We start from the raw sequence: 113,669 nt of genomic DNA, 5'->3' as shown, positions 1-113,669 counted from the left end.
GTCAAGGGTTTCGCGTTGCTGGTCGACGGCGCGCCGGTGGCGTTCCTGCTGCTCAAGCGTCCGCCCATGTTGCCCGCCTGGGCCGATGAGCACAGCGCAACCCTGCATGCCCTGCAGGTCGATCGCCGGGCCCAGGGCAAGGGTCACGGCAGGGCCTGCCTGCAAGCACTGCCCGCAGTGGCGCGTGCGGCCTGGCCGGAAATCAGGGGGTTGGAGCTCGCGGTCGATGCCGATAACGAATCGGCTATTGGCCTGTACACCCAAATGGGCTGGATCGACTGTGGCGAAGCCTACAAGGGCCGCATCGGTTATGAGCGGCGGATGGGCTTGATGTTCCAGGGCCCTAGTGGCCTGTGTGGCTAATTTGAGTACTCGAATTAACCGTACAGGCCACTAGCTTTTGAGCGGTATCCAGATCTCCAGAGTTCCTTCGTTGGTCTTGGGGTTGAAGTCTTCGCTGTAGCGCTCGAACTCCGGAGCGTCCGCCGCTTCGTGACCCGATTGGGGCAACCAGACATTCCAGATGTAGTGAAAGGTGTCCTGCAGGCTCTTCAATGGCCCATGGTGTTCGAACACCGCATAGTGAGCGGGCTGGATTTCGATCCAGCGGTACTGTTCCGGCAGATCGTCGAGTCGACTGATCTCCACCCCGGCGATGTATTCGAATCCGCCGTTCCCGTCCGGGTTGCAACACACACCGTAGGTAACTTCGCTTTTCTGCCCTGGCACGTTACCGAGCCAGGGCAAAAACTTTTCCCAGAGCAGGGGGATACCCTGGGCGGTTTCCTGGGTAAAACGGCCGCCAAAACCGGCGATAAGATGAAAGTTTCCGTGTTCGAAGCGTGGCTCGGCTGTGTAATCGCGTTGGGGCTTTTCCATGCGTCAACACTCCGCAAAACATGAGGTCGGGTTTGGCAGTATAGAAGCCAAACCATGAATGCCAGGGCCGTTTCGCTTATCAGGCCGCGGGAACCAGCGTCGCTACAGAGGCCCCTACAAACTCGTTGTAGCCAGAAACGATCACGTAAACAGCGAAATAACAGAAGATCGCAGCGGATGCCCAATAGGAATAACGCAGCAATTTATCCCCCAATAATTTTCCGCCCTGGGTCGCCGCCAGGCACAGGCCGGCACTCCACAGCAGCCCGGCGCAGAGGAAACCACCGAGGAAAAGTATCGAGCTGAGCACAGTGCCACCTCCTGAGCGGGCGATGAGCGTACCGCCCACGGCCGCGAACCAGAGAATGGCACTGGGCGACGACATGGCCAGGAAGATCCCGCGCAGAAATTCCTGGCCAGAGGAGTTGCCCCGCGCCTCACCCGCCTGTTCCAGCACTGCGCCGTGATAAATCGCCGAATGGACCATTTTCGCCGCGAAATACAGCAACAGCACCGAACCGCCGATCCATAGCACCCAGCGCACCGCTTCGTATTGCAGCAACACCGTCATGCCGGCCAGGGCCAGCACCGCATAGACCAAGTCGCCCACGCAGGTGCCCAGGCCCAGGGCAAAGCCCTGGAAATAACCACGTTGCATGGCAAGCGTGATCATCGCGATATTGGCGACGCCAATGTCCAGGCACAGGGAGAGACTCAGCAAAAAACCGCTGGAAAATTCCATCATCATTCCGTTCGGGTTGGGTATGGCGAATTGAGCAGTCCGCACGCATTCCACGGACGGGTCGACAGTGTCGTCGAAAATAGTTGTGGGCCGCCACTGGACAAGCGGCCATGGCGGCCATTATCTTGCGCCGCAGGCCACCGCAGTGGCCAACGTCGCTCGGACGGTTCCGGGCGCTCACGTATCTCGAGGCAACAATGGCCGAACAAGGTTCGCCGCGCCGCTTTGCGCGCATCGATCGACTCCCCCCTTACGTATTCAATATCACTGCCGAGCTGAAGATGGCTGCGCGTCGGCGCGGCGAAGACATCATCGACTTGAGCATGGGTAACCCCGACGGCGCCACGCCCCCACACATCGTGGAAAAACTGGTCACCGTCGCCCAGCGTGAAGACACCCATGGATACTCCACCTCCAAAGGCATCCCGCGCCTGCGCCGCGCCATTTCGCGCTGGTACAAGGACCGCTACGAGGTGGACATCGACCCTGAAAGCGAAGCCATCGTCACCATCGGCTCCAAGGAAGGCCTGGCCCACCTGATGCTGGCGACCCTGGACCAGGGCGACACGGTACTGGTGCCCAACCCCAGCTACCCGATCCATATTTACGGCGCAGTGATCGCCGGCGCCCAGGTGCGCTCGGTGCCGCTGATACCGGGCGTGGATTTCTTCGACGAACTGGAGCGGGCCATTCGAGGTTCGATTCCCAAGCCGAAGATGATGATCCTGGGCTTCCCGTCCAACCCCACCGCCCAGTGCGTGGAACTGGATTTCTTCGAACGGGTCATCGCCCTGGCCAAGCAGTACGATGTGCTGGTGATCCACGACCTGGCCTACGCCGACATCGTCTACGACGGCTGGAAAGCGCCATCGATCATGCAGGTGCCCGGCGCAAAAGACATTGCGGTGGAGTTCTTCACCCTGTCCAAGAGTTACAACATGGCCGGCTGGCGCATTGGCTTCATGGTCGGCAACCCGGAACTGGTCAGCGCCCTGGCACGGATCAAGAGCTACCACGACTACGGCACCTTCACGCCCTTGCAGGTGGCCGCCATCGCCGCGCTGGAAGGCGACCAACAATGCGTGCGCGACATCGCCGAGCAGTACCGCCAGCGCCGCAATGTGTTGGTCAAGGGCCTGCATGAACTGGGTTGGATGGTGGAGAACCCCAAGGCGTCGATGTACGTCTGGGCCAAGATTCCCGAAGCCTATGCCCACCTGGGCTCGCTGGAGTTTGCCAAGAAGCTGCTGGCCGAAGCCAAGGTCTGCGTCTCACCGGGCGTGGGCTTCGGCGAATATGGGGATGATCATGTGCGCTTTGCGCTGATCGAGAACCAGGACCGGATCCGCCAGGCTGTGCGTGGGATCCGGGCGATGTTCCGGGCGGATGGGTTGGTCGGCAAGACCAACGCCTGATACAAGCCCAATGTGGGAGCGAGCCTGCTCGCGATAGCGGTGGGTCAGTTGCATGGATGCTTCTGACATACCGCCATCGCGAGCAGGCTCGCTCCCACAGTTGTTTGTGCTGGGTCTTTAGACCACCAGCGACAGCAACAGGATGAAGCCCAACCCCACCACCGACAGGATGGTTTCCATCGCCGTCCAGGTCTTGAAGGTTTCGGCCACGGTCATGTTGAAGTACTGCTTGACCAGCCAGAAGCCCGCATCATTGACGTGAGACAGAATCAACGAACCGGCGCCGGTGGCTAGCACCAGTAGCTCACGGTTCACACCTGGAATCATCCCTACCACCGGAACCACGATGCCTGCGCCAGTGATGGTGGCGACGGTGGCCGAGCCGGTGGCGATACGAATCACCGCTGCGACCAGCCAGGCCAGCAGGATCGGCGAAATCTGCGCACTCACGGCCATATGGCCGATCACGTCACCCACGCCGCTGGTCACCAGCATCTGCTTGAAGCCACCACCGGCACCGATGATCAGGATGATCGCGGCAGTCGGCGCCAGGCTCGCGTCGAGCAACTTCAGGATCTGGTTGGAACCGATGCCCTGGCGATGGCCGAAGGTGTACAGCGACAGCAGCAAGGCCAGCAGCAGTGCCGAGATCGGGTGACCGATCAGGTCCATGAAGGTGCGGAAGATGTTGCCGTCCGGCAGCACCACGTCGGCAAAGGTCTTGAGCAGCATCAGGAACACTGGCAGCAGCACGGTGACCAGGGTGATGCCGAAGCTCGGCAGTTCCTTGGCCTCGGGCTCACGGGCCAATTGATCGACCAGCTCCTGATTGGCGTGGCCAGGGATGTGCTTGGCGATGAACGTACCGAAAATCGGACCGGCAATGATGGCGGTCGGCAAGGCTACGATCAGGCCATAGAGAATGGTCTTGCCGATGTCGGCACCGAACACGCCGATGGCCAGCAGCGGGCCCGGGTGTGGCGGCACCAGGCCGTGCACCGCGGACAGGCCGGCGAGCAGCGGGATACCGATCTTGATGATCGACACGCCGGTGCGGCGCGCCACGATGAACACCAGCGGGATCAGCAGCACGAAACCGATTTCGAAGAACAGCGGGATCCCCACCAGGAACGCGGCGAACATCATGGCCCACTGCACTTTGTCCTTACCGAAGGCGCGGATCAAGGTCTGGGCGATCTGATCCGCCCCGCCCGACTCGGCCATCATCTTACCGAGCATGGTGCCCAGGGCCAGGATGATCCCGACAAAGCCCAGCACGCCGCCGAAACCATCCTGGAAGGCCTTGATGATGGTGCCGATCGGCATGCCCGACGTCAGGCCGAGAAACGCGGCCGCGATGGTCAGGGCAATGAACGGGTGGAATTTGAACTGGGTGATGAGGAGGATGAGTCCGATCACCGTGACCACTGCATCGAGCAGTAGGAACGTCTCGTGGGACATGCCAAACATGAGGGGTGTCTCCTGATTTGTTGTTGTTATTGAAGCAGTTATTTGTAAGCCGTCGGGACAGCGCTATCTTTCTGACGCAAAAATGATCGAGTTCAACTGGCCAGCTTCAAACCGTGTTCCAACCACCAGGTGTAAGCCTGGCGAGCCAGCTCATCGACGCCGTGGCTGGACGCATCCAGGGCCAGGACCAGAGGTTCGCCGACGGGGGATTCAAGGGTGGCGAACTGACTGTCGATCAACGTCGACGGCATGAAATGGCCGGGGCGATGGGACACACGGTCGGCCGCCACTTCGGGCGTCAGTTCCAGGAACACGAAACCCAGGCCAGGCAAGGCGCTGCGCAGACGCTCGCGATAACTGTGCTTGAGGGCCGAGCAGGTCAACACCGGACGCTCGCCCTTGGCGTCGATGCGGCGCAACTCATCGCACAGGCTGTCTAGCCAGCCGGCACGGTCGTCGTCGTTCAGGGGAATACCGGCGCTCATCTTCTGGATGTTGGCCGCGGGGTGGAATGTGTCGCCTTCGATGGCGGTGGCGCCGCTCAGTTGGCACAGGGCCTGGCTGACGCAAGTCTTGCCGCAACCGGCAACGCCCATGATGACCAGGGCGGTGATGGGATTGTTCATGTAACACCTCAGCGCGCAGACAGCGCTACCTTTGCCAGTTATGACACCGCAGCAAAAGCAGAAGTTGCCGACGCCTTCTTGTCATTTTTGTGGTTGCAGCATTTTTCGTTCACGACACCAACGGATGGGATTCAGGCAAACCCCACTCGCGCATTTGCAGCCGCGTCGAGACAGCGCTACCTTAGTGCCTTGATTTTTGTTTGGCAAGCCACCTGATGACCGTCCCCAAGAACGATAAGAATACCCGCACCACCGGTCGCCCTACGCTCAACGAAGTCGCACGCCTGGCCGGTGTCAGCCCCATCACCGCCTCCCGTGCCTTGCGCGGCGTCAGCACCGTGGCCACCGACCTGGTGGAAAAGGTCCGACAGGCGGCTCAGGCACTCAATTATGTCGTCAATCCCGCCGCCCGCGCCCTGGCTTCGGCCCAGAGCCATTCGGTGGTGGTGTTGGTGCCGTCGCTGTCCAACCTGCTGTTCATCGACACCCTGGAAGCCATTCACCGTGTCTTGAGGCCCAAGGGCTTCGAAGTGGTGATCGGCAACTATCACTACTCCCGGGATGAAGAAGAAGACCTGCTGCGCAACTACATGGCCTATCAGCCCCGTGGCTTGCTGCTGACAGGTTTCGACCGCACTGAAAGCGCCCGCCGCATGATCGAGGCCAGCAACATTCCGTGTGTCTACATGATGGAACTGGACCCCGGGGCGGGGCTCAACTGCGTCGGCTTTTCCCAGCTCAAGGCCGGCGAGACGGCGGCCGAACACCTGATCTCCCGCGGTCGCAAACGCCTGGCCTACATCGGCGCACAACTGGACCAGCGCACCTTGTTGCGCGGCGAAGGTTTTCGCCGGGCCCTGCAGAAGGCCGGGCTGTACGACCCGGACTTGGAGCTGCTGACACCGCGCCCGTCATCGGTGGGCCTGGGCGGCGAGTTGTTTCTGCAACTGCTGGCCAGCCACCCGGATGTCGATGGGATCTTCTTCGGCAACGACGACCTTGCCCATGGCGCCCTGTTCGAAGCCTTGCGCTGTGGCATCAGGATTCCCGAACAGATCTCGGTCCTCGGCTTCAACGACCTGCCCGCCTCGGCCCACATGGTGCCGCGCCTGAGCAGCATCAGCACGCCACGGGAAGCCATCGGCCGCCGTGCCGCCGAACAGATGCTGACGTTGATGGCAGGCAACCGCATCGCCCAACCCGTGGTGGACATGGGGTTCGAGCTCAAGATTCGCGAAAGTACCTGACCCCTCCCCCTCGCCGCGCCGAGGCGGTCGATCCCTGCCGGTCAACGGCAAGGGCTGGCCGCTTCGCCTCGCCCACCGCCCTGCATCCCTCGAAACACGGGGCACCCGGCGTCGGCATGGGAATTGCTCCTGCCCATCGCTCAGCCATTACCTACAGGTGCCCATCATGTTGGTCAGTGCCAAACAACAGGCAATGATTCTGCCGCTCAAGCGTCCGGGCGAGGACCCGACCGCCGACGCCGCCAGCGGCCTGCAAAGCGCCGCGCTACAGGCGTTGCGCGATAACGTCCAGGCCCAGGCGAGCCAGGGCAATGCCCAGGTGCGGGAGTCCGTCACCCAACAGGCTACGCAACAGGTCAACGCGGCCACGGCCATCAGCGACAACGTCGATGAGGCGTTCGCCAAGACCCGCGTGCAGTTGCAGACCACCGCTGCCCAGGATGCCCCGGCGAGCCAGACCGACAGTTCGGCACTGAAGGATTTCAAGGACTACATGAGCAAGACGCCTGAAGAGCGCCTACGTGACGCCATTCTCGCCGAGATGGGTATCAGCGAAGAGGAATACGAGGCGATGCCACCCGAGAAGCAACTGGCGGTCGGCCAGGAAATTGCCCAGCGCATGCAGGACAAGTCCGCGATGGCGCAGGTGGAAAAGGCCCAGGAACAGCGCGACACGGGCGATAAGGATCCGGCCGCGGCGATGCTCCTCACGTCCCTCTGAGCCCGCCGGCGGCCAGCAGATGAGCCGCCGGAGTGCAAACCTGTGGGAGCAAAGCTTGCTCCCACAGGTTTATCGAAACGTGTTCCCTTATAATCTGCCCTCCTCCCCCTCCACGACGTTGCCATGTCCGAAATCCGCTATGCGCTGCTCGATGAACCGCTGTGGCCGCTGATGAACAAGTTCTACCGCGCCCATCAATCCTCGATGAAAGCCGTGCGTGACGCGCAGCTGTGGGTGGCGAGGCAGGATGACATCGTCGCCGCCCTCTGCTTGCGATCAGTGGCGGGCGGGCACTGGTTGACGGGGTTGTTTGTCGACCCGGCACACCGCGGGCAAGGTGTCGCGGCACGCTTGATCAGCGAAGCGGTGAAAGCCGTGGACGCACCGGTGTGGCTGTTCTGCCACCCGGAATTGCGCGGGTTCTATGAACGGCACGGCTTCATGTTCGAGCCCGCCCTGCCCTATGCGATGGCCGAGCGCCTGAGCCGGTATGCCCGCAGCAAGCCGATGATTGCGATGGGGTTGGAGCCGGGAAGCCGGTCCTGATGCCCTGTGGGAGCGAGCCTGCTCGCGAAGGCGGCAGGACATTCCACAACGATGCAAGCTGACCCACCGCTATCGCGAGCAGGCTCGCTCCCACAAGTGATTGAGGTGAAGGTTCAGTCGTCGGCCGTCGGGTCCAGATCCGGGAACATCACTTCGGTAAACCCGAACTTGCTGAAGTCAGTGATCCGCGACGGGTACAAGCGCCCGATCAGGTGGTCGCATTCATGCTGCACCACCCGTGCATGAAAGCCCGAGGCTGTCCGCACGATCGGCTCGCCCTTGGGATCGAAGCCTTCGTAACGGATGTGCTGAAAGCGATCGACCGCCCCCCGCAGGCCGGGCACCGACAGGCAACCTTCGAAACCTTCTTCCAGCAACGGGCTCAGCGGCGTGATCAGCGGGTTGATCAGGATGGTCTGGGGCACTGCCTCCGCATCGGGGTAACGCTCGCTGTGGTCGAAGCCGAAAATCACCAGTTGCAGGTCCACCCCGATCTGCGGCGCCGCCAGGCCGACGCCGCCGACGCTTTCCATGGTCTGGAACATGTCGTCGATCAATTGCCACAGCTCTGGGGTGTCGAACATCTGCGGCGGGACCGGTGGAGCGATTCGCAGCAGGCGCGCATCGCCCATCTTGAGGATTTCTCGAATCATGGTCGGGCTTCTTCTGCGTTCGGATCGGCGTCCGGTTTGATGGAGTGGTCGCGCGCCAGTCCCGAGACATGGTGCTTCCAGTGCTCGCCGGGCACCTTCTCACCAGGCTCCTTGCCTTCGGCGGACATGTGTTCGATCACCGCGTTCATCTCCGCGCCCAGCAACAGCACCGCCGCCGAGATATAGAAGTACAGCAGCAACACGATGATCGCGCCGATACTGCCATACATGGCGTTGTAGTTGGCAAAGGTCTTGACGTAAAAAGCGAAGCCCAGGGAGGCGATGATCCAGACCACCACGGCCAGCACCGAGCCCGGCGTGATGAAGCGAAACTCTTGCTTCACGTCCGGCATCACGTAGTAGATCAATGCCACCGCCACCATCAACAGGATCACGATCACCGGCCAACGCACGATCGTCCAGAGCGTGACGATGAATTCCTCCAACCCGACCTGGGCCGCAATCCACTCCATCACCTGCGGACCGAGGACCATCAGAGCCGCCGCGATGAGCAGCATGCCGGCGATGCCGACCGTATAGAAAATCGACAGCGGAAAGCGCTTCCAGGCCGGACGTCCCTCGACCACATCGTAGGCGGCGTTCATGGCGCTCATCATCAGCCGCACCCCGGCCGAGGCGGTCCACAACGCAACCACGATACCCACCGACAACAGCCCGCCCTTGGATTGCTGGAGTTGGTCGATCACCGGGTTGACCTGCTCCAGCGCCTGGGGCGGCAGCACCAGCTCCGACTGCAGGCGCAGCCACGAGAAGAAATCCGGCAGATGCAGGAAGCCGATCAGCGCGATCAGAAAGAGGATGAAAGGAAACAGGGAAAACAGCATCTGGTAGGCCAGTGCCGAGGCGTAGGTCGACATCTCGTCGTCGAGAAACTCGGTCACCGTACGCATCATCACGCGATGCAAAGGCAAGCCTTTCATGTCCGGAAATATCATGAGCGTCTCCTTTCGCCGCAAAAAAGGGGTCGCGTGGCGACTCAAGGGGCGTTTTTTACCTCAAAGTAGCCTGTTTGGCGACTTTGGGACAATCTCATCCCGACGCAGAATTGACCAATGCCCCACAGCGCAAGTTTCATTCTTCGCACCGGCAGGGCTTTATGTTTGCCCGGCAACCGTCGAGAATGCCGCATGTATTCAGGCCCGGCCCGAAGCTTTAATCCCGTAGGAACGTTATGAAACTCGATAAGAAGCAGGCCATCGCCCGCAGAAACCAGGAACTGGGCGGCGCCGTCCTGGGCGTCAACAACTGCCATTTCAGCGAATTGAACCGCAACCGCAACATCTTCTGGTTCAACATCCCGGTGACCCGCCTGGCTGTCGGCCAGTACGAATGGATTCATCTGCTCCTGCACACTCCGGCCACCGACGAATTGCTGCACCTGAAAGTGCCGACCGTGTTCCTGCGGGAAAAAATGGAAGGCCTGGAAGTGCGCAACCAAGGCAAGCGCAAGGCGGCCTTGAGCCTGGAGCTGAGCGCCGACAGGGATTCGTACCTGCAAGACCTGCGACCGGGAGGCACCAACCTGGATTTTGCGCAGTTCAGGCTGTAACCCCGACCGCCGACGTATGTAGCTTGGGGATTATGTGGGAGCAAGGCTTGCCCGCGATGAAGGCACCACGACGCCAAGCAGACCGAATCAACTTCATCGCGGGCAAGCCTTGCTCCCACAGTTCACTCCCACACGGCGTCGCTTCAAGTAGCCACCCAACAAAAAGCCCCGCTTCGGCGGGGCTTTTTGTTTACACGCAATTCACTTCTTCACACCCAACTTCCTGAGCTCTTCATCCCGCAACTCACGTCGCAGGATCTTGCCCACATTGGTGGTCGGCAACGCATCGCGGAACTCGACCGCCTTGGGCACCTTGTAGCCGGTGACGTTGGCGCGCATGTGCTCCATCACTTGCTCCTTGGTCAGCGTGGCTCCGGGTCGCACGACGATGAAGATCTTGATCGCCTCGCCGGACTTCTCGTCCGGTACACCGATGGCGGCGCATTGCAGCACGCCCGGCAGGGTCGCCAGCACGTCTTCCAGCTCGTTGGGGTACACGTTGAAGCCGGAGATCAGGATCATGTCCTTCTTGCGGTCGACAATGCGCATGTAGCCGTCCGGCTGGATCAGCGCGATGTCACCGGTCTTGAGCCAGCCTTCGCTGTCGAGGATTTCGTCGGTGGCCTCCTGGCGCTGCCAGTAGCCCTTCATCACCTGCGGACCTTTGACGCACAGCTCGCCGACTTCGCCCAGAGGCAGTTCGACGCCTGCGTCATTGATGACCTTGCACAGCGTCGATGGCACCGGAATGCCGATGGTGCCGACCTGGATGTTCTGGATCGGGTTGACCGTGGCCACCGGACTGGTTTCAGTCATGCCATAGCCTTCGCAGATCGGGCAACCGGTGACCGCTTTCCAGCGCTCGGCAGCGGCCAGTTGCAGGGCCATGCCGCCAGACAAGGTGACTTTCAACGCGGAGAAATCCAGCTTGCGGAAACCTTCGTTGTTGCACAGTGCCACGAACAGGGTATTGAGGCCGACGAAACCGCTGAACTTCCACTTCGACAGTTCCTTGACCATCGCCGGAAGGTCGCGCGGGTTGCTGATCAGGATGTTGTGGTTGCCGATCAGCATCATTGCCATGCAATGGAAGGTGAATGCATAGATGTGGTACAGCGGCAGCGGCGTGATCAGCACTTCGCAACCTTCATTGAGGTTGGAACCCATCAGCGCCTTGCACTGCAGCATGTTCGCCACCAGGTTGCGGTGGCTCAGCATCGCCCCCTTGGCCACGCCGGTGGTGCCACCGGTGTACTGCAACACGGCCACGTCATCGCTGCCCGGGTTGGCTTCGGTCACTGGCCGGCCATGGCCCTTGCTCAGCACGTCGTTGAACTTGACGGCCTTGGGCAGGTGATACGCCGGGACCATCTTCTTGACGTACTTGATCACGCTGTTGATCAGCAGCCGCTTGAGCGGCGGCAACAGGTCGGCCACCTCGGTGACGATGACGTGCTTGACGCCTGTCTTCGGCACCACGGTCTCGGCCAGGTGCGCCATGTTCGCCAGGCACACCAGTGCCTTGGCGCCGGAATCGTTGAACTGGTGCTCCATCTCCCGCGCGGTGTACAGCGGGTTGGTATTGACCACGATGAGGCCGGCGCGAATGGCCCCGAACACTGCCACCGGGTATTGCAGAACGTTAGGCAATTGCACGGCGATTCGATCGCCCGGCTGCAAATCGGTATGCTGTTGCAGATACGCGGCAAAGGCACCGGACAATTCGTACAGTTCACCGTAGGTGATTGTCTTGCCGAGGTTGCTGAATGCCGGCTTGTCGGCGAAGCGTTGGCAGGACTGCTTCAACACCGCCTGAATATTCGGATACTCGTCTGGATTGATGTCGGCAGCAATCCCAGCTGGGTACTTATCCTTCCAAAAGTCTTCGATCATGGAAGCCCACTCCTCAGCAACGCGAATTCTCACCGCATTTGATGCGATTATTATTGGTGTGTTTGTTGGTGAATCTGGCTTGGATGAAGGCCGAGAAGTCACAAAAGCGCGCCGAGAGTAGCAGCTTTGCCAAGGGTCGACTAGAGCCAAAAGTGGCCGACACGGTCACTAATCCGACTCAAGAATATGCAATGGTCATTTTTAGAGTAAAAATTCTACGAACTGTAGGAACGTTCTGAATCCGGCCTTCTTTTTTGTTTAAACCCCAGAAGCCCATGTGGGAGCGAGCCTGCTCGCGATAGCGGTGTGTCAGCCAATATTCCCATGACTGATCCACCGCTATCGCGAGCAGGCTCGCTCCCACAAGGGTATGTGCTTGGTCTACATCACGCGATATCGCGCAGCTCCCGGCGCAGGATCTTGCCCACCGGCGTCATCGGCAGCGACTCTCGCAACACGATGTGCTTTGGGATCTTGTAGCCGGTGAAGTTCTCCTTGCAGTAGGCCTTGAGTTCTTCGAGGCTGACGCCCGCCTCCCGCGCCACCACGAACAGTTTCACCGCCTCCCCGGAGCGGTCGTCCGGCACACCGATCACCGCGCAATTGGCGACCTTCGGGTGGGCCATCACCACGTCTTCGATTTCGTTGGGGTACACGTTGAAACCCGAGACGATGATCATGTCCTTCTTGCGATCGACGATCCGCACGAAACCGTCCGGGTCGATCACCGCGATGTCACCGGACTTGAACCAGCCTTCGCTGTCCAGCACTTCGGCGGTGGCTTCAGGCTTGTTCCAGTAGCCTTTCATGATCTGTGGGCCCTTGATGCACAGCTCGCCACGCTCGCTCAGAGGCTGCTCGACGCCATCATCGTTGATCACTTTCATCAGCGTGCCCGGCACTGGCATCCCCACCGTGCCCAGCCGGGATTTACCGCCATAAGGATTGGCGCTCGCCACCGGCGAGGTTTCGGTCAGCCCATACCCTTCGGTAATGCCGCAACCGGTGATCTGCTGCCAGCGCTCGGCGGTGGCCTTGATCAACGCGGTGCCGCCGGAATTGGTGACCTTGAGGTGGGAAAAGTCCAGGGTCTTGAAATCCGGATGGTCCATCAACGCCACGAACAGCGTGTTGAGCCCCAGCAATAACGAGAAACGCCAGTTCTTCAGCTCCTTGATGAAGCCAGCGATATCCCGCGGATTGGTGATCAGCACGTTGTGGTTGCCGGTCACCATCATGCACATGCAGTTCGCCGTGAAGGCGTAGATATGGTAGAGCGGCAGCGGCGCGATCATGACCTCCTGGCCTTCGCGCAGCAGCGGCTGGCCGTCATCGCCGAGCTGTCCCAGGCAGGCCCGGGCCTGCTGCATGTTGGCCACCAGGTTGCCGTGGGTCAGCATCGCGCCCTTTGCCAACCCGGTGGTGCCGCCGGTGTATTGCAGCACCGCGATGTCGTCGAGGCTGACCTTCAATGGCTTGATGGCCTGGCCACGCCCCAGGCGCAAGGCGCTCTTGAAGGAAATGGCCTGGGGCAGCGAATACGCCGGGACCATCTTCTTGACCTTGTTCACCACGGTGTTGACCAGCCAGCCCTTGGCGGTGGGCATCAGGTCACCCATTTTCGCTTCGATCAGGTACTGCAGGTCCGTGTCGGGCATCACTTCCTGGACCTTGCTTCCGAACAGGTTCATGTACACCAGCGCCCGGGCACCGGAATCCTTGAACTGGTGGCGCATTTCCCGCGGGGTGTACAGCGGGTTGGTGTTGACCACGATCAACCCGGCGCGCAAGGCACCGAAGACGGCAATCGGATATTGCAGGACATTGGGCATCTGCACCGCGATACGGTCACCGGGAACCAGATCGGTATGGCTTTGCAGGTAACCGGCAAAGGCTGCGCTATGGCGCTCGAGCTCGGCATACGTGAGGGTCACGCCCATGTTGCTGAACGCCGGGCGGTCGGCGAATTTCTTGCAGGAACGCTCGAACACCTCGATGACCGACTTATAGGCCCCGAGGTCGACATCCAGGGGCACGCCGGCCGGGCGTTTGTCATTCCAGAAATCAGGCTGCATTGTTTTTATCCTCTTTACCTGAACCTATCCCGGGCCGCTTCGTTACGACTCGTAGAAGCGGAGCTCTTGGGACACTAGCAGCTCTGGCCAATCAGGCAAATACAGCAATTTGTGTCATAGATTGTGTGAATCTTGCCGCCTACGTGTGGCCTGATCAGGCGAGACGCAACGGATGCGCTATACAATGGAGCAACATTGCGCATGCTCCCCTGTAAAGGATCGTCATGACTCATCAAACGTTCTGGCTGACCGCAACCGATCACAGCCGCCTATTCGTCAATCAGTGGTTGCCGCAAACCACACCTCGGGCGGTGATCTTGCTGGCCCACGGCATGGCCGAACACAGCGGCCGCTATGAGCGCCTGGCCCAGGCCCTGTGCGACGAAGGCTACGGTGTTTACGCTGCGGATCTGCGCGGCCATGGCAAGACCGGCGAGGGGGCGCTCCTCGGCCATTATGCCGACGAGGATGGCTGGGCGAAGGTGGTCGGCGACCTGGCCAGCCTCAACCATCACATCGGCCAGCAACATCCCGACACGCCAATCGTGCTGCTGGGCCACAGCATGGGCAGCTACATCGCCCAGGCGTACCTGCTGCATCACAGCGCAAGCCTGCATGGGGCGATTCTCAGCGGTTCCAATTTCCAACCGGTGGCGCTGTATCGCACCGCCCGCCTGATTGCCCGCTTCGAACGCTGGCGCCAGGGTGCCACCGGGCGTAGCGCCTTGATCGAATGGCTGTCGTTCGGCAGTTTCAATCAGAAATTCAAACCAACCCGCACGCCCTTCGACTGGCTCAGCCGCGACCCGGCCGAAGTGGACAAGTACGTCCACGACCCACTGTGCGGCTTTCGCTGCAGCAATCAGCTGTGGGTCGACCTGCTCGGTGGCTTGCAGCAAATCAGCAAAGCGTCCAATCTCGCCCAGATCGATCCGGACCTGCCGTTGCTGGTCATTGGCGGCGAATGTGATCCGGTAAGCGACGGCAAGCGTCTCAAGGATCTGGCCGACGCCCTGCGCGCCGCCGGCAGCCAGCACCTGCAATTGACGATTTACCCACAGGCCCGGCACGAATTGTTCAACGAAACCAACCGCGATGAAGTGACGGCCGATGTGCTGGCCTGGATTGCCCAGGCCCTGAACCACAAGCGCCCGCCACGAAGCGAGTAGCTTGCCAGCGCTTTTTCCCTTACCCGCCACAGGATCAGAAACAGATGACCCAGGTTACCAACACCCCTTACGAAGCCCTCGAAGTCGGCCAGACCGCCAGCTATAGCAAATCCGTCGAAGAGCGTGATATCCAGCTGTTCGCCGCCATGTCGGGCGATCACAACCCCGTGCACCTGGACGCCGAATTCGCCGCGGCGAGCATGTTCAAGGAGCGCATCGCCCATGGCATGTTCAGCGGTGCGCTGATCAGCGCCGCGGTGGCGTGCGAGCTGCCTGGGCCCGGCACCATCTATATCGGCCAGCAGATGAGCTTCCAGAAACCGGTAAAGATCGGCGATACCCTGACCGTACGCCTGGAGATCCTGGAAAAGCTGCCGAAGTTTCGCGTACGCATCGCCACCCGCGTGTTCAACCAGCGCGATGAGCTGGTGGTGGATGGCGAAGCCGAGATCCTCGCGCCGCGCAAACAGCAGACCGTGACCTTGCCGACGCTGCCGGCGATCAGCATCGGCTGATTATCGCAAGGGAATTCATCCCTTCTGTGGGAGCAAGGCTTGCCCGCGATCAGGGCACCTCGATTTCAAGGTAGACCGCATTCACTTCATCGCGGGCAAGCCTTGCTCCCACAGGTCCTGCGACAAGTTATTGATCGTGCTCCTGCACCTGCACACTCGCCGTCATCCCCGCACTCAGGTTCACCCCTTCCGGCACCTTGTCCAGCTTGATCCGCACCGGTATCCGCTGGGCCAGGCGCACCCAGTTGAAGGTCGGTTCAACTTCCGCCAGCAACTGCGCGTCCGGGTTGGTATTGCGATCGGTAATGCCACGGCTGACGCTTTCGACGTGACCTTCCAGGGCATGACCGGCGCTCATCAGCCAGACCTTGACCGGATCGCCCACGCGGATCCTCGGCAGTTTGGTTTCTTCGAAATAGGCCTGCACATAAAACGTCGAATCGTCGATCAATGCCATGACCGGCTGCCCGGCGTTAACGTAATTGCCTTCGGCCAGCCGCAGGTTGGTGATGTGACCGCTACGAGGCGCCAAGACCTGGCTGCGAGCCAGGTTGAGCTCGGCGACCTTGGCCTCGGCCTGGGCTTCGCGCAGCTCGCCCCGGGCGATGCCGGCGTTGATCTGGGCATTTTCCCGCAGCTCGGCACTGATGGCCTGGGGCCCCAGGGCGGCACGGCGACTGGCTTCACGCTCGCGCAGGCTCAGTTGCTGCTGGCGGGTCTGAACCACTGCCCTGGCCTTCTCCACGGCGGCTTCGAAGCGTTCGCGGTCGATGCTCAGTAACAGATCGCCGGCCTTGACCTGCTGGTTATCCACCGCCTTGAGTTCACGCACCCAGCCCGACACGTCGGGGGCGATCACCACCACGTCGGCGCGAATCCGCGCATCCCGGGTCCAGGGCGTGAGCATGTAGTACTGCCACAGGTGAAACCCGGCGAAAATCGCCAATGCCACCACGCCCAGCGTAATGGCGACACGTACGGAGGTACGCATGTTCAACTCCTTATAACGGCCCGAGGACCAGGGTAATCACTGTCAGGACACAGACATACAGGGCGCAGTCGAACAAGGCTTCGTGCCAGATCCAACGCCCGGCCGGCACCAGGCTGAGCAACAGGCGCAATGCACCGGTCACCAGCAAGGCCAGCACCACATAAATCAGGAACGGGCTGAGCAACACCCCGCCAATCGACCATTCACGCAAGCCCATGGCTGTGCTCCCGTCGTTCCGGTTCGTGCTGGCCACACCAGGCGCGCCAGCTGCTCTGCAATTGCACCACCGCGCCCTGCGCCAACTTCAGCGCATCGCCGGGGGGCTCTGTCGATAACACCTTCAGGAACTCGGCGCTGGCCGGGGCCAACGCATCGGCCTGCTCACCGGACGGGCCGCGTTCGAGCACCTGCTCCAGCGCTTCGAAATAGCGCCGTTGCGCCCGGCTGTCGGACACCTGGGCGACGGCCAGGCTCAGACGCAGGTGCAACAGCTCATCGCCGATATCCAGGCCGAGCAATCCATCATCCCAACGGCTGCGCGACGGGACCGGCAGCTCGGGGTAATGCCGCGCCAGCTGCAACAGCCGATCGGCCATGCGTCCGCCGAACCAGCTCTCGGCGCCACTCAAGTTGCGCCGGGTCAGGCGCACCAGGTCATCCAGGGTCGCCGCCAGCAGGCGACGGCCGTGCCAGGCCGGATCGCGCAAAATCAGCAGATTGAATGCCAATACCGCCGCCCCCACGCCGATCATCATCGCCTGAGCGCTATTGAAGAATGTCGCCACGTCGTACTTCATGAAGTTGAGCGGTGATATCAGCACCACAAAATGCAAGCAGAACGACGTGGCCGTGGCAAAGATCGGCGGCTTGGCCATGCCCAGCGCACCGAAGAACAACGGCACGCCCATGGCCATGCAAAGCATGGCGAAGCTGCTCCACTGCGGCAGCAGGATCTCGCCGACCACGAACGCCGTCGGCACGGCCAAGAGGATGCCCCGTAGGAAACTCATGCCGATCTGCGCACCGTTTTCGCGGCTGGCAAACAGGCTGCACACGACACACGTCAACACCAACGCGCCGCTGGCGGCGGGCCAGGCCGTTGCCAGCCAGAAGCAGGAAACCGCCAGAAATGCCAAGGCGCTACGGGCACCGAATACCATGGCCAGGGACACGTCGCGATGGGGCGTCAAGGTGCGCGGCGGATCCGATGCCTCCCTGCCCTCTCGCACCGCCGCCAGCGCCGCGCAAGCGGCCAGCGCGGTGTCGAGCAACAAGGCGAAACGTGCCAGGCAGTAACTTTGCGCCGAGCTGATCGAGGGATCGTGAGAGGCGTCCAGCACCCGTGGTCGCAAGGCTTGCAGCGTCGCCGTGTCGGCATCGAGGGCTTGCTGAACCTCGTTCATCCAGGGTTGGAGGGCCTCGGCTTCTGCGGGTTCGAGTTGCTTCCATTGCCGACGCACCGAACGGGCAATGCGCAGCAGCATCAGCAATTTCTGGCTCAAGCCGCTGATGGCCCGGGCGCGCTGACGACCCAGGCTGCCTTCGAACCAGGCATGTTCGCGCTGGGCATCCACCGCAACGATCCTGCCGAGAATTTCCAGCAAGCCCTTGCGTGCCTGGGCGTCGCCGGCCAGGGTGGCACGGGCCGCCTGCATGCCGCTCTGCCAAGCGGCATGGGCCTGGCCCGCCAGCTGTCGCTCGACCCGTAACGGCCAGAGCAAGGCACTGGCGGCCGTGGCACAGACAATCCCCAGACTGATTTCGGTGCAGCGCGCCACCGCCTGATCGAACACCCCCAGCGGGTGGGAAATGGCCGGCAAGGCGATGATCGCCACCGTGTACCCGGCCAACACGAACGAATAGGACCAGGCACTTCGCAGCAATGTCGAACAGGCCGTGCACAGCCCCAGCCACAAGGCCAGCGCCAACAGGAACAACCAGGGGGTCTGTGCGAACAACCCCATGAAGACCACCGACATGACGGTCCCCACCAGGGTACCGAGCAGCCGCGCCAATCCCTTTTGCACCACCATCCCCGACAGCGGCTGCGCCACGATGAACGCGGTCATCAACGCCCACGACGGCTGCTCCAACCCCCACCGCAATGCCAGCCACAACGCCAGCCCACCACCGAGTACGGTCTTGATGGCGAACTGCACAGCGAGGCGGTCGGGGGCGAACAAGGCCTGGAAGGTAATGGGCACTCAGGAAACTCTTTCAGGGGTTGCAGTAACGATAGTTGCAAAGATGGGTGATGGGGCAAGCGCAATTATTAGCTAGCTACCTATTTGAGTCCAGAGTTGATTACCTGTGGATTTGACAAGACACTTTTTCCGAATCTGTGGCGATCAATCCCTTGCCACAAATGTGCTTGCCGATAAGTCGCACAAAAAAAACGCCAGACAAGGCTGGCGTTTTTTCGATCAAGCGCGTGTATCAGCTGGCGCGTGCCTGGTTACGCAGCGCCTTGACCTGATCATGGTTGCGTTGCACGCCATGGTACTGGCGTTCAACCAGATCGCGGATGCCGACCAGATTGTGCTTGGTGATCTTCTCCATGGCTTCCCTATAGGCCTTCAGCGCATGGTCTTCGCCGCGCTCGGCTTCGTTGAGCACCGCTTCCTCATCCTTGCCGGTGAACATCGACTTCACATCCACCCAGCGGCGGTGCAGGTCACCGGAGACACTGGTGGAGGTTTCCGGATCACCACCCAACGAGCGAACGGCCGCCTGCAGTTCGGATGCAGCCGTGGCACAATCGACGGAACGTTGCACGAACAGAGCCTTGAGCTGTGGATGCTTGATGTCTTCAGCGCAGGTCTTGAACCCTTCCTGACCATCCTTGCTGGTCTGGATCAGGTCGTTCAGGACGGCGATGGCTTCTTTGTTCATATCAGTCATTTTTCAATTCCTTTGCTGGTGAATACAAAACCTGCAGGGAATATTGCATCGGGCATGCCAGCTCCGACCTACAAAAATAAACCTTAAAAATCAATAAGTTAATTAAACAGACAAAATCTGTATCCGCGTTATTTGCATGATCTGTCATTTGGCCTGCATGCAGAATGCCTGTATTTTCAAACCTGTTTGATTCAAGACATTTGCCATGAACCCGGAAACCCTCGAACTGCTGGTCACGCGCCAGATGCCTTTTGGTAAATACAAAGGCCGAATCCTGGCCGACCTGCCCGGTCAATACCTGAACTGGTTCGCCCGCGAAGGTTTTCCCCACGGTGAGTTGGGCGGTTTGCTGGCGTTGATGCAGGAAATCGACCACAACGGTCTGTCCGACCTGCTCGATCCCCTGCGCGTCAAGCACGGCAAACCCAAGCCCCGCCCCTGATTGAGTCCTCACATGCCCGAGAATACCCTGCGTGCCCACGATGAAGCTTTCTGGCAGACCTTTGTCGACCGCTACGACGTCGCCCCCGATGAACCGCTGAACCTGGAGAACGGCTACTTCGGACGCATGTCGCGGACGGTGGTCGAGGAGTACCAGCGCAACATCGATTTCATCAACCGCAGCAACTCGGTGTACGTGCGCCAGCATTTCGACCATGACCAGGGCGAGGCCATTCGCCGCCAAGTCGCGGAGTTGATCAAGGCGCCTGCGCAAACCGTGGCGCTGACCCGCAGTGCCGTGGACGCCCTGCAATCGTTGATTCGCAACTACAACGGCCTGAAACCTGGCGACCAGGTGCTGATCTGTGACCTGGAATATCAGTCGGTCAAGAACGCGATGCGCTGGCTGGCCCGCCAGCGTGGCGTGGAGCTGATCGAACTGGTCCACCAGCATCCGGCCAGTTTCGAGAGCCTGGTGGGGACTTACCGGGAAGCGTTCATTCGCTACCCGCGCTTGAAACTGATGACGCTGACTTACGTCAACCACCTCACCGGGCTGGTGATGCCGGTAAAGGCCATTGCCGAAGCGGCTCGGGAGTTCGATGTCGACATCATCCTCGACGGCGCCCACGCCCTGGGCCAGATCGATTTTGACCTGGCCAAAATGGGTATCCCGTTCGCCGGATTCAATCTGCAGAAATGGATCGGCGGGCCCCTGGCCCTGGGCTTCCTGTACATCGCCCCGAAACGCCTGGCCGACATCGATCCGGACATGGACGACAGTCATTACCCGGCCAACGACATCCGCTCACGCACGCCCCACAGTACCCCGAATATTCCGGCCCAACTGACCCTGCCCCTGGTGTTCGAAGAACACCGCGCCCTGGGCGGCGCCCTGGCCAAAGGTGCGCGTCTCTGCTACTTGCGCGACCTGTGGGTCAGCGCGGTGCGCGATCTGCCGGGTATCGAAGTCATGACCCCGGATGATCGGCGACTCTACTGCGGCATCACCTCGATGCGCTTTACCGCCCAGGCGGATCAGCAGGCGATGGCCGATCGATTGCTCCACGACTATGGGATCTTCACCGTGGTACGCCAGACCAGCGTCGGGCCTTGTATCCGTATCACGCCGGGACTGATCACTCTGGCGAGTGATATCGAGCGGCTTACCCGGGCCTTGATCGAGCTGAGCCGCACATAGCCTGCACAGCCCCCTGTGGCAAGGGGGATTATCTGTGGCGAGGGGATTTAGCGAAACGTCGCACCGCCCCGCTGGGCTGTGCAACAGCCCCCAAAAAATGGGGCCGCTGCGCGACCCAGCGGGGATAAATCCCCTCGCCACAGATGAATCTCCTCGCCACAGAATAGGTGCTCTCAACACCAATCAGTGTTCGGCCAAAAAACAGGCAAAAAAAAACGGCGCGCCGACCAAGCGCACCGTAAAGCCGTAGAACACCCAACGAAGTTCGGTAAAACAATCAGTCCAGCAGCGCCAGTGCCTCGGCGGTGCATTCCTGGATGCGGGCCCAGTCGCCGTTCTTGATCCACTCCGGATCGAGCATCCAGCTACCGCCCACGCACATCACGTTTTTCAACGCCATGTAGCTCTTGATATTGGCCGGGCCGACGCCGCCGGTCGGGCAGAATTTCACTTCGCCGAACGGGCCGCCCAGGGCCTTGATGGCGGCGACACCGCCACTGACTTCCGCCGGGAACAATTTGAAGCGGCGATAGCCCAGGCCGTAGCCTTCCATGATGCCGGACGCGTTGCTGATGCCCGGTAGCAACGGGATCGGGCTGTCGACACTGGCTTCGAGCAGGTCACGAGTGATGCCCGGGGTCACGATGAATTGCGAACCGGCCGCCTCGGCAGCCGCCAGCATCTGGCGGTCGAGTACCGTACCGGCACCGGTCACCAGCTCTGGACGTTGCTCGCGCAACACCTGAATGGCCTTGAGGCCGAACTGGGAACGCAAGGTCACTTCCAGCGCCGTCAGGCCACCGGCCGCCAGGGCATCAGCCAGCGGCAGGATGTCCTGTTCGCGAGCGATGGTGATGACCGGCAGGATCCGCGCCTTGGCGCACAGGTCATCGATCAGGGTAACTTTGTCCGCCATGGAAACGGTCGGGGGTAGAGTTGTCATAGCGGCTGATCCTTGGTTCATGGGCACCAGTAAATCTCTAACGTAGGTTGCAAAAACGCACGGATCGGCATTTCGGCGACGTTGTCACCGGCCACCGCAGCGTTCAGGGTGGTCAATTTCGATTGACCGGAAATCGACAGCACTTTGTGCTTCGCCGAGGCCAGCAAGGCGCGGCTCATGGTCAGGCGCTGGTGCGGCACGGTCGGCGCCAGCATTGGCCAGCAACGACGAGCGCCCTGGGTGTCCAAGGCTGCGGCCAGGTTCGGGCTGTCGGGGAACAACGAAGCGGTGTGTCCGTCATCACCCATGCCCAATACCAGCACATCGATGGGCGGCAGCTCGGCCAGCAGGCGATCCGCCTGCTCGGCGGCGGCCTCCAGATTGGCACTGGCGCTGTAGAGGCTCAGGAACTGGGCCTTGGCCGCCGCGCCTTGCAACAGGTAACGCTTGAGCAGGCCGGCATTGCTGTCGGCATGTTCAACCGGTACCCAGCGCTCGTCCGCCAGGCTCACCACCACCTTCGACCAATCCAGTGCCTGCTTGGCCAGGCTCTGGAAAAACGCCACCGGGCTGCGACCGCCGGACACCACCAGGACCGCCGTACCGCGCGCGTCGATCGCCGCGCGCAGTTGCTCGGCCACTTTCAATGCCAGGCCTTCAGCCAACAGCACCGGGCTCTTGAATGCCTGGGCGCTGACGCCCTGGGGCAGTTTCACTTCAGATATCGCCATACCACGACCTCCCATCCCGCGTGATCAGTGCGATGGAGCTCATCGGCCCCCAGGACCCGGCCGCGTACGGCTTGGGCGCATCACCGGACTTCTTCCATCCGGCAATCAACTGGTCACACCACGTCCACGCGGCTTCGATTTCATCTTTACGGACAAACAGGTTCTGATTGCCGTTCATGACTTCCAGCAACAACCGCTCATAGGCATCGGGAATCCGCGCGCTACGCCAGGTGTCGGAAAAGTTGAGTTGCAAAGGACCGCTGCGCAATTGCATGCCCTTGTCCAGGCCTTGCTCCTTGGTCATCACCCGCAGGGAAATCCCCTCGTCCGGTTGCAGGCGGATGATCAGTTTGTTGCTGATCTGCAAGCGCTGCTCGGGAGCGAAGATGTAGTGGGACGGTTCCTTGAAGTGAATGACGATCTGCGACAGCTTCTGCGGCATGCGCTTGCCGGTGCGCAGGTAGAACGGAACCCCGGCCCAGCGCCAGTTGCGAATGTCGGCGCGCAGGGCGACGAAGGTTTCGGTGTCGCTCTGGGTGTTGGAATTGGGCTCTTCCAGGTAGCCCGGCACCGCCTTGCCCTCGCTGTGGCCGGCGATGTACTGGCCGCGCACCACTTGGGTGGTCAGGCCTTCGGGGCTGATCGGCGCCAATGCCTTGAGCACCTTGACCTTCTCGTCACGGATACTGTCGGCGGACAGTTCGGCCGGCGGGTCCATGGCAATCAGGCAGAGCAGCTGCAACAGGTGATTCTGGATCATGTCCCGCAGCTGTCCGGCCTTGTCGAAATAACCCCAGCGACCTTCGATGCCGACCTTTTCGGCCACGGTGATTTCCACATGGGAAATGTAATGCTGGTTCCACTGGGTTTCGAACAGGCTGTTGGCGAACCGCAGCGCGATCAGGTTCTGAACCGTCTCTTTGCCCAGGTAGTGGTCGATACGATAGGTGCGGTTCTCCGGGAAGAACTGGGCCACGGCGTCGTTGACCTTGCGCGAGGATTCCAGGTCCGAGCCGATGGGTTTCTCCAACACGACGCGCGTGTTTTCGCTCAAGCCGACCTTCGCCAGGTTCTCGCAGATCGATCCGTATACCGCCGCTGGTGTGGCGAAATAGGCAATGACCTGCTGGGCCGCACCAATCTGTTCGGCCAGGGCGACATAATCGTCGGCCTTGAGGAAATCCACATGCAGGTAAGTCAGCCGCGCCATGAAGCGCTCGAACACGGTTTCGTTCAGGTCCTTGTCACCCACGTAGCGGCGCAGTTCCGTGGCGATGAACGCCAGGTGCTGCTGCTCGCTGCCGGGTTCACGGGCCAGCGCAATGATTCGCGTGTCCTCGTGCAACAGGCCGGCACCATCGAGTTGATACAGGGCGGGAAACAGCTTGCGCAAGGCCAGATCGCCCAGCGCGCCGAACAAGGCAAAGGTGCACGGTTCAACCGTTATCGAAGGCATGATGTTTGTTCTTTTATCAAGTTAGGCTACAAATACCTTTTTTCAAGGCATCACTCAAGGAAAAATGTAGTAATAACCACAACATTTTCCGAAAATACCGATTCCGAGTGGTGGTCCGTCGGAGCCATCAGTAGGATAGGCCACCGCAAAGGGTCGTATCAAAGACCCGTCTTTCTAGGAATCCTCTATGGACCGCGTGCGAAATTTACTGGAGCAGATCCAGAGTCGCCTTGAAGACCTGAACAAGGCAGAACGCAAGGTGGCCGAGGTGATCCTGCTCAACCCACAGCAGGCCACCCGTTTCAGCATCGCCGCCCTCGCCCAGGCTGCGTCGGTCAGCGAGCCTACGGTCAACCGTTTCTGCCGTTCGTTCGGCGTCAGCGGCTACCCGGAGCTCAAGCTGCAACTGGCCCAGAGCCTGGCCAGCGGCGCCGCTTATGTCAGCCGTGCGGTAGAGGCCGACGACAACCCCGAAGCCTACACCCAGAAAATCTTTGGCAGTGCCATTGCTTCATTGGACAGTGCCTGCCAGGCACTTGATCCAAATTTGATCAGCCGTGCCGTGGACCTGCTGATCCAGGCTCGACAGATCCACTTCTTCGGCCTCGGTGCCTCGGCCCCGGTGGCGCTGGACGCCCAGCACAAGTTTTTCCGCTTCAACCTGGCAGTGACCGCCCATGCCGACGTGCTGATGCAGCGCATGATCGCGTCGGTGGCCCACACCGGTGAGCTGTTCGTGATCATTTCCTACACCGGCCGCACCCGCGAATTGGTGGAGGTGGCCCGCATCGCCCGGGAAAACGGCGCTTCGGTACTGGGCCTCACCGCTGAAAACTCTCCCCTGGCCAAGGCCAGTACCCTGAGCCTGAATATTCCGCTCCCCGAAGACACCGACATCTACATGCCGATGACCTCGCGGATCATCCAGCTCACCGTGCTGGATGTGCTCGCCACTGGGATGACCCTGCGTCGGGGCGTGGATTTCCAGCCGCACCTGCGCAAGATCAAGGAAAGCCTGAATGCCAGCCGGTATCCGGTAGGGGATGAGTTCAACTGATTCGGCTCAGGAGCTTTGGCGTCCGTTAGTCAGTCTTCGCGAGCAAGCCCGCTCCCACATTTGAAATGCATTTCACCGTGTGGAAGCGGGCTTGCTCGCGAAGAGGCCAACAGCAACGCCGAGTACCTGGACTATGCCCCCACCCGCGCCTGCAGACTCAGGTGCGCCCGCTCCCCTGGCGCCAGGCACAGGCTGTCGGTGCCGCCGCTGGCCGCTTCGACGCAGACAAACTCACTGACTTCATCCCAGCTCACCCCCAGCAACGGCCGGGTACCGGGATGCCACACCACTGTGTCGGCGCTATCGCCGGTATCGATGCACAGCGCTCGCTGCCAGGCGTGGTCCTTGAGCTGCAATTCGCCTTCGTGCTGGAACACTCGCTGGCAGCCGCCTTCGACCCGCAACTCGCCTTCCTGCTGGCACACCGCACGGTTCAGATGGTCGTAACCTTGCGCGCCTTCAAGCCCAGACAGCGCTACCTCACCGACGTCACCAATACGCCAATAGGCATGCAAAGCCTGGCTCAACTGGCACGGCAGGCTGTCTTGATGCTCGGTGCTCAAGCGTAGCTCCATGCGTTCGCCAAGGTCCGCGTGCAAGTCCACCTGCCAGTCGCACAACTGCAATTGCCAATGCAAATGCACGCCATCGTCGTCGCTGCGGCTGTCCAGCAACTTCCAGTCGATCAGCCGCGCCCAACCATGGGACGGCCAGGCATTTTCGCTCGGATGACGGCCATACCACGGCCAGCACACCGGCACCCCACCCCGTATCGCCCCGACCTGGGGCCATTTCGCCGCACACCACAACCAGGGTTTCTGCCCACGGGGCTGGAAGTGCAGCAACTGCGCGCCCTGGCGACTGAACACCGCCTGGCACAGCGGATGATCGATCACCAGCACATCGCGCTGCCGATAGCGCTCCCACGCAAACACCGGGCGCTCGCGCAAGGATCTGAAAAAGCGTTGTAGCGGATGCTCATGCATGGGCCGCGGTCCTGGAAATCATTCAATACTCAACGGGTACAGCGCGTTTCTATGGCGAGGGAGCCTGCTGTGGGAGCAAAGCTTGCTCGCGACACAGGCACCTCGGTTCTTGGGCAAACCGCATTCAGCTTCATCGCGGGCAAGCCTTGCTCCCACAAATGACCTCTCAACGCGGGAACACCCCAAAAAAAAGCGGACAGCCTTGGCCGTCCGCAAATATGCGCACATAGAGAGGAGCTTATCGCAACAACGTTAGAACACCGACTGAATTTTCAGGCCGGCCACCAGCGCGTTGTCCACTTCATCCACACCACCTGGGTGGGTGATGTATTGCAGGTTGGGACGTACGGTCAGCCAGTTGGTGACGTGAACACCGTAGTTGAGCTCGTAGTTGTACTCGGTGCTACGCAGCGGCGCGAACAGTGGGTCGTTGTAATCGGTCACACCATTGGCAGCGTTGGTCAGTTCGGCGTTTTTCTTCACGTCCTCGTTGACATGGATACGGGAGAAACCGATGCCGATGTCATCTTTAGGACGGGCATCGAACGGCCCCTTGTACACGAACATCAACGACTGGTAGTTGTCGACGACGTTGGTGTCCTTGTCATGGAAAGTCGCGTTGGCTGCGATGTTCAGGCCGCGGGACGCGTCACCGTTGTGGGTGGTGAGTTGTTGCTGCGCCACGAACCAGTAGCCGTGCTTGCTGTTGTGACTGCGGTAGGCATTGCGGGTGGTTGCGGCGTCATCGCCATTGTCGTCTTCACGGACGTCGTTGGCATCGGCCGTGCTCTTGTAGTAACCGACACGGTATTCACCCGGCAGGCTGTTGACCTTCGGCGACCAGACCAGCTCGACCGGGATCACGGTGCCCTTGGTACCACTGCCGCTGAGCTTGAAGCCGTTGCCGTGTTCCAGCTGCGAAGGGTTCTGGTTGTAGGCACCGATCTGCGCGTAGAACTCAGGCGTGATGTTGTACTTCACGCGCAGCGCAGCCTGCATGACTGGCCAGTTGTACCAGATACCGGTGGCCCAGTTACCCACTTGGGAGCCGCAGAACGCCAGGTTCTGGAATTCGCAAGGGAAGGTGTTGAAGTCTTCGCCTTCGCCGAAGTAACCAGCCTTGACGTCCAGCTTGCCGTCGAGGAACTGGTGTTTGATCCACAATTGGGTCAGACGGACCATGTGGCCACGGCCGTAGACTTCCTGGGAGGAGCTCAAGGTGCCGGCACGCGGGTCGCCGACACGGTCGTTGGAAATGTTTTCGCCGTTACGGTTGGTCAGCTGGATCTTGGCCTGGGTGTTATCCCAGCCCCACAGCTTTTGCAGGTCCAGTGCCACGCCCAGACCGAACTGGTCGGAGTAACGCGCGGTCTTGTCGTTGTTGTAGCCACCATGCAGGTTGCCACCCACTTCACCGACATAGTCGGCCTTGATGTCGATACCCTGCTCGATCAGCTTGGTCCGTTCACCACCCCAGTCACCCGTCATCCACTGCGAGTCGGCGCTGAACGCGTCGGCAGCATGTGCGCTACCGGCCAGCATCATCGCCGCAACGGCTGATAACTGGCAGATAAGCTGGGCATTGTTTTTCTTCTTCATCCCTACATTCCTCGTCTTATTGTTATTGACTGTTTTTATTTTTTCTAACGCCGTTTACAACGATTGCGGTGGGCAGTCCCCCACCCACCGCATACTTCTTTTTGTGGGAGCGAGCCTGGGTGGGAGATGAGCTTGCTCGCGATGAAAACGCCTCGGTCTTTGGATGACCGCGTTATCGTTCTTCGCGAGCAAGCTTTGCTCCCACAGGCTCACTCTCACATTTGCTCTTCACCGGCCTTTGAACTGCGCCACGTTCGGCGCGCGCCCTTCGGCTTGCGTCTGACCAGCCACACCCAGGCGCTCACCCGTCTGCGCATCAAATAGTAATACTTTTTGCGGATCAAACTGAAGCGTCATCGTCTCACCGGCCTGCGGAGCCGCGTCCGGAGCCAGGCGGCAGCAAACCTTGGTGTCATTTAGACTGACAAATACCAGGGTGTCCGGGCCGGTGGGCTCGGTGACCTGGACTTCGGCACGGATGGTCGGTAAACCGTTCGGCTCGCTGCCGGCCAGTACGATCTGTTCCGGACGCATGCCAAGAATCACTTCGCGATCTTCCAGACCGGCGTCCTGCATGCCCAACGGCAACTCGCAACGGGCCTGGCCACTGTCGAGCAGCGCCACCAGGCGACCTTCCTTGCGCTGCAGGCGCAGGGGAATGAAGTTCATCGGCGGCGAACCGATGAAGCTCGCCACGAACAGGTTGGCCGGGTTGGTGTAGATGTCTTTCGGCGTGCCGAACTGCTGGATGATCCCGTCCTTCATCACCGCCACTTTGTCGCCCAGGGTCATGGCCTCGATCTGATCGTGGGTCACATAGACCGTGGTGGTCTTCAGGCGCTGGTGCATCAGTTTCATTTCGGTGCGCATCTCGACCCGCAGCTTGGCGTCGAGGTTGGACAGTGGTTCGTCAAACAGGTAGATCTTCGGCCGCCGCGCCAAGGCACGGCCCATGGCCACGCGTTGCTGCTGGCCACCGGAGAGCTGGCCGGGCTTGCGATTGAGCAGGTGTTCGATCTGCAACAGCTTGGCGACACGGGCCACTTCCTCGTCGATGGCCGATTGCGGCATCTTGCGGATCTTCAGGCCGAATTCGATATTCTCGCGCACGCTCATGGTCGGGTAGAGCGCATAGGACTGGAACACCATGGCGATGTCGCGATCCTTGGGGCTCATTCCGCTGACGTCCTGGTCGCCGATCATGATCGCGCCGCCAGTGATGTTTTCCAGGCCGGCGATGCAATTCATGAGGGTCGACTTGCCGCAGCCCGAAGGCCCGACCAGGATCAGGAACTCACCGTCCTTGATCGACAGTTCGATGTTCTTCAGGGTGTCGGGCAAGCCGGCGCCGTAGGTCTTGTTTACATTGCGAAGTTCAAGCGTTGCCATGATTACCCCTTGACTGCGCCGGCCGTCAGCCCGCGCACGAAATACTTGCCTGCGACCACATAGACCAGCAGGGTCGGCAGCCCGGCGATCATCGCCGCCGCCATATCAACGTTATATTCCTTGGCCCCGGTGCTGGTGTTGACCAGGTTGTTCAGCGCCACCGTGATGGGCTGCGAATCGCCGCTGGAGAACACCACGCCGAACAGGAAGTCGTTCCAGATCTGCGTGAACTGCCAGATCAGGCAGACCATGATGATTGGCGTCGACATCGGCAGGATGATCATGCGGAAGATGGTGAAGAAACCCGCACCGTCCAGGCGCGCCGCCTTCACCAACGCGTCAGGGATGCTGACGTAGTAGTTGCGAAAGAACAGCGTGGTAAACGCCAGGCCGTACACCACGTGCACGAACACCAGGCCAGTGGTGGTGCTGGCCAGGCCCATCTTGCCGAGGGTGAACGAGGCCGGCAGCAGTACGGTCTGGAACGGCAGGAAGCAGCCGAACAGCAACAGCCCGAAGAACAGCTGCGAACCGCGGAAGCGCCACATCGACAGGACGTAGCCGTTCAGTGCACCGATAGCGGTGGAAATCAGCACTGCCGGAACGGTGATCTTGATCGAGTTCCAGAAGTAACCGTTGACCGTTGCCCAGGCCTTGACCCAGCCGATGCCGCTGACCACGGTCGGCCAGCTCAACAGGTTACCGGTGCTGATATCTTCCGGGGTCTTGAAGCTGGTCAACAGCATGACCACCAGCGGAACCAGGTAAAGCAGTACGGCGAGGATCAGCACCGTGTAGATCGCGATGCGACTCAGGCTGATGCCAGGTTTGGTGGCGAGACTAGTCATGACGCTTGGTCCTCAGCTCGGAATACAGGTAAGGCACGATGATCGCGAGGATCGCACCGAGCATCAGGATCGCACTGGCCGAGCCCATGCCCATCTGGCCGCGGCTGAAGGTGAAGGAATACATGAACATGGCGGGCAGGTCGGACGAATAGCCAGGGCCACCGGCCGTCATGGCCGCCACCAGGTCGAAACTCTTGATCGCGATGTGCGCCAGGATCATCACGGCGCTGAAGAACACCGGACGCAGACTCGGCAGGACCACTTTCCAGTAGATTCTGGGCATGCTCGCGCCATCGATCTGCGCAGCGCGGATGATCGATTGATCGACACCCCGCAGGCCGGCCAGGAACATCGCCATGATGAAGCCCGAGGCTTGCCACACGGCGGCGATCACCAGGCAATACACCACGCGATCCGGATCGATCAGCCAGTCCAGGCGAAAGCCTTCCCAACCCCAGTCACGCAGCAGTTTGTCCAGGCCCATGCCCGGGTTGAGCAGCCATTTCCAGGCGGTACCGGTCACGATCATGGAGAGCGCCATCGGGTACAGGTAAATGGTGCGGATGAAGCCTTCACGACGGATACGCTGGTCGAGAAATACCGCCAGCAGCACGCCGATCACCAGGGTGATGCCAATGAACATGCCACCGAACACCGCGAGGTTCTTGCTCGCGACCCACCAGCGGTCGTTGTCGAACAACCGAGCGTATTGCGCCAGGCCGGCCCATTTGTAGGAGGGCAGAAACGTCGAGTTGGTGAACGAGAGAACAAACGTCCACAGGATGTAGCCATAAAAGCCCACCAGGACGATGAACATGCTGGGCGCCAGCACCAGTTTGGGAAGCCAGCGCTGCAGTGCATCGAACGGCGAGGCTTTGCTGAACACAGCAACAGAGCTCATGGGGAAATCCACTACTTGAAAACTACAGTGACATCCCTTGTGGGAGCCGCCTGTGTGGGAGCCGAGCTTGCTCGCGATGAAAACGCCTCGGTCTTTCGACGGACCGCGTTATCGTTCATCGCGAGCAAGCTTTGCTCCTACAGGCTCGCTCCCAGGGATCCAGGTATTAACCGTTACTTGGCGGACTTGACCGCAGCGCCGAGTTTCTTGGCAGTGTCGGCAGGGTTGGCACTCGGGTCGTTGATGTAGTTGGTCACCACGTCAAAGAACGCGCCTTGTACCGCCAATGTGGTCGCCATGTTGTGCGCCATGCTCGGCTGCAAGCCGCCGGTCGTGGCATCGGCCAGGAAGTCCTTGGCAGCGGTCTGGGCACAGGAGTCGAAACCGTACTTGCCCATGTCCTTCAACATGTCATTACGAACCGGGATCGAACCTTTGTTGATGCTGAAGACCTTCTGGAAGTTCTCACCCAGCACGACCTTGGCAATGTCCTGCTGACCAGCAGAAGTGCCCTTGTCTTTCTGCTTGAACACCGCCAGGGAGTCGATGTTGTAGGTGAAGGCTTTGTCGGTACCCGGGAAGGCTACGCATTCGTAATCCTTGCCGGCGACTTTCTTGGCCGCTGTCCACTCGCTCTTGGCCCAGTCACCCATGATCTGCATGCCGGCCTTGCCGTTGATGACCTTGGCCGCCTCGAGGTTCCAGTCCTGGCCCTTGCCGTCCTCATCCATATAGGTTGCGACTTTTTTCAGCTCGGTCAGCGCCTTGACCATCTCAGGTCCGGTCAGCGCAGCGTTGTCCAGGTCGACCAGCGCTTTCTTGTAACCATCAGCCCCCATGACCGACAGCACCACGGCTTCGAACACGGTGCTGTCCTGCCAAGGCTGGCCACCGTGGGCGAGCGGAATGAAGCCCGCGGCCTTCAGCTTGTCGCCAGCGGCATAGAACTCTTCGAGGGTGGTCGGGTTTTTCGTGATGCCGGCTTTCTTGAAGACTTCCGGGTTGATCCACAGCCAGTTGACGCGGTGGATGTTCACCGGCACGGCCACGTAATCACCGTCGTACTTCACGGTATCGGAGACTTTCTTGTCGAGAAGGGAGTCCCACTTCTCTTCTTTGGAAACGTCCTTGAGGACGTCGCTGTCGAGCAGTCCGGTGGAGGCCCATTCCTGGATGTCCGGGCCCTTGATCTGGGCAACGCCTGGCGGGTTGCCGGCAACCGCGCGGCTTTTCAGCACGGTCATGGCCGTGGCACCACCACCGCCGGCAACGGCACCGTCTTTCCAGGTAAAACCGTCCTTCTCGACTTGGGCCTTCAGGACATCAACAGCCGCCTTCTCACCGCCCGAAGTCCACCAATGCACCACTTCAACCGTCCCTTTCGAGTCGGCGGCAAAAGCACTGAGGGGAAACAACGAGGCAATGGAAACAGCAACTGCGAGGCGATTAATCGCGTTCATCTGAGTACCTTTTTTGTTGTTATGCATGCAAGTCTGTGGCTTGCGCTGCATGGATTCTAATCAGGGGTATTCCCTTCGCAGGTAACGAAGGGATGCGTAAGTGTCACAACTTGGTTACATGGCCGCCGGAGCGGGAAATTGCGCCAGGGCCGAGGCCATGCTCGGCGCCAGGGGCAGGCGTGGAATCAGCACCGCCTGCCAGGCGTGATACAGGTCCGGCTTGCCGGGCCAGATATCGGCACTGGGGCGATTCTGCGGATCGAGTTCGTGGTGCCAACTGCCGTTGCACCGGTCGATGAAGTGCTTCTCGCAAAACTCCCAGAAGCACCGGTACCAGGTTTCGTACTGCGCCTCGTCGGTGCGCTTGAGCAAGGCACTGGCAGCGGCGGCCGCTTCGGCATGGACCCAGTGCAGGCGATGGCGGACCACCGCGCGATTGTCCCAATCCAGCGTATAGACAATGCCAGGCGCGCCATCGACGTCCCAGCCGTGACGGCAGTTCTGCTCGAACAGTTTCTGCGCATCCTGGACCAGCCAGCCCGGGGTCAGCATGCCGATCCGCACGCGCGCCGCTTCGAGGTGCAAGAGCAGGCGGGCCCACTCGAAACCGTGGCCCGGCGTGGTGCCATACGGACGAAAGCCATCGGCGGGATTGTCGTGGTTGTATTCGCGCAACGGCTGCCAGTGGCGGTCGAAATGCTCCACCACCAGATAATCGTTGGCCGCCGCGTGGCCGTGGATCACACGTTCGACGATGCGCAACGCGCGAGCGAGCCAGCGCGGATCGTCGGTGACATCGGCCAGGGCCAGGAAGGCCTCGGTGGCGTGCATGTTGCTGTTGGCGCCGCGATAGGCTTCCTCGACGCTCCAGTCACGGTTGAAGGACTCGCGCAGGGCGCCTTCTTCCTCGCTCCAGAAATGCCCGTCGATGACCCGCACCGCCTCGTCCAGCAGCGCCTGGGCGCCGGGGCGCTGGGCCACCACGGCGGAACTGGCGGCCAGGGCCACGAAGGCATGCAGGTAGGCGGCCTTGCCGGTGTCGTCTTCATGGGGTTGCGTCGTGGCAAACCAGCCACCGTATTCGGCGTCGCGCAAGGGGCCGCTGAGGGCCTGGATGCCGTGGTCCACCAGTTCGGCGAAACCCGGCAGGCCCTGGGCGTGAGCCATGGCGAAGCTGTGGGTCATGCGGGCGGTGTTCATGGTTTCAGCCCGGGCCCCGGTCGGCAGGCAACCGCGCTCGTCCAGGTTGCCGAAACCGTCCGGCACCCTCGACGCCTTGGCGAACGCCAGCAACCGCAGGCCTTCGGCGGCGAGCCATTGCTGGTGGGCAGGGGCGTTCAGCCAACTGCTGAAGGCCGGTTGGAAGGAGTCCATCAGGCGTACCTTTTTTGTTGTTTTGACGCAGGGAGTCTAAACAAGGGATGACGGCGGGCAGGTAACGAAAGGGACGAGTTATGTCACCAGCCTGTTACAAAACAGGTGAGACGACTGGCGCCATCGCGAGCAGGCTCGCTCCCACAGGGTTCGATGGTGGACACAGAAATTGTGAACGCCGCAGTGCTCTTGTGGGAGCGAGCCTGCTCGCGATGAACGATAACGCGGTCTCGCTAATCAACACTGCGAGGCAGTTGCAACGTCACCCGCAACCCGCCCTCGCGCAGATTCTGCAAGCTCACTTCCCCCCCATGACTGTGGGCGATGTTGCGGGCGATACCCAGCCCCAGGCCATATCCCTGCTGCTGTCCGGCCAGACGGAAGTGTGGCTCGAAAACCTGCTCGAGACGCTGCTCCGGCACCCCCGGCCCTTCATCATCGACATGCAGGACAAACGCGGTTTCATCGTCGTCGATGTGCAGGTGGGCGTTCTGCCCGTACTTCAAGGCATTGTCGATCAGGTTGCCGATGCAGCGCTTGAGGGCCAGCGGCTTGCCGGGATACGGCGCCAGCGCCCGGCCATCCTGGGTGACACGGCCATTGCCGTTGGGGGCAAGGTAAGGCTCCACCAGGCAATCGAGCACATGGTTGAGGTCCACCGGCTCGATGTTTTCGTGGATGTCGGTGTCCTTGACGCATTGCAGCGCCCCTTTGACCAGTAACTCCAACTCGTCCAGATCGCGGCCGAACTTGGCTTGCAGGTTCTCATCCTCCAGCAGCTCGACCCGCAGCCGCAGGCGGGTGATCGGCGTGCGCAGGTCATGGGAAATCGCGCTGAACAACTGGCTACGCTCGGTCAGGTAGCGGCTGATGCGCTCACGCATGGCATTGAATGCCCGGCCCACCTCCACCACTTCGCTGCCGCCTCCCTCGGCCACCGGCTCCACTTCGGCGCCCAGGGACATGTCCCGGGCCGCCCGGGCCAGGCGCTTGAGCGGCCGGCTCTGCCAGTGCACGAGTAAACCGATGAACAGCAGTAACAGGCTGCTGGTGAGCACGATGAAGCCGACCTGTTGCTTCGGCAGGTCCTGTTCTTCGAGGCTGGTGTAGGGTTCAGGCAATAGCGAGGCGATGTACAACCATTCACCTGGCGCCATCTGGATCTGCGTGACCAGCACCGGCGGGTTCACAGGTTCAAGTGTCAAGGCATAGTGCGCCCAAGAGCGTGGCAACTCGTCGAGCTTCAGCCCGCCGTTGAAAATCCGCAGGTCATCGGGGCTGACGAAGGTGACGGAAATATCCGTGTTATTGCCCAGGGACTTGCGCAGCACTTCGTCCACTGCCTTGAGCACTGCCAGCTTGCGCGGCGTGACCGGCAGCACATCCATGCCCAGGGGCTTGTCGTTGAGCGTGACGACAAACCGCGTCCCCCCCATGCTGCGCAGTTGGTCCAGCACCAGCGGCCGGTACGCCACCGGCAGCGAACGCAGGTAGCTGACGCTGGCCGTCATCGAATGGGCGAGGCTGCGGGCGCTGGTGACCAAACCTTCGAGCTGCGTGGCGCGCAGTTGCGACACCCAAATGACGCTGGACAATGTCTGGGCGAACAACACCACCAGCAAGGTCAACAACAGCATCCTTCCGAGCAGCGAGCGCGGCACCGGCACCCGTCGGGCGATTTTCCTGGCCCAGTCAATGCCCATTGCTGGCAACCACATTGGCCGCCAATTGATAACCACTGCCGCGCACCGTACGGATCAGCCGTGGTGGCTTGTCGGTGTCACGCAGGCGCTGGCGCAGGCGACTGACCGCCATGTCGACAATCCGGTCCAGGGGCATCAGTTCCCGACCCCGGGTGGCGTTGCCGATGGTGTCGCGGTCGAGGATTTCCTGGGGATGATCGAGAAACAGTTTGAGCAGGGCGAAATCGGCGCCGGAGAGGATCACTTCCTCACCGTCGGTGTGGAACAGCCGATGACTGACCATGTCCAGCCGCCACTCGTCGAAGGCCAGCACCTCGCCGCCGGAGCGTTCCTGGCCGAACTGTGCCCGGCGCAACAGGGCCTTGATGCGCGCCTGCAATTCACGGGGGCTGAACGGCTTGCCGAGGTAGTCATCGGCTCCCAGCTCCAGGCCGATGACCCGGTCGGCCTCGTCGGAACTGGCGGTGAGCATAATGATCGGCACATGGGCCTGGCGCGGGTGTTGGCGAACCCAGCGGCACAGGCTGAAGCCGTCTTCGTCGGGTAGCATCACGTCGAGGATCACCAGATCGCTCGGCGCCTCGTTCAATGCCTGGCGAAACCCGGCTCCGTCGGGCGTGGTCCGCACCTGGAACCCCGCACGACTGAGGTAAGTGTCCAGCAGCTCGCGAATCTCCTGGTCGTCGTCGACCAACAAAATCGATTTGTTTACTGAACTCACGGGGCCGCGTCCTTGTTGTTTGGATTAGTGCGGATTATGCCTGATGGAGAAAGCCTATAAACACCACAGGTCCTTTGTGGGAGCGAGCCTGCTCGCGATAGCGGAGTGTCAGGCGCCGAACAGGTGGCTGACACTCCGCTATCGCGAGCAGGCTCGCTCCCACAGGGGGGACTGCATTTCAGCTGGCCGATTGCTCCAACGCCACGCCCGCGCCCATCAGGCCAGAGTATGGTGCGGTGACCAGCCAGACCGGAATGCCCTTGAAGTAATCGCTCATGCAACCTTTGTCAGCGAAGCAGCGGGCGAAGCCACTTTCGAGGAAGAAATCGGCAAACCGGGGAATCACCCCGCCGACGATGTATACACCACCTCGACCGCCCACCGTCAGTACGTTGTTGCCGGCCACACGCCCCAACCAGCGGCAGAATTGCTCCAGCACTTCCAGGGCGATAGGGTCACCGGCCAGGCCTGCGGCGGTAATGGATTCGGGGGTATCGAGCACGGGTTCATGCCCGTCCACCGCGCAGATCGCCCGGTACACCCGGGGCAAGCCGCTGCCGCTCAAGGCGGTTTCGGCACTGACGTGACCGATCTCGTTGTAGATATGCTGCCAGAGCTGGGTTTCCCGCGGGCTGCTCATCGGCAGGTCGACATGGCCACCCTCCCCCGGCAACGCCGCAAAGCGGCCTTCACCCAGATCCAGCAATGTACCGACGCCCAGCCCCGTGCCCGGCCCGATCACCACCGCCGGACGCATCGGCTCCGGGGTGCCTTCGCACACGACCCGGTACTCATCGGGACGCAAACGGGTCATGCCCAGGGCCATGGCCGAGAAGTCGTTGACCAGCAACAGCTTCTCTACCTGCAGGGTCTTGCAGAACGCCAGGTTGCTCAGGCGCCAGTGGTTGTTGGTGAAGCGAAACAGATCACCCGATACCGGGCCAGCCACCGACAGGCACACCGAACCGATGGCACCGGGCTCCAGGCCCATGCCACTCAGGTACACCTTGATGGCATCTTCAGGGCAGGCGTAATCCGCCGTCGCCAGCACCTGGACGTTCTCCAGGTTGTGGTTCTTCCACAACGCGAAGCGCGCATTGGTCCCACCGATGTCACCGACCAGGGCCAGTTTCAATTAATCGTCTCCAGTGCAGCCGTGAAGGCGCTGGCGCCCTGCTCTGCCGAGCTGAAGGCCATGCGCATGAAACCGAACAGTTCGCGACCGGTACCGATGTTGTTGCCCAACAGGCCCTTGGCCGGTTCGCGTGCGGCGAATTCCTCGGCGTCCACCTTCAATTCCAAGGTGCCTTTGACGCCGTCGACGCGGATGATATCGCCCTCCTGCACTCGGGCCAACGCGCCGCCGACATAAGCTTCGGGGCTGACGTGGATCGCCGCCGGGATTTTCCCCGAGGCGCCGGACATGCGCCCGTCGGTCACCAACGCCACTTTGAAACCGCGATCCTGTAGCGAACCTAGGAACGGGGTCATCTTGTGCAGCTCCGGCATGCCGTTGGAGCGCGGGCCCTGGAAGCGCATCACCGCGACAAAATCCTTCTCCAGCAGCCCGGCCTTGAACGCATCCGCCAGGTCTTGCTGGTCCTGGAAGACCATGGCGGGTGCTTCGACGATCTGGTTCTCCAGGGCAACAGCGGAGACTTTCATCACGCCACGGCCCAGGTTGCCTTCCATCACCCGCAAGCCGCCTTCCGGCGAAAATGCACGGGCCACCGGGCGCAGGATGTTTTCGTCGAGACTTTCGATCGGGCCGTCGCGCCATACCAGCTCGCCATTCTCCAGGAACGGTTCCTGGGTATAGCGGCTCAGGCCGTGACCGAGCACGGTGTTGACGTTTTCGTGGAGCAGGCCGGCTTCCAGCAGTTCGCGGATCAGGAACGACATGCCGCCCGCCGCCTGGAAGTGGTTGATGTCGGCCTTGCCGTTCGGGTAGACGTGACTCAGGGTCGGCACCACCTCGGAGAGGTCGGCCATGTCCTGCCAGGTCAGCTGGATGCCCGCCGCCATGGCGATGGCCGGCATGTGCAAGGTGTGGTTGGTCGAGCCGCCGGTGGCGTGCAGCGCGACGATGGAGTTGACCAGCGAGCGTTCGTCGACGATTTCGCCGATGGGCATGAAGTTGCCGCTCTGCTTGGTCATGCGCGTCACCTGGAACGCCGCTTCGCGAGTCAGGGCATCGCGCAGCGGGGTGTTCGGGTTGACGAACGAGGCGCCCGGCAAGTGCAGGCCCATCACTTCCATCAACAGCTGGTTGGTGTTCGCGGTGCCGTAGAAGGTGCATGTGCCAGGGCTGTGGTAGGACTTCATCTCCGATTCCAACAGCTCTTCGCGAGTGGCCTTGCCCTCGGCGTAACGCTGGCGCACATCAGCCTTTTCCTTGTTGGAGATGCCGGAAACCATCGGCCCGCCGGGCACGAAAATCGTCGGCAGGTGACCGAAGCGCAGCGCGCCCATCATCAGGCCCGGGACGATCTTGTCGCAGATGCCGAGCATCAACGCGCCGTCGAACATGTTGTGGGACAACGCCACCGCCGTGGACATCGCGATCACTTCGCGACTCGGCAGGCTCAGTTCCATCCCCGCCTCGCCCTGGGTGACGCCGTCGCACATGGCCGGCGTGCCGCCCGCGAACTGGCCGACCGAGCCGATCTCGCGTAAGGCTTTCTTGATCTGTTCCGGGAAGGTTTCGTAGGGCTGGTGGGCCGAGAGCATGTCGTTATAGGACGACACGATGGCGATGTTGGCGGCGTTCATCATCCGCAGGTGATGCTTGTCTTCGCTGCCGCAACCGGCCACGCCATGGGCGAAGTTGGCGCATTGCAACTTGCCGCGCATCGGACCGTCGCTGGCAGCACCGCGGATCAATGCAAGGTAAGCCTGACGCGTGGCGCGGCTGCGGGCGATAAGCCGTTCGGTGACCTCAAGAACGCGGGGATGCATGTGTAGAACTCCAGGCTAACGGGTGTGGCGACCTGATTGTCTATGCTGGTCAGAACCGGCTGCGCGCCCCCGTGACAGAGAAGGCGACAAACGGTTTTTGACCAATCGGACCAGTTGATTCAGGTCACTCGTTGTAGATAAAACAAAATATTGCCATCAAAAAGGCTTGTTTTCTATTTTTATGCGAATAATCTTGTAATTCCAACAACAAAACGACGGCGGCGCAGTTAATGACTCTTCGAATCGCAATCAATGGTTTTGGCCGCATCGGCCGCAACGTCCTCCGTGCACTGTATACCCAAGGCTATCGTCGCGACTTGCAGATCGTCGCCATCAACGACCTGGGTGACAGCGCGATCAATGCTCATCTGCTCAAGTACGACACCGTCCATGGCACGTTCGATGCCGAGGTGCAGCACGATAACGAAAGCCTGACGGTCAATGGCGACCGCATCGCGGTCAGCGCCATCCGCAACCCGGCCGAACTGCCCTGGGCCGCCGAGAAGATCGACGTGGTGTTCGAGTGCACCGGGCTGTTCACCGACCGCGCCAAGGCCGCCGCCCATATCAGCGCCGGCGCCCGCAAGGTGATCATCTCGGCCCCGGCCAAGGGTGCCGACGCCACCGTGGTGTATGGCGTGAACCACGACATCCTGCGCCAGTCCCACCAGATCATCTCCAACGCTTCGTGCACCACCAACTGCCTGGCCCCGGTGGCCCAGGTACTGCATCGCGAGCTGGGCATCGAAAGTGGCTTGATGACTACCATCCATGCCTACACCAACGACCAGAACCTGACCGACGTCTACCACACCGACCCGTACCGCGCCCGTTCGGCCACCCAGAACATGATCCCGAGCAAGACCGGTGCCGCCGAAGCGGTGGGCCTGGTACTGCCGGAACTGGCGGGCAAGCTGACCGGCATGGCCGTGCGTGTGCCGGTGATCAACGTGTCCCTGGTGGACCTCACCGTACAGCTCAAGCGCGAAGCGTCGGCCGAAGAAGTCAACGAACTGCTGCGCCAGGCCAGCCAACATTCGAAGATCCTCGGCTACAACACCCTGCCGCTGGTCTCCAGTGACTTCAACCACAACCCGCTGTCGTCGATCTTCGACGCCAACCACACCAAGGTCAGCGGCAAGCTGCTCAAGGTACTGGCCTGGTATGACAACGAGTGGGGCTTCTCCAACCGCATGCTCGATAACTGCCTGGCGTTGTGCAACGCCGAGTAACCGGGCATAGCCGTTGAACGCTTTTGTGGGAGCGAGGCTGCTCGCGAAAGCGGCGTGTCAGTCAGCACTTTCGTCGACTGGCACACCGTTATCGCGAGCGGGCTCGCTCCCACAGTGGTTTTGGGGTAGTGATGAAATCCGGGCTTGACCTACAGAGCAGATGATAAGCATTATCATTTACTCTTACCGGATCGGGCCTTACCGTGAGTCAATCGCGCTTTCACCACGTCTTCCTCGCCCAGCGCACCCCTCTGCTGCGCACCCTCGAGCGCATGGTCAACAACCCCAGCACCGCCGAAGACCTGCTCCAGGAAACCTATTTGCGCGTCTCCCGCGCATTGGGTGAACGCACAGTCGAGCACCTCGAACCCTTTGTCTTCCAGACCGCCCGCAACCTGGCGCGGGATCACTTGCGTGCCCGGCGCATGCAGTCCCGGACCGTTGTGGACGACGTCCCCCTGGACGTCGTCCACAACGTGGTCGCGCCCCAGAGCAGCGCCGAGGACGCCGCCCATGCCGAACAGATGCTCGAGCGCCTCAACATCAGCCTGCAAGCGCTGAGCCCGCGTCAACAACAGATTTTCATTCTCAGCCGCTTGCATGGGCATGGTTATCAGGACATCGCCGCAGAGCTGGGCGTGTCCCTGAGTACCGTGCAAAAGGAACTGAAACTGATCATGGCGATCTGTATCGGCGTGGCAGAACGCTTGGACATCGGCTGATGTCCGCCAGTACACCTCTACAGGGCGGCGCCGATTGCGTTGGCCGATCCTGCTAGTCTAGGTTTCCGGATTTGAAACAGCCGTGCAAAGACACTGCGAGGAACCACCGTGACGGATAATCACCACGCTCCCGAGTCTGCATCAGCCCAGGACACCGCCCATGCCATGGAGCAGGCGCTGGACTGGCTGATCCTGCTGGACAACCCCAGCCAGGAGCAGGCCCGGCAATTCCAGGTCTGGCTGGCGGCCGACCCTCGCCACGGCGAAGCGTTTCTCAGGGCCCAGACCCTCTGGAATGGCCCGCACGTGAAGGAGAGTGCCCGGCGGCTCCAGGCCGCTCCCAGAGTGGGCGCATTGTCACGCTTGCGCGCCCACTGGAAACCCCTGGCCACCGCTGCCGTGCTGTTCCTGGGCCTGTTCAATTTCAGCGACCTGCCCCTGCGTTTCCAGGCCGATCACCTGACGGTGGTCGGTGAGCGCCAGCGCCTGCAGTTGGAAGACGGCTCCAAGGTCCTGCTCAACACCGATTCGGCGTTTTCCAGCACGTTCAACGAACAGCGCCATGTGGCCCGTCTGTACAAGGGCGAGGCGTTTTTCGAGGTGCCCGACACTCGCAGCCTGCCACTGGAGATCGACGCCGGGCCGGTCACCGCCAGTGTCAGCAACACCACGTTCGCGGTGCGCTACCTCGACGGCGTGGCCCAGGTCCAGGTCCAGCGCGGCGATGTGGACCTGCGGGCCAACCGCAACGACACCCATGTCCGGCTCTCGGCCGGGGAAAGCATCCGCATCGGCCCCAACGGCTTCGACCGCCCGGCCCCGCTCGACGCCAGCACCGACCTGGCCTGGGTCCAGGGTCGGCTGGTGTTCGAGAACCGGCCGCTGAGCCAGGTCCTGGCCGAACTGCGGCGCTACTATCCGGGCTGGATCATCAACCGCAACGAGCAGTTGGCCCAAGTCGCGGTGACGGGTAATTACCGCCTCGACCAGCCGCTGGACGTGGTTCGCTCCCTGGCTCACATCACGTCTTCGCAGCTTCAGGAATTCCCGGCACTGGTGATCCTGAACTAAATGAGAATTATTTTTACTCGATAGCCTTCGCTGATTCGTCTCGTTATAGCCAATGCAATTGATTCGCATCTATCGATGCCAATCTGCACCTATAACAGATGCGACACGGAGCGCTATCGATGTCCTCTCGCCTTACCTGCAGGTTCCTCGCCCCTTCCCGAACGCTGTCGTTGCTGACCGCCGCCATCCTCATGGCCGGCATCGCGCCCGCCGCCCTGGCCGCCGCGACACAACCACCTGCGCGCAATATCGGCGACTACACCTTCGCCATTGCCCAACAGCCACTGGTCTCGGCCCTGAACGCGTTCACGGCCGTCACGGGCTGGCAAGTGGGTCTGCCGGCCGAGCTGGCCGAAGGTGTCGCGTCGCCCGGCGTCAACGGCTCGTTGCCACCGGAGAAAGCCCTGGAACGCCTGCTGACGGGAACCAACCTGAGCTACCGCAAGCTGGGCAACAACAGCATCGTCCTGGAGAAACGCAGCGCCGGCAACGTGGTGAACCTGCAACAGATGACCATCAGCGCCACCCGCCAGGAGCAGGACATCAGCGGCGTACCGAGCACCGTCAGCGTCCATGATCGCCAGGCACTGGACCGCAACAACATCAACACCCTCAAGGATCTGGTGCGCTACGAGCCCGGCGTGTCGGTGGGTGGCGCGGGCCAGCGCGGCGGCATCAGCGGCTACAACATCCGCGGTATCGACGGCAACCGGATCCTGACCCAGGTCGACGGCGTGGCAATTCCCGACGGTTTCTTCAACGGTCCCTACGCCAAGACCCAGCGCAACTACGTCGACCCGGAAATCATCAAACGCGTGGAAATCCTCCGCGGTCCGGCGTCGGTGCTCTATGGCAGCAACGCCATTGGCGGCGCTGTCAGCTATTTCACCCTGGATCCGGATGACATCATCAAGCCCGGCCAGGACGTCGGTGCCCGGTTGAAGACCGGCTACAGCTCCGCCGACGAAAGCTGGCTCAAATCCGCCACCGTCGCCGGCCGCAGTGGGGCATTCGACGGCCTGCTGCACTACAGCCAGCGCGACGGCCATGAAACCGAATCCTACGGCAGCCACAACGGCACCGGACTGGACCGCACCGCAGCCAACCCTGAGGACGTGCGCGCCAGCAATGTATTGGCCAAACTCGGTTGGCACTACAACGATGACGCCCGCCTGGGCCTGGTCTACGAGAAGTACAAGGATGATCGCGACACCGATCTGAAAAGTGCCTACGGAGGCCCCTTCTCCAACGGCCAGCCGGCCATTCCCACCAGCATCCTGCCGGGCGGCATGTATCAGTGGCGCACCGGCAACGACACCGTCACCCGTGAGCGTTTCGGCCTGGAGCACAGCTTCGCCCTCGACAGCCTGCTGGCCGACAACATCAAGTTGAGCCTGAATCACCAGATCGCCAAGACCGACGAGAGCACCGCCGAATTCTACTTCCCGATCACCCGTCGGGTCCTGCGCACCCGCGAAACCCTCTACGAAGACAAGCAATGGGTCTTCGACGCACAACTGGACAAGGCCTTCAGCCTCGCCGACACCGATCACGCACTGACCTACGGCACCACGATCAAGCAACAGAAAGTCACCGGCTCGCGCAGTGGCAATGGGGTGTGCCTGGCGGTCGGCGTGGGGTGTTCCGCCGTCGGTGCCATCAGCACCCGAGACGTACTGGCAAAAGCCAGCGACTTCCCGGACCCGACCATCAACACCTACAGCCTGTTCGCCCAGGACCAGATCAGTTGGGACAAGTGGACCTTCACCCCGGGCCTGCGCTACGACTACACCCAGCTCAAGCCGCACCTCACCCAGGCGTTTCTCGACACCGTCGACCCGACCGGCGGTGGCCAGGTCAGCGACAGCAACAAGACCTGGCATCGCGTCTCACCCAAGTTCGGCCTGACCTACGCCTTTACCGACCAGTACACCGGGTACGGCCAGTACGCCGAAGGTTTCCGCACCCCGACCGCCAAGGCCCTGTACGGCCGTTTCGATAACCCCATCGTCGGCTACAGCGTGGAACCCAACCCCAACCTGGAACCGGAAAAAAGCAAAAGCTACGAGACCGGCTTGCGTGGCCGTTTCGACTCCGGTTCGTTCGACGTGGCGGTGTTCTACAACAAGTACCGCGACTTCATCAACGAAGACGCCATCACCCCCGGCGCCGATCAATTGACCTTCCAGAGCAACAACATCAAGCACGCCACCATCAAGGGCGCCGAGCTCAAGGGTCGTCTGGAGCTGGACGTATTGGGTGCGCCCCGGGGCCTCTACACCCAGGGTTCGGTGGCCTACGCCTACGGGCGCAACGACGACACTGGCCAGCCGATCAACAGCGTCAACCCGCTGACCGGCGTGTTCGGCCTGGGTTACGAACAAGACGACTACGGCAGCTTGCTCACCTGGACCCTGGTCAGGAAGAAAAACCGCGTCGACGACAGCAACTTCAACTCGCCGGATGGCGTCAGCAGCCAGTTCAAGACACCCGGGTTCGGGATCCTCGACCTGACCGGTTTCTACAAGGTGACCCAGGACATTACCGTCAGCGGTGGCCTCTACAACCTCACCGACAAAAAGTATTGGCTGTGGGATGACGTGCGTGGCTACGACAGCGTCGGCGAAGCGGCCGTGCTGAGCCCCGCCAACCTCGATCGCCTGACAGCGCCGGGACGCAACTTCGCGGTCAACCTGATCTGGGATATCTGATCCGCTGACCACAGCAAACAGTTCATAGGTGGGAGCAAAGCTTGCTCGCGATACGGGCGCCTCGATTTCTGAAGGACCGCATCGTCTGCATCGCGGGCAAGCCTTGCTCCCACAGTGGTGCCCCTCGCCACAACAGCGACCTACTTTCACTCAAGGAATTTTCATGAGCCCCCAACGCTTCACCTCACGCTCCCAACGCCTCAACCAGATCACCCACGAGCCCCACGGCAAGCTCGACGCCCTGGTCAAGGCCCACGCCCCGTTCGACAGCCCGGCCAGCTTTGCCCGTTTCGTTGTCGCCCAGTACCTGTTCCAGTCGGAACTGGTGGCGCTGTACAACGACGCGCAGCTGTCCGCCCTGATCCCCGACCTGCCGGCCCGCTGCCGGGCCGAAGCGGCCAAGGCCGACCTGGCGGACCTGGATACCGATGTCCCGGCCCCGGTGGCCGGTGCGCTGGACAACCCAACCATGGCCGAGGCCCTGGGCTGGTTGTTCGTCTCGGAAGGCTCGAAACTGGGCGCGGCATTCCTGATCAAGCGGGCAATAGGCCTGGGGCTGAGCGAAGCCTTCGGTGCCCGCCACCTGGCCGAACCGGCGGGCGGCCGCGCCGAAGGCTGGAAGACCTTCACCCGTATCCTCGACACAGTGGTCCTCACCGAACAGCAGGAAGCCGAAGCGGACAAAGGCGCGCTGGATGCCTTCAACCGATTTACGGTGTTGCTGGAACAGGCCTACGCCGCTGAGCTAGCCTGAACACTGACATCTGGATCACCCCTTCCCTTGTGGGAGCGAGCACTGTGTGGGAGCAAAGCTTGCTCGCGATGAAGACGCCTCAATCCATTGACCGTGTTTCGTTCATCGCGAGCAAGCTTTGCTCCCACAGGCTCGCTCCCACGGAGATATGTGCATGTTTGAAAGGTGACGATGAATCCACCCTCCAAAACCGCCCGATTGCTCTTCGGCCTGCTCGCCTACACCAGCCTGACCATCGGTCTGGTCGCCATCGTCGTGCCCGGCCTGCCGACGACCGAGTTCATCCTGCTGGCCGCCTGGGCCGCGACTCGCAGTTCGCCGCGCCTGAGTGCCTGGCTGGAGAGCCATCGGCTGTTCGGGCCGATGCTGTACAACTGGCGCAACGGCAAGGTAATCCCGCGTCGGGCCAAGATCGGCGCAACCCTCGGCATGCTGTTCTGTGCCGTACTGATGCTGGCGACGCTCAATCATGGCTGGCCGGTTTACCTGACCATGATGGGCATGGGCGCAGGCAACCTGTGGATCTGGTCCCGTCCCGAGGCAAGGGAACCGGCAACAGCGCGAACGCCTGAATAAACCGTTTTGATCTATGCTCGGCCTCTCACACCCGGAGGGTCTTCGATGACAGATCTACTCGCGTCCATGCAAGCCGCCCTCGGCTTGCCCACGACTCCGATCCCCTTCAGCCATGACGGCGCCCTGCCTTCGGCGTTCGCCGTCACGGAACTGGCCAGTGCCAGCATTGCCGTGGCCGGCCAGGCGACCGCAGAACTCATTGGCCAACAGACCGGCCGCCTGCCGCCCCTCGAAGTCGACCGGCGCCTGGCTTCGTTCTGGTTCTCCACATCCCTGCGCCCCATTGGCTGGAGCGTGCCGCCGATGTGGGACCCGGTGGCCGGCGACTACGCCACGGCCGACGGCTGGATTCGCCTGCACACCAATGCGCCGCATCATCGCCGGGCGGCGGAAAAGGTCCTCGGTAACTGTGTTGATCGTGCCGACATGGCGAGCAAAGTGATCCACTGGAACAAGACCGAACTGGAACAGGCCGTCGTCGACGCCGGTGGCTGCGCCGCCGAGATGCGCTCCTGGCAGGCGTGGCAGGCCCATCCCCAAGGTATCGCAGTGAATGCCGAGCCGCTGGTGCACTTCACTGGAACCGCCGGGGAACACTGCAAACCCTGGCTCGGTTCCGTGGCACAGCCACTGGCCGGCCTCAAGGTACTGGACCTGACCCGCGTACTGGCCGGTCCCGTCGCCAGCCGCTTCCTCGCGGGCCTGGGGGCCGACGTCTTGCGGATCGATCCACCGACCTGGGACGAACCCGGCGTGGTCCCGGAAGTCACCCTGGGCAAACGCTGTGCCCGCCTCGACCTGCACCAGCCCGACGACCGCACCACGTTCGAAGCACTGCTCAAGGACGCCGACATCCTCCTGCACGGCTACCGGGCCGACGCCCTCGAACGCCTGGGTTACGGCGCCGCGCAACGCCACAAGATCGCCCCTGGCCTGATCGATGTCAGCCTCAACGCCTACGGTTGGAGCGGCCCGTGGCAGCAACGGCGCGGCTTCGACAGCCTGGTGCAAATGAGCAGTGGTATCGCCGAGGCCGGCATGGCCTGGAAACAGACCGACAAACCGACACCGCTGCCCGTCCAGGCGCTGGACCACGGCACCGGCTACTTGATGGCGGCCAGCGCCGTGGTGTTGCTGGCCCGGCGCCTGGCAAACGGGCAAGGTGGCTCGGCACGCCTGTCCCTGGCGCGTACCGCCCGACTGCTGATCGAGGGTGGCGCGGGGATTCAGGCCGCGCTACGCCCCGAGGACGAGCGGGACCTGGGGGTGCTGATCGAGCAGACACCGTGGGGACCGGCTCGCCGGTTGCAGGTGCCGCTGAAAATCACCGGCACGCCCTGGCAATGGACACGCGCGGCAACGACACTCGGCGCCCATCGAGCGCAATGGTGAACGACTCCGCCTTCTGACCTGGATCAGCTATTGAAATGGTAAATCGACATACGCTGTGACTCCCCTCGGTTGCTTCGGAGTCATGGAATGTCTGATACCCCCGGAAAACTTCGCTTGGGTGCGTTGGTCGCGCTGGTAGTGGGTTCGATGATCGGCGGGGGAATCTTTTCCTTGCCCCAGAACATGGCCGCCAGTGCCGATGTCGGTGCCGTGCTGATTGGCTGGGCGATTACTGCGGTGGGCATGCTGACCCTCGCCTTTGTGTTCCAGACCCTGGCCAATCGCAAACCCGATCTGGATGGTGGTGTGTATGTCTACGCCAAAGCCGGATTCGGTGACTACATGGGGTTCTCCTCGGCCTGGGGTTATTGGATCAGCGCATGGTTAGGCAACGTCGGCTACTTCGTCTTGCTGTTCAGCACCCTGGGTTATTTTTTTCCGGTCTTCGGTGAGGGCAATACGGTTGCAGCGGTGATCGGCGCGTCGCTGCTGCTGTGGGCCGTGCATTTCCTGGTGCTGCGCGGCATCAAGGAAGCTGCGTTCATCAACCTCGTCACCACCGTTGCCAAGGTCGTGCCGCTGGCGTTGTTCGTGCTGATCGCCGTGTTCGCCTTCCGGCTCGACATTTTCACCGCCGATATCTGGGGCGTGAAGAACCCGCAGTTGGGCAGCGTGATGAACCAGGTGCGCAACATGATGCTGGTCACCGTCTGGGTGTTCATCGGTATCGAGGGCGCGAGCATTTTTTCCGCCCGCGCCGAGCGGCGTTCGGATGTGGGCAAGGCCACGGTGATCGGCTTTATCACCGTGCTGCTGTTCCTGGTGTTGGTGAACGTGCTGTCCCTGGGGATCATGACCCAGCCGGAACTGGCGAAGCTGCAGAACCCGTCCATGGCCGCAGTGCTGGAGCACGTCGTGGGCCACTGGGGCGCGGTGCTGATCAGCGTCGGCCTCATCATTTCGCTGCTCGGAGCCCTGTTGTCCTGGGTGCTGCTGTGCGCCGAGATCCTGTTCGCCGCCGCCAGGGACCACACCATGCCGGCGTTCCTGCGTCGCGAAAATGCCAACCACGTGCCGGCCAACGCCCTGTGGCTGACCAACGCCATGGTCCAACTGTTTCTGATCGTTACCCTGTTCTCGGCCAGTACCTACCTGTCGCTGATCTACCTCGCCACGTCGATGATCCTGGTGCCCTACCTGTGGTCGGCGGCCTACGCGCTGCTGCTGGCGGTGCGCGGCGAAACCTACCAGAACGCCCCGGCCGAACGCCGCAAGGACTTGGCCATCAGCGCCATCGCCCTGCTCTACGCGGTGTGGTTGCTGTATGCCGGCGGGATCAAATACCTGCTGCTTTCTGCGCTGCTCTACGCCCCCGGCGCGGTGCTGTTCGCCCAGGCCCGGCGCGAAGTGGCCCGACCGGTGTTCACCGCTGTCGAGAAGCTGATTTTCGCCGCAGTAGTCGCAGGCGCCCTGATAGCCGGCTATGGCCTCTACAGCGGCTTCCTGAGCTTGTGATCACTCAACGTTTTAACGGGAGGATGTGTAATGACCACGGAAAAAATGCAATACGGCGTTCATTCCGAAGCCGGTAGATTGCGTAAAGTCATGGTGTGTTCCCCAGGCCTGGCCCATCAGCGGCTGACCCCGAACAACTGCGATGAACTGCTGTTCGACGACGTGATATGGGTCAACCAGGCCAAACGCGACCATTTCGATTTCGTCACCAAGATGCGCGAGCGGGGCATCGACGTGCTGGAAATGCACAACCTGTTGACCGACATCGTCGCCGTCCCCGAAGCCCTGGACTGGATCCTGCAACGCAAGGTCACCCCCGACTCGGTGGGCCTGGGCCTGGTGAATGAGGTCGGTTCGTGGCTGCGCAGCCTGGAACCGCGCCGGATCGCCGAGTTCCTGATTGGTGGCGTTTCGGCCGATGACCTGCCCGACAGTTTCGGCGGCAAGACCATCCAGATGTTCCGCGACTTCCTCGGGCATTCCAGCTTCATCCTGCCGCCGCTGCCCAACACCCAGTTCACCCGCGACACCACCTGCTGGATCTACGGCGGCGTCACCCTTAACCCGATGTACTGGCCGGCACGCCGCCAGGAAACCCTGCTGACCACCGCCCTGTATAAATTCCACCCGGAGTTCACCCAGGCCGACTTCCAGATCTGGTACGGCAACCCGGACCTGGACCATGGCAGTGCCACCCTCGAAGGCGGCGACGTAATGCCCATCGGCAACGGTGTCGTGCTGATCGGCATGGGCGAACGCTCATCCCGCCAGGCCATCGGCCAATTGGCACTGAACCTGTTCAAGCACCAGGCCGTGGAACGGGTCATCGTCGCCGGCTTGCCGAAGTCCCGGGCCGCCATGCACCTGGACACCGTGTTCAGTTTCTGCGACCGCGACCTGGTGACCATTTTCCCGGAAGTGGTGAGCCAGATCGTCGCCTTCTCCCTGCGCCCAGACGAGAGCAAACCCGGCGGTATCGACGTTCGCCGCGAGGAAAGCAGCTTCATCGACACTGTTGCCGCCGCCCTCAAGCTCCCGGCGCTGCGCGTGGTGGAAACCGGCGGCAACAGCTTCGCCGCCGAGCGCGAACAATGGGACGACGGCAACAATGTGGTGGCCCTGGAGCCGGGCGTGGTGATCGGCTACGACCGCAACACCTACACCAACACCCTGCTGCGCAAGGCCGGGGTGGAAGTCATCACCATCAGCGCCAGCGAGCTGGGCCGAGGTCGCGGCGGCGGCCATTGCATGACCTGCCCGATCATTCGCGATCCGATCGACTACTGACCTTCGAGCCCGGGCCCTGGTTGACCGGACACGGTTCAGGGCCTGCCGATACCCAAGGAGATGCACCATGGCGTTCAACACCCACAACCGTAACCTGCTCAGCCTCGAACATCACACGCCCCGTGAATTGCACTATTTGCTGGACCTGTCCCGCGACCTCAAGCGGGCCAAGTACACCGGCACCGAACAGCAGCACCTCAAGGGCAACAACATCGCGCTGATCTTCGAGAAAACCTCGACCCGTACCCGTTGTGCCTTCGAAGTGGCGGCCTACGACCAGGGTGCCAATGTCACCTACATCGACCCCAACTCGTCGCAGATCGGCCACAAGGAAAGCATGAAGGACACCGCCCGCGTGCTCGGGCGCATGTACGACGCCATCGAATACCGGGGCTTCAAGCAGGAAACCGTCGAGGAACTGGCGAAGTTCGCCGGCGTACCGGTGTTCAACGGCCTGACCGATGAATACCACCCGACGCAGATGATTGCCGACGTACTGACCATGCGCGAGCACGCCGACAAACCGATCCACGAGATCAGCTATGCGTACCTGGGCGATGCGCGAAACAACATGGGCAACTCGTTACTGCTGATCGGCGCAAAGTTGGGCATGGACGTGCGTATCTGCGCGCCCAAGGCCCTCTGGCCCCACGACGATCTGGTGCAGCGCTGCCATCATTACGCCGAAGAAAGCGGCGCACGTATCACCCTCACCGAAGATCCGAAAGCGGCGGTCAAGGGCGTGGACTTCATTCACACCGACGTCTGGGTCTCCATGGGTGAGCCGGTCGAAGCCTGGGCCGAGCGTATCGAGCAACTGTTGCCTTACCAGGTCAATGCCGACCTGATGAAAGCCACCGGTAACCCGCGTACTCGCTTCATGCACTGCCTGCCGGCATTCCATAACAGCGACACCAAGGTCGGTAAGCAGATCGCCGAGCAGTATCCGCATCTGGCCAACGGCATCGAAGTCACGGACGACGTGTTCGAGTCACCGGCGTGCATCGCCTTCGAGCAGGCGGAAAACCGCATGCACACCATCAAGGCGGTACTGGTGTCGACGCTGGCGGACTTGTAAGGCCGTCCCTTTGTGGGAGCGAGCCTGCTCGCGATGGCGGACGATCAGCCAGCTCATTCATGGGTTGATACACCGCATTCGCGAGCAGGCTCGCTCCCACAGGAACCATGTTCCATTTTCAAGGAGAGCACTATGCGCATCGTCGTTGCCCTGGGCGGTAACGCCCTCCTGCGTCGGGGTGAACCCATGACCGCCGACAACCAACGCAGCAACATCCGCACAGCGACCGAACAGATCGCCAGGATCCATCCGGGCAACCAATTAGTGATCGCCCACGGCAACGGCCCGCAAGTCGGCCTGCTGTCGTTGCAAGCGGCAGCCTACACTTCGGTGACTCCGTATCCGCTGGACGTGCTGGGCGCCGAGACCGACGGCATGATCGGTTACATCATCGAGCAGGAACTGGGCAACCTGCTGGACGCCGACGTGCCCTTCGCCACGTTGCTGACCCAAGTGGAAGTGGACGCCAACGACCCGGCCTTCCAACACCCCACCAAGCCCATCGGCCCGGTCTACAGCCAGCAGGAGGCGCAGGCACTGGCCGCCGAAAAAGGCTGGAGCATCGCCCCGGACGGCGACAGGTTTCGCCGGGTAGTCGCCAGCCCCAGACCCAAGCGCATCTTTGAAATCCGGCCGATCAAGTGGCTGCTGGAAAAGGGCAGCATCGTGATCTGCGCCGGCGGTGGCGGTATCCCGACGATCTATGACGCCGACGGCAAGCTGCACGGCGTTGAGGCGGTCATCGACAAGGACCTGTGCTCGGCGCTGCTGGCCGAACAATTGGAGAGCGATCTGCTGGTGATCGCTACCGATGTCAACGCGGTCTTCATCGACTTCGGCAAGCCGACCTGCAAAGCCATCGCCGGGGCCCACCCCGACGATCTGGAAAAACTCGATTTCGCCGCCGGCTCCATGGGGCCCAAGGTGCAGGCCGCCTGCGAATTTGCGCGCAATACCGGCAAGGTCGCGGTGATCGGGTCACTCTCGGACATCGATGCTATCGTCCAAGGCACCGCCGGCACCCGCATCAGCACGACGACAACAGGCATCGCTTATCGATAAGCGGAAACTCCCAGGGCAGATCCGGGGTCTGCCCTACTTCTATGCCTTTCCAGGAGGGTCTCTCATGGCCATGTTCCAACCCGGTCACCTGCACATGGAGCGCCATGCGCTGAACAAGGATGATTTCAGCTACAACCTCTGCATCGACTACGAAATTGCCCAGGATCCCCAGGAAGGCACGGGCATGTCATTCCGGTTGCACGGCACGGTCGAGGACAAAAGCGTGGACGAGACCTTTTTCCTGCCGAAGGACCTGGCCTTCGACTTTGCCCGGTACGCCACAAACATCGCGCAGAAGTACGGCCTGCCGAAGAGCGCCAGCATCGGCTCGATGCACACGTATTACGACGACATGTTCGAGGACGTGCGTAAGCAACTGGATGTGAAACCGGGCGATCCAGTGAGGCCCGAGCACCTGACCTAATCCACCTGGCAGCCCCATTACCCTGTGGGAGCGAGCCTGCTCGCGATAGCGGCCTGCCTGTCGACATCGATGTGACGGCTGTATGGCCATCGCGAGCAGGCTCGCTCTCACAGGGGGACATCAGTGCCCTGAATGCCAGGGTAATTGCACCCTCCACCCCACTGGCAACTGCCCCCGGCTGACCTATGCTGAAAACAGTACCCCAGGGTATTCGTTCAGAGGTCATCGCCATGAACATCAGAACAAAAAGACGCCTCGCCATTTTCGTGACCTGCGCCGCCACGCTTGCGCTGTACGGCACAGCGGCCTACCGGGTCGAGCAGGCCAGGCAACTGCCTCGTGACTACGCCAGTTGCAACTTCGAACGCTGCATCCCGCACAACGCGACCCTGAACGCCTTGCGCTGAGGCGTGCTCAGTCGTCCGGCTGATCGGTCTTGAGCCGGTCCCGGAAGGCCTTGGGCGAGATGCCGACGCGACGGCGGAACAGGCGGGTGAAGTTGGTCGGGTCGGAGAACCCGAGCACCTCGGAAATCTCGTAGATGGTCATGCCGGTGTAGGTCAGCATCCGCTTGGCCTCGAGCAACTGACGCTCATGCATGATCTGCAGCGCCGGCTGCCCCGCCAGCTCGCGGCAGGTGCCGTTGAGGTGCGACACGGAAATGCCCAGGCGATGGGCCAGGTCTTCCACCTTGACGTGCTGCCGATAGGTTTCCTCCACCAATTGAATGAACCCATTGAGGTATTCACGAGCCCGCTGCGGGCGCTGGCTCTGGGTACGTCGCTGCATGACCTGGCGACTGACCCAGACCATGATCACGTTGACCAGCGCATGCATGAGCATTTCCCGGGCCGGTTGATGCCCCATGTACTCGCTCTGCAAAGCGCTGAACAGGCTGTTGAGGTAGTCGGCGTTGTCACCGGCCGGGTAACTCTCGGCCTGAGCCAGAATGTTTACCGAATGGCCCAACTGCCCTTGCAGGTGGGTCACCAGCGGCGCCGCCAGGGTCACCACGTAACCCTCCACGTCTTCGGAAAAGCGAAAGCCGTGGACCGACAGCGGCGGCAGGATCTGCACCGCCGGCTCGTCGAGCCGGGTACGCTGGCCTTCGATTTCCAGCTCCGCCTGGCCCTTGAAAACGAACAGCAACTGACAGAGGTCGGCATGCCGATGGGGTTTGATTTCCCACTGATGCTCGCGACTGCGCTTGGAGATGGTTTCACAGTGCAGTAAATCCGGCGTCGGCCAATCCTGGCTTTCGCCGTAGAGCTTGAACACCGGAATCGAAGGCAGCTCAGTTTTTTTCATAACGAGGATCGGCCTCGGGTAGCGGGCGATAATCGCACCGATTGGCAGAAAGTACAGGTATCGGCTCAGTTTTCCCCTTCAATTGACAGGCCCGCAAGGAAAAAATGCAAGGACTCGGTTCATAACCATCCACACCGGCCCTGGTCGCGTGCTTTATGCGAGTCATAACAACAATGAAAACCCTCAAGACCCAAGTCGCCATTATCGGCGCCGGCCCCTCTGGACTGCTGCTTGGCCAGCTATTGCACAATGCCGGAATTGACACCCTGATCCTCGAACGCCAGGCCCCGGACTATGTCCTGGGTCGCATCCGCGCCGGTGTGCTGGAGCAAGGCATGGCCGAACTGTTGCGCCGGGCCGGCGTCGGCCAGCGCATGGATGCCGAAGGGCTGGAGCATGACGGTTTCGAACTGGTCCTCAATGGCCGTCGGGTGCACATTGATCTCAAAGGGTTGACCAGCGGTAAAAACGTGATGGTCTACGGCCAGACCGAAGTGACCCGCGACCTGATGGCCGCCCGCGAAAAGGCCGGTGCCCGGACGCTTTATCAGGTCGACAAGGCCCAGCCCCACGGCATGCAGACCGACCAGCCTTTCGTGACATTCGAGCACCAGGGTGAAACCTGGCGCCTGGAGTGCGACTACATTGCCGGGTGCGACGGCTTCCATGGCGTGGCGCGGCAATCCATTCCAGCGGAAAAACTGAAGGTCTTCGAGCGGGTCTACCCCTTCGGCTGGCTTGGCATCCTGGCCGATACCCCGCCGGTCAACGAGGAACTGGTCTACGCCCGCCACGAGCGTGGATTTGCCTTGTGCAGCATGCGCTCCAAGACCCGCACCCGTTACTACCTGCAAGTGCCCGCCGAAGAACAAGTCGCCGACTGGCCGGACGAGCGCTTCTGGACCGAACTCAAGACCCGCCTGCCCGCCGATCTGGCCGAAGCCCTGGTGACCGGCCCGTCCATCGAAAAGAGCATCGCGCCGCTGCGCAGCTTCGTGGTCGAGCCGATGCAGTACGGCCGCATGTTCCTGGTGGGCGACGCTGCGCACATCGTCCCGCCGACCGGTGCCAAGGGCCTGAACCTGGCGGCCAGCGATGTCAGCACGCTGTTCGACATCCTGCTCAAGGTCTATCGCGAAGGCCGGGTGGACCTGCTGCAACAGTATTCGGCCATCTGCCTGCGACGGGTCTGGAAAGCCGAGCGCTTCTCCTGGTGGATGACATCGATGCTGCACCGCTTCGACGACGACGCCTTCAACCAGCGCATCAGCGAAGCCGAGCTGGAGTATTTCGTCGACTCCGAAGCCGGACGGAAAACCATCGCGGAAAATTATGTCGGACTTCCTTACGAGGCTATCGAATAGCCGGCTACCGACTTACACTGCGGGCTCCGTCTCCACTCGCCTCTTTGGCGTGATGCCCGCAGGTTCTACCGTGACTCAGCTCAATACGCCCAACATCCAGCAGCCCGCCATCCGCAGCGTACTGGTGGCCCTGATGCTGGCGATTTTCCTCGGTGCGCTGGACCAGACCATCGTCGCCGTCTCGATGCCGGCCATCTCCGCCCAATTCAAGGACCTCAGCCTGTTGGCCTGGGTCATTTCCGGCTACATGGTCGCCATGACCGTGGCGGTGCCAATCTACGGCAAGCTGGGCGATCTCTACGGTCGCCGACCGCTGATGCTGTTCGGCATGGGGCTGTTCACCCTGGCCTCGCTGTTCTGTGGCCTGGCGCAAAACATGGAACAGCTGGTGCTGGCACGAATCATCCAAGGCATCGGCGCCGGCGGGATGATCTCCGTGAGCCAGGCGATCATCGGTGACATCGTGCCGCCCCGCGAGCGTGGCCGCTATCAGGGTTACTTCAGCAGCATGTATGCCGTGGCCAGCGTGGCCGGACCGGTACTGGGCGGCTACATGACCGAGTACCTGTCGTGGCGCTGGGTGTTCTGGATCAACCTGCCGTTGGGTTTGGGTGCCTGGCTGATTGCCCGCCGCACCCTGGTCGGGCTGTCGGTGCCGCACCGCACGCCGATCATCGACTACCTGGGCACGGTGTTGCTGATCATCGGCCTGAGCGCCTTGCTGCTGGGTATTACCCAGGTCGGCCAGGGACAGGCCTGGCACAGCCGTGGCGTACTGGGACTGCTGGGGTGCGCCGTGGTGACGCTGGGCATATTCGTCTGGCACGAACGCCGCGCCCGGGAGCCTTTGCTACCGATGCACCTGTTCGTCAACCGCAGCGCGGTGTTGTGTTGGTGCACGGTATTTTTCACCAGCTTCCAGGCGATTTCCCTGACGGTACTGGTGCCATTGCGCTTTCAGAGCGTGACCGGTGCCGGCGCCGACAGCGCGGCCTTGCATCTGCTGCCGCTGGCGATGGGTTTGCCCATCGGTGCGTATTTCGCCGGACGTCGCACCTCGATCACCGGCCGCTACAAACCGATGATCCTCAGCGGTGCCCTGCTCTTTCCCTTCGCCATCCTCGGCATGGCCTGCACGGCGCCCGACGCGTTCTGGCTCAGCAGCCTGTTCATGCTGCTGGGCGGGATCGCCTCCGGCATGCAGTTCCCCACCTCACTGGTGGGTTCGCAGAACTCGGTGCAACAACGGGATATCGGCGTCGCCACCAGTACCACCAACCTGTTCCGCTCCCTCGGCGGTGCGGTGGGTGTGGCACTGATGTCGGCGTTGCTGCTGGCTTTGCTGCAGGATTCAGGTTTCGCTAAGCTCGCCGGTTCGTCGCTGATCAGCGAAGGCCATTCCGGCAATGCCCTGCTGGACGGCTTGAACGCCGCTCCGGGCGAAGCACGGGACGCCCTGCGCCTGGAGTTGCAGACGACGTTCCGCCATCTGCTGATGATCAGCGCGGCGGTGTCGCTGCTGGGGCTGGCGGCGGCAGTGGCAATGCCGAACCGACTGTTGCGGGGGCGGGAGGAACTGGTTCGGTAAACACAATCCCCCTGCCATGCAAAACCTGTGGCGAGGGGATTCATCCCCGCTGGGCTGCGAAGCAGCCCCAAAAGCTGAGATCATAATCTGCCAGTAAGGAAGGTATTGTTTTAAGAGGGACTGCTTTGCAGTCCAGCGGGGATGAATCCCCTCGCCACAAAAGCCTCACATTGTCCTATCACCTCAAGCCGTCGCCACCACAATCCCCGGCTCCACCTGCGCGCTCATGCCATCCTTCATCCGCTTGGCATCGCTGGCGAAACAGCGCGATGCCAGGAACAGGAACACCATGGTCAAGAACAGCGCCACCGGGATCAGGTACATCGCGTCGTGCAAACCGATGGCCTTGAACGCTTCGGTCATCTGCGGGGCGCCGGCCGCCGCCATGGCTGCGCGGGCGAAGTAGTCCGACAGGCCGCCGACCACCACCGGCCCCAGGCCGCCGCCGAGCAGGTACAACCCGGCAAAGAACAACGCCATCGCCGTCGCCCGCAGACGCGGCTCCACGACGTCCTGGATCGCGGTGTATACGCAGGTATAAAAGGTATAGGCGAATAGCCAACCGACGCTGAACACCGCAACGAACACGCCGATTTCAATTCGTCCGGCATGCAACGCCCAGGCCGTGGTCAGCGTGGAAATGACCAGGCTGAACGCAGCGAACAGCAAACGGCCATTGGCCACGCGCTGATGAATCTTGTCGGCGATCCAGCCGCCCAGGGTCAGCCCGAACAACCCGGTCACGCCCACCATGATCCCGGTGGCCACGGCGGCTTCGTGCAGGGGCATCAGGAAGTAACGCTGCAGCATCGGCACCAGGAACGAGTTGCAGGCATAAGTGGCGAAGTTGAAACACAGCCCCGCCAGCACCAGCCACAGGAAGGTGGGAATCGCCAGCACCCGACGGATCGGCCGATCGATTTTTTCCTGGGACACCGGCACGGTTTCCGCCGCACCGCGCTTGGGTTCCTTGATAAAGAACATGAAGACCGCCAGCACCAACCCCGGCACCGCTGCGATAAAGAACGGCGCGCGCCAGCTGTCGAAAGCCTTGACCATCGCTCCGATGGTAAAGAACGCCAGCAGCAACCCGATCGGCAGGCCCAGCATGAAGATCCCCATGGCCCGCGCCCGACGATGGGCCGGGAACAGATCGCCGATCAGCGAGTTGGCCGCCGGCGCGTAGCTGGCCTCGCCGATACCGATGCCCATGCGCACCAACAGGAACGCCCAGAAACTGCCCACCAGGCCATTGATGGCCGTCAGCCCGCTCCAGGCCGCCAACCCCCAGCCCATCAATTTGCTGCGCGAACCGGTATCGGCCATGCGCCCCAGCGGCAGGCCGGCAATGGCATACACGATGGTGAACGCGGTGCCGATGATGCCGATCTGGAAGTCGCTGAGGCTCCATTCCATGCGGATCGGCTCGATGATGATTGCCGGAATGGTGCGATCGAAGAAATTGAACAGGTTGGCCAGAAACAACAGGAACAGAATGCGCCAGGCATTCACCGCTTGGGTCGAGTTCTGCATGATTCCGTCTCTTTATTGTTATGGGCGAGGCATCCGAGCCCGGAATCTGCAATCTAGACAGCAGTGCGGGGGCTGTCTCCAATCATTCGCCGCGCTGATACCCGACCATGGGGCACGACCTGCTGATTGATGCCAATCAATAAACTGTAACAATTGCCATCAATTTGCCGGCTCTCGATTAAAGATCATGTGCCGGTGGCCGATTCATCATGAAGCTTCTTTCATCCGCGATGGTTCGATGACAGCGGTCGTCCAACCCACCAGTTCAGGCTACGGCGCATAATGACCTCAAAAAAAACAGCCACTGCGGTATCCGATCTGACCTTGGGCCCGGCCGCCAACGGCCTTGAACCCCCGAAGTCATCGAGCAGCTCGCGTCCCCTGGCGACGCAGCAGTATCTGTATTTCACCGAGACCAACACCGACCGCATCCTCGATAACCTCGATGGTCTGCGCGACATCGTATTCCCGCGCCCTCCCCATCTGGTGGACGACGAAAGCGAACGTGACCAGCAGGAATTCCCGTCGGTGTGCCTGATCGGCCTGGGGCGCTGCGGCTCCAACATCGCCCTGGATGTGGCAGAGCTGGTCTACAACGCCCGCAAGTTCTACCTCAACGAATTCAACAACGAAGACAAGGCCTACAGCGACAAGGCCTACCGTCCTGCGCAATGGATCCGCAACAACCTGCGCCTGGGCACCGGCAAGGCGACCAAACCGGTGTTCCTGGTGGAACCACTGGTGATGCTCGGCGACCTGGACAAGGACATCGCCGGGCGTATCCGATTCTCACGCAAGGGCGAAAAAACCGGCTTCCTGCGCGACTACAGCAAGATGAAGATCATGGACCTGTCGGAAGTCCATGCCGGTGGCGCCGGTAACGCGCCGATCCTGGGCCAGTACCTGGCCAAGATCATCCTGAACAAGGACACCCAGCGCTTCTCCAGCCCCGACTGGAAGATGATCCACTCGTACCTGATCGACAGCTGCGGCATCAAGGCCAACCAGTCGCGCCTGTACTTCTCGATCTTCAGCGCCGGCGGCGGTACCGGTTCGGGCATGGCCTCGGAGTTCGGCCTGGCCCAGCAGCACTCGTACATGAACAAGACGTTCGACACCAAGCCGATGGACGAGCACGACGGCAAAAGTGGTCACTCCTTCGTCTTCGAACCGATCTTCACCAGCGGCATCTGCGTGCTGCCGAACATTTCCGATCACCGCAGCGAAATGTCCGAAGCCCTGCACATCAACGCCGGACGCCTGTTGTGCAAGTACCTGTCGGAAGAATGGGATTTCTCGTACAACTTTGCCAATGAAGACAGCAGCGAAGCCAGCGTCATGGGCCGTATCCGCCCCTGGAACGCGATGATGCTGATCTCCAACGACATCATGCGCTACGCCGAAGAGAACGATGACGGCAACATCCAGAACATCGACGTCAATGCCATGGAGAAGCACGCCAACCAGTACATCTCCCAGCAGATCTTCAACATCCTGACGGCCCAGGCGGTCACCACCGATTACGACCAGAACTATTTCCGTCGTGCCGGCATCGACATCGGCGAAACCATCCGCCTGGACGCCAACGACCTGTTCATGAGCCTGGCCGGTCCCGTGGCGATTGCCTACGCCGAGTCCGTCGTCCCGGAAACCCCGGCGCCGAGCGGCGACAAGTTCAAGGTGTTCGACAAAGAACCGCCACGCCTGAACATCGACGATCTGTTCTTCCGCTCTATCGACCTGCCGCACTTCAACAAAGTGACCCAGGCCATCGAAGGCATCAGCCTGTTGCCGATCGAATCCAAGCGCTACCGGGCCTCGCTGGAGCAGTACAAGAATTCCGGCTACGACGCCGCCGCCCTGCACGACCTGCACTTCTTCAAGAACTGCTCCTCGGTGGTGTCCATCGTGTCGCTGCCCAAGGACTACAAACTGTCCTACATGGACCTGAACCGGCTCAAGACCCACCTCAACAGCCTGTTCCCCAACACCACCCTCAAGCGTTACGCCCTGGTGATCGGCGCGTCGGCCAACCTCTCGCTGACCACCCTTATCGCCAAGAGTCCGTGCCTGTCGGATGACTTCCTGACCCTGATCGTGGCCTTCATCAAGCGCTGCTTCGCTCGCAATCCATATCGCTTCGACGACACCCTGGACAACTCGATCCTGGACTTCATCATCAATGAAGACTTCGATGAGGACCGGATCGACGATCTGCTCAACGAATTCGAGAACCCGGCGAAGATCCTCGACACCAACTGGTACGCGATCAAGCCGATGTACGAGAAGAAGTACCGCGAGCTGATCAACGACAAGGACAAGTTCGTCTCGATCAACGACATCCGCCTGTCCCGTGATTGTGTGAAGAAGGCCATCAAGTACCTGCGCGAGATCTACCGTCATCGCATCGGCAAGACCAAGGTTATTTCGCTCAATAACCATACTGGCAAGACTTACTGAAGCTGTCGCGAGACCGCCGCGCACCTATCGCGAGCAGGCTCGCTCCCACATTGAATCGCGATCTTCCTGGAAGAAATCGGTCCTCTGTGGGAGCGAGCCTGCTCGCGATGGCGGCCTGGACAACACCCCGGAACAACATCCAGAAACAATTAGGCAGCCCGAAGGCTGCCCCATGAACTGTTCCCGTTACGTATACGTCACCCTGCCCTGTGGCGTTTCACCACGGCAGGGTGCCATCACGCTACTCAGCTACACACTTTTATCCGATCAAAACACGAACCAATTTGGTGCATCGATCAATTCGACGCCCTTTCCTGGATCATTATCCAGGGCGAAACCACCACCGCCCAGAGCAACGGATCGCGCTCCAGAAAATCCAGCGCCCGCGTTTCAGACAGCTTGGCGAGTTGCCCGGCGGCCAGCCAGGCGGCGACTTTATCGCCTTCGTCCTGAGCGACAGCCTCGGCGGCGGCGATCAAATCCAGTGCTGGCTCGACCCATAACAGGGCACCCTTGGCAAAGAACGGCTCCAGCTCTTTCCAAGTAATGGATGCAGTTTCTCCAAGCAGTTTGGCATAGAGGGTGCTAGGTTCTTGATTCATGGGACTGTCCGGAAAAGAAATCGGCGCGAATGATAACGTCGGTGGTCTGGCAGAAAAACCCGGTAGCAATTGGAGTACGATTGAAAAGCACAGCAAAGCCAGGGACTGCCGATTTGTCCGGACATTACCCGCCGCTATTCTGTCTTTTTCTTTCAATAAAGCGACACCCTCTGATTTTGCCCCCAAGCGCCAGCTTCCCTTGCCAACAACCGGCGCTCTACACTGTACCGGTACAGTTGCCGGGGGCATTTTCCGAGGGGATATCCAAGATATCTGACCCGGTTCTGCTGCTACGGCGCCAGGACTATAAAAACTACAACAGCATGAGTGGAGCACTATGACTAAGGCTACTAAGCAGATTTCCAAACTGTTTGCCGCTATGGTTCTGGCCGGGGTTGCCAGCCATTCGTTCGCCGCCGACACCATCAAGATCGGCATCGCTGGTCCCAAGACCGGTCCGGTGACCCAGTACGGCGACATGCAATTCGTCGGCGCCAATCAAGCCATCAAGGACATCAACGCCAAGGGCGGCGTCGACGGCAAAATGCTCGAAGCCAAGGAATACGATGATGCCTGCGACCCTAAACAGGCCGTAGCCGTGGCGAACAAAGTGGTCAACGATGGCGTCAAGTTCGTCGTCGGCCACCTGTGCTCCAGCTCTACCCAACCGGCTTCGGACATCTACGAAGACGAAGGCGTGATCATGATCACCCCAGCGGCCACCAGCCCGGAAATCACCGCCCGTGGCTACAAGCTGGTCTTCCGCACCATCGGCCTGGACAGCGCCCAGGGCCCTGCCGCCGGCAACTACATCGCCGATCACGTCAAGCCGAAAGTCGTTGCGGTCCTGCACGACAAACAGCAGTACGGTGAAGGTATCGCCACCGCCGTCAAGCAGACCCTTGAGAAGAAAGGCGTGAAAGTCGCCGTATTCGAAGGCCTGAACGCCGGTGACAAGGACTTCTCCTCGATCATCCAGAAGCTCAAGCAGAACAACGTCGACTTCGTCTACTACGGTGGCTACCACCCTGAGCTGGGCCTGATCCTGCGTCAATCCAAGGAAAAAGGCCTGAACGCCAAGTTCATGGGGCCTGAAGGTGTCGGCAACGACTCCATCTCGCAAATTGCCCAGGACGCTTCCGAAGGCCTGCTGGTGACCCTGCCGAAATCCTTCGACGCCGATCCTGAGAACCAGGCAATCGTTGCGGCCATCAAGGCCGACGGCAAGGATCCGAGTGGTCCGTTCGTGTTCCCGGCCTACTCCGCCGTCGAGCTGATCGCCGAAGGTATCAAGGCCGCCAAGAGCGACGACACCACCAAGGTCGCTGAAGCCCTCCACAAAGGCAGCTTCAAGACCCCGACCGGCGAACTGTCGTTCAACGAGAAGGGCGACCTGAAGGACTTCAAATTCGTGGTCTACCAGTGGCACTTCGGCAAACCGAAAACCGAAGTTTCCCCTCAGTAAGCCCGGCCTAGTGTCCTGTTTCACAGATACGTTCTTTTTTTGTGATACAGGACACTCACGGTCAACGAGCCCACTGTGCAAGCAGTGGGCTTTGTTTTACGAGGTTTATGGGCCAGACACCCGCGATCCGGGCGCTGGTTCACCTGAAAATCTTAAAACCGTCACCAGCGGTTCGCTGGCAAACGCTCCGTGCAAATGTGACAACAGAACACAGCACAGGGCCGGAACATGACTCCACCAGTGAAATGCGTATCGGGTTTTTAGGAGCGCTGTAATGCCTGAGATCTATCACTTTTTCCAACAGCTGGTTAATGGCCTGACCATTGGCAGCACCTATGCCTTGATAGCCATTGGCTACACAATGGTTTACGGCATCATTGGAATGATTAACTTCGCCCATGGCGAGGTGTACATGATCGGTTCCTACGTGGCTTTCATTGCCCTTGCCGGGCTGGCCATGCTGGGTATCCACTCACTGCCGTTGTTGATGACCGCCGCCTTCCTGGCGTCGATCGTCGTGACCAGTGCCTATGGCTACAGTATCGAACGCGTTGCCTATCGCCCCTTGCGCAGCAGCAACCGTCTGATTCCACTGATTTCCGCCATCGGCATGTCGATTTTCCTGCAGAACACTGTACTGCTGTCCCAGGACTCCAAGGACAAGTCCATCCCCAACCTGATCCCTGGGAGTTTCTCCTTCGGCCCGGGCGGTGCTGAAGAAGTCCTGATTTCCTACATGCAGATCCTGGTCTTTGTCGTGACCCTGATCGCCATGCTCGGCCTGACCCTGTTCATCTCCCGTTCCCGCCTGGGGCGCGCCTGTCGCGCCTGTGCCGAGGACATCAAGATGGCCAACCTGCTGGGCATCAACACCAACAACATCATCGCCCTGACCTTCGTCATCGGTGCCGCGCTGGCGGCCGTCGCTGCCGTGCTGTTGAGCATGCAGTACGGCGTGATCAACCCGAACGCCGGTTTCCTGGTCGGCCTGAAGGCCTTTACCGCGGCGGTGCTGGGTGGCATCGGCAGTATTCCGGGGGCGATGCTCGGCGGGCTGGTGCTGGGGGTGGCCGAAGCATTCGGCGCCGATATCTTCGGTGACCAGTACAAGGACGTGGTTGCGTTCGGTCTCCTGGTCCTGGTTCTGTTGTTCCGGCCGACCGGCATCCTGGGCCGCCCGGAGGTTGAGAAAGTATGAGCAAATATCTTAAACAGGCGCTGTTCAGCGCCCTGCTGGTCTGGGCCGTGGCCTTTCCGGTGCTCGGCCTCAAGCTGAGCATCGTCGGCGTCAACCTGGAAGTGCACGGCACCGGTCCGCTGACCCTGAGCGTGATTGCGCTGTGCTCGGTGCTGATGTTCCTGCGGGTGCTGTTCAGCCAGCAGGTCGGTGCCGCGCTGCGTTCCAACCGTGGCCCGCTGGTTTCGCCCAAGGTCAGCCAGTTCCTGACCCTGCCACGCACCCAGCGCCGGATCATCATCGGCCTGATCGTGGTGGCGTTGGTCTGGCCGTTCTTCGGCTCCCGTGGGGCGGTGGATATCGCCACCCTGATCCTGATCTACGTGTTACTGGGCCTGGGCCTGAACATCGTGGTCGGCCTGGCCGGCCTGCTCGATCTGGGTTATGTGGGATTCTACGCAGTGGGCGCTTACAGCTACGCGCTGCTGTCCCACTACTTCGGCCTGAGCTTCTGGATCTGCCTGCCGATCGCCGGGATGATGGCGGCCACGTTCGGCTTCCTGCTGGGTTTCCCGGTGCTGCGTCTGCGGGGCGACTACCTGGCCATCGTGACCCTGGGCTTCGGTGAAATCATCCGTTTGTTCCTGCGTAACCTCACCGGCCTCACCGGTGGCCCCAACGGCATCAGCAACATCCCCAAGCCGACCTTCTTCGGGCTGAGCTTCGAACGTTCCGCGGCCGAGGGCATGCAGACCTTCCACGAGTTCTTCGGGCTGACCTACAACCCGGTAAGCAAAGTGGTGTTCCTCTACCTGGTCGCGCTGTTGCTGGCCCTGGCCGCGTTGTTCGTCATCAACCGCCTGCTGCGCATGCCCATCGGCCGTGCGTGGGAAGCGCTGCGCGAAGACGAAATCGCCTGCCGTGCCCTGGGTCTCAACCCGACCGTGATCAAGCTGTCGGCCTTCACCCTCGGTGCCGCATTCGCCGGTTTCGCCGGTAGCTTCTTCGCCGCCCGCCAGGGTCTGGTGACGCCGGAATCCTTCACCTTCATCGAGTCAGCGATCATCCTCGCCATCGTGGTGCTGGGCGGGATGGGCTCGCAGTTGGGTGTGATCCTGGCCGCCATCGTGATGATCCTGCTACCCGAAATGATGCGTGAATTCAGTGAATACCGCATGTTGATGTTCGGCGCCTTGATGGTGCTGATGATGATCTGGCGTCCTCAAGGTCTGCTGCCTATGCAACGCCCCCACATGGAGCTGCGCAAATGAGCCGCGAGATCCTCAAGGTTGAAAACCTAAGCATGCGCTTCGGCGGCCTGCTGGCGGTCAATGGCGTGGCCCTGACCGTGAAAGAGAAACAGGTGGTTGCCTTGATCGGGCCAAACGGCGCGGGCAAGACCACGGTGTTCAACTGCCTGACCGGTTTCTACCAGCCAACCGGCGGCAGCATCCTGCTGGACGGCGAGCCGATCCAGGGCCTGCCGGGGCACAAGATTGCCCTCAAGGGCGTGGTGCGTACGTTCCAGAACGTGCGGTTGTTCAAGGACATGACGGCCATCGAGAACCTCTTGATTGCCCAACATCGCCACCTGAACACCAACTTCTTCGCCGGTCTGTTCAAGACCCCGTCGTTCCGCAAGAGCGAACGCGAAGCGATGGAGTACGCCGAGTACTGGCTGGAAAAGGTCAATCTCAAGGAGTTCGCCAACCGTACCGCTGGCACCCTGGCCTATGGTCAGCAGCGGCGCCTGGAAATCGCCCGTTGCATGATGACCCGTCCGCGGATCCTCATGCTCGACGAACCGGCCGCCGGCCTGAACCCGAGGGAAACCGAAGACCTGAAAGCCCTGATCGGCGTGCTCCGCGAGGAACACAACGTCACGGTGCTGCTGATCGAACACGACATGAAACTGGTCATGAGCATTTCCGACCACATCGTGGTGATCAACCAGGGCACTCCCCTGGCCAACGGCACGCCGGAACAGATCCGGGACAATCCTGAAGTGATCAAAGCCTACCTGGGGGAAGCGTAAATGCTGCAGTTCGAAAACGTTTCCACCTTCTACGGCAAGATCCAGGCCCTGCACAGCGTCAACGTGGAGGTCCGCCAGGGCGAAATCGTGACGCTGATCGGCGCCAACGGTGCCGGCAAATCCACCCTGCTGATGACCCTCTGCGGTTCGCCCCAGGCCCACAGCGGCAGCATCCGCTATATGGGTGAGGAACTGGTGGGCCAGGACTCGTCGCGGATCATGCGCAAGAGCATCGCAGTCGTGCCGGAAGGTCGTCGGGTATTTGCCCGGCTGACTGTGGAAGAGAACCTCGCCATGGGCGGATTCTTCACCGACAAGGGCGATTATCAGGAACAGATGGACAAGGTCCTGCACCTTTTCCCACGCCTGAAAGAACGCTTCAGCCAGCGCGGCGGCACCATGTCTGGCGGCGAACAACAGATGCTCGCCATCGGCCGCGCGCTGATGAGCAAGCCCAAGTTGCTGCTGCTCGACGAGCCTTCCCTGGGCCTGGCACCGATCATCATCCAGCAGATCTTCGACATCATCGAACAGCTGCGCAAGGATGGCGTGACGGTGTTCCTGGTTGAGCAGAACGCCAACCAGGCCCTGAAAATCGCCGACCGGGCGTATGTGTTGGAAAACGGTCGAGTGGTGATGCAGGGCACTGGTGAAGCACTGCTGACCGATCCGAAAGTGCGCGAAGCGTACCTGGGCGGTTAAGGAGTTGCGGTAAACAAGAACGGCCTTCGGGCCGTTTTTTTTGCACCAGCTAGATGTGAACACCTTTGTGGCGAGGGGATTTATCCCCGCTGGGCTGCGAAGCAGCCCCCATCACAGCAGCCTCAATCTGCCTGACTCACCGAGTTGCCTGGTTTGGGGCTGCTTTGCAGCCCAGCGGGGATTCATCCCCTCGGCACAAAGGATGGAGATGCTTCTTTTAATCCCTTTCAGTACACACATTTCGCGGTGATCAAAAATAATTCGAAACTCGCTGTAACACTTCCCCACCTCCCTTCTCTAGTTCAGCAGACCGGCGCTGAAGCCGGTTCATTTCCCTAGAAGAACTGGAGAACCATCATGTCCGCTACCACCCGTACCCTGTCCGCCTCCGCCCTGGTCCTGGCCCTCGGCTCCGCGTTGAGCATCGCCGCCGTATCGACCGTCCACGCCGCTGACGACAACATGGAAAAATGCTTTGGCGTGGCCATGAAAGGGCAAAACAACTGCGCCGCCGGCGCCGGCACCACCTGTGCTGGTACCGCCAAGATGGACTATCAGAGCAACGCCTGGAAGCTCGTCCCGAAAGGCACTTGCACGACCACCATGAGCAAGACCTCGCCTACCGGTTTCGGTCAGCTCGAAGCCTACAAAGCCAAGTCCTGATCCACCGTCTGCCTGAGTGTCGACCATGACCACGTCTTACGAACCTGCTTTCATCGGCACTCAGGCAGCCAGCGTCGAGCTCCCGCGCCGTGCCGGGCTGGGGCTCAAGACCGGACACTTCCAGCAAGTGCTCGGTTCGAGGCCAGACATCGGCTTCTTTGAAGTCCACGCCGAAAACTACATGGTGGACGGTGGTCCGTTCCACCATTTCCTGGGATTGATCCGCGAGCAGTATCCGCTGTCGTTGCATGGCGTCGGCCTGTCCATCGGTACCGAGGGCAAGCTGGATGCGGCGCACCTGCAGCGCCTCGCCGAACTGATCGAGCGCTATCAACCCCAAGCCTTTTCCGAACACCTGGCCTGGTCGAGCCATGGCCCGGTGTTCCTCAACGACCTGCTGCCCCTGGCTTACGACGCGCCGACGCTGAACCGCGTCTGCGCCCATATCGGACAAGTGCAGGACACTCTCAAACGCCCGATGCTGCTGGAGAACCCCGCCACCTACCTGGCGTTCCAACGCTCGACCCTCGACGAGACTGACTTCATCAGCGAAGTCATTCGCCGTACGGGCTGCGGGCTGCTGCTGGACGTCAACAACCTCTACGTTTCCTGCATCAATCATCAACGCGATCCACTGGCCTATCTCGATGCCCTGCCGCTGCAGGCGGTGGGCGAGATTCATCTGGCCGGGTTTGCCGAAGACTCCGACAGCCTGGGCGACCGTTTGCTGATCGATGATCATGGTGCCCCCATCGACCTGGCGGTCTGGGCGCTGTACCGACAGGCCCTGGAGCGCGTCGGTCCGGTGGCCACCCTGATCGAGCGTGACAACCAGGTTCCGGCTTTCGATGTCCTGTTGGCCGAAGCCCATCAGGCCGACGCGCTGTTGCTGTCCGCAGGGCGGTCAGCATGAGCAGCCAAGCCGCGTTCACCGCCGCCCTGCTCGACATCCGGCAACCGTGCCCGGAAGGCTTGTGTTGCGCCAATGGTGCAGACCCGGCGAGCCGCTTCGCCGTGTATCGCAACAACGTCCAGGGCTCACTGATCAATGCATTGGCGGACGCCTATCCGGTGGTCCGTCAGTTGGTAGGGGATGAGTTTTTCCGAGCCATGGCCGCCGTTCATGTGCAGACCTCAGCGCCCCGCAGCCCGTTGATGAATCGTTATGGCGCGGATCTGGCCGACTTTATCGAGGATTTCGAACCGGCGTTTTCCCTGCCATACCTGGCGGATGTCGCCCGTTTGGAAAGGTTGCGCACCGTCGCCTATCACGCCGCTGACGAACACCCTCTGGGCCATGAGCAGATCGCCGCAGCACTGGCCGACCCACCGTCCCTGGACGGGCTGTGCGTCACCTTGCATCCGTCCGTGCACCTGCTCGATTCAGCGTTCGCAGTCGTCGCGATCTGGGCGGCCCATCAGACGGACATGACGCTCGCCGAAATCGATCCGAACCAGGGGCAATGCGCATTGGTCCTGCGCAACGGCCTCGAGGTTGAAGTGTTTGCCCTCGACCGTGGCGCCTTCACCTTTATCCGCAACGTGCACAACGGCCAGCCGCTCGGGCAGGCGCTGGCCTGTGCCCCCACGTTCGACATTGCACAAACCCTGGCACTGCTGATCAGTCACGGCGCCATTACCCGCTTGCATCACGACAAGGTATCGCCATGAACAGCCCCGTCACTAGCGCCATTACCCTGCTGGAGAAAATCCCCCACAGCCTGATCGCGTTCATTGCGCGGTTTTCCATCGCGGCAGTGTTCTGGAAATCCGGGCAGACCAAGGTCGAGGGCCTGGCCATCGACCTGATCGATGGCACCTTCCAGATCGGATGGCCGCACCTGGCCGACTCAACCATCCCATTGTTCAAGAGCGAATACGCCATCCCGCTGCTGTCACCGGAAATCGCCGCGCACCTCGCCGCGTTCGCCGAGCATTTCTTTCCGGTGCTGATCCTGCTGGGGTTTGCCACACGGTTTTCGGCGCTGGCGCTGCTGGGCATGACCCTGACCATTCAGCTGTTCGTCTATCCCGACGCCTACCCGACCCACGGCACCTGGGCAGCGCTATTGCTTTACCTGATGGCCCGCGGCCCCGGCGTGCTGTCCATCGATCACCTGATTGCCGTGTGGGAGCGAGCCCGCTCGCGATAGCGGTGGGTCCGTCAACAACTGTGCTGAGGCTGAGATTGCTATCGCGAGCAGGCTCGCTCCCACAAGGGCTGGGGTGATGCCTCGCTATTGCTGGAGTCGGTCAAGCGCCTCACCACTGCGCTTGAACCAGTCAATCAGATAATCGGCCAGCACCTGGGTGCGCTTGGGCAGGCCGCCCTGATAGGGGTGCACCAGGTACATCGGCATACGACGGGTCTGAAAATCCCGTAGGAGCCAGCACAGGCGTCCATCCACCAACTCTTCATTCAACAGGTAGGACGGTAGCCGAGCGATTCCGGCACCCGCCAAGGCGGCTTTTTTCAGCAAGCTGTAGTGATTGCTGGCGAACGGACCCGACACCCGGACCCGCAGCAGCTCGTGTTGCTGGTGGTACAGCCACTCTTCCCGACCACTGTAGTGGCTGTTGAGCAGGCAGCGATGTTCAGCCAGGTCCTGGGGGGTTTGTGGTTCGCCATACTGATCGAGATAAGCCGGGCTGGCGCAGGTCATCTCGTGCCACGCCAGCAACGGCCGGGCGACCAATCGCTCATCGATGGCGGCGTCGGAGCGGATCGCCAGGTCGAAACCGTCCCGGGTCAGGTCGCGATAACCGTTGCTGAGCTCCAGTTCGATCTGCACGTTGGGGTACGTGTGGGCGAACTCCAGCAGCAGCCCTTCAAAAAAGGTTTCGCCCAACGACACCGGAACCGTCATACGCACCGGCCCGGAAATATCATCCTTCAAGCGGGCGAGAGCCTGACGCGCCCTTTCCACCTGAACCAGCAGTGCTTGGGCCTGGGGCAACAGGGCCGCTCCGGCCGCGGTAAGGCTCAGGCGTCGTGTGGTGCGCTGCAGCAACACCACCGAGAAGCGGCTTTCCAGCAGGCTGATGCGCTTGGACAACTGGCCCTTGCTGCACCCCAATTGCTGGGCCGCCAGGGTAAAACTGCCGGCCTCGATCAACACGGCGAACGCCGCCAGGTCGTCCATCTCGCTCACTGGATTGTTTCCAATAGAAAACCAAAGGTTGCCTATTAGCACGCTTATCAATGAAAAAAACCACTCTAAACTGCAATCTCGGTTAACCCACTGAGGAACAGTCCATGAAAATCCTGTTGATCGGCGCCAACGGCACCATCGGTTCGGCCATTGCCAACGAACTGTCGCCACGCCACGAAATCATTCGAATCGGCCGCAACAGCGGTGAACTGCACGTCGACATCAGCGACAGCGCCTCGATCCGCGCCCTCTTCGAAAAGACCGGCCCCTTCGATGCGCTGATCTGCGCCGCCGGCAGCGTCACGTTCGCACCGCTGGGCGATATGACCGAGGAAAGTTTCGCCCTCGGCTTGAAGGACAAGCTGATGGGCCAGGTCAATCTGCTGCTGATCGGCCGGGAATTCGCCAACGACGGCGCATCCTTCACCTTCACCACCGGTGTGTTGAGCCACGACCCTATCAAGAGCGGCGCGTCCGCGGCGCTGGTCAACGGCGCCTTGGACAGCTTCGTGCGAGCGGCGGCCATTGAGTTGCCCCGGGGGCTGCGAGTCAACTCGGTGAGCCCGAACGTGCTGCTGGAGTCCATGGACAAATACGCCCCTTACTTCCGCGGCTACAAACCGGTACCGGCCGCCGATGTGGCGTTAGCCTACGCCAAGAGTGTCGAAGGACTACAAACTGGCCAGACCTTTCACGTGGGTTGAATAGCACTTTGCCTACGCTCCCGCTTGTGATGCGGGAGCAGTCTGAGTAACGTGGCGGCACCTGTCTGGAGACCCGATGATGCGTGCCGCCCGTTCCCTGTTGTGTGTTGCCCTCCTTCCCCTGTTCGCCGGCTGCCAACTGCTCGACGCTCCGCGCGAGAGCGCGTCCCACGCCGGCCAGACACGCATGCAAGGCGAACTCACGGCGGCCGACGGCAAGCTGGTGTTCCAGCCGTGCCAGGAACAACGCCGCTACATCGTCAACGACAGCGGCGGCACCAGCGTGCTGCAACAAGCTGCCGCCCTGGCCGATGAGCGCGGCAAGCTGTTCGCTGACGTGCGCGGCCACATCGTCTCCAGCGCCGCGGCGGGGGCCGACAGCCAATTGGACCTGGAGCAGTTGTATCGCCTGGAACGTTCGGGCACGGCCTGCGACGATGTCGACTTCAAGCGGCTGGTCCTGCACGCCGCCGGCCACGGTCCGGAGTGGAGCCTCAAGGCCAGCGGCAAAGGCCTCGTGCTCGAACGTGACGGCCAGCCTGCGCTGGCGGTGCCTTACGTTGAAGAGCAACTGGGGGACGGCCGTTTCGACCTGAGTACCGAAGCGAATGGCCAGAAAGTCGAACTGTGGGTCGCGCCACAGCGTTGCGTCGACAGCACCAGCGGCAGCGTCCAGCACATGAGTGCCGAGTTGCGGGTCAATGGCGTGGTTCAGCGCGGCTGCGCCTACTTTGGCGGTGCGCGTAACGACTGATTCACCGTGACAGGGGATTGCAGCATATAATCGCCGGTTTGAAGAACGCCCTGGCGCAGTTGTGCGTCCCGCGAACCGGATCCCGTCATGTTACGAATCACCGAACTCAAGCTGCCGATCGACCATCCCGAAGAAGACCTGCGCGCTGCCATCCTGCAGCGCCTGGGCATCGCCAGCGATGACCTGCTCGACTTCACCTTGTTCAAGCGCAGCTACGACGCGCGGAAAAAGTCTTCCGAACTGTGCTTCATCTACACCCTCGATCTGACGGTACGCGATGAAGCCGGCCTGCTGCGCAAGTTCGCCGACGACCGTAACGTCAACGAAGCGCCGGATGTCAGCTACAAGATGGTCGGCCAGGCACCGGCAGACCTGGGCGAGCGGCCGATCGTGGTCGGTTTCGGCCCGTGCGGCATCTTTGCCGCCCTGCTGTTGGCGCAGATGGGTTTCAAGCCGATCATCCTCGAACGCGGCCCGGAAGTGCGCCAGCGCACCAAGGACACCTGGGGCCTGTGGCGCAAAAGTGTGCTCAACCCCGAATCCAACGTGCAATTCGGCGAAGGCGGTGCGGGCACGTTTTCCGATGGCAAGCTCTACAGCCAGATCAAGGATCCGAAGTTCCTCGGTCGCAAGGTGCTGCACGAGTTCGTCAACGCCGGGGCGCCGCAAGAAATCCTCTATGTCAGCAAGCCGCACATCGGAACGTTCCGCCTGACAGGCGTGGTGGAAACCATGCGCGAGCAGATTCGCGCCCTCGGTGGCGAAGTGCGCTTCCAACAGCGGGTCACGGACGTATTGATCGAGGACGGCCAACTGGTCGGTGTCGAATTGGCCAGCGGTGAACGCATTCATTCCAGGCACGTGATCCTGGCCCTGGGCCACAGCGCCCGGGACACCTTCCGCATGCTTCACAGCCGGGGTGTGTACATGGAAGCCAAGCCTTTCTCGGTGGGTTTCCGTATCGAACACCCGCAATCGCTGATCGACAGCGCGCGCCTGGGCAAATACGCCGGCCACCCGAAACTCGGCGCCGCCGACTACAAACTGGTGCACCACGCCAAGAACGGACGTTCGGTGTACAGCTTCTGCATGTGCCCGGGCGGCACCGTGGTGGCGGCGACGTCCGAGCCGAACCGCGTCGTGACCAACGGCATGAGCCAGTATTCGCGCAACGAACGCAACGCCAACTCCGGCATCGTCGTAGGGATCACCCCGGAAGTCGATTATCCGGGCGGCCCACTGGCGGGGATCGAGCTGCAGGAACGCCTGGAATCCCACGCTTTCGTGCTCGGCGGCAGCAACTACGAAGCCCCGGCCCAACTGGTGGGCGATTTCATCGCCGGCAAACCGTCCACGGCACTGGGCAGCGTCGAACCTTCCTACAAGCCCGGGGTTTCGCTGGGTGACCTGGCCCTTGCCCTGCCAGACTTCGCCATCGAAGCCATCCGCGAAGCCCTGCCGGCCTTCGAGAAACAGATTCGCGGCTACTCGCTGCACGACGCCGTGTTGACCGGGATCGAAACCCGTACCTCGTCGCCGCTGCGCATCACCCGCAACGAGTCGCTGCAGAGCCTGAATGTGAAGGGCCTGTTCCCGGCCGGTGAAGGCGCCGGTTACGCGGGCGGGATTCTATCGGCGGGCGTGGACGGGATCCGCATTGCCGAAGCGGTGGCGCGGGATATCCTCGGCCTGGAAGGCTGATCTCCTTTCAAGTGCGCACCGCCATCCCCTATGGGAACGAGCATCTGTAGGAGCAAGGCTCTGTAGGAGCAAGGCTCTGTAGGAGCAAGGCTCTGTAGGAGCAAGCCTCTGTGGGAGCAAGCCTCTGTGGGAGCAAGCCTCTGTGGGAGCAAGGCTCTGTGGGAGCAAGGCTCTGTGGGAACAAGGCTCTGTGGGAGCAAGGCTTGCCCGCGACAATAGCGCCTCGGTAGCAAGATAAACCGAAGCGTATGCATCGCGGGCAAGCCTTGCTCCCACAGGGCTCACTCCCGCAGGGATTTCCAGTGTCCGGAAGGTCTCAGATATTGACCCGCAGCACCGTCTCCGGCAACGCCTCGCCGCGCTCCGCACTCGCCGCCACGGCGTTCATCAGCCCATCCAACTCATACCCCTGGGCCTTGAGCCACACCGGGTCGTAATACGTCGTGGCATAACGCTCCCCGCCGTCGCACAGGATCGCCACGATCGACCCTGTCTCACCGGCCTCCACCATCCGCTTCGCCGCGACCAGCGCACCGATCAGGTTGGTGCCGCTGGATCCGCCGACCCGTCGTCCCAATCGCTGGGCCAGGTAATGCATGGCAGCCAGCGACAAGGCGTCCGGGACCTTGACCATCGCGTCAATGACTTTTGGCAGGAACGACGCCTCGACCCGTGGCCGGCCGATCCCTTCGATCCGCGAGCCACACTCAAGGCGCAGGCTAGCATCGCCGCTGCGGTAGTAGTCGAAAAATACCGAACGCTCGGCGTCGGCGCACAGTACGCGGGTACAGTGCTGCCGATAGCGTACATAGCGACCCAGGGTAGCGGTGGTCCCCCCGGTCCCCGGACTGGAAATCAGCCAGCTCGGCTCCGGGTGCTGCTCGAAACGCATCTGGTGGAAGATCGACTCGGCAATGTTGTTATTGGCCCGCCAGTCCGTGGCGCGCTCGGCGTAGGTGAACTGGTCGATGAAGTGCCCGTCATGCTCACGGGCAAGCCGCTCGGACTCGGCGTAGATCTGCGTAGGATCGTCCACCAGATGGCTCTGGCCACCATAGAAAGCGATCTGCGCGATTTTTTCCCGGGAAGTCGTCGCCGGCATGACCGCAATGAACGGCAGGCCCAGCAATCTGGCGAAATAGGCTTCGGAAATGGCCGTCGAGCCACTGGAAGCCTCGATTACCGGGGCGCCGGGCTTGAGCCAGCCATTACACAGCGCATAGAGAAACAGCGAACGAGCCAGGCGATGCTTGAGACTGCCGGTGGGATGGCTGGATTCATCCTTGAAGTACAACTCGATGCCCGGAAAACCCGGCAGCGGCAGCGGTATCAGATGCGTATCGGCACTGCGCTGGAAATCAGCCTCAATGATGCGAATCGCTTCGCGTGCCCACTGACGGTGGTCGTTCATGTGTGTTCTCGCAGGAATAGGCGGGGAAGGCCTGGCGCTCAGGACTGGATATGGGAAAAACCAGTCACAAGCTTAGGAAAAAACCGACATCACGCACAGGTACAGCTAAGGTCCAATATGCCCTGCAACTGCCCGACCACCTCGCCGGTCTTGTAACGACATATAACAAAAAAGAATATAACTTTTGTTTTAACAACTAACAGTACGGGTTAGGGTGTAGCCACTTTTGATTGACCCATGGAGAGCGATCGTGCCTCTACGTAATTCCCTGACACGTTTTTTCCAGCTGGAGGCTGCCAGTGGCCTGCTGTTGATTGCCGCTGCGGTGCTGGCCCTGATCATCAACAATTCGCCCCTTTCCTGGTTGTACGGCGGCCTGCTGGATACCCCCGTGGCGGTCCAGGTCGGCGCATTGAAAATCGCCAAGCCGCTACTGTTGTGGATCAACGATGGCCTGATGGCGATGTTCTTCCTGCTCATTGGCCTGGAAGTCAAACGTGAAGTGCTCGACGGACAATTGTCCAAGCCTTCGCAAATCGTCCTGCCGGGAGCAGCGGCAATTGGCGGCATGGTGGTGCCCGCGCTGATCTACTGGTGTCTCAACCGTGACAATCCGGCGGCCCTTTCGGGCTGGGCCATCCCTACGGCCACCGACATCGCCTTCGCCCTCGGGGTACTGGCCTTGCTGGGTAAACGGGTGCCGGTTTCACTCAAGCTGTTCCTGATGACCCTGGCGATCATCGACGACCTGGGCGCCATTATCATCATCGCCATTTTCTACTCCGGCGCCCTGTCGACCTTGTCGCTGATGCTGGCGGCCGGTTGCATCGCCGCACTGGTGGCGATGAACCGGATGGGCGTGGTCAGGCTCGGCCCCTACATGATCGTCGGCCTGATTCTCTGGGTCTGCGTGCTCAAGAGCGGGGTTCATGCCACCCTGGCCGGGGTCACACTGGCGTTCTGCATTCCGTTGCGCACGAAAAACGCCGAAACCTCGCCGCTGTTGACCCTGGAACATGCCCTGCATCCATGGGTGGCCTACGGCATCCTGCCGCTGTTCGCCTTCGCCAATGCCGGCCTGTCCCTGAGCGGTGTCACCGTCGAAAGCTTCACCCACCACGTGCCGATGGGCATCGCGATCGGTCTGTTGCTGGGCAAGACCGTCGGCGTGTTCGGCCTGACCTGGCTGGCCGTGAAAATCGGCATCGCCAATCTGCCCCTGGGCGCCAATTGGGGTCAGATACTGGGGGTGGCGATCCTGTGCGGGATAGGTTTCACCATGAGCCTGTTCGTCGGCTCCCTGGCCTTCGAGCCCGGCGTCAGCGAGTATGCCGGCATGGACCGGATGGGCATCCTCACGGGGTCAATCCTCGCGGCACTGCTGGGCTACGCAGTGGCAGCGGCGGCCAGTCGCAAGCCTTCCGCACTGTCCTCCTGATACGCCCGCGCAAGAAGGGATCGCTGTATCGCGATCCCTTCTTGTTGAAGCAAACGCTATCCCTCTGTGGGAGCGAGCCTGCTCGCGAAAGCGTCGGCACATCCACATTTATTCAGCTGACCCACCGCTATCGCGAGCAGGCTCGCTCCCACAGGGGAACGCGTACGCTCAAAAAAAACGGCGCTTCTCCCAGTGGAAGAAGCGCCGTTTTTCTTGAGCAAACATCAAAACCAGAGAAACGCTTACCCAATCAGCTTAGTGCGATACGCGACTCGTCCCACCCACAGTGGAAATACGAACCCGCTCACCCACACGGAACACTTCGTTTTCCTGAACCTGTTGCACGTAGGCGCGCATGCTGCCGTCGTCTTCGCGAACGGTGATTTCCACGCCCTGGGTGCGGGTCAGGCCTTCTTCGGTGGCGGAACCGATCAGACCACCCGCCACGGCACCGATAACGGCAGCGACGATACTGCCGCGACCACCACCGACGGCGCTACCGCCCACGCCACCCACCACCGCACCGGCGGCACCGCCAATCGGGGTCTTGGTGCCTTCGATCTTGACCGGACGCAGGGATTCGATGGTCCCCATGCGAATGGTCTGCACGCGACGCGCTTCGTCACGGGAGTAAGAGTCACCGGTCAGGCTCGACTGACAGCCAGTGAGCAACATCGCCATCGTGGAAAAAGAAGCAACCAGCAAAACAGACTTACGCATAGCATCAACTCCAAAAGACAGGGAACTATTAAACTCCGCAGCTTGACGCCTGTCACGGCCTGGCCGGGATAAAATTGTTTTCATTCAGGTGGGATACAGGCGCACCCGAAAAATTCATCCAACAGTAGCGCCAATTTCCGAAACCTGCGTCATCGGCCCAAGGATTTTGCATGGATTATTTCATCATCGTCGCAACCACCATCGCCGGTCTGTACTTTCACGGGTGGTTGTACGTGCGGATCAAACGCTGGATGGACCGCGATCTGGCACTGTCGTTGGCGGGGCAGGACGAGCGGAAGAAAACCTACATGCTGCAACAACTGGCCCGCTCCCGAGAACAAGGGATCAAGCGCCGGGACCTGCCGCAATGGCTTCAAGCCGCTGCGACAGGTTATGCCGGTGCTAAGGCGCCAGACGCTCGCGAGTCCAGTCCGCCCCTTGCAGACGGTAATTGAGGCGATCATGAAGACGACTCGGGCGACCTTGCCAGAACTCGATGCGCTCGGGCAGTAAGCGATAACCACCCCAATGCTCCGGACAGTGGGGCTGGCTATCGCTGAAGCGTTGTTCGGTGGCCTTGAGCAAGTCTTCCAGCTCACCACGACCGGCAATCACACGGCTCTGGGGAGAGGCCCAGGCACCGAGACGACTGCCCAGGGGCCGAACCTGGTAATAGGCGTCCGATTCTTGCGCCGTGACCTTCACCACCTTGCCCTCGATACGCACCTGACGCTCCAGGGTCGGCCAGAAAAACGTCATGGCCGCGAACGGATTCGCGACCAGTTGCTGGCCCTTGGCGCTGTCGTAATTGGTGAAGAACGTAAAGCCCTGGGCATCCAACCCCTTGAGCAACAGGATCCGGCAGTGAGGACGGCCATCGGCATCTACCGTGGCCAGGGTCATGGCGTTTGCCTCCACCGGGGCCTGCTCGGTTTTCACCGCTTCGGCGAACCATTGGTGGAACAGCGCGAATGGCTCGGCCGGGGCTTGCGCCTCGGTCAGGCCATCGCGGGTGTAGTCGCGGCGCATATCAGCCAGCGTTTGGGTCATGGCGCACTCCTTGTGGTTCGCCCATCACTGCTTGGGGGTATCGGCTGCCGCGACCTTCTTCGCATCGGTGGCGGCCTTGGCCGGTTCAGGCTTCTTCGCCGGGATGGCCTTCTTGGCCGGGGCTTTTTTGGCTGGGGCCTTGACGGCGGCTTTCTTGGCCGGTGCCTTTTTAGTGGCCGTGGCCGCGGCTTTCTGGGTCGTAGGCGCTGGGACAGCAGGCTTCACATCCTGGGCGGCCACCAGCGTAACCGGTGCCGGGGCCGGCAAGTTGTATTTACCGACCAGCGCCATCAAGGTGTTTTGCGGCGTCACCAGCAACTCCACGCGACGGTTCAAGGCGCGACCTTCGACGCTGTCGTTGGCCGCACGCGGCTCTACAGAGCCCATGCCTCGCATCATCAGGCGATCACGTTGCAGCCCACTGAGACGAAAAATCGCCGCCACGGACTGGGCACGCTCCTGGCTGAGTTTCAGGTTCGTTGGCGCAGCGCCCGAGGTGTCGCCGTGACCAAGAATCAGCACGGCGGATTTCGGATCGGCTTCCAGGACCTTCGCCACGCGAGTAAACGGCCCAAGGGTCACCGGCAGCAGCATGGCCGGACGATCCGGGTTGAAGGAACTGTCCACGGGGGCCGTGACCACCAGGACGTTGTCGCGACGCTCCAGCTGGAACTTGCTGCCCTCGATGGCGGTGCGCAGCTTTGGCTCGTAATCGTCGAGCCAGGCCTGGGTGACTTTCGGATCGGGCAACGGTGCCGCCTTGGCGGCTTCCTGCTCCTTGCCGCCGAACGGCCACCACCACTTTCCACCGCTTGGCGTTTCGGCCTTGGCAACAGGCGTCGGGGCCTTCGCTACAGGCTTGGCCTCAGCCTTGACCTGGTCTTTTGCCACAGCGTCGTTGGCTGCATCATCGGAGGAGAACGGCCACCACCAGTGGCTGGCGCTCTCGGCCTTGGCCTGCGGCGCGACGGCAGCAGGCTTCAGGGGAGCCGCTGGCACCGCCTCTTTGACCGCTGCCTGGTCGGAAGAACCAAACGGCCACCAGCCACTGCCGCCCTTGGCATCATTTTGTGGAGTTTGCGCGCAACCGGTGATCGCGAAGCACAGCGCCAGAGCGAGGGATTTATTCGATAACATTGGATATCCACAAAATGATGTAAATGAAAAATGCAGGCCCCTGCGCGGGACGCATAAACAGACGCTTTGAAACCGAAAAGAACACCAGGTTCCGATGGCGCCCCTCCCAAGAACGTTTTACAGACAAGTGGCAAGCACCCGCGCCAGATTCTGCGCACGCGGATCCATCAGTACGTAAGGCCCCAGCGTGTTTGTCACAAAGCCAAACGCCACGTCATGCTCCGGATCGGCAAACCCGATGGAGCCACCGGCCCCCGGATGACCGAATGCCCGCGGGCCCAGGCCGTAGGTGGCGTTCGGCACATCCGGCTGGTCCAACATGCAGCCCAGGCCGAACCGGGTCTGGGTCAGCAACGTCTTGTCCTCGCCAATGCTGTGCTGACGGGTCAGCTCATCGAGCATTTCACCTTCCAGCAGACTGCCATCCAGCAGACCGGCGTAGAACCCGGCGATGCTGCGGGCATTACCGTGGCCGTTGGCAGCCGGTTGCTGCATGCGCCGCCACTCGGGCTTGTTGGTGCTGGTCAGGACCGAAGGCGGATTGGTGAAGGCTCGGGTGGTCATGGCGGTGGGTTCGCGCATCGTCACCTGGAGCAGGCGTTGTGCTGCCGCATCGCCGACGTTGCCTTTGCCGCGGGCGATATGAGCCACGCGGTGGAACTCCTGGTCCGCGAGACCGACGTGGAAATCCAGGCCCAACGGTTTGGCCACCCGTGCCACGATGGATTCTCCTGGGCCTCGACCGTCCGCCCTGCGCAACAGCTCGCCGACCAGCCAGCCGTAGGTGATCGCGGCATAACCATGGCCATCGCCCGGTGTCCACCAAGGGGTTTCGGCAGCCAGGGCATTGACCATCGTGTTCCAGTCATACAAGGCTTCAGGCGCCAGCAACTCACGCAACGCCGGTAATCCGGCCTGATGGCAGAGCAATTGGCGCAGGGTTATGGACTGCTTGCCCGCCGCCGCAAATTCGGGCCAGTACCGGGCGACCGGGGCGTCCAGTTGCAACTTGCCCTCGGCCACCAGTTGCAGGGCAGCGACGGCAGTGAAGGTCTTGGTGCAGGAAAACAGATTGGCGATGGTATCGCTGTGCCAGGCTTCATGACCGTCCTTGTCAGCCGTACCGGCCCACAGATCGATCACCGTCCGGCCGCCGACCTGGATGCACAGCGCAGCGCCGCGCTCCTGGGGATCATCGAACAGCGCGGCGAACGCTTCGCGTACCGCCTCGAACTGAAGCTCATAATGGCCTTGAATCTGCACCCGCAACTCCTTTGAAACAAAGACTTTCTCAAGTGGCCGCATTGTTTCAGCCATTGGTGGTTTTGGAAACCACCATGGGACGGCTGGCCAAGCCAACACTGACTTGTGGCAAGAAAGCTTGCTCCAGCGTCACAGGGACCGTGTCGTCGATATCAGGAAATTTCCCGCCGAAACGGCGGCAACGCATTGAGGATCGCCTTGCCGTAGCGTTGGGTCACCAGTCGACGATCGAGCAAAGTGATGGTGCCGCGGTCTTCTTCGGTACGCAGCAGACGGCCGCAGGCCTGGACCAGTTTCAGCGAGGCATCCGGCACGGAGATCTCCATGAATGGATTGCCGCCGCGGGCTTCGATCCATTCGGCCAATGCCGCTTCCACCGGGTCGTCCGGGACCGAGAACGGGATCTTGGCGATCACCACGTGCTCGCAATAGGCACCGGGCAGGTCCACCCCTTCGGCAAAGCTCGCCAGGCCGAACAGCACGCTGGAGTCCCCGCCATCGACCCGCGCCTTGTGCTTGTTCAGGGTCTCCTGCTTCGACAGGTTGCCCTGGATGAACACCTGCTTGCGCCAGTCACGGTCGAGGCCGTCGAACACGTCCTGCATCTGTTTGCGCGAGGAAAACAGCACCAGGGTGCCCCGCGAGCCCTCCACCAGTTCCGGCAGGTCACGGACGATCGCAGCGGTGTGCGCGGCGGCGTCCCGTGGATCGGCCTTCAGATCCGGCACCCGCAACACACCGGCGTCGGCGTGATGGAACGGACTCGGGACCACGGCGGTCACGGCGGTTTTTGGCAGGCCGGCACGCATGCGGAAGCGATCGAAGGTGCCCAGCGCGGTCAGGGTGGCGGACGTCACCAAAGCCCCGTAGGCCACGTTCCACAGATTGCGACGCAGCATGTCCGCCGCCAGGATCGGGCTGGCATTGACCTCGATATCGAACAGCGAACCGCTTTCGGCCAGGGTCAGCCAGCGCGCCATCGGCGGGTTGTCCTCCGGGTCTTCAGTGGTGAAGGCCGTCCACAGCTCCCAGTTGCCCTGGGAGCGGGACAACAGGCTGCCGAACAGCGGGTACCACTCCTCGGCCTGGTTGCTGGCGATACCGATATTGACCTCGCCATCCATCCCTTCCTTGAGCAGGTCGGTCAGGCGCGTGAACAGATCGGTCAGGCGGGCGAAGCCCTTCTTCAGCTCGATGCCCATTTCACGCATGTGCTCGGGGATGATGCCGCCGACGAAACGATGGCGTGGCCGCTCGCGACCCTCGACATCCTCACCCGGCTTGAAGTCGGCCACCTGCTCGCAGGCGGTGAACATGAACTGCTGGTTCGTCTTGATCTCCCGCGCCAGCTCCGGCACTTGCTCGATGAACTTGCCCAGGTCGCCCGGCAGTGGATGCTGGGCCAACAGCTTGGTGAGATTCTTGGCGGTGGTTTCCAGCCAGTCGGCGGTGGAACGCAACCGCGTGTAATGGGCGAAGTGGCCGATGGCCTTGTCCGGCAGGTGGTGACCTTCGTCGAATACATAGATCGTATCGCGCGGGTCCGGCAGCACCGCGCCACCGCCCAGGGCCAGGTCGGCCAATACCATGTCGTGGTTGGTGACGATGACGTCGACCTTGCCCATGCCCTCGCGGGCCTTGTAGAAGGCGCACTGGCCGAAGTTCGGGCAATGACGGTTGGTGCACTGGCTATGGTCGGTGGTCAGACGCGCCCAGTCGGCATCTTCCAGGGTGGTGGGCCAGCTGTCGCGGTCGCCGTCCCACTTATTGCCAGCCAGTTTCTCGATCATGCTGGTAAACAGCTTCTGGCTGGCCTCATCGACTTCGATCTTGAAGCCTTCTTCCTCGAACAACTGGGCCGTGGCCGTCTGTGCCTGGCCTTCCTGCAGCAACATGTCGAGCTTGGACAAGCACATGTAGCGCCCCCGCCCCTTGGCCAGTGCAAAGCTGAAGTTCAACCCGCTGTTGCGCATCAGGTCGGGCAGATCCTTGAAGACGATCTGCTCCTGCAGGGCGATGGTGGCCGTGGCGATGACCAGGCGCTTGCCGGCGGCCTTGGCCGTCGGGATCGCCGCCAGGCTGTAGGCAACGGTCTTGCCGGTACCGGTACCGGCCTCCACCGCCACGACGGCGGGATCGCCGCCGCGCCGGCCTTCGTCATCGGTGGCGATGTCCCCCAGGACTTTCGTCACTTCGGCGATCATCAGGCGCTGGCCATAACGCGGCTTGAGGCTCTTAGCTTCGAGAAAACGCGAATAAGCGCCCTGGATCGTGGTTTTGAGTTCGGTGCTGATCATGAATGTCGGGCGCTAAAAACGCTGGATAAATTTTCAGTGGTTCGGATCGGCGGCTATCATACCCCGCTAATGAATCCTGCGCAGAACGGAGTAACTCAATGACACCCTTTGCTTTCATTTACACCCTGCATTTGCTGGCGGCTCTGGTCTGGGTCGGCGGTATGTTCTTCGCCTGGATGATCCTGCGCCCCGCCGCAATGGCGGCGCTTGAGGGCCCTGCCCGGCTGAAACTGTGGGTAGAAGTGTTTCAACGTTTTTTCATCTGGGTCTGGGTGGCGGTGGTGCTTTTGCCGATCAGCGGCGTCGGCCTGATCCATGTGCGCTTCGCCGGTTTCGAAACGGCACCGCGTTACGTACAGGTCATGATGGGGCTGTATGTGGTGATGACGGCGCTGTTCATCCGTATCCAGAGCTTGCAATTGCCGGCATTGCGTAGTGCCGTGACGGCGCAGGACTGGCCGACCGCTGCGTCGACCCTGGGGAAAATCCGCAAGCTGGTGGGAATCAATCTGCTGATCGGATTGCTGGTGGTGGCGATTGCCGCGGCCCGGCCGATGTTCTGAAAACTGCGTCCAGCCCCTGTGGGAGCAAGCCTGCTCGCGATAGCATCCGGTCAGTTAGCCCTGATGTGACTGATGGATTGCTATCGCGAGCAGGCTCGCTCCCACAGGGTTTATTTCCTGGACTTAGAATCGTTGCACGGTCACTGTGCCCGCCGCTCCGGCAGGCCCAGGCTGGCCAGCGGCTCCGGGGTGGCCACTTTTACCGCCGTCGGCGGTGTAGACGAAACAGCCCTTGGGCTTGCCGCCGACGCCGGGCTTGCCACCGGGACCCGCCGCGCCACCGGCTCCGCCATCGACCACGACCTTGATTTGCTCGGCGGGGTAATCACGGGGCAGTTCGAGACGCACCAGCGCACCGGCCGCCCCCGGCTGGCCATCGCTGCCATTGCTGCCATCGGCACCACGCCCGGCCGAACCCCAGGTGCAACCCGGGGCCTGCCCGTTGGCACCGTCGAGGCCCACATAACCTGGCGCACCCGTGCCGCCACGGGCATCCACCGACAGCACCGGCGCATTCAACGCATTGAAACGCAGGTTGAGATCGCGTCCCGGCCGCGCAGCTTTCGTATAGGTGCCCGGCGCGCCGCGGGAAGTGATCTGGCTGCCATCCGCCAGTTCAGCCTGGGTAACGCTCATTGCCAGCGGCTGCTGCGAAGGCACGATGGCGATCCGCGCCTCGCGCCCCAGGTGCAATTGGCCGATGGACAATTGAGTGACGTTCGACGGCACCAGCAACGTGGCGTAATCGGCCACGTCCAGCCGCTCCAGGGTCAGGGTACTGGCGGTATTGGGCAGACGCATCAACGAGTGGGTTTCTACCTGGAGTACTTGAGCACAAGCCCATGGGCACACAAGGGCAGCGAGCAGACACAATTTACGCATGGGAGGCCTCTGCGGCGATCGGAAGGGTTTGCAGATGGAAGATGCCGAACAGCAGCACTCTGAGGCGTTCACGACCGGGAGAAGGCAAGCCACGAAAACCGGCCCTGAACAGCAGCAGCTCAAGCAAATGGACCGCCAGTAACAGCGCCCCGGCGAGGTTGACCAGCACATGCAGCGGATGGACGAACGGCACGACCAGGTTGACCAGCACAACCAGCCAGAACAACAGGGTCAACAAGCGCCCCAGCCCCCAAAACACCTTCATACGCCCCCCGGTGAACATTATTCTTTGCACGCACAGTAACGGCTTGCGCGCTGGTTAAGCCAGAGGGCGGAGCAAATTTAATCTATGTGACAAGAGCCCAGGTATGGGCTGCAAAGCTTGCCGTGGCGAGCATACTTCCCCGCCACGGCAAGCCCTCCATCACTGGAGGTTCAGCGGTTTATCTTGATTTCAGTGCGACGGTTCATGGCGCGTCCATCGGCAGTTTTATTGTCGGCTACCGGCTGACTCTCACCGGCACCGGCCACCGAGACGAAACTGGCGCGAGGCACGCCGCTTTCGACCAGGTATTGCACCACGGAATTGGCCCGTTTCTCCGACAGTCGCTGGTTGTAGGCATTGCTGCCAACGCTGTCGGTGTGACCGGTCACCCGAAGCTGTGCAGTAGACGACTCCTGTTTCAGACGGGTCGCGACGCCACTCAGCACCTCTTTGTCGGCCGCCGTCAACGTGGACTTGTTGAATTCGAAATGCACATCGCGAACCACGATGGTTTCCTCTTTGACGACAACCGGCTCCTCGGCCATCGGCGCCGGGACGGGCGGCGGGCAACCGTCTGCGTCGACTTGCACGCCTTTCGGGGTGCCCGGGCACTTGTCACGGCTGTCGGGCACACCATCGCCGTCTTCATCACCGTCTCCGTGCACCCAGCAATAGGCTGCGGCCATGCTGCCGGCGAACAGCGCACCGTAGCCGGCCCAGGAGGTGCTTTCAGTGGCGCCCAATCCCGCACCAACCACGCCGCCGACGGCCGCACAGGTCGGCCAGTCGGTTTTTTGCAAACCTGCGCAACCAGTCAACACACCGGTTAGCAGAACCAGGGGTAACGCTGTCCGAACTATGCTCATCAGGTTTCTCCTTGAGGGATCGGCTTTGCACCGATTCTGGGGAGTAAAGACCCGAGTTCGGATCTGCGCCAGCACCGCGCTATCGCGGATTTTGCCCAGTGTTTGCGGCCGTTCGGCACGTTTTAATGCAAACCGCTCTAGGCCACGTTGTCCAGGCAGGCTATCGTGGCGGTTCTGATCGAGGAATCTCAATGACCGTTGCCATTTCATCGCGCACGCCCCAGCAAGCACTGGCCGCCGTGCTTGACCGTTACGCCCCGCGAAAACTGCTGTTGATCGGTGCCAGCAGCTTTCCCGCACTCGAGGCGTTCCAGCAGGCGCATCCCGACACCGAAGTGGTCCAGGTCGCTCCCGGCCCGCTGCCGGTGGAGGTGGCCGGACAGCGCTTCGACCTGGCCCTGGCAGTCGATTGCCTGGAACATGTGCCCAAGCGCGACGGTCTGAACCTGCTGGGCGGTATCCGTAATCTCAACGCCAGCCGTATCGCCGTGTTGGCTGATCTCAACGCCTGTGGCTGGCAAGAAACGGACTTCTTTTCCCTGGCCCTGCAAGCCAGCGAGCGGTTCCAGCGCGAAGAACAGGTGCTGACCCTGTTCACCTACGATCTGCTTGAATACAAACAAGTCCCCGATTGGCTCAATTCACGTTTTTGGGCCAACCCCGAAAACTTCGGAAAATACTGGTGGTAGCTGTGAACACAAGCCTGCACGCAACCATTTGTCCCTGCGGCAGTGGCAACCCGTTGAACGCCTGCTGCGGCCATTACCACGACGGGCACCCGGCTCCTTGCGCCGAAGCCCTGATGCGCTCGCGCTACAGCGCCTATGTGCTGGGGCTGGTGGATTACCTGGTGGACACCACCTTGCCCGCCCAGCAGGCGGGTCTCGATCGCCTGTCCATCACTGAGTGGAGCAGCAAAAGCACCTGGCTGGGGCTCGAGGTGGAAAGCAGCGAGGTGTTCGGTGGGCAGCCGGAGCACGCCTTTGTCACTTTCACCGCGCGTTGGCACGATGGCCAGGGAGAACACAGCCACCGCGAACAGTCGTCGTTCGTACAGAACGGTGGGCGCTGGTACTTCATCGACCCGACCGTGCCGGTCAAGACCGGACGCAACGACAGTTGCCCGTGCGGCAGCGGGCACAAATTCAAGAAATGTTGTGCAGGCTACTTCGCTCGCTGATTTCGGAAACGTCCGACGCTTGCCCCTTTATCAGCGGGCTAGAATGGAATCAGAGGCGCGGACATGACCCATTCATTACACACGCTACGCATCACCTGCCTGTTACTGTTTATGGGGCTCGGTGGCTGTGCGTCCTGGCAAACCGACGGAGCATCCGAGCCGCAGGTACACCTGGTCAAGGTCGAGGTGGTGCGAGCCCGGCTGCTGGAACAGCGGTTCATTCTGCATTTGCGAGTCGACAACCCTGGCGACAGCGACCTGACCGTGCGCGGCCTGACCTACCGGATCCATCTGGGCGACCTGTTGTTGACCGAAGGTGAGCATGAGCACTGGTTCACCGTCCCTCCCGGGCAAAGTGGCTATTTCAAGATACCGATCCGCACCAACCTGTGGCCGCAGGTGCGGGAAGTGGTGAAACTGCTGGAGAAACCCCGCCAGCAGATCCCCTATCGTCTGGAAGGTGAGCTGGAAACCGGATTATTCATCGCCCACTACGTGCACCTGAAACGCAATGGCGTGATAATCGCCGCCGATTTTATTGCGGAGTAACCCCGATGACCCAGCAACCCCACGTTCACGGCCCTGATTGCAACCACGATCACGACCATCACCACGATCATGACCACGGCCACGTCCACGGTCCGAACTGCGGCCACGCCCATCAGGAGCCGGTGCGCAACGCCTTGAAGGATGTCGGCCGCAACGACCCTTGCCCCTGCGGCAACGGCAAGAAATTCAAGAAGTGCCACGGGGCTTGATGGCTGCGGCGGAGCGTGTCTTCGCCGGTTGAATCGTCAGCGCGAGCAGGCTCGCTCCTACAGGAATCAGGACAGGCGTCAGATGTGTGAACGCCGCAGATCCCCTGTGGGAGCGAGCCTGCTCGCGATGAGGCCGACACAGCCTCGTCAGCCCGCCTCCAGAATCCGTTTCACACTGACCACCGTCGCATACTCGCCATGCAGGTTGCCCAGGGACATGGCGTGCACCTCATCGGCCGAACGGGCCCGGCCGAAATAGTCGGCCTTGTCGAACGTGAAACAGGCGTCCTCGGCCACCCAGGTCTCGAAACCCAGGTTGCCTGCCGTACGCGCCGTGGACTCCACCGAGTTGTTCGTCGCCACGCCGACGATCACCAGTTGCCCGATCCCTGCCTGGCGCAAGTCAGCCTCCAGGTGAGTGGCGCAGAACGCGTCCGGCACGTCCTTGTGGATCAGCCACTCCCCTTCCTGCGGTTCGAACCGCTCCTGGACTTCCACTCCCTGCTGCCCTGGCCAGAACACCGAATCCGGCGAGCGGGACAGGTGATGGACATGGATCACCGTCCGCGCCGAATCTCGCCAGAAAGCCAGCAGTTCGAGCATGCACAGCTCTGCCTCGGGGTTGTTGCGAGGACCGAGCCTGGGATGCAGGATGCCTTTCTGTTGATCGATGAGGATCAACGCTGCATTGTTCGCTAGCGCCATGTCTACTGCTCCATTCCGTTTTTCGCTTGCCCGGCCATTGAATTTCCCCCACTGGAACATCACCTCCTTCCACAGGCAAGCCTTCGGGCAAAAGAGGACAACTTCCTGCCGTCGTTTGTTGTCCATCCATCACGCTGTCTTATCTGGAGCCTTCCATGATCGACTTGTATTACTGGACCACCCCCAACGGCCATAAAATCTCGCTGTTCCTCGAAGAGGCCGGCCTGCCCTACAAGGTACATCCGGTCAACATCGGCCAGGGCGAGCAATTCAAGCCGGACTTCCTGAAGATCGCCCCCAACAACCGCATCCCGGCCATTGTCGACCTGGAGCCCGCCGACGGTGGCGAACCGATCTCGCTGTTCGAGTCGGGCGCGATCCTGCTGTACCTGGCGGAAAAAACCGGTCGTTTCATTCCACAGGACCTGCGCGGACGGCAGGAAGTCCTGCAATGGCTGTTCTGGCAGATGGGCGGCCTGGGGCCGATGGCCGGGCAGAACCATCACTTCAGCCGGTTCGCTCCGGAAAAGATTCCCTACGCGATCAAGCGCTACGTCGATGAAACCGCCCGCCTGTATGGCGTGCTGGATCGACGCCTGGCGGACCGCGATTTTGTGGCAGGTAGCGAGTACAGCATCGCCGACATGGCGATCTACCCCTGGACGGTCTCCCATCAATGGCAGAGCCAGCGGCTGGAGGATTTCCCGAACCTGCAGCGTTGGTTCAATCGCATCAAGGAGCGCCCGGCCACGGTAAGGGCCTATGCGCTGGTGGATAAGATCAATCCACCGAAGCCCTGAGCAACCTGTGGCAAGGGGGATTTATCTGTGGCGAGGGGATTTATCCCCGCTGGGCTGCGAAGCGGCCCCCTCCAGACTCAGGCTGGTACACCGAGTTGCTGGGGTTGGGGCCGCTGTGCGCCCCAGCGGGGATAAATCCCCTCGCCACAGAAAACCAGGCGTACCGCCGAGTACGGAGTTTCATCGCCAAATCAACAAATAACCCCCGCCCCCGCTTGCGCGGCCCTCTCCTGCTCACTAACGTAGCGCCTTTATTTGCCGCCCCCCTCCCGCAGGAGCTTTGTCATGGCCTCGCCAGCCTCTAATTTCTTCTTCCCCCGGCTCGGCGTTGCCGCCGCCGTGGCCAGCGTGCTCGGCTTGAGCGGTTGCCAGGCCTGGAATACCCAGGACACTGTCCCTCCGACTTCCGGCGTGCAACCACTCAAGGGGCTGGCGCAGAACGTCTCGGTTCGGCGCAATGCCATGGGCATGCCGCTGATCGAAAGCAGCAGCTTCCATGATGCGTTGTTCGCCCTCGGCTACGTCCACGCCAGCGACCGCATCACCCAGATGGTGACCATGCGCCTGCTGGCCCAGGGTCGGCTGGCGGAAATGTCCGGGGCCGAACGGCTGGACGTCGACCGCTACATGCGTGCGGTCAATCTGAAGAAAAGTGCCGACGAGTTGTACAAGGCCTCTTCGCCGCGGCTCAAGCGCTTCTTCGAAGTCTATGCCCGCGGCGTCAACGCCTACCTGTTCCGCTACCGCGACAAACTGCCGTCGGACCTGGCCGCCACCGGTTACAAGCCCGAATACTGGAAACCGGAAGATTCGGCGCTGATGTTCTGCCTGCTGAACTTCAGCCAGTCGGCCAACCTGCCAGAAGAAATCGCGGCCCTGGTCATGGCCCAGACGGTCAGCCAGGACAAACTGGCCTGGCTGAACCCGTCCTACCCGGACGAACCCCTGCCCCAAGGCGAAGCCGACAAGTTCCAGGGTGTCCGGCTCAACGGCCAGATCCCAGGCCTGAACGAAATCAATAACGCCACCCGCCAGTTGACCGAACTGAACCTGCTGGGCGCCACGTCTTCGAACAGTTGGGCCATGGCGCCGCAACGCAGCCGCAACGGCAAGAGCCTGCTGGCGAGCGACAGTCATGGACCGCTGAGCGTGCCGTCGCTGTGGAGTGTGGTGCAGATCCGCGCGCCCAAGTATCAGGCCGCCGGGGTCTCCGTGGCTGGCATTCCCCTGATTCTGGCGGGCTACAACGGTGACGTGGCCTGGAGCATGACCAACGTGCAGGGGGACAACCAGGACCTGTTCCTGGAGAAAATCCGACGCCAGGGCAACGGCTTGTCCTACGAGGTCAACGGCAAATGGCAGCCAGCGACGGTGCGCAACGAAACCTACTTCATCAAAGGTCAGCGGTCGATTCGCGAAGCCGTGTACGAAACCCGTCATGGCCCACTGCTCAACAGCGTCCAGGGGCCGGCCATGGCCAATGGCTTCGGCCTGGCCTTGCAGACGCCGGGCTTCACCGACGACAAAACCCTGGACGCGTTCTTCGACCTGTCCCGGGCACAGAACGCCGAAAAAGCCTCCGACGCCAGCCGTGAAATCCGGGCCATGGCGGTGAACCTGGTGTTTGCCGACGCCAACCACATCGGCTGGCAAGTCACCGGGCGCTATCCGAACCGCCGCGAAGGCGAAGGCCTGTTGCCATCGCCGGGCTGGGACGGTCGCTACGACTGGGAGGGCTACGCCGATCCGATGGCGCACCCCTACGATCAGGATCCGAGCCAGGGCTGGCTGGGTAACGCCAACCAGCGGGTCATTCCCCACGGCTATGGCATGCAGTTGTCCAACTCCTGGGCCGCGCCGGAACGTGGCGAGCGCCTGGCCGAACTGGCCGGCGCCAGCAAGCACGACATCCGCAGCCTGACCGCCATGCAATACGACCAGGTCACGACATTCGCGGCCAAACTCAAGAAAGTCTTTGAAGCCCCTGGCATGGCCCAGCCCCTCAAACAGGCCATCGAAGCCCTGCCAGTGGCTGACCGGGCCAAGGCCCGCGAAGCCTATACCCGCCTGATGGCGTTCGATGGCCGGCTCAACCCGACCTCCGCCGACGCGGCCATTTATGAACTGTTCCTGCAAGAAAGCATGAAGCAGATCTTCCTCGACGAACTGGGCCCGGAAAGCAGCCCGGCGTGGAAAGCGCTGGTTGCCAACGGCCAACGGTCCTATTCGGCCCAGGCCGATCACTTGCTGGGACGCGAAGACAGCCCGTTCTGGGACGACGTGCGTACACCGCAGAAAGAAGACAAGGCCGTTATCCTCGCCCGCAGCCTGGCGGCGACCATCAGTGCCGGTGACAGCCAATTGGGCGGCGACCACAAGGCCTGGCAGTGGGGCAAATTGCACAGCTACGCGTGGAAGAACGGCAGCGGCCAGGTCGTACGCGGCCCGCTCTCGGCCGGCGGCGATGCCACCTCGCTCAACGTCGCGGCATTCGCCTGGGGCCAGGACTTCAACGCCACCCAGGCACCGGACATGCGCTTTATCGTCGACTTCGGCCAACCCGAACCGTTGATGGTCCAGGGCGGTATTGGCCAGTCGGGCAACGCGGCCAGTCCCAACTACCTCATCGGCATCGATTCGTGGATCAAGGGGCAGTACCAGAACCTGCCGCTGCAACCGCAGAACTTTGACCGGGCGTATGGCAAGGCTCGGCTGACCCTGGTGCCGGGTAAGTAGTTTCCCTCTGTGGCGAGGGGATTTATCCCCGCTGGGCTGCGAAGCGGCCCTAGAACCAGACAACTCGGTGTGTCAGGCAAATTGAGTTGCTGCTTTGGGGCTGCTTCGCAGCCCAGCGGGGATAAATCCCCTCGCCACATTTGTCTATCTTGTCTCCTGATCTTGTCGTACCCAAACCCGATAGAACTTCTCTTCCCGCCATCGCCTCTACCTGACAAGCCCATCGCCCCGGTGATTGCATGGATCTTGTCATTGCCCGCCCCGAAGGCCTGTACTGCCCGCCCGGGGATTTCTACATTGACCCCTGGCGTCCGGTTGAGCGCTCGGTCATCACCCACGCCCACGGCGACCATGCCCGCGGCGGCAATCAACATTACCTGGCAGCCGCTCCCGGTGAAGGCATTCTGCGTTCGCGACTGGGCCAGGACATCAATCTGCACACCCTGTCCTACGGCGAACGCCTGCGACATCACGGCGTGACCTTGAGCTTTCACCCCGCCGGGCACGTGCTGGGGTCGGCCCAGGTACGGTTGGAACATGAAGGCGAGGTCTGGGTGGCATCCGGAGACTACAAAGTCGAACCCGACGGCACCTGCACGCCGTTCGAGCCAGTGAAGTGTCATACGTTCATCACCGAATCCACGTTCGGCCTGCCCATCTATCGCTGGCAGCCCCAGGCGCAGGTATTCGACGAAATCAATCAGTGGTGGCGCGCGAACATCGCCGCCCACCGGGCCAGCGTGCTGTTCTGCTATTCCTTCGGCAAGGCCCAGCGGATTCTCCATGGCATCGACGCCAGCCTGGGCCCCATCCTCGCCCATGGGGCGGTGGAGCCGTTGAACCGGGTCTACCGCGAGGCCGGGATTCATTTGCCGCCGACGATTTACGCCGGTGACATCCAGAAGAACGACCCGATCATGGGCCAGGCCCTGGTCATCGCCCCGCCGTCGGCCGGTGGCAGCAGCTGGATGCGCCGTTTCGGCGACTACAGCGATGCCTTCGCCAGCGGCTGGATGCGCCTGCGGGGCACCCGACGGCGGCGCGGCGTGGATCGGGGCTTCGTGCTTTCCGATCACGCCGACTGGCCCGGCCTGCTCTGGGCCATCGAACAGACCGGCGCCGAGCGGGTGATGGTCACGCACGGGTCGGTGAGCGTGCTGGTGCGCCATTTGTGCGAACTCGGCCTGGATGCACAGGGTTTCAGCACTGAATACGGCGACGATGAAGAAGACGTCTCCCCTGCCACCGGCGAGGGCGCAGCATGAAAGCCTTCGCCGAGCTCTACGCCGATCTGGACGCCACCACCTCCAGCAATGCCAAGCTGGCCGCCATGCAACGCTACTTCACCCAGGCTCCGCCCCAGGATGCAGCATGGGCCGTGTACTTCCTGTCCGGTGGCCGCCCACGACAACTGGTACCGGTGAAAATCCTCCGGGACCTGGCCGTACAGGTCTCCGGGTTGTCGCCCTGGCTATTCGAAGAAAGTTATCAGGCCGTGGGTGACCTGGCCGAAACCATTTCCCTGGTGTTACCGGAATCCCCCCATACCTCTACCGAAGGCCTGGCGCTTTGGATAGAAAAGAAGCTACTGCCGTTGCGCGGCGAGACGCCTGAAGTATTGGCGCTGCGACTGCCGAGCTTGTGGGCACAACTGGACCGCTCGAGCCTGATGCTCTGCATCAAGCTCATCACCGGCAGCTTCCGTGTCGGGGTGTCCAAGCTGCTGGTGACCCGGGCTCTCGCCGGGATGGCCGGGCTGGACAGCAAACGGGTCGCCCAGCGTCTGGTGGGTTACACCGACCTGTCCCATCGCCCGACGGCCGAGGGTTATCTCAAGCTGATCGCCGCCGAATCCAAGGACGAACATGCCCAACGCGGCGGTCAGCCGTACCCGTTTTTCCTGGCCCACGCCTTGTCCGCCCCGGCCGAACAGTTCGACGCGCTGCTGGGGCCGGCCAGTGATTGGCAAGTGGAATGGAAGTGGGATGGCATCCGCTCCCAGGTGATCAAGCGCGATGGCCATCTGTGGGTCTGGTCCCGGGGCGAAGAGCTGGTGACCGAGCGCTTCCCTGAATTGCACACCCTGGCATCGGTGCTGCCCGACGGCACAGTGATCGACGGCGAAATCGTGGTGTGGAAAACCTCGCAACCGGTGACCGAGGAGACCTTCGATGCCGATGCACCGCTGCAACCGGCCGTACAACCGTTCGCCCTGCTGCAACAGCGCATCGGCCGCAAGACCCTGAGCAAAAAAGTCCTCGAAGACGCGCCCGTGGTGGTGATGGCCTACGATCTGCTGGAATGGCAAGGAGAGGATTGGCGCAGCCGCCCCCAGGCCGAGCGCCGTGAGCAGTTGGAGGCCCTGATTGCGGATTCCCAAAGCCCGGTGCTGCTGCCGTCGCCAGTCGTCGCCGGCCAGGACTGGCTCGACCTCGCCCGCCAGCGCGAAGCGTCCCGCAGCCTCGGTGTTGAGGGCATGATGCTCAAGGCGCGCAACGCACTGTATGGCGTCGGCCGGACCAAGGACATGGGCGTGTGGTGGAAATGGAAAATCGACCCGTTCAGCGTCGACGCCGTGTTGATCTACGCCCAGCGCGGTCACGGCCGACGCGCCAGCCTGTACAGCGACTACACCTTCGCCGTTTGGGACAACCCACCGGGCAGCCGCGAGCGCAGTCTGGTGCCGTTCGCCAAAGCCTATTCGGGGCTGACCGATGAAGAAATGCGCCGGGTCGACAGCATTGTGCGCAAGACCACCGTGGAGAAGTTCGGCCCGGTCAGCAGCGTTACGCCCACTCTGGTCTTCGAGTTGGGTTTCGAGGGCATTGCCTTGTCCAAACGCCACAAGAGCGGGATCGCGGTGCGGTTTCCGCGGATGCTGCGCTGGCGCCAGGACAAGACCGTTGACGAAGCCGATACTCTGGCAACGCTCCAGGATCTGCTGAAATAACCTCTCTGTAGCTGCACTATCAATTGTGGCGAGGGGATTTATCCCCGTTGGACTGCGCAGCAGCCCTAAAGGGTTGTACCCAATCAGCCTGATATTGCTATCCAGCTTTCGGGGGCTGCTGCGCAGCCCAGCGGGGATAAATCCCCTCGCCACAGAACATGCTCCTTGCCGACCCTGCGAAGCACCATCCCAGTGCACCTTTTGTTGTACGATCTCATCCGCGCACCAACGCGTTCCACTGCCTGTCGCCGAAGCTTTTTAAAACGCTCGTTCGGCACTGTGGTTCGGAAATTGCTACCTTTATGCCGTCTTACCGTTCTTATCTGCACCGGTAACAAAACTTCATGCGCCACAAGCGCTCATCATGGTTTTAGGGACTCGATAATGAAAAAAGCACTGCTGACCCTTTCTGCACTGGCATTGTGCATGGCCGCCGGCGCCGCCACGGCCAAGGAATACAAGGAACTGCGTTTTGGTGTCGACCCGTCCTATGCCCCATTTGAATCCAAGGCAGCCGATGGCAGCCTGGTAGGTTTCGATATCGACCTGGGCAATGCGATCTGCGAGGAACTGAAGGTCAAATGCAAGTGGGTCGAAAGCGATTTCGACGGCATGATCCCGGGCCTCAAGGCGAAGAAATTCGACGGCGTGATCTCGTCCATGACCGTGACCCCGGCCCGCGAGAAAGTCATCGACTTCTCCAGCGAACTGTTCTCCGGCCCAACGGCTTATGTGTTCAAGAAAGGCTCGGGCCTGAGCGCGGACGTCGCTTCGCTCAAAGGCAAGACCGTCGGCTATGAGCAAGGCACCATCCAGGAAGCCTACGCCAAGGCCGTGCTGGACAAGGCCGGCGTCAAGACCCAGGCCTATGCCAACCAGGACCAGGTCTATGCCGACCTGACCTCCGGCCGCCTTGATGCGGCAATCCAGGACATGCTGCAAGCCGAGCTGGGCTTCATGAAATCGCCAAAGGGCGCCGACTATGAAGTCAGCAAACCGGTGGACAGCGAACTGCTGCCGGCCAAGACGGCCATCGGTATCAACAAAGGTAACAAAGAGCTGAAGGCTCTTTTGGATAAAGGTATCAAAGCGTTACACGACGACGGCAAATACGCCGAAATCCAGAAAAAACACTTTGGCGATCTGAATCTGTACAGCGGCAAATAATGCGTGGCGCCCATCCGGTTACGGGTGGGCGCTTTTTGACTGCCAAAGGCCTCTTCCATGCTCGAACAACTCCTACAAAATCTGGGGCTCTCCGCCTTCAGCCTGCAGGGCTTTGGCCCGCTGCTGATGCAAGGCACCTGGATGACCATCAAACTGGCGGCCCTGTCGCTATTATTGAGCATCTTGCTCGGCCTGCTGGGCGCCAGCGCCAAGCTGTCTCCGGTCAAACTGCTGCGAATCCCCGCCCAGCTCTACACCACGCTGATTCGCGGCGTGCCGGACCTGGTGCTGATGCTGCTGATTTTCTACAGCCTGCAGACCTGGCTGACCTCTTTTACCGACTTCATGGAATGGGAATACATCGAGATCGACCCATTCGGCGCCGGGGTGATTACCCTGGGCTTCATCTATGGCGCGTACTTCACCGAGACCTTCCGCGGCGCGATCCTCGCGGTGCCAAGGGGCCAGGTCGAAGCCGCCACCGCGTATGGCCTCAAGCGTGGCCAGCGTTTCCGCTTCGTGGTGTTTCCGCAAATGATGCGCTTTGCCCTCCCGGGTATCGGCAATAACTGGATGGTGATGCTCAAGGCCACCGCGCTGGTGTCGATCATCGGCCTGGCCGATCTGGTCAAGGCGGCCCAGGATGCGGGCAAGAGCACCTATCAACTGTTCTACTTCCTGGTGCTGGCAGCGCTGATCTATCTGCTGATTACCAGCGCGTCCAACTTCATTCTGCGCAGGCTTGAACGCCGCTACGCCGCCGGAGCACGGGAGGCGGTGCGATGATCGAGCTTCTACAAGAGTACTGGCGGCCGTTCCTCTACAGTGACGGTGTCAACGTTACGGGTCTGGCGATGACCCTGTGGCTGCTCAGCGCCTCGCTGCTGATCGGCTTCCTGGTCTCGATCCCGCTATCCATCGCCCGGGTTTCGCCCAAGCGCTCCGTGCGCTGGCCGGTGCAGTTCTACACGTATCTGTTCCGCGGCACACCGCTCTATATCCAGCTGTTGATCTGCTACACCGGTATCTACAGCATCGCGGCGGTGCGTGCCCAACCCTTGCTCGACAGTTTCTTTCGCGATGCGATGAACTGCACGATCCTGGCCTTCGCCCTGAACACCTGCGCCTACACCACGGAAATCTTTGCCGGGGCGATCCGCAGCATGAACCACGGTGAAGTCGAAGCGGCCAAGGCCTATGGCCTGACCGGCTGGAAGCTGTATGCCTATGTGATCATGCCTTCGGCGCTGCGGCGCTCGCTGCCCTACTACAGCAACGAAGTGATCCTGATGCTGCACTCGACGACCGTGGCATTCACCGCTACCGTTCCAGACGTGCTGAAAGTGGCCCGGGATGCCAACTCGGCCACCTTCCTGACCTTCCAGTCGTTCGGGATCGCCGCGTTGATCTACCTGACCGTCACCTTCGCACTGGTAGGCCTCTTCCGCCTCGCCGAGCGCCGCTGGCTGGCCTTTCTCGGGCCGACTCATTAGTCCAGGACACACAAGCAAATGCGCCACCAGATCCATGACTTGCTGGCCCCGCTGCCGGGGACCGCACGCAAGATCCATAGCTTTCACTTCGGCCCGGAAAAAGCCGTCGGTAAAATCTACATCCAGTCGTCCCTGCATGCCGATGAACTACCCGGCATGCTGGTGGCCTGGCATCTCAAGCAACGCCTGGCGGAGCTCGAGGCGTCCGGCCACCTGCGACACGAAATCGTCCTGGTGCCCGTGGCCAACCCCATCGGCCTCGAACAAGTGCTGATGGACGTGCCGCTGGGTCGCTACGAATTGGAAAGCGGGCAAAACTTCAACCGTCGCTTTCTCGACCTGAGCGAGGAAGTCGGCAACGAGATCGAAGACCTGCTCACCCAGGATCCGCAGCACAACCTGATGCTGATCCGTACCAGCCTGCGCGATGCTCTCGCCCGGCAGACCGCTTCCACGCAACTGCAATCCCAGCGCCTGGTCTTGCAACGGCTGGCCTGCGACGCCGACATGGTGCTGGACCTGCATTGCGATTTCGAAGCCGTGGCGCACCTCTACACCACGCCGGAAGCCTGGCCCCAGGTCGAGCCGCTGGCCCGCTACATCGGCGCCGAGGCCAGCCTGTTGGCCACCGACTCGGGCGGCCAGTCGTTCGATGAATGCTTCACCCTGCTCTGGTGGCTGCTCAAGGAGCGCTTCGGCGAGCGCTTCGAGATTCCCCTGGGCAGTTTTTCCGTCACCGTCGAATTGCGCGGCCAGGGCGACGTCAACCATGGGTTGGCGAGTCTCGACTGCCAGGCCCTGATCGAATACCTGATCCATTACGGCGCCATCGACGGCGAAGCGGTGCCCCTGCCCGAGCTGCCTTATCCGGCCACGCCGCTGGCCGGCGTCGAACCGGTGGCGACCCCCGTGGGCGGGCTGCTGGTCTACGCCGCCTTGCCGGGCGAGTACCTGGAGGCCGGTCAATTGGTGGCGGAAATCATCGACCCGGTCAACGACACCGTCACCCCCGTTCACTGCTGCAATGCCGGGCTGATGTACGCCCGCTCGTTGCGTCGCATGGCCACCGCCGGCATGGTCATCGCCCACGTCGCCGGCGCCGAAGCCTATCGCAGCGGCTACCTACTTTCGCCTTGAGGATGCCTGTTCCATGTACAAACTGACCATCGAAGGCCTGCATAAAAGCTACGGCGAACATCAGGTACTCAAGGGCGTTTCGCTCAAGGCCAAGACTGGCGACGTCATCAGCCTGATCGGCGCCAGTGGCTCGGGCAAGAGTACCTTCCTGCGCTGCATCAACTTCCTGGAACAACCCAACGACGGCGCCATGAGCCTGGACGGCCAGTCGGTCCAGATGATCAAGGACCGCCACGGCATGCACGTGGCCGACGCCGATGAACTGCAACGCATCCGCACGCGCCTGGCCATGGTGTTCCAGCACTTCAACCTGTGGAGCCACATGACCGTGCTGGAAAACATCACCATGGCGCCTCGCCGGGTGCTGGGCATCAGCAAGCAGGAAGCCGATGAACGTGCCCGCCGCTACCTCGACAAGGTCGGCCTGGCACCGCGCGTGGCCGAACAGTACCCGGCGTTCCTGTCCGGCGGCCAGCAGCAACGCGTGGCCATCGCCCGGGCCCTGGCGATGGAGCCGGAGGTGATGCTGTTCGACGAACCGACCTCGGCCCTGGACCCGGAACTGGTAGGGGAAGTGTTGAAGGTGATCCAGGGGCTGGCCGAAGAAGGCCGGACCATGATCATGGTGACCCACGAAATGAGCTTCGCTCGCAAAGTCTCGAACCAGGTGCTCTTCCTGCACCAGGGCCGGGTGGAGGAAGAAGGCGCGCCGGAAGACGTGCTGGGCAACCCGAAGAGCGAGCGGCTGAAGCAGTTCCTCAGTGGCAACCTGAAATAGAACCCTATACCAGAACAGGGTGAAAAACGTGTGGCGAGGGGATTTATCCCCGCTGGGCCGCAAAGCGGCCCCAGATAGCCTGAAGACAATCTCCCTGACAAACCGAGGTGCCAGGCTGAGGGGCCGCTTCGCGGCCCAGCGGGGATAAATCCCCTCGCCACAGGGTTTTGCAGGGCAATCTGCGGTAACTCCATCCGCCTATTTAAACCTTTCCCCCGCCGCCGTGGTCCTTGAAAGAAGACTTCCAGGGCGCACGCGGCAGGCATGGCGACATCCAACAACTTCGCAAACCAATGGTTCAGCGCCCGCGGCTGGAAGCCGTTCGCCTTTCAGAAACAGGTGTGGGCCGCGGTCAAGCGTGGGGAGTCCGGGCTGCTGCACGCCAACACCGGAGCCGGCAAGACCTACGCAGTGTGGTTTGCTGCCCTCAACCGTTTCGCCCGCACCACCCCGCCCTCGGATAAACCGCGCAAACGCACACCTGTAGCCGAACCGCTGACCGTCCTGTGGATCACGCCGATGCGTGCACTGGCCGCCGACACGGGCAAAGCTCTCGAAGCACCGCTGGCGGAACTGCAGATTCCCTGGAGTGTTGGCCTGCGCACCGGCGATACCAGCGCCAGCGAACGGGCCCGCCAGGGCCGACGCCTGCCCACGGCACTGATCACCACGCCCGAAAGCCTGACCTTGATGCTCGCCCGGACCGATGCGCAAACGGCGGCGGCAACGCTGCGCATGGTCGTGGTGGACGAATGGCATGAACTGTTGGGCAACAAGCGAGGCGTGCAATTGCAACTGGCGCTGGCGCGGCTGCGGCACTGGCATCCCGAGCTCATCGTCTGGGGCGTGTCCGCCACCTTGGGGAATCAGGCCCACGCCGAGCAGGTGCTGATCCCTCAGGGCAACGGGATCAGCATTCAGGGGGCCAATGACAAAACGCTGCGGGTCGATACGCTGCTGCCTCCCGCCCTCGAACGTTTTCCGTGGGCCGGGCACATCGGCCTGAAAATGCTGCCCCAGGTCATCGCACAAATCGACGCCAGCAGCAGTTGCCTGGTCTTTACCAACACCCGTGCGCAATCCGAAATCTGGTATCAGGCACTCCTTGAGGCACGCCCGGACTGGGCCGGGCTGATCGCGCTGCACCACAGCTCGCTGTCCCGCGATACCCGGGACTGGGTCGAACGTGCGCTCAAGGACGGTCAACTCAAAGCGGTGGTGTGCACCTCCAGCCTGGACCTGGGCGTGGATTTCCTGCCCGTCGAGCGGGTGTTGCAGATCGGCTCGGCCAAGGGCGTGGCGCGACTGATGCAACGTGCCGGGCGCTCCGGTCACGCGCCGGGGCGAACCTCGCGGATCACCCTGGTGCCGACCCACAGCCTTGAACTGATCGAAGCCGCCGCGGCTCAGGATGCCGTGGCCCAGCGGCGCATCGAACCTCGCGAATCGCCCCACAGGCCTTTGGATGTGTTGGTGCAACATCTGGTCAGCATGGCCCTGGGCGGCGGCTTCGTACCCGATGAGCTGTACCGGGAAGTGCGCAGCGCCTGGGCCTACCGCGACCTGAACGAAGCGCAATGGGCCTGGGCCCTGGCCTTCGTGCGCCACGGCGGCCTGTCGTTGACCGCCTACCCCGATTACCGCCGGGTCGAGCCGGACGAGCACGGTATCTGGCGAGTCCCTGACGCGCGCCTGGCCCGGCGTCACCGCATGAGCATCGGCACCATCGTCAGCGATGCCAGCCTGCAGTTGAAGTTCTGGAGCAAGGGTGGGGGTGGCAAGACCTTGGGCAGCGTGGAGGAAGGCTTCATTGCCCGCCTGCGACCGGGGGACGGCTTCCTGTTCGCCGGACGATTGCTGGAACTGGTCCGGGTTGAGGAAATGACTGCCTACGTGCGTCGTAGCCAGGCGAAAAAAGCCGCCGTGCCGCGCTGGAACGGCGGGCGGATGCCGCTTTCCAACGAACTGGCCGCCGCCGTCGTGGCACGCCTGAGCGAGGCCGCCAAGGGGCGCTTCGAGGGCCCGGAGATGCAAGCCGTGCAGCCCTTGTTGCTGACACAGCAGCGCTGGTCCGGCCTGCCCACGCAGACTTCATTGCTGGCCGAAGCGCTGAAATCCCGGGAAGGCTGGCACCTGTTCCTGTACCCGTTTGCCGGACGCCAGGTGCATCTGGGGCTGGCGAGCCTGCTGGCCTGGCGCGTCAGCCAGCAGGAACCGGTGACCTTTTCCATTGCGGTCAACGACTACGGCCTCGAACTGCTCAGTGCCACGGCACTGGATTGGTCGCACTACCTGAATCCCACGCTCTTGAGCACCGACAACCTGCTGGCCGATGTGCTCGCCAGCCTGAACGCCGGCGAGTTGGCCCTTCGACGCTTTCGCGAAATCGCCCGGATCGCCGGCCTGGTATTCGCCGGCTACCCCGGCGCACCGAAAAGCACTCGACAGGTCCAGGCCTCCAGCGGGTTGTTCTTTCAAGTGTTCAAGCAATACGACGCCGACAACCTGTTGCTGGCCCAGGCCGGGGAAGAAGTCTTGCGTGAAGAACTGGATATACGTCGCCTGGAGCAGACCTTGGAACGCCTCAATACCTTGCAGTTGGACCTGCACATCATCAAGCGCCCCACCCCACTGGGTTTCCCGTTGCTGGTGGAGCGGTTCAGGGAAAGCTTGAGTTCGGAGAAGCTTGCCGATCGCATCAGGCGAATGGTCAGCGAACTGGAAAAAACCGCCGATCGGGGTGACGCCTGATGCCCGCGCCTTATCCTGTCAATCTGGCCGGCGAAGAGCTCTGGTTGCTGCCGGAAAAAGCCCTCTACTGGCCCGCCCAGGAGACCCTGATGGTGGCAGATGTGCATTTCGGCAAGGCCGCCGCCTATCGCAGTCTCGGCCAACCGGTTCCCCACGGCACCACCGCCAGCAACATCGCGATCCTGGATGGATTACTGGCGAACCTGCCGTGCCGACAGCTGATTTTCCTCGGCGACTTTCTCCACGGTCCCGGCTCCAACGCGCCAGGCACCTTGAAGGCCCTTTCCGATTGGCGTGCCAGGCATCCGCACCTGGCCATGACGCTGATTCGCGGCAACCACGACAAGCGCGCCGGCGACCCGCCGCCCTCGCTGAACATCCGCGTCGTACCAGAACCCCTGTTGCTGGGCCCCTTCGCCGTGCAACACGAACCCGACCCGCACCCGAGCCGCCACGTGCTGGCCGGTCACGTACACCCGGTGTATCACCTGAGCGGCAAGGGTCGGCAGCGCTTGCGCCTGGCGTGCTTCCGGCTAGGCAGCGACATCAGTCTGCTGCCGGCCTTCGGCGCCTTCACAGGCGGTTATCGGCTCGAGCAGGACAACGACTGCAGGATTTTTGTCATTGGCGATAACGAAATATGGCCCGTCAACTGAAAGATCGCTGGCGGGCCATGCTTTCATCAAGCGACAGGCGCAGGAGGCGGCTCGTCCGGCAGGGTCGGCTCACCCGGCTCGGTAGGTTGTTCATTGGGGGTGTCGGGATCGGGCTGGCCAGGAATGCCACCTGCCGCTTCGGCAGGGTGGGCCAGCAGGGACCAGGCCATGACGCCGATCTGATTGGGCTCAAGCCTTGCCAGTTCGGCACTGATTCGCGGATCGATCTTCATAGAGCAACTCCTGAGCGAAGCCCGCTGCGCTGACGAAAAAACGGGCAGTACACGCAATAGAGTGTCTGCCCGTTCAGGAATTCCCACTGTTCGTCAGAATCAGGTGCGTGGAAGTGTCACACCACGCTGGCCCTGGTATTTGCCACCCCGATCCTTGTAGGACACTTCGCATTCTTCATCGGATTCGAGGAACAGCATCTGTGCCACACCTTCGTTGGCGTAGATTTTCGCCGGCAGGGTCGTGGTGTTCGAGAACTCCAGGGTCACGTGGCCTTCCCACTCCGGTTCCAGCGGCGTGACGTTGACGATGATGCCGCAACGGGCATAAGTGCTCTTGCCCAGGCAGATGGTCAGTACATTGCGCGGGATGCGGAAATACTCGACGGTGCGGGCCAGGGCGAAGGAGTTCGGCGGAATGATGCAGACGTCGCTCTTGATGTCGACGAAGCTCTTCTCATCGAAGTTCTTCGGGTCGACGGTGGCCGAATTGATGTTGGTGAACACCTTGAATTCATCGGCGCAACGCACGTCGTAGCCGTAGCTGGAGACGCCGAAGGAAATCAGTCGGTCGGCGCCTTCACCGCGCATCTGGCGCTCTACGAAGGGCTCGATCATGCCGTGCTCTTGCGCCATGCGGCGAATCCACTTGTCCGATTTGATGCTCATGGCGGTGTCCTGAATAGCGAGGGTGGAGAAAACTGTCCGGCATCTTACCGGGGCGAGGGGCAGGGTTCAAAGCGTGGGAAGCAATTCTCGCCGATCCGCCGTGTTTTCCCGAGCCTGGACGCCGTCAGTCACCAAAATCGAGAAACCTTCGCAAAGACCATTGGCACGTTTCGGAAAAAGGGTTAAGGTGGCGTCACTGTGCTGCTTGTGTCACTGAGAATCTCTACACGATATGTTGAATTTCGATCCAACCATCTACAAGAATTTTTCCTGCTCTTTGCACTCAGTCTCGGCCAGGGTTCTTCCTGAGTCGCAGTTATCTTTGTTCAAGGAGTTACACCATGTCTAATCGCCAAACCGGTACCGTTAAGTGGTTCAACGATGAAAAAGGCTTCGGCTTCATCACCCCACAATCCGGTGACGATCTGTTCGTACACTTCAAAGCTATCCAATCCGACGGCTTCAAAAGCCTGAAAGAAGGCCAACAGGTTTCTTTCGTCGCTACCCGCGGTCAGAAAGGCATGCAAGCTGAAGAAGTAACAGTTATCTAACTGTTCCTGCTTTAGTAAAGAGCCCCGCCCTCAAAAGCGGGGCTTTTTTGTGCCTGCCAGTTTTTGCCGGCACAAAAAAACTGTGGGAGCGAGCCTGCTCCGGGCGGCGATCCGACGATAGCGGTAGACCAGCAACAATACTGTTGACTGATACACCGTTATCGTCGGATCGCCGCCCGGAGCAGGCTCGCTCCCATAGGGGCTATTTCTGCCTGGGCTTACCAGGTCACGCCAAACCCGGCGGTGTAGCGCGTTTTGCTCAAGTCGCTGTCCTCGGACCCTTCGATCACATCTTTCTCGGCCTTGAGGTTGAGCGAGGCCCAGTCGGTGACCTTGTAGCGCAAGCCCATCTCCGCGTCATAGGCGTACTCCGCAACGCCGGACAGCGGCTTGCCCACTTCGCCGTTGGTGAAGAACTCGACACGCTTGCCTACGAGGTAGCGGTTGTAGTCCCACTTCATGGCGACGGAATAGAAGTTGTCCTTGCCCCCGTCCTGGTACTCGTAATCGGTGCGGTTCAACAGCGAACCCAGCGAGAACGCGCCCAATTCGTCATCCCAGAACTGGTAGCCCGGACCGGTACCCACCACTCGCTGGCGGGCCAGGTCTTCGACCTTGTCACGCTTGTAGTTCAGGCGCCCCTGCCAGAACCATTTGTCCGTCAGGAAGCGGTCGAGGGAATATTCCAGTTTCCAGTTGTCGGTGGAGACCACGTCGTCCTGGAATTCGCGGTTGTATTCGCCCTCGGCGGTGTGCCGCCAGCGACCGTGGCGGGCTGTCGTCTTGAAATCGATGTCGTAGTCGTCGACATCTTTTTCCGCCCGCTGGTAATCCATTGCGGCATCGACATTGCCTTTCCACACCAGATCCTCGACCACCGGCTTGGGCTTGAGGATCTGCTGGATACTGGCCAACTCGACGGTCTTGGGCGCGTCACCGTTGGCCAGGGTTACCTTGCCGTCCTCGGCGGCGTGCAGGGCCTTGGCTTTCTCGCCGGTGTAGGCGTCCTGCTTGACCAGTAACTGCTGGTCACTTTCAAGGGTCTTGACCTGTTTCCAGTCAATGGGAACGGCGCCGGCATAATCGGTCTGGATCAGCAATTTGCCGCCATCGAAAACGGTGATCTTGCCGCTGAGTTTGTCACCGTTCTTCAACCAGACGGTATCGGCAAGCAAGGGCGTGGAGGCACTGGCAACAGCCAGGCATAGCAGGGTTCTGGACAACATAAGCGTATAAAGAGCTCAGGTTTGCGGTGAAAAGGCGGCATTATCCCCCAGGACGACACCTCAGCAAGGACTGACCCAAGGATGGGGGATGAGTTCATTTCTCAATCCGCTCTGCCAGAATAAACCTACGAACGGACATGTACTTTTCCTAGGAACCCTCCCCGTGACCGATATCCCAGTGGACCCCGAAGACGCCGCGCAGGTACGCCGCACCACGCTTTATCTGACCCTTGCGCAAGTGCCGCCCGGCAAAGTCGTCACCTATGGCCAGCTCGCCGAGATGGCCGGCCTGGGTCGGGCGGCACGCTGGGTGGGCCGCACCCTCAGCCAACTGCCCAACGACACCAGCCTGCCCTGGCATCGGGTATTGGGTGCCGGTGGTCGGATCAGCCTGCCGGCAGGCAGCGCCTCAGGGGACGAACAGCGCGCACGCCTGCGGATGGAAGGGGTCAGTATCCTGAATAATCGTGTTGATATTCGATGCCATGGCTGGCGCCCGGTAGAGCACAGCGGTTAGAGTGCGCGCTTTGTTTTCGCAATTTTTGAGGCAGACTCCAGCCCATGCCCCGTAAAACCTGGCGCGCCGCCCTCGCCGCCTATGCCAGTCCTTCGACGCTCGTGCTGTTGCTGCTTGGCTTCGCTGCCGGCTTGCCCTACATGCTGGTGTTTTCCACGCTTTCGGTCTGGTTGCGCGAGGCCGGCGTGGCGCGTGAAACCATCGGCTACGCGAGCCTGATCGGCCTGGCCTATGCCTTTAAATGGGTCTGGTCGCCGTTGCTCGACCAATGGCGCCTGCCGGTGCTCGGCAAACTCGGGCGTCGCCGCTCATGGCTGGTGCTTTCCCAAGGCCTGGTGATCCTGGGCCTGATCGGCATGGGCTTCTGCGATCCGCAGAAACATCTCTCATGGTTGATAGCCATTGCCGTGCTCGTGGCGTTCGCTTCGGCCACCCAGGACATCGCGGTCGATGCCTATCGCCTGGAAATCGTCGATGACACCCGCCAGGCCGCCCTCGCCGCCAGCTACATGTCCGGCTACCGGGTCGCCGCACTGCTGGCGACCGCCGGCGCATTGTTCTTCGCCGAGGGTTTCGGCTCCACCGGCTTCAGCTACAAGCACTCGGCCTGGGCCGGTACGTATCTGCTGTTCGGCGTATTGATGGTTCCGGCCTTGCTCACCTCGCTGTTCATGCGCGAGCCACCGGTGCCGCTGCGTACGCAATTGCAGGCCGGGCGCTACACGTTCGTTCACCAACTGGCCTCGGTGTTCGTGCTGATCGTGCTGCTGGTGTCAGTCCCGGCGATGTGCACCCAGCTCTACAACACCGACTTTGCCAGCGTGCTGTTCGAAGGCGTCAGCCTGCTCGATCTGCTGCTCGAAGACCGCGCCTTCCTGCGGGCCATTCTCTATATCATCCTCACCGCCATGTGCCTGTCGACCATGGGGCGTCGCGGCCTGGCGCCGGTGCTCACGCCGGTCAATGACTTCATCCTGCGCTACCGCTGGCAGGCCTTGCTGCTGCTGGGGCTGATCGCCACGTACCGGATGTCCGACACGGTCATGGGCGTCATGGCCAACGTGTTCTACATCGACCAGGGCTTCACCAAGGACCAGATCGCCAGTGTCAGCAAGATTTTCGGGCTGATCATGACGCTCCTCGGCGCCGGCATGGGCGGGCTGTTGATCGTACGCTTCGGCATCCTGCCGATCCTCTTCATTGGCGGCGTGGCCTCGGCCGCCACCAACATCCTGTTCCTGATGCTCGCCGACATGGGCCCCAACCTGAAGATGCTGGTGCTCACCATCTCCCTGGACAACTTCAGCTCCGGCCTTGCCACCTCGGCATTCGTGGCGTACCTGTCGAGCCTGACCAACTTGAAGTTTTCCGCCACCCAATACGCCCTGCTCAGCTCGATCATGCTGCTGCTGCCACGCTTGATCGGTGGCTATTCCGGGGTGATGGTGGAGAAATTCGGTTATCACAATTTCTTCTTGATCACCGCCCTGCTCGGCGTCCCGACCCTGCTGCTGATCGCCCTGCATTGGTTCCAGGAGAACCGTCGCCAGGACTCACCCTCCGCCCCGGAACCGACCCCCACCCGGCCGGCGGAAGAGTCGTAGGAAACTTCAGCAAGCGCCGGCGAAACCGGCATTCGCACCTGGCGACCGGCCACGCGCCTGTACGCCAGGGCATCTCGCCCGTACAATGCTCCGTCACTTCTCGTCATCAGCAACCGACAACGGCCAACCATGCGCACCAGTCAATTTTTGCTCGCCACACAGAAAGAAACGCCTTCCGACGCCGTCGTGATCAGCCATCAGTTGATGCTGCGTGCCGGCATGATCCGCAAGCTCGCCTCGGGCCTGTACACCTGGCTGCCGATGGGCCTGCGGGTGATGCGCAAGGTGGAAGCCATCGTGCGTGAAGAGATGGACGCCGCCGGCGCCCTGGAAGTGCTGATGCCGGGCACCCAACCGGCCGAACTGTGGCAGGAATCGGGACGCTGGGAAGAATATGGCCCTGAGCTGCTGCGCCTCAAGGACCGTCACGGCCGTGACTTCTGCGCGGGCCCGACCCACGAGGAAGTGATCACCGACCTGATGCGCAACGAGTTGAGCAGCTACAAGCAGTTGCCGATCAACCTGTACCAGATCCAGACCAAATTCCGTGACGAGATCCGTCCACGCTTCGGCCTGATGCGCGGTCGTGAGTTCATCATGAAGGACGCTTACTCCTTCCACGCCGACCTGGCCTCGCTGCAAGTCACCTACGACCGCATGCACCAGGCGTACTGCAACGTGTTCACCCGCCTGGGCCTGAAGTTCCGTCCGGTCGAAGCCGACAACGGCTCCATCGGCGGTGCCGGCTCCCACGAGTTCCACGTACTGGCCGAGTCCGGCGAAGACGACATCGTCTTCAGCAGCGGCTCCGACTATGCCGCCAATATCGAGAAAGCCGAAGCCGTGCCACGGGAAACCTCCCGTCCTGCGCCGTCGGAAGAACTGCGCCTGGTGGACACCCCGAACGCCAAGACCATTGCCCAGCTCGTGGAGGGCTACAACCTGCCGATCGAGCGCACGATCAAGACCCTGATCGTCCACGCCGAAGAGGAAGGCAAGCTGATTGCACTGATCGTCCGCGGCGATCATGAGCTGAACGAAATCAAGGCCGCCAACCAGCCAGGCGTCGCCAGCCCGCTGGTCATGGCCACCGACACCGAACTGCGCGACGCCATCGGCGCAGGTGCGGGTTCCCTCGGCCCGCTGAACCTGCCGCTGCCGATCATCATCGACCGTTCGGTGGCCCTGATGAGCGACTTCGCCATCGGCGCCAACATCGACGACAAGCACTATTTCGGCGTGAACTGGGAACGCGACCTGCCGGTTCCGGCCATTGCCGACCTGCGCAACGTCGTAGCCGGCGACCCGAGCCCTGACGGCAAGGGCGTGCTTGAAATCAAGCGCGGCATCGAAGTCGGGCACATCTTCCAGCTGGGCAACAAGTACAGCAAGGCGATGAAGTGCGAAGTGCTGGGCGAGAACGGCAAGCCGGTCACCCTGGAAATGGGTTGCTATGGCATCGGCGTGTCCCGTGTGGTGGCAGCCGCCATCGAACAGAACAACGACGAGAAAGGGATCATCTGGAGCGACACCCTGGCGCCGTTCCAGATTGCCCTGGTGCCGTTGCGCTACGAGACCGACCTGGTTCGCGAAGCCACCGACAAGCTCTACGCCGAATTGACGGCCGCCGGCTTTGAAGTGCTGCTGGACGATCGCGACAAGAAAACCAGCCCCGGCATCAAGTTCGCGGACATGGAACTGATCGGCATCCCGCACCGGATCGTCGTCAGTGACCGTGGCCTGGCCGAAGGCAACCTGGAATACAAGAGCCGCACCGAGGCCGAGCCGCAAGCGCTGCCGGTTGGCGACGTGCTCTCCTTCCTCCAGGCCCGTATCCGCCGCTGACACCAGATAGAGACGTCATGTTCAAGCGAAACACCTTAGGCCTCGGTGGCGCCGCGCTCTGCGGCGCCCTGCTGGTCAGCGGCTGTGCCAACCAAATGTCGCAACGCAGCGAGCACGAAGAGCGGGTCGAGCGTAAGTTGCTCGACCATAGCCTGCAGATCGATGTGGGCGAACCCAAGGTGCTCGACCTGCCGCAGCGCCGGGTACGGATCCATGAGCAGAAGACCTTCGAAGTCACCGAATTCGAAGTCACGCGTCGCTACGATCGCTATACACCGTACCAACCTTGGCGGGAAATCTACGAGATCCCGCTGGGCGCGGTGGCGGTGGTAGCCGGCATCGGCGCGAACGTGGTCAATGTGTTTGCCCTCGGCAACCTGCCGGAGACGGTGACCCATGACTGGCTCAGCTACGGTGTCGCCGGGCTGAACCCGTTCATGAACGCCCCTTCCCATGGCCGCGCTCAACAGAACCTGGCAGGCATCGATGAAGTCCAGCGAGACAAGCGCACGGAGCACTCGAGCCTGCCCTGGAGCGAACGCCCGGTCGAGGTCAAGGCCGGCCGGCAGACATTCGAGCTGAGCACCGACCGCAATGGCGTGCTGCGCCTCAATCTGTTGGAAAGCCCATTTGCCGAGCAGGACCTGAGCCAATTCGGCAAGTTGCAGATCAGCGTAACAGACGCCCAGGACGAGGTGCACACCGACTCATCCCTGAGCATCAGCAGCACCTTGCGCAGCAAGCTGGTGGAAGCCCACGCCTTGATCTACGACGATCTGGAAGACGACGAGGTGAGCCAGTGGGTTCATCGGGTCAAGCGCCTCTCGGAGCTGGGCCTGGAAGAAGAAGCCAGCGAACTGGAACAAAGCCTGATCGAACTGACCCGCAACGATCCGGAATTGCAGGCCGAGTTCATGAAGGCACTGACCAAGAGCGGCGGACGGTTGGTGGCGGATCCGGGCGCTCACTGACACTCCTGTGGCGAGGGGATTTATCCCCTCCCCACAAAAAGCCTTCTGAGCAGCCCGCCAAGGCATCACCGCTCAAATAACTCCAACTGCTCGAACCCTCCGCGCAAATCCTCCAGCCGAACCCCGATCCCCAACAACCGCACCGGCTTCGCGCCGCGATTGAATGCCTGGGTCAACAGCGACTGGTAACTACCCAGGTCCCGCCCTGCCCCTGACTGTTCCAGGGTGGTCTGGGTGAAGTCGTGGAATTTCACTTTGACGAATGGCTTGCCGGGCCGATAGCTACTGTCGATGCGCGCCATACGCCCGCTGAGGGTTTCCATCAGCTCCGGCAGTTTATCGAGGCAGCTCGCCAGATCGGGCAGGTCGACATCGTAGGTGTTTTCCACACTGATGGACTGACGTCGACTGTCGTTGTGCACCAGACGCTCATCGATCCCACGAGCCAGACCCCAGAGTCGCTCACCGAAACTGCCGAATTCGCGTACCAGCGCCAGCTTGTCCCACTGACGCAATTGCAGGCAATCGGCAATTCCAAGCCTGTTCAGCTTGTCGGCCGTCACCTTGCCGACACCGTGGAGCTTGCTGACCGGCAGGGCCGAGACGAAATCCTCGACCTGGTCCGGGGTGATGACGAATAGGCCGTTGGGTTTTTTCCAATCACTGGCAATTTTGGCCAAGAATTTGTTCGGGGCGACACCGGCGGACACTGTGATGTGCAACTGATTGGATACGCGCCGGCGAATGTCCTGGGCGATGCGAGTGGCGCTACCGCCGAAATGGGCGCTGGCGGAAACGTCCAGGTAGGCCTCATCCAGGGACAGCGGCTCGATCAGGTCCGTGTAATCACGGAAGATGCCCTGAATTTCCTTCGACGCCTCGCGATAGGCGTCCATCCTGGGCTTGACGATGATCAGGTCCGGGCAGAGTTTCAAGGCGTGCCCGGAGGACATGGCCGAGCGTACACCGTAGGCCCGTGCCTCGTAGTTGCAGGTCGCGATCACGCCCCGTCGATCCGCCGAACCACCGACCGCCATGGGTTTGCCGGCCAGCCGCGGATCATCGCGCATCTCGATGGCGGCATAGAAGCAATCGCAGTCGACGTGGATGATTTTGCGTTGCGTCATAAAGAAGCAGGATATGGGGCGAGTCGGACCGCCAGTATCGCATCCGGAACTGTATATAGCACCAGTAGTTTGAAAGATCCGACGCTTAGCCTGGAAAAGGGCTACGTAAAATGTATTTCTTCAATCGCACCGAACCGCCCAATAGAGCCGCAGCCCTTGCCCCGCCTGCGTCACAGCACGGTCACAATGCTTTTTTGAGTGGCTAAGCACTTGAAGCGGAACAGTTTTTTCTAACACAAGGGTTGACAGCCTGGCGATCCTCTGTAGAATGCCGCCTCACAGACGCGGGATGGAGCAGCCTGGTAGCTCGTCGGGCTCATAACCCGAAGGTCGTCGGTTCAAATCCGGCTCCCGCAACCAAACATCAAGAAAGGCTACTCGAAAGAGTGGCCTTTTTTGTGCGTGCGTCTTTTTCATAACGCCCCTGACTGCGTTCCTTTGCACGCGAGGGAGCACTCACCCGTCACGCTGGCCGGCGCCAACGAGCCCGGAGTTGTAGGACAATTTCCCTTTTAATTTCTGGTATTTAGGAAGGAAAGGGACGCTTCGGTCATTAATTTGCCTTCACTCCCTTTTAACAGTTGACACTCAAGCGTTCGCCTGTAGAATGCCGCCTCACAGACGCGGGATGGAGCAGCCTGGTAGCTCGTCGGGCTCATAACCCGAAGGTCGTCGGTTCAAATCCGGCTCCCGCAACCAAACATCAAGAAAGGCTACTCGAAAGAGTGGCCTTTTTTGTGCCTGTTATTTTTTGGCTTGTCTACAATCGGCCTCATTACAAAAGTTTTGTAATTATTTTCTGCCGAAGGGATTGGTAACTTGGCTGGATACCCCCATCCTGTCGCGCATAGCTCAAGAGGTGATTGATGCGCGCAAATTCTGACCCGCAGGACACTGTTACCGCGACACAACCGATCAAGGCCGAACGACTGCGCTGGCTGGACCGGATCAGCCAGTACCGTCAACCCATCGGCCTTGCCATCACGCTATTGCTGTTTGCGATTGCATTGGTTGCCTGTCGCCATCTTCTGAGTGAACTCGATCTTTACGCACTGCACGACTCGATTCTCGACGTGCCCCGGCCTGCCCTGCTCGGTGCGGTCGCCGCCACGGTGGCCGGCTTCATCATTCTGCTGGGCTACGAATGGTCGGCGAGCCGCTATGCCGGCGTGACGTTGCCGCCACAGACCCTGGTCCTGGGCGGGTTCACCGCGTTTGCCATTGGCAATGCCATTGGGCTGTCGCTGCTGTCAGGCGGATCGGTTCGCTATCGCCTGTATGCTCGCCATGGCCTCGGCGCTGCGGACGTCGCCCACATGACGTTGTTCGCCAGTCTGTCTCTGGGCTGCGCGCTACCGCCACTGGCCGCCCTGGCCACCCTCAGCAACCTGCCTGCCGCATCCGCCGCGCTGCACCTGCCCGTGTCCTTGCTGGCGGCGGTCTCCCTGGCGGTGCTGTTGCTCATGAGCGTACTGGCCATCGGCATCTACCGTCGACGCTTGCCGGAGCAACCTCATCGGGATGCCCTCCTGGTCAAGGCCGGACGTCGCACCCTGCGCCTGCCGAGCCGACGCTTGACCTTCCTGCAACTGATCATCACGGCGCTGGATGTCGCGGCAGCCGCCACGGTGCTGTATCTGTTGCTGCCCGAGACGCCGCCATTCGGCGCGTTCCTGCTGGTCTACCTGCTGGCGCTGGCCGCTGGCGTGCTCA

107 protein-coding genes and 2 tRNA genes (2 of these 109 only partly in view) are annotated in these 113,669 nt (G+C 61.5%); 65 read left to right on the top strand and 44 right to left on the bottom strand.

The features are described from left to right. Positions 1–363: the 3' portion of a GNAT family N-acetyltransferase gene (locus tag FGE05_RS19995; protein WP_139647632.1), read on the top strand. 147 nt of this gene lie to the left of the window's left edge; only the last 363 of its 510 coding nucleotides appear in the window; the start codon falls outside the window, past its left edge; the stop codon is at positions 361–363. A gap of 30 nt (positions 364–393) precedes the next feature. Here the strand turns inward: FGE05_RS19995 and FGE05_RS19990 are convergent, their stop codons facing one another. After that, positions 394–879: a GyrI-like domain-containing protein gene (locus FGE05_RS19990; RefSeq protein ID WP_139647631.1), complete on the bottom strand. Its 486-nt coding sequence runs from the start codon at positions 877–879 to the stop codon at positions 394–396. Positions 880–958: 79 nt separating this feature from the next. Continuing rightward, on the bottom strand, positions 959–1,621 hold the full coding sequence (locus tag FGE05_RS19985) for a LysE family translocator (RefSeq protein WP_139647629.1): 663 nt from the start codon (positions 1,619–1,621) through the stop codon (positions 959–961). Positions 1,622–1,818: 197 nt separating this feature from the next. On the opposite strand from FGE05_RS19985, the gene alaC reads away from it, so the two are divergent. Then, positions 1,819–3,036 carry an alanine transaminase gene (alaC, locus tag FGE05_RS19980; protein ID WP_024781200.1) on the top strand — a complete coding sequence of 406 codons (1,218 nt, stop codon included), beginning with the start codon at positions 1,819–1,821 and terminating at the stop codon, positions 3,034–3,036. Positions 3,037–3,153: 117 nt separating this feature from the next. On the opposite strand, the gene FGE05_RS19975 is transcribed toward alaC, so the two are convergent. Together FGE05_RS19975 and FGE05_RS19970 are read right to left on the bottom strand one after the other, a co-directional pair. After that, positions 3,154–4,506 carry a GntP family permease gene (locus FGE05_RS19975; protein ID WP_041023850.1) on the bottom strand — a complete coding sequence of 451 codons (1,353 nt, stop codon included), beginning with the start codon at positions 4,504–4,506 and terminating at the stop codon, positions 3,154–3,156. 92 nt (positions 4,507–4,598) lie between these two features. Further along, a complete protein-coding gene (locus FGE05_RS19970) occupies positions 4,599–5,132 on the bottom strand; it encodes a gluconokinase (protein WP_139647627.1) in 534 nt (177 codons plus the stop codon). 215 nt (positions 5,133–5,347) lie between these two features. On the opposite strand from FGE05_RS19970, the gene FGE05_RS19965 reads away from it, so the two are divergent. From FGE05_RS19965 to FGE05_RS19955, 3 genes are all read left to right on the top strand, one after another. Next, on the top strand, positions 5,348–6,379 hold the full coding sequence (locus FGE05_RS19965; RefSeq protein ID WP_139647625.1) for a LacI family DNA-binding transcriptional regulator: 1,032 nt from the start codon (positions 5,348–5,350) through the stop codon (positions 6,377–6,379). 166 nt (positions 6,380–6,545) lie between these two features. Continuing rightward, entirely contained in the window at positions 6,546–7,100 is a 555-nt protein-coding gene (locus FGE05_RS19960) for a hypothetical protein (RefSeq protein ID WP_139647623.1), read from the top strand. Positions 7,101–7,223: 123 nt separating this feature from the next. Continuing rightward, a complete protein-coding gene (locus tag FGE05_RS19955; protein WP_139647621.1) occupies positions 7,224–7,646 on the top strand; it encodes a GNAT family N-acetyltransferase in 423 nt (140 codons plus the stop codon). A 113-nt stretch (positions 7,647–7,759) separates the two neighbouring features. Here the strand turns inward: FGE05_RS19955 and def are convergent, their stop codons facing one another. Together def and FGE05_RS19945 are read right to left on the bottom strand one after the other, a co-directional pair. After that, complete coding sequence (gene def, locus FGE05_RS19950; RefSeq protein ID WP_139647618.1) at positions 7,760–8,299, bottom strand: peptide deformylase; 540 nt, start codon at positions 8,297–8,299, stop codon at positions 7,760–7,762. After that, complete coding sequence (locus FGE05_RS19945; RefSeq protein WP_139647616.1) at positions 8,296–9,255, bottom strand: YihY/virulence factor BrkB family protein; 960 nt, start codon at positions 9,253–9,255, stop codon at positions 8,296–8,298. Before FGE05_RS19945 ends, def begins: the two co-directional genes overlap by 4 nt. Positions 9,256–9,491: 236 nt before the next feature. On the opposite strand from FGE05_RS19945, the gene FGE05_RS19940 reads away from it, so the two are divergent. Further along, complete coding sequence (locus tag FGE05_RS19940) at positions 9,492–9,869, top strand: hypothetical protein (RefSeq protein WP_139647614.1); 378 nt, start codon at positions 9,492–9,494, stop codon at positions 9,867–9,869. A 201-nt stretch (positions 9,870–10,070) separates the two neighbouring features. Here the strand turns inward: FGE05_RS19940 and fadD1 are convergent, their stop codons facing one another. Both fadD1 and fadD2 read right to left on the bottom strand, forming a co-directional pair. Further along, positions 10,071–11,762 carry a long-chain-fatty-acid--CoA ligase FadD1 gene (gene fadD1, locus FGE05_RS19930; RefSeq protein WP_139647612.1) on the bottom strand — a complete coding sequence of 564 codons (1,692 nt, stop codon included), beginning with the start codon at positions 11,760–11,762 and terminating at the stop codon, positions 10,071–10,073. 386 nt (positions 11,763–12,148) lie between these two features. Then, positions 12,149–13,837, bottom strand: a complete 1,689-nt coding sequence (gene fadD2 / locus FGE05_RS19925) for a long-chain-fatty-acid--CoA ligase FadD2 (protein ID WP_139647610.1) — start codon at positions 13,835–13,837, stop codon at positions 12,149–12,151. Between the two features lie 224 nt (positions 13,838–14,061). Between fadD2 and FGE05_RS19920 the strand changes: the two genes are divergently transcribed. Next, entirely contained in the window at positions 14,062–15,006 is a 945-nt protein-coding gene (locus FGE05_RS19920) for an alpha/beta hydrolase (RefSeq protein WP_139647608.1), read from the top strand. Between the two features lie 44 nt (positions 15,007–15,050). Continuing rightward, on the top strand, positions 15,051–15,521 hold the full coding sequence (locus tag FGE05_RS19915) for a MaoC family dehydratase (protein ID WP_041023860.1): 471 nt from the start codon (positions 15,051–15,053) through the stop codon (positions 15,519–15,521). Positions 15,522–15,648: 127 nt separating this feature from the next. On the opposite strand, the gene FGE05_RS19910 is transcribed toward FGE05_RS19915, so the two are convergent. The 4 genes from FGE05_RS19910 to FGE05_RS19895 form a co-directional block, all read right to left on the bottom strand. After that, positions 15,649–16,512: an HlyD family secretion protein gene (locus FGE05_RS19910; RefSeq protein WP_139647606.1), complete on the bottom strand. Its 864-nt coding sequence runs from the start codon at positions 16,510–16,512 to the stop codon at positions 15,649–15,651. A gap of 10 nt (positions 16,513–16,522) precedes the next feature. Next, positions 16,523–16,729 carry a DUF1656 domain-containing protein gene (locus FGE05_RS19905; RefSeq protein ID WP_024781186.1) on the bottom strand — a complete coding sequence of 69 codons (207 nt, stop codon included), beginning with the start codon at positions 16,727–16,729 and terminating at the stop codon, positions 16,523–16,525. Beyond that, on the bottom strand, positions 16,716–18,716 hold the full coding sequence (locus FGE05_RS19900) for an FUSC family protein (protein WP_139647604.1): 2,001 nt from the start codon (positions 18,714–18,716) through the stop codon (positions 16,716–16,718). The genes FGE05_RS19905 and FGE05_RS19900 overlap by 14 nt, the downstream gene beginning before the upstream one ends. Before the next feature lie 232 nt (positions 18,717–18,948). Continuing rightward, positions 18,949–19,413, bottom strand: a complete 465-nt coding sequence (locus tag FGE05_RS19895) for a PA2169 family four-helix-bundle protein (protein ID WP_139647602.1) — start codon at positions 19,411–19,413, stop codon at positions 18,949–18,951. A gap of 205 nt (positions 19,414–19,618) precedes the next feature. Here FGE05_RS19895 and FGE05_RS19890 point away from each other — a divergent pair, with 205 nt between their 5' ends. Beyond that, positions 19,619–19,855 carry a DUF3820 family protein gene (locus tag FGE05_RS19890; protein ID WP_024781183.1) on the top strand — a complete coding sequence of 79 codons (237 nt, stop codon included), beginning with the start codon at positions 19,619–19,621 and terminating at the stop codon, positions 19,853–19,855. A gap of 12 nt (positions 19,856–19,867) precedes the next feature. Next, positions 19,868–21,055: an aminotransferase class V-fold PLP-dependent enzyme gene (locus FGE05_RS19885; protein WP_139647601.1), complete on the top strand. Its 1,188-nt coding sequence runs from the start codon at positions 19,868–19,870 to the stop codon at positions 21,053–21,055. Positions 21,056–21,332: 277 nt separating this feature from the next. On the opposite strand, the gene FGE05_RS19880 is transcribed toward FGE05_RS19885, so the two are convergent. From FGE05_RS19880 to zwf, 3 genes are read right to left on the bottom strand one after another with little or no spacing between them, the layout of a single operon-like run. Continuing rightward, entirely contained in the window at positions 21,333–21,998 is a 666-nt protein-coding gene (locus FGE05_RS19880; RefSeq protein WP_024781181.1) for a bifunctional 4-hydroxy-2-oxoglutarate aldolase/2-dehydro-3-deoxy-phosphogluconate aldolase, read from the bottom strand. Positions 21,999–22,015: 17 nt separating this feature from the next. Continuing rightward, a complete protein-coding gene (gene pgl / locus FGE05_RS19875; protein ID WP_139647599.1) occupies positions 22,016–22,729 on the bottom strand; it encodes a 6-phosphogluconolactonase in 714 nt (237 codons plus the stop codon). Then, positions 22,716–24,185, bottom strand: coding sequence for a glucose-6-phosphate dehydrogenase (zwf, locus tag FGE05_RS19870; RefSeq protein WP_139647597.1), 1,470 nt, complete (start codon positions 24,183–24,185; stop codon positions 22,716–22,718). The genes pgl and zwf overlap by 14 nt, the downstream gene beginning before the upstream one ends. A 196-nt stretch (positions 24,186–24,381) precedes the next feature. Here zwf and FGE05_RS19865 point away from each other — a divergent pair, with 196 nt between their 5' ends. Then, positions 24,382–25,242, top strand: a complete 861-nt coding sequence (locus FGE05_RS19865; RefSeq protein ID WP_171057240.1) for a MurR/RpiR family transcriptional regulator — start codon at positions 24,382–24,384, stop codon at positions 25,240–25,242. A gap of 131 nt (positions 25,243–25,373) precedes the next feature. Here FGE05_RS19865 and FGE05_RS19860 read toward each other — a convergent pair whose 3' ends face one another. From FGE05_RS19860 to edd, 11 genes are all read right to left on the bottom strand, one after another. Beyond that, positions 25,374–26,228, bottom strand: coding sequence for a D-hexose-6-phosphate mutarotase (locus FGE05_RS19860; RefSeq protein ID WP_139647595.1), 855 nt, complete (start codon positions 26,226–26,228; stop codon positions 25,374–25,376). A 252-nt stretch (positions 26,229–26,480) separates the two neighbouring features. Further along, positions 26,481–27,827: a carbohydrate porin gene (locus FGE05_RS19855; RefSeq protein ID WP_139647592.1), complete on the bottom strand. Its 1,347-nt coding sequence runs from the start codon at positions 27,825–27,827 to the stop codon at positions 26,481–26,483. A 228-nt stretch (positions 27,828–28,055) separates the two neighbouring features. Beyond that, positions 28,056–29,216: an ABC transporter ATP-binding protein gene (locus FGE05_RS19850; protein ID WP_139647590.1), complete on the bottom strand. Its 1,161-nt coding sequence runs from the start codon at positions 29,214–29,216 to the stop codon at positions 28,056–28,058. A gap of 2 nt (positions 29,217–29,218) precedes the next feature. Next, a complete protein-coding gene (locus tag FGE05_RS19845) occupies positions 29,219–30,064 on the bottom strand; it encodes a carbohydrate ABC transporter permease (protein ID WP_041023872.1) in 846 nt (281 codons plus the stop codon). Then, on the bottom strand, positions 30,057–30,965 hold the full coding sequence (locus tag FGE05_RS19840; protein WP_139647588.1) for a carbohydrate ABC transporter permease: 909 nt from the start codon (positions 30,963–30,965) through the stop codon (positions 30,057–30,059). Before FGE05_RS19840 ends, FGE05_RS19845 begins: the two co-directional genes overlap by 8 nt. A gap of 173 nt (positions 30,966–31,138) precedes the next feature. Further along, the gene (locus tag FGE05_RS19835; protein WP_139647586.1) at positions 31,139–32,425 is read right to left on the bottom strand and encodes an ABC transporter substrate-binding protein; all 1,287 of its coding nucleotides are present in this window, start codon (positions 32,423–32,425) and stop codon (positions 31,139–31,141) included. A gap of 114 nt (positions 32,426–32,539) precedes the next feature. Beyond that, entirely contained in the window at positions 32,540–33,799 is a 1,260-nt protein-coding gene (locus tag FGE05_RS19830) for an AGE family epimerase/isomerase (RefSeq protein WP_139647584.1), read from the bottom strand. Between the two features lie 233 nt (positions 33,800–34,032). Beyond that, positions 34,033–35,502 (bottom strand): ATP-binding protein, encoded by a 1,470-nt coding sequence (locus FGE05_RS19825; protein WP_139647582.1) that lies wholly within the window; start codon positions 35,500–35,502, stop codon positions 34,033–34,035. Then, positions 35,492–36,223, bottom strand: coding sequence for a response regulator (locus tag FGE05_RS19820; protein ID WP_139647580.1), 732 nt, complete (start codon positions 36,221–36,223; stop codon positions 35,492–35,494). The genes FGE05_RS19825 and FGE05_RS19820 overlap by 11 nt, the downstream gene beginning before the upstream one ends. A 178-nt stretch (positions 36,224–36,401) precedes the next feature. After that, positions 36,402–37,358: a glucokinase gene (locus FGE05_RS19815; protein ID WP_139647578.1), complete on the bottom strand. Its 957-nt coding sequence runs from the start codon at positions 37,356–37,358 to the stop codon at positions 36,402–36,404. Further along, on the bottom strand, positions 37,355–39,181 hold the full coding sequence (gene edd, locus FGE05_RS19810; protein WP_139647576.1) for a phosphogluconate dehydratase: 1,827 nt from the start codon (positions 39,179–39,181) through the stop codon (positions 37,355–37,357). The genes FGE05_RS19815 and edd overlap by 4 nt, the downstream gene beginning before the upstream one ends. Positions 39,182–39,411: 230 nt before the next feature. Here edd and gap point away from each other — a divergent pair, with 230 nt between their 5' ends. The 13 genes from gap (at position 39,412) to FGE05_RS29890 (ending at position 53,412) form a co-directional block, all read left to right on the top strand. Continuing rightward, on the top strand, positions 39,412–40,413 hold the full coding sequence (gene gap / locus FGE05_RS19805; RefSeq protein WP_041022917.1) for a type I glyceraldehyde-3-phosphate dehydrogenase: 1,002 nt from the start codon (positions 39,412–39,414) through the stop codon (positions 40,411–40,413). 203 nt (positions 40,414–40,616) lie between these two features. Beyond that, complete coding sequence (locus FGE05_RS19800) at positions 40,617–41,135, top strand: RNA polymerase sigma factor (protein ID WP_139647573.1); 519 nt, start codon at positions 40,617–40,619, stop codon at positions 41,133–41,135. 165 nt (positions 41,136–41,300) lie between these two features. Further along, entirely contained in the window at positions 41,301–42,206 is a 906-nt protein-coding gene (locus FGE05_RS19795) for a FecR domain-containing protein (protein ID WP_217505853.1), read from the top strand. 119 nt (positions 42,207–42,325) lie between these two features. Further along, complete coding sequence (locus tag FGE05_RS19790; protein ID WP_139647570.1) at positions 42,326–44,917, top strand: TonB-dependent receptor; 2,592 nt, start codon at positions 42,326–42,328, stop codon at positions 44,915–44,917. A 163-nt stretch (positions 44,918–45,080) separates the two neighbouring features. Continuing rightward, positions 45,081–45,671 carry a biliverdin-producing heme oxygenase gene (locus FGE05_RS19785; RefSeq protein WP_139647568.1) on the top strand — a complete coding sequence of 197 codons (591 nt, stop codon included), beginning with the start codon at positions 45,081–45,083 and terminating at the stop codon, positions 45,669–45,671. Between the two features lie 171 nt (positions 45,672–45,842). Next, on the top strand, positions 45,843–46,247 hold the full coding sequence (locus FGE05_RS19780) for a YbaN family protein (RefSeq protein ID WP_139647566.1): 405 nt from the start codon (positions 45,843–45,845) through the stop codon (positions 46,245–46,247). A gap of 45 nt (positions 46,248–46,292) precedes the next feature. Then, entirely contained in the window at positions 46,293–47,639 is a 1,347-nt protein-coding gene (locus tag FGE05_RS19775; protein WP_139647563.1) for a CoA transferase, read from the top strand. 87 nt (positions 47,640–47,726) lie between these two features. Continuing rightward, complete coding sequence (arcD, locus tag FGE05_RS19770; protein WP_139647561.1) at positions 47,727–49,154, top strand: arginine-ornithine antiporter; 1,428 nt, start codon at positions 47,727–47,729, stop codon at positions 49,152–49,154. A gap of 30 nt (positions 49,155–49,184) precedes the next feature. Further along, entirely contained in the window at positions 49,185–50,441 is a 1,257-nt protein-coding gene (gene arcA, locus FGE05_RS19765; protein ID WP_139647558.1) for an arginine deiminase, read from the top strand. Positions 50,442–50,508: 67 nt separating this feature from the next. Further along, the gene (locus FGE05_RS19760; protein WP_139647556.1) at positions 50,509–51,519 is read left to right on the top strand and encodes an ornithine carbamoyltransferase; all 1,011 of its coding nucleotides are present in this window, start codon (positions 50,509–50,511) and stop codon (positions 51,517–51,519) included. Between the two features lie 132 nt (positions 51,520–51,651). After that, a complete protein-coding gene (arcC, locus tag FGE05_RS19750) occupies positions 51,652–52,581 on the top strand; it encodes a carbamate kinase (protein WP_139647551.1) in 930 nt (309 codons plus the stop codon). A 64-nt stretch (positions 52,582–52,645) separates the two neighbouring features. Beyond that, complete coding sequence (locus tag FGE05_RS19745) at positions 52,646–53,005, top strand: DUF5064 family protein (protein WP_139647549.1); 360 nt, start codon at positions 52,646–52,648, stop codon at positions 53,003–53,005. 230 nt (positions 53,006–53,235) lie between these two features. Continuing rightward, positions 53,236–53,412, top strand: a complete 177-nt coding sequence (locus FGE05_RS29890; protein ID WP_167355727.1) for a hypothetical protein — start codon at positions 53,236–53,238, stop codon at positions 53,410–53,412. Positions 53,413–53,419: 7 nt separating this feature from the next. Here FGE05_RS29890 and FGE05_RS19740 read toward each other — a convergent pair whose 3' ends face one another. After that, positions 53,420–54,313 carry a helix-turn-helix domain-containing protein gene (locus tag FGE05_RS19740; RefSeq protein WP_139647547.1) on the bottom strand — a complete coding sequence of 298 codons (894 nt, stop codon included), beginning with the start codon at positions 54,311–54,313 and terminating at the stop codon, positions 53,420–53,422. A gap of 173 nt (positions 54,314–54,486) precedes the next feature. Here FGE05_RS19740 and pobA point away from each other — a divergent pair, with 173 nt between their 5' ends. Together pobA and FGE05_RS19730 are read left to right on the top strand one after the other, a co-directional pair. Beyond that, positions 54,487–55,677, top strand: coding sequence for a 4-hydroxybenzoate 3-monooxygenase (pobA, locus tag FGE05_RS19735; RefSeq protein ID WP_139647545.1), 1,191 nt, complete (start codon positions 54,487–54,489; stop codon positions 55,675–55,677). Between the two features lie 70 nt (positions 55,678–55,747). Continuing rightward, positions 55,748–57,265, top strand: a complete 1,518-nt coding sequence (locus tag FGE05_RS19730) for an MDR family MFS transporter (protein WP_139647543.1) — start codon at positions 55,748–55,750, stop codon at positions 57,263–57,265. A 183-nt stretch (positions 57,266–57,448) separates the two neighbouring features. Here the strand turns inward: FGE05_RS19730 and FGE05_RS19725 are convergent, their stop codons facing one another. Next, positions 57,449–58,798, bottom strand: a complete 1,350-nt coding sequence (locus tag FGE05_RS19725) for an MFS transporter (RefSeq protein ID WP_139647541.1) — start codon at positions 58,796–58,798, stop codon at positions 57,449–57,451. Positions 58,799–59,080: 282 nt separating this feature from the next. On the opposite strand from FGE05_RS19725, the gene FGE05_RS19720 reads away from it, so the two are divergent. After that, a complete protein-coding gene (locus FGE05_RS19720; protein ID WP_139647540.1) occupies positions 59,081–61,258 on the top strand; it encodes a hypothetical protein in 2,178 nt (725 codons plus the stop codon). Between the two features lie 296 nt (positions 61,259–61,554). On the opposite strand, the gene FGE05_RS19715 is transcribed toward FGE05_RS19720, so the two are convergent. Then, positions 61,555–61,860 (bottom strand): DUF2288 domain-containing protein, encoded by a 306-nt coding sequence (locus tag FGE05_RS19715; RefSeq protein ID WP_024776370.1) that lies wholly within the window; start codon positions 61,858–61,860, stop codon positions 61,555–61,557. 337 nt (positions 61,861–62,197) lie between these two features. On the opposite strand from FGE05_RS19715, the gene FGE05_RS19710 reads away from it, so the two are divergent. From FGE05_RS19710 to FGE05_RS19670, 9 genes are all read left to right on the top strand, one after another. After that, on the top strand, positions 62,198–63,325 hold the full coding sequence (locus tag FGE05_RS19710) for a branched-chain amino acid ABC transporter substrate-binding protein (protein ID WP_139647538.1): 1,128 nt from the start codon (positions 62,198–62,200) through the stop codon (positions 63,323–63,325). Positions 63,326–63,599: 274 nt separating this feature from the next. Continuing rightward, positions 63,600–64,523: a high-affinity branched-chain amino acid ABC transporter permease LivH gene (gene livH, locus FGE05_RS19705; RefSeq protein ID WP_041023133.1), complete on the top strand. Its 924-nt coding sequence runs from the start codon at positions 63,600–63,602 to the stop codon at positions 64,521–64,523. After that, the gene (locus FGE05_RS19700; protein ID WP_139647536.1) at positions 64,520–65,773 is read left to right on the top strand and encodes a high-affinity branched-chain amino acid ABC transporter permease LivM; all 1,254 of its coding nucleotides are present in this window, start codon (positions 64,520–64,522) and stop codon (positions 65,771–65,773) included. The genes livH and FGE05_RS19700 overlap by 4 nt, the downstream gene beginning before the upstream one ends. Next, positions 65,770–66,537, top strand: coding sequence for a high-affinity branched-chain amino acid ABC transporter ATP-binding protein LivG (gene livG / locus FGE05_RS19695; protein ID WP_041023135.1), 768 nt, complete (start codon positions 65,770–65,772; stop codon positions 66,535–66,537). The genes FGE05_RS19700 and livG overlap by 4 nt, the downstream gene beginning before the upstream one ends. After that, the gene (locus FGE05_RS19690; RefSeq protein WP_041023136.1) at positions 66,538–67,239 is read left to right on the top strand and encodes an ABC transporter ATP-binding protein; all 702 of its coding nucleotides are present in this window, start codon (positions 66,538–66,540) and stop codon (positions 67,237–67,239) included. Positions 67,240–67,596: 357 nt separating this feature from the next. Next, positions 67,597–67,902: a DUF2282 domain-containing protein gene (locus tag FGE05_RS19685; RefSeq protein ID WP_139647534.1), complete on the top strand. Its 306-nt coding sequence runs from the start codon at positions 67,597–67,599 to the stop codon at positions 67,900–67,902. Positions 67,903–67,927: 25 nt separating this feature from the next. Continuing rightward, positions 67,928–68,815 (top strand): DUF692 domain-containing protein, encoded by an 888-nt coding sequence (locus tag FGE05_RS19680; RefSeq protein WP_139647532.1) that lies wholly within the window; start codon positions 67,928–67,930, stop codon positions 68,813–68,815. Continuing rightward, positions 68,812–69,573, top strand: coding sequence for a DUF2063 domain-containing protein (locus FGE05_RS19675; RefSeq protein ID WP_139647530.1), 762 nt, complete (start codon positions 68,812–68,814; stop codon positions 69,571–69,573). The genes FGE05_RS19680 and FGE05_RS19675 overlap by 4 nt, the downstream gene beginning before the upstream one ends. After that, entirely contained in the window at positions 69,570–70,055 is a 486-nt protein-coding gene (locus tag FGE05_RS19670) for a DoxX family protein (protein ID WP_139647528.1), read from the top strand. Before FGE05_RS19675 ends, FGE05_RS19670 begins: the two co-directional genes overlap by 4 nt. An 84-nt stretch (positions 70,056–70,139) precedes the next feature. Here FGE05_RS19670 and FGE05_RS19665 read toward each other — a convergent pair whose 3' ends face one another. Continuing rightward, on the bottom strand, positions 70,140–71,054 hold the full coding sequence (locus tag FGE05_RS19665; protein WP_139647526.1) for a LysR family transcriptional regulator: 915 nt from the start codon (positions 71,052–71,054) through the stop codon (positions 70,140–70,142). Positions 71,055–71,158: 104 nt separating this feature from the next. Between FGE05_RS19665 and FGE05_RS19660 the strand changes: the two genes are divergently transcribed. The 3 genes from FGE05_RS19660 to FGE05_RS19650 all read left to right on the top strand — a co-directional run bounded on the left by FGE05_RS19660 (position 71,159) and on the right by FGE05_RS19650 (position 74,213). Continuing rightward, positions 71,159–71,758: a short chain dehydrogenase gene (locus FGE05_RS19660; protein ID WP_139647524.1), complete on the top strand. Its 600-nt coding sequence runs from the start codon at positions 71,159–71,161 to the stop codon at positions 71,756–71,758. Between the two features lie 79 nt (positions 71,759–71,837). Next, positions 71,838–72,512 carry a COG3650 family protein gene (locus FGE05_RS19655; RefSeq protein ID WP_139647685.1) on the top strand — a complete coding sequence of 225 codons (675 nt, stop codon included), beginning with the start codon at positions 71,838–71,840 and terminating at the stop codon, positions 72,510–72,512. A gap of 87 nt (positions 72,513–72,599) precedes the next feature. Continuing rightward, entirely contained in the window at positions 72,600–74,213 is a 1,614-nt protein-coding gene (locus tag FGE05_RS19650) for an NAD(P)/FAD-dependent oxidoreductase (RefSeq protein ID WP_139647522.1), read from the top strand. Between the two features lie 316 nt (positions 74,214–74,529). On the opposite strand, the gene FGE05_RS19645 is transcribed toward FGE05_RS19650, so the two are convergent. Continuing rightward, entirely contained in the window at positions 74,530–75,624 is a 1,095-nt protein-coding gene (locus FGE05_RS19645; RefSeq protein ID WP_139647520.1) for a PLP-dependent cysteine synthase family protein, read from the bottom strand. A 250-nt stretch (positions 75,625–75,874) separates the two neighbouring features. Here FGE05_RS19645 and nhaA point away from each other — a divergent pair, with 250 nt between their 5' ends. Next, positions 75,875–77,062 (top strand): Na+/H+ antiporter NhaA, encoded by a 1,188-nt coding sequence (nhaA, locus tag FGE05_RS19640; RefSeq protein ID WP_139647518.1) that lies wholly within the window; start codon positions 75,875–75,877, stop codon positions 77,060–77,062. A gap of 255 nt (positions 77,063–77,317) precedes the next feature. Here the strand turns inward: nhaA and FGE05_RS19635 are convergent, their stop codons facing one another. Continuing rightward, on the bottom strand, positions 77,318–77,782 hold the full coding sequence (locus FGE05_RS19635) for a glycine zipper 2TM domain-containing protein (protein WP_041021792.1): 465 nt from the start codon (positions 77,780–77,782) through the stop codon (positions 77,318–77,320). A 170-nt stretch (positions 77,783–77,952) separates the two neighbouring features. Between FGE05_RS19635 and FGE05_RS19630 the strand changes: the two genes are divergently transcribed. Continuing rightward, on the top strand, positions 77,953–78,237 hold the full coding sequence (locus FGE05_RS19630; RefSeq protein ID WP_139647516.1) for a hypothetical protein: 285 nt from the start codon (positions 77,953–77,955) through the stop codon (positions 78,235–78,237). Here FGE05_RS19630 and pdxH read toward each other — a convergent pair. The 4 genes from pdxH to dinG all read right to left on the bottom strand — a co-directional run bounded on the left by pdxH (position 78,185) and on the right by dinG (position 83,529). Further along, complete coding sequence (pdxH, locus tag FGE05_RS19625; protein WP_139647514.1) at positions 78,185–78,832, bottom strand: pyridoxamine 5'-phosphate oxidase; 648 nt, start codon at positions 78,830–78,832, stop codon at positions 78,185–78,187. The genes FGE05_RS19630 and pdxH overlap by 53 nt on opposite strands. Positions 78,833–78,856: 24 nt before the next feature. Beyond that, complete coding sequence (locus FGE05_RS19620; protein ID WP_139647512.1) at positions 78,857–79,969, bottom strand: OmpA family protein; 1,113 nt, start codon at positions 79,967–79,969, stop codon at positions 78,857–78,859. Positions 79,970–80,086: 117 nt separating this feature from the next. Continuing rightward, the gene (locus FGE05_RS19615; protein WP_139647511.1) at positions 80,087–81,232 is read right to left on the bottom strand and encodes a serine hydrolase domain-containing protein; all 1,146 of its coding nucleotides are present in this window, start codon (positions 81,230–81,232) and stop codon (positions 80,087–80,089) included. A gap of 152 nt (positions 81,233–81,384) precedes the next feature. Further along, a complete protein-coding gene (dinG, locus tag FGE05_RS19610) occupies positions 81,385–83,529 on the bottom strand; it encodes an ATP-dependent DNA helicase DinG (protein ID WP_139647509.1) in 2,145 nt (714 codons plus the stop codon). 98 nt (positions 83,530–83,627) lie between these two features. Between dinG and FGE05_RS19605 the strand changes: the two genes are divergently transcribed. Next, positions 83,628–84,092, top strand: a complete 465-nt coding sequence (locus tag FGE05_RS19605) for a CopD family protein (protein WP_139647507.1) — start codon at positions 83,628–83,630, stop codon at positions 84,090–84,092. A 123-nt stretch (positions 84,093–84,215) separates the two neighbouring features. Here the strand turns inward: FGE05_RS19605 and FGE05_RS19600 are convergent, their stop codons facing one another. The 3 genes from FGE05_RS19600 to FGE05_RS19590 all read right to left on the bottom strand — a co-directional run bounded on the left by FGE05_RS19600 (position 84,216) and on the right by FGE05_RS19590 (position 86,105). Further along, entirely contained in the window at positions 84,216–84,974 is a 759-nt protein-coding gene (locus FGE05_RS19600; RefSeq protein ID WP_139647505.1) for a collagen-like protein, read from the bottom strand. Next, positions 84,967–85,239: a DUF1145 domain-containing protein gene (locus tag FGE05_RS19595; protein ID WP_139647503.1), complete on the bottom strand. Its 273-nt coding sequence runs from the start codon at positions 85,237–85,239 to the stop codon at positions 84,967–84,969. Before FGE05_RS19595 ends, FGE05_RS19600 begins: the two co-directional genes overlap by 8 nt. Before the next feature lie 170 nt (positions 85,240–85,409). Beyond that, on the bottom strand, positions 85,410–86,105 hold the full coding sequence (locus FGE05_RS19590) for an OmpA family protein (protein ID WP_139647501.1): 696 nt from the start codon (positions 86,103–86,105) through the stop codon (positions 85,410–85,412). A 191-nt stretch (positions 86,106–86,296) separates the two neighbouring features. Between FGE05_RS19590 and FGE05_RS19585 the strand changes: the two genes are divergently transcribed. The 4 genes from FGE05_RS19585 to FGE05_RS19570 all read left to right on the top strand — a co-directional run bounded on the left by FGE05_RS19585 (position 86,297) and on the right by FGE05_RS19570 (position 88,043). Beyond that, on the top strand, positions 86,297–86,794 hold the full coding sequence (locus tag FGE05_RS19585; protein WP_139647499.1) for a DUF6231 family protein: 498 nt from the start codon (positions 86,297–86,299) through the stop codon (positions 86,792–86,794). 14 nt (positions 86,795–86,808) lie between these two features. Continuing rightward, positions 86,809–87,285 carry a YchJ family protein gene (locus FGE05_RS19580; protein ID WP_139647683.1) on the top strand — a complete coding sequence of 159 codons (477 nt, stop codon included), beginning with the start codon at positions 86,809–86,811 and terminating at the stop codon, positions 87,283–87,285. Between the two features lie 63 nt (positions 87,286–87,348). After that, complete coding sequence (locus tag FGE05_RS19575; RefSeq protein ID WP_139647497.1) at positions 87,349–87,834, top strand: LEA type 2 family protein; 486 nt, start codon at positions 87,349–87,351, stop codon at positions 87,832–87,834. Positions 87,835–87,839: 5 nt separating this feature from the next. Next, positions 87,840–88,043: an SEC-C metal-binding domain-containing protein gene (locus FGE05_RS19570; RefSeq protein WP_003198420.1), complete on the top strand. Its 204-nt coding sequence runs from the start codon at positions 87,840–87,842 to the stop codon at positions 88,041–88,043. 147 nt (positions 88,044–88,190) lie between these two features. Here the strand turns inward: FGE05_RS19570 and FGE05_RS19565 are convergent, their stop codons facing one another. Then, positions 88,191–88,748, bottom strand: coding sequence for a cysteine hydrolase family protein (locus FGE05_RS19565; RefSeq protein ID WP_139647496.1), 558 nt, complete (start codon positions 88,746–88,748; stop codon positions 88,191–88,193). 155 nt (positions 88,749–88,903) lie between these two features. Here FGE05_RS19565 and FGE05_RS19560 point away from each other — a divergent pair, with 155 nt between their 5' ends. The 11 genes from FGE05_RS19560 to pdeM all read left to right on the top strand — a co-directional run bounded on the left by FGE05_RS19560 (position 88,904) and on the right by pdeM (position 103,216). Further along, positions 88,904–89,548 carry a glutathione binding-like protein gene (locus tag FGE05_RS19560; RefSeq protein WP_139647493.1) on the top strand — a complete coding sequence of 215 codons (645 nt, stop codon included), beginning with the start codon at positions 88,904–88,906 and terminating at the stop codon, positions 89,546–89,548. A gap of 285 nt (positions 89,549–89,833) precedes the next feature. Further along, the gene (locus FGE05_RS19555; RefSeq protein WP_139647491.1) at positions 89,834–92,284 is read left to right on the top strand and encodes a penicillin acylase family protein; all 2,451 of its coding nucleotides are present in this window, start codon (positions 89,834–89,836) and stop codon (positions 92,282–92,284) included. Between the two features lie 239 nt (positions 92,285–92,523). Beyond that, positions 92,524–93,549 carry a ligase-associated DNA damage response exonuclease gene (locus FGE05_RS19550; RefSeq protein WP_139647489.1) on the top strand — a complete coding sequence of 342 codons (1,026 nt, stop codon included), beginning with the start codon at positions 92,524–92,526 and terminating at the stop codon, positions 93,547–93,549. Next, positions 93,546–95,234: an ATP-dependent DNA ligase gene (locus FGE05_RS19545; protein ID WP_139647487.1), complete on the top strand. Its 1,689-nt coding sequence runs from the start codon at positions 93,546–93,548 to the stop codon at positions 95,232–95,234. Before FGE05_RS19550 ends, FGE05_RS19545 begins: the two co-directional genes overlap by 4 nt. 384 nt (positions 95,235–95,618) lie before the next feature. Continuing rightward, a complete protein-coding gene (locus tag FGE05_RS19540; protein WP_139647485.1) occupies positions 95,619–96,401 on the top strand; it encodes a transporter substrate-binding domain-containing protein in 783 nt (260 codons plus the stop codon). 57 nt (positions 96,402–96,458) lie between these two features. Beyond that, entirely contained in the window at positions 96,459–97,187 is a 729-nt protein-coding gene (locus FGE05_RS19535; protein ID WP_041022874.1) for an ABC transporter permease, read from the top strand. Next, on the top strand, positions 97,184–97,894 hold the full coding sequence (locus FGE05_RS19530; protein WP_024780118.1) for an ABC transporter permease: 711 nt from the start codon (positions 97,184–97,186) through the stop codon (positions 97,892–97,894). The genes FGE05_RS19535 and FGE05_RS19530 overlap by 4 nt, the downstream gene beginning before the upstream one ends. A gap of 18 nt (positions 97,895–97,912) precedes the next feature. After that, the gene (locus tag FGE05_RS19525) at positions 97,913–99,031 is read left to right on the top strand and encodes a succinylglutamate desuccinylase/aspartoacylase family protein (protein ID WP_139647483.1); all 1,119 of its coding nucleotides are present in this window, start codon (positions 97,913–97,915) and stop codon (positions 99,029–99,031) included. A 13-nt stretch (positions 99,032–99,044) separates the two neighbouring features. Next, entirely contained in the window at positions 99,045–99,809 is a 765-nt protein-coding gene (locus FGE05_RS19520) for an ABC transporter ATP-binding protein (protein WP_139647481.1), read from the top strand. Between the two features lie 264 nt (positions 99,810–100,073). Then, positions 100,074–102,560 (top strand): ligase-associated DNA damage response DEXH box helicase, encoded by a 2,487-nt coding sequence (locus FGE05_RS19515; protein WP_139647479.1) that lies wholly within the window; start codon positions 100,074–100,076, stop codon positions 102,558–102,560. Next, the gene (pdeM, locus tag FGE05_RS19510) at positions 102,560–103,216 is read left to right on the top strand and encodes a ligase-associated DNA damage response endonuclease PdeM (RefSeq protein WP_139647477.1); all 657 of its coding nucleotides are present in this window, start codon (positions 102,560–102,562) and stop codon (positions 103,214–103,216) included. The genes FGE05_RS19515 and pdeM overlap by 1 nt, the downstream gene beginning before the upstream one ends. Before the next feature lie 26 nt (positions 103,217–103,242). On the opposite strand, the gene FGE05_RS19505 is transcribed toward pdeM, so the two are convergent. Both FGE05_RS19505 and dcd read right to left on the bottom strand, forming a co-directional pair. After that, complete coding sequence (locus FGE05_RS19505) at positions 103,243–103,449, bottom strand: hypothetical protein (RefSeq protein WP_041022879.1); 207 nt, start codon at positions 103,447–103,449, stop codon at positions 103,243–103,245. Positions 103,450–103,548: 99 nt separating this feature from the next. Beyond that, entirely contained in the window at positions 103,549–104,115 is a 567-nt protein-coding gene (gene dcd, locus FGE05_RS19500; RefSeq protein ID WP_017126297.1) for a dCTP deaminase, read from the bottom strand. 341 nt (positions 104,116–104,456) lie between these two features. Here dcd and FGE05_RS19495 point away from each other — a divergent pair, with 341 nt between their 5' ends. Further along, complete coding sequence (locus FGE05_RS19495; protein WP_024780123.1) at positions 104,457–104,666, top strand: cold-shock protein; 210 nt, start codon at positions 104,457–104,459, stop codon at positions 104,664–104,666. Positions 104,667–104,884: 218 nt separating this feature from the next. Here the strand turns inward: FGE05_RS19495 and FGE05_RS19490 are convergent, their stop codons facing one another. After that, the gene (locus FGE05_RS19490; protein WP_041022880.1) at positions 104,885–105,892 is read right to left on the bottom strand and encodes a DUF481 domain-containing protein; all 1,008 of its coding nucleotides are present in this window, start codon (positions 105,890–105,892) and stop codon (positions 104,885–104,887) included. Positions 105,893–106,055: 163 nt separating this feature from the next. Between FGE05_RS19490 and FGE05_RS19485 the strand changes: the two genes are divergently transcribed. From FGE05_RS19485 to FGE05_RS19470, 4 genes are all read left to right on the top strand, one after another. After that, positions 106,056–106,409, top strand: a complete 354-nt coding sequence (locus tag FGE05_RS19485; protein ID WP_139647475.1) for an MGMT family protein — start codon at positions 106,056–106,058, stop codon at positions 106,407–106,409. 44 nt (positions 106,410–106,453) lie between these two features. Beyond that, complete coding sequence (locus tag FGE05_RS19480) at positions 106,454–108,013, top strand: AmpG family muropeptide MFS transporter (RefSeq protein WP_139647474.1); 1,560 nt, start codon at positions 106,454–106,456, stop codon at positions 108,011–108,013. A 129-nt stretch (positions 108,014–108,142) separates the two neighbouring features. Then, a complete protein-coding gene (locus tag FGE05_RS19475; protein ID WP_139647472.1) occupies positions 108,143–109,858 on the top strand; it encodes a proline--tRNA ligase in 1,716 nt (571 codons plus the stop codon). Positions 109,859–109,875: 17 nt separating this feature from the next. Then, positions 109,876–110,829 (top strand): hypothetical protein, encoded by a 954-nt coding sequence (locus FGE05_RS19470; RefSeq protein ID WP_139647470.1) that lies wholly within the window; start codon positions 109,876–109,878, stop codon positions 110,827–110,829. Positions 110,830–110,894: 65 nt separating this feature from the next. Here the strand turns inward: FGE05_RS19470 and dinB are convergent, their stop codons facing one another. Beyond that, the gene (gene dinB / locus FGE05_RS19465; protein WP_139647468.1) at positions 110,895–111,956 is read right to left on the bottom strand and encodes a DNA polymerase IV; all 1,062 of its coding nucleotides are present in this window, start codon (positions 111,954–111,956) and stop codon (positions 110,895–110,897) included. A 283-nt stretch (positions 111,957–112,239) separates the two neighbouring features. Here dinB and FGE05_RS19460 point away from each other — a divergent pair. The 3 genes from FGE05_RS19460 to mprF all read left to right on the top strand — a co-directional run. Then, a tRNA-Met gene (locus FGE05_RS19460) sits at positions 112,240–112,316 on the top strand. Positions 112,317–112,578: 262 nt separating this feature from the next. Then, a tRNA-Met gene (locus FGE05_RS19455) sits at positions 112,579–112,655 on the top strand. Between the two features lie 167 nt (positions 112,656–112,822). Next, a protein-coding gene (gene mprF / locus FGE05_RS19450; protein WP_139647466.1) for a bifunctional lysylphosphatidylglycerol flippase/synthetase MprF crosses the window boundary here: on the top strand, positions 112,823–113,669 show its 5' portion. The gene runs 1,793 nt beyond the window's last position; the window shows 847 of its 2,640 coding nt (coding positions 1–847); its start codon is at positions 112,823–112,825; its stop codon lies off the right edge, out of view.

Origin of the sequence: Pseudomonas sp. ICMP22404 (assembly GCF_006227205.1) — a bacterium.
Lineage (GTDB): Bacteria > Pseudomonadota > Gammaproteobacteria > Pseudomonadales > Pseudomonadaceae > Aquipseudomonas.
The sequence above is the reverse complement of the archived record's forward strand: the minus strand, read 5'-3'. Positions and strand labels throughout refer to the sequence as shown.

Excerpts from the sequence above, each read along its gene's own strand:
- FGE05_RS19990 (WP_139647631.1), bottom strand. The coding sequence starts at position 879 with ATGGAAAAGCCCCAACGCGATTACACAGCCGAGCCACGCTTCGAACAC.
- FGE05_RS19985 (WP_139647629.1), bottom strand. The coding sequence starts at position 1,621 with ATGGAATTTTCCAGCGGTTTTTTGCTGAGTCTCTCCCTGTGCCTGGAC.
- alaC (WP_024781200.1), top strand. The coding sequence starts at position 1,819 with ATGGCCGAACAAGGTTCGCCGCGCCGCTTTGCGCGCATCGATCGACTC.
- FGE05_RS19975 (WP_041023850.1), bottom strand. The coding sequence starts at position 4,506 with ATGTTTGGCATGTCCCACGAGACGTTCCTACTGCTCGATGCAGTGGTC.
- FGE05_RS19970 (WP_139647627.1), bottom strand. The coding sequence starts at position 5,132 with ATGAACAATCCCATCACCGCCCTGGTCATCATGGGCGTTGCCGGTTGC.
- FGE05_RS19965 (WP_139647625.1), top strand. The coding sequence starts at position 5,348 with ATGACCGTCCCCAAGAACGATAAGAATACCCGCACCACCGGTCGCCCT.
- FGE05_RS19960 (WP_139647623.1), top strand. The coding sequence starts at position 6,546 with ATGTTGGTCAGTGCCAAACAACAGGCAATGATTCTGCCGCTCAAGCGT.
- FGE05_RS19955 (WP_139647621.1), top strand. The coding sequence starts at position 7,224 with ATGTCCGAAATCCGCTATGCGCTGCTCGATGAACCGCTGTGGCCGCTG.
- def (WP_139647618.1), bottom strand. The coding sequence starts at position 8,299 with ATGATTCGAGAAATCCTCAAGATGGGCGATGCGCGCCTGCTGCGAATC.
- FGE05_RS19945 (WP_139647616.1), bottom strand. The coding sequence starts at position 9,255 with ATGATATTTCCGGACATGAAAGGCTTGCCTTTGCATCGCGTGATGATG.
- FGE05_RS19940 (WP_139647614.1), top strand. The coding sequence starts at position 9,492 with ATGAAACTCGATAAGAAGCAGGCCATCGCCCGCAGAAACCAGGAACTG.
- fadD1 (WP_139647612.1), bottom strand. The coding sequence starts at position 11,762 with ATGATCGAAGACTTTTGGAAGGATAAGTACCCAGCTGGGATTGCTGCC.
- fadD2 (WP_139647610.1), bottom strand. The coding sequence starts at position 13,837 with ATGCAGCCTGATTTCTGGAATGACAAACGCCCGGCCGGCGTGCCCCTG.
- FGE05_RS19920 (WP_139647608.1), top strand. The coding sequence starts at position 14,062 with ATGACTCATCAAACGTTCTGGCTGACCGCAACCGATCACAGCCGCCTA.
- FGE05_RS19915 (WP_041023860.1), top strand. The coding sequence starts at position 15,051 with ATGACCCAGGTTACCAACACCCCTTACGAAGCCCTCGAAGTCGGCCAG.
- FGE05_RS19910 (WP_139647606.1), bottom strand. The coding sequence starts at position 16,512 with ATGCGTACCTCCGTACGTGTCGCCATTACGCTGGGCGTGGTGGCATTG.
- FGE05_RS19905 (WP_024781186.1), bottom strand. The coding sequence starts at position 16,729 with ATGGGCTTGCGTGAATGGTCGATTGGCGGGGTGTTGCTCAGCCCGTTC.
- FGE05_RS19895 (WP_139647602.1), bottom strand. The coding sequence starts at position 19,413 with ATGACTGATATGAACAAAGAAGCCATCGCCGTCCTGAACGACCTGATC.
- FGE05_RS19890 (WP_024781183.1), top strand. The coding sequence starts at position 19,619 with ATGAACCCGGAAACCCTCGAACTGCTGGTCACGCGCCAGATGCCTTTT.
- FGE05_RS19885 (WP_139647601.1), top strand. The coding sequence starts at position 19,868 with ATGCCCGAGAATACCCTGCGTGCCCACGATGAAGCTTTCTGGCAGACC.
- FGE05_RS19880 (WP_024781181.1), bottom strand. The coding sequence starts at position 21,998 with ATGACAACTCTACCCCCGACCGTTTCCATGGCGGACAAAGTTACCCTG.
- pgl (WP_139647599.1), bottom strand. The coding sequence starts at position 22,729 with ATGGCGATATCTGAAGTGAAACTGCCCCAGGGCGTCAGCGCCCAGGCA.
- zwf (WP_139647597.1), bottom strand. The coding sequence starts at position 24,185 with ATGCCTTCGATAACGGTTGAACCGTGCACCTTTGCCTTGTTCGGCGCG.
- FGE05_RS19860 (WP_139647595.1), bottom strand. The coding sequence starts at position 26,228 with ATGCATGAGCATCCGCTACAACGCTTTTTCAGATCCTTGCGCGAGCGC.
- FGE05_RS19855 (WP_139647592.1), bottom strand. The coding sequence starts at position 27,827 with ATGAAGAAGAAAAACAATGCCCAGCTTATCTGCCAGTTATCAGCCGTT.
- FGE05_RS19850 (WP_139647590.1), bottom strand. The coding sequence starts at position 29,216 with ATGGCAACGCTTGAACTTCGCAATGTAAACAAGACCTACGGCGCCGGC.
- FGE05_RS19845 (WP_041023872.1), bottom strand. The coding sequence starts at position 30,064 with ATGACTAGTCTCGCCACCAAACCTGGCATCAGCCTGAGTCGCATCGCG.
- FGE05_RS19840 (WP_139647588.1), bottom strand. The coding sequence starts at position 30,965 with ATGAGCTCTGTTGCTGTGTTCAGCAAAGCCTCGCCGTTCGATGCACTG.
- FGE05_RS19835 (WP_139647586.1), bottom strand. The coding sequence starts at position 32,425 with ATGAACGCGATTAATCGCCTCGCAGTTGCTGTTTCCATTGCCTCGTTG.
- FGE05_RS19830 (WP_139647584.1), bottom strand. The coding sequence starts at position 33,799 with ATGGACTCCTTCCAACCGGCCTTCAGCAGTTGGCTGAACGCCCCTGCC.
- FGE05_RS19825 (WP_139647582.1), bottom strand. The coding sequence starts at position 35,502 with ATGGGCATTGACTGGGCCAGGAAAATCGCCCGACGGGTGCCGGTGCCG.
- edd (WP_139647576.1), bottom strand. The coding sequence starts at position 39,181 with ATGCATCCCCGCGTTCTTGAGGTCACCGAACGGCTTATCGCCCGCAGC.
- gap (WP_041022917.1), top strand. The coding sequence starts at position 39,412 with ATGACTCTTCGAATCGCAATCAATGGTTTTGGCCGCATCGGCCGCAAC.
- FGE05_RS19795 (WP_217505853.1), top strand. The coding sequence starts at position 41,301 with ATGGAGCAGGCGCTGGACTGGCTGATCCTGCTGGACAACCCCAGCCAG.
- FGE05_RS19790 (WP_139647570.1), top strand. The coding sequence starts at position 42,326 with ATGTCCTCTCGCCTTACCTGCAGGTTCCTCGCCCCTTCCCGAACGCTG.
- FGE05_RS19785 (WP_139647568.1), top strand. The coding sequence starts at position 45,081 with ATGAGCCCCCAACGCTTCACCTCACGCTCCCAACGCCTCAACCAGATC.
- FGE05_RS19780 (WP_139647566.1), top strand. The coding sequence starts at position 45,843 with ATGAATCCACCCTCCAAAACCGCCCGATTGCTCTTCGGCCTGCTCGCC.
- FGE05_RS19775 (WP_139647563.1), top strand. The coding sequence starts at position 46,293 with ATGACAGATCTACTCGCGTCCATGCAAGCCGCCCTCGGCTTGCCCACG.
- arcD (WP_139647561.1), top strand. The coding sequence starts at position 47,727 with ATGTCTGATACCCCCGGAAAACTTCGCTTGGGTGCGTTGGTCGCGCTG.
- arcA (WP_139647558.1), top strand. The coding sequence starts at position 49,185 with ATGACCACGGAAAAAATGCAATACGGCGTTCATTCCGAAGCCGGTAGA.
- FGE05_RS19760 (WP_139647556.1), top strand. The coding sequence starts at position 50,509 with ATGGCGTTCAACACCCACAACCGTAACCTGCTCAGCCTCGAACATCAC.
- arcC (WP_139647551.1), top strand. The coding sequence starts at position 51,652 with ATGCGCATCGTCGTTGCCCTGGGCGGTAACGCCCTCCTGCGTCGGGGT.
- FGE05_RS19745 (WP_139647549.1), top strand. The coding sequence starts at position 52,646 with ATGGCCATGTTCCAACCCGGTCACCTGCACATGGAGCGCCATGCGCTG.
- FGE05_RS29890 (WP_167355727.1), top strand. The coding sequence starts at position 53,236 with ATGAACATCAGAACAAAAAGACGCCTCGCCATTTTCGTGACCTGCGCC.
- FGE05_RS19740 (WP_139647547.1), bottom strand. The coding sequence starts at position 54,313 with ATGAAAAAAACTGAGCTGCCTTCGATTCCGGTGTTCAAGCTCTACGGC.
- pobA (WP_139647545.1), top strand. The coding sequence starts at position 54,487 with ATGAAAACCCTCAAGACCCAAGTCGCCATTATCGGCGCCGGCCCCTCT.
- FGE05_RS19725 (WP_139647541.1), bottom strand. The coding sequence starts at position 58,798 with ATGCAGAACTCGACCCAAGCGGTGAATGCCTGGCGCATTCTGTTCCTG.
- FGE05_RS19720 (WP_139647540.1), top strand. The coding sequence starts at position 59,081 with ATGACCTCAAAAAAAACAGCCACTGCGGTATCCGATCTGACCTTGGGC.
- FGE05_RS19715 (WP_024776370.1), bottom strand. The coding sequence starts at position 61,860 with ATGAATCAAGAACCTAGCACCCTCTATGCCAAACTGCTTGGAGAAACT.
- FGE05_RS19710 (WP_139647538.1), top strand. The coding sequence starts at position 62,198 with ATGACTAAGGCTACTAAGCAGATTTCCAAACTGTTTGCCGCTATGGTT.
- livH (WP_041023133.1), top strand. The coding sequence starts at position 63,600 with ATGCCTGAGATCTATCACTTTTTCCAACAGCTGGTTAATGGCCTGACC.
- FGE05_RS19700 (WP_139647536.1), top strand. The coding sequence starts at position 64,520 with ATGAGCAAATATCTTAAACAGGCGCTGTTCAGCGCCCTGCTGGTCTGG.
- livG (WP_041023135.1), top strand. The coding sequence starts at position 65,770 with ATGAGCCGCGAGATCCTCAAGGTTGAAAACCTAAGCATGCGCTTCGGC.
- FGE05_RS19690 (WP_041023136.1), top strand. The coding sequence starts at position 66,538 with ATGCTGCAGTTCGAAAACGTTTCCACCTTCTACGGCAAGATCCAGGCC.
- FGE05_RS19685 (WP_139647534.1), top strand. The coding sequence starts at position 67,597 with ATGTCCGCTACCACCCGTACCCTGTCCGCCTCCGCCCTGGTCCTGGCC.
- FGE05_RS19680 (WP_139647532.1), top strand. The coding sequence starts at position 67,928 with ATGACCACGTCTTACGAACCTGCTTTCATCGGCACTCAGGCAGCCAGC.
- FGE05_RS19675 (WP_139647530.1), top strand. The coding sequence starts at position 68,812 with ATGAGCAGCCAAGCCGCGTTCACCGCCGCCCTGCTCGACATCCGGCAA.
- FGE05_RS19670 (WP_139647528.1), top strand. The coding sequence starts at position 69,570 with ATGAACAGCCCCGTCACTAGCGCCATTACCCTGCTGGAGAAAATCCCC.
- FGE05_RS19660 (WP_139647524.1), top strand. The coding sequence starts at position 71,159 with ATGAAAATCCTGTTGATCGGCGCCAACGGCACCATCGGTTCGGCCATT.
- FGE05_RS19655 (WP_139647685.1), top strand. The coding sequence starts at position 71,838 with ATGCGTGCCGCCCGTTCCCTGTTGTGTGTTGCCCTCCTTCCCCTGTTC.
- FGE05_RS19650 (WP_139647522.1), top strand. The coding sequence starts at position 72,600 with ATGTTACGAATCACCGAACTCAAGCTGCCGATCGACCATCCCGAAGAA.
- FGE05_RS19645 (WP_139647520.1), bottom strand. The coding sequence starts at position 75,624 with ATGAACGACCACCGTCAGTGGGCACGCGAAGCGATTCGCATCATTGAG.
- FGE05_RS19635 (WP_041021792.1), bottom strand. The coding sequence starts at position 77,782 with ATGCGTAAGTCTGTTTTGCTGGTTGCTTCTTTTTCCACGATGGCGATG.
- FGE05_RS19630 (WP_139647516.1), top strand. The coding sequence starts at position 77,953 with ATGGATTATTTCATCATCGTCGCAACCACCATCGCCGGTCTGTACTTT.
- pdxH (WP_139647514.1), bottom strand. The coding sequence starts at position 78,832 with ATGACCCAAACGCTGGCTGATATGCGCCGCGACTACACCCGCGATGGC.
- FGE05_RS19620 (WP_139647512.1), bottom strand. The coding sequence starts at position 79,969 with ATGTTATCGAATAAATCCCTCGCTCTGGCGCTGTGCTTCGCGATCACC.
- dinG (WP_139647509.1), bottom strand. The coding sequence starts at position 83,529 with ATGATCAGCACCGAACTCAAAACCACGATCCAGGGCGCTTATTCGCGT.
- FGE05_RS19605 (WP_139647507.1), top strand. The coding sequence starts at position 83,628 with ATGACACCCTTTGCTTTCATTTACACCCTGCATTTGCTGGCGGCTCTG.
- FGE05_RS19600 (WP_139647505.1), bottom strand. The coding sequence starts at position 84,974 with ATGCGTAAATTGTGTCTGCTCGCTGCCCTTGTGTGCCCATGGGCTTGT.
- FGE05_RS19595 (WP_139647503.1), bottom strand. The coding sequence starts at position 85,239 with ATGAAGGTGTTTTGGGGGCTGGGGCGCTTGTTGACCCTGTTGTTCTGG.
- FGE05_RS19590 (WP_139647501.1), bottom strand. The coding sequence starts at position 86,105 with ATGAGCATAGTTCGGACAGCGTTACCCCTGGTTCTGCTAACCGGTGTG.
- FGE05_RS19585 (WP_139647499.1), top strand. The coding sequence starts at position 86,297 with ATGACCGTTGCCATTTCATCGCGCACGCCCCAGCAAGCACTGGCCGCC.
- FGE05_RS19575 (WP_139647497.1), top strand. The coding sequence starts at position 87,349 with ATGACCCATTCATTACACACGCTACGCATCACCTGCCTGTTACTGTTT.
- FGE05_RS19570 (WP_003198420.1), top strand. The coding sequence starts at position 87,840 with ATGACCCAGCAACCCCACGTTCACGGCCCTGATTGCAACCACGATCAC.
- FGE05_RS19565 (WP_139647496.1), bottom strand. The coding sequence starts at position 88,748 with ATGGCGCTAGCGAACAATGCAGCGTTGATCCTCATCGATCAACAGAAA.
- FGE05_RS19560 (WP_139647493.1), top strand. The coding sequence starts at position 88,904 with ATGATCGACTTGTATTACTGGACCACCCCCAACGGCCATAAAATCTCG.
- FGE05_RS19555 (WP_139647491.1), top strand. The coding sequence starts at position 89,834 with ATGGCCTCGCCAGCCTCTAATTTCTTCTTCCCCCGGCTCGGCGTTGCC.
- FGE05_RS19550 (WP_139647489.1), top strand. The coding sequence starts at position 92,524 with ATGGATCTTGTCATTGCCCGCCCCGAAGGCCTGTACTGCCCGCCCGGG.
- FGE05_RS19545 (WP_139647487.1), top strand. The coding sequence starts at position 93,546 with ATGAAAGCCTTCGCCGAGCTCTACGCCGATCTGGACGCCACCACCTCC.
- FGE05_RS19540 (WP_139647485.1), top strand. The coding sequence starts at position 95,619 with ATGAAAAAAGCACTGCTGACCCTTTCTGCACTGGCATTGTGCATGGCC.
- FGE05_RS19535 (WP_041022874.1), top strand. The coding sequence starts at position 96,459 with ATGCTCGAACAACTCCTACAAAATCTGGGGCTCTCCGCCTTCAGCCTG.
- FGE05_RS19530 (WP_024780118.1), top strand. The coding sequence starts at position 97,184 with ATGATCGAGCTTCTACAAGAGTACTGGCGGCCGTTCCTCTACAGTGAC.
- FGE05_RS19525 (WP_139647483.1), top strand. The coding sequence starts at position 97,913 with ATGCGCCACCAGATCCATGACTTGCTGGCCCCGCTGCCGGGGACCGCA.
- FGE05_RS19520 (WP_139647481.1), top strand. The coding sequence starts at position 99,045 with ATGTACAAACTGACCATCGAAGGCCTGCATAAAAGCTACGGCGAACAT.
- FGE05_RS19515 (WP_139647479.1), top strand. The coding sequence starts at position 100,074 with ATGGCGACATCCAACAACTTCGCAAACCAATGGTTCAGCGCCCGCGGC.
- pdeM (WP_139647477.1), top strand. The coding sequence starts at position 102,560 with ATGCCCGCGCCTTATCCTGTCAATCTGGCCGGCGAAGAGCTCTGGTTG.
- FGE05_RS19505 (WP_041022879.1), bottom strand. The coding sequence starts at position 103,449 with ATGAAGATCGATCCGCGAATCAGTGCCGAACTGGCAAGGCTTGAGCCC.
- dcd (WP_017126297.1), bottom strand. The coding sequence starts at position 104,115 with ATGAGCATCAAATCGGACAAGTGGATTCGCCGCATGGCGCAAGAGCAC.
- FGE05_RS19495 (WP_024780123.1), top strand. The coding sequence starts at position 104,457 with ATGTCTAATCGCCAAACCGGTACCGTTAAGTGGTTCAACGATGAAAAA.
- FGE05_RS19490 (WP_041022880.1), bottom strand. The coding sequence starts at position 105,892 with ATGTTGTCCAGAACCCTGCTATGCCTGGCTGTTGCCAGTGCCTCCACG.
- FGE05_RS19480 (WP_139647474.1), top strand. The coding sequence starts at position 106,454 with ATGCCCCGTAAAACCTGGCGCGCCGCCCTCGCCGCCTATGCCAGTCCT.
- FGE05_RS19475 (WP_139647472.1), top strand. The coding sequence starts at position 108,143 with ATGCGCACCAGTCAATTTTTGCTCGCCACACAGAAAGAAACGCCTTCC.
- FGE05_RS19470 (WP_139647470.1), top strand. The coding sequence starts at position 109,876 with ATGTTCAAGCGAAACACCTTAGGCCTCGGTGGCGCCGCGCTCTGCGGC.
- dinB (WP_139647468.1), bottom strand. The coding sequence starts at position 111,956 with ATGACGCAACGCAAAATCATCCACGTCGACTGCGATTGCTTCTATGCC.